Annotated in this window: 116 protein-coding genes, 1 tRNA gene and 1 pseudogene (1 of these 118 cut by a window edge); 45 read left to right on the forward strand and 73 right to left on the reverse strand. The window is 61.4% G+C overall.

Going from position 1 to position 110,659, the window contains the following annotated elements; translation table 11 throughout:
- Window positions 1-194 precede the first annotated feature (194 nt).
- Window positions 195-590, forward strand: a complete 396-nt coding sequence (locus ABK249_RS09985) for a winged helix-turn-helix transcriptional regulator (protein WP_037157434.1) — start codon at window positions 195-197, stop codon at window positions 588-590.
- Between the two features lie 2 nt (window positions 591-592).
- Here ABK249_RS09985 and ABK249_RS09990 read toward each other — a convergent pair whose 3' ends face one another.
- Entirely contained in the window at window positions 593-1,834 is a 1,242-nt protein-coding gene (locus ABK249_RS09990) for an MFS transporter (protein WP_348862778.1), read from the reverse strand.
- A gap of 255 nt (window positions 1,835-2,089) precedes the next feature.
- Between ABK249_RS09990 and ABK249_RS09995 the strand changes: the two genes are divergently transcribed.
- Window positions 2,090-3,028 (forward strand): diacylglycerol/lipid kinase family protein, encoded by a 939-nt coding sequence (locus ABK249_RS09995; protein ID WP_037157428.1) that lies wholly within the window; start codon window positions 2,090-2,092, stop codon window positions 3,026-3,028.
- 3 nt (window positions 3,029-3,031) lie between these two features.
- Here the strand turns inward: ABK249_RS09995 and ABK249_RS10000 are convergent, their stop codons facing one another.
- Window positions 3,032-5,251 carry a mechanosensitive ion channel family protein gene (locus tag ABK249_RS10000; protein ID WP_052183117.1) on the reverse strand — a complete coding sequence of 740 codons (2,220 nt, stop codon included), beginning with the start codon at window positions 5,249-5,251 and terminating at the stop codon, window positions 3,032-3,034.
- Window positions 5,252-5,484: 233 nt separating this feature from the next.
- On the opposite strand from ABK249_RS10000, the gene ABK249_RS10005 reads away from it, so the two are divergent.
- Complete coding sequence (locus ABK249_RS10005; RefSeq protein ID WP_152601276.1) at window positions 5,485-6,003, forward strand: hypothetical protein; 519 nt, start codon at window positions 5,485-5,487, stop codon at window positions 6,001-6,003.
- Window positions 6,004-6,007: 4 nt separating this feature from the next.
- On the opposite strand, the gene ABK249_RS10010 is transcribed toward ABK249_RS10005, so the two are convergent.
- Window positions 6,008-7,342, reverse strand: coding sequence for a glutamine synthetase family protein (locus ABK249_RS10010; RefSeq protein WP_348862779.1), 1,335 nt, complete (start codon window positions 7,340-7,342; stop codon window positions 6,008-6,010).
- An 83-nt stretch (window positions 7,343-7,425) separates the two neighbouring features.
- On the opposite strand from ABK249_RS10010, the gene ABK249_RS10015 reads away from it, so the two are divergent.
- Window positions 7,426-8,793: an aspartate aminotransferase family protein gene (locus ABK249_RS10015; RefSeq protein ID WP_037157422.1), complete on the forward strand. Its 1,368-nt coding sequence runs from the start codon at window positions 7,426-7,428 to the stop codon at window positions 8,791-8,793.
- A gap of 3 nt (window positions 8,794-8,796) precedes the next feature.
- Here the strand turns inward: ABK249_RS10015 and ABK249_RS10020 are convergent, their stop codons facing one another.
- Genes ABK249_RS10020 through ABK249_RS10030 form a run of 3 tightly spaced genes read right to left on the reverse strand, consistent with a single transcriptional unit; the run spans window position 8,797 to window position 12,859 of the window.
- Entirely contained in the window at window positions 8,797-10,320 is a 1,524-nt protein-coding gene (locus ABK249_RS10020; protein ID WP_348862780.1) for an ArnT family glycosyltransferase, read from the reverse strand.
- Entirely contained in the window at window positions 10,321-11,865 is a 1,545-nt protein-coding gene (locus tag ABK249_RS10025) for an ArnT family glycosyltransferase (protein WP_348862781.1), read from the reverse strand.
- The gene (locus ABK249_RS10030) at window positions 11,840-12,859 is read right to left on the reverse strand and encodes a glycosyltransferase family 2 protein (protein ID WP_037157419.1); all 1,020 of its coding nucleotides are present in this window, start codon (window positions 12,857-12,859) and stop codon (window positions 11,840-11,842) included. Before ABK249_RS10030 ends, ABK249_RS10025 begins: the two co-directional genes overlap by 26 nt.
- Before the next feature lie 87 nt (window positions 12,860-12,946).
- On the opposite strand from ABK249_RS10030, the gene ABK249_RS10035 reads away from it, so the two are divergent.
- Window positions 12,947-13,909 (forward strand): lysylphosphatidylglycerol synthase transmembrane domain-containing protein, encoded by a 963-nt coding sequence (locus ABK249_RS10035; protein ID WP_348862782.1) that lies wholly within the window; start codon window positions 12,947-12,949, stop codon window positions 13,907-13,909.
- Here ABK249_RS10035 and vapC read toward each other — a convergent pair whose 3' ends face one another.
- The 8 genes from vapC to ABK249_RS10075 form a co-directional block, all read right to left on the reverse strand.
- Window positions 13,910-14,299: a type II toxin-antitoxin system VapC family toxin gene (gene vapC, locus ABK249_RS10040; protein WP_037157414.1), complete on the reverse strand. Its 390-nt coding sequence runs from the start codon at window positions 14,297-14,299 to the stop codon at window positions 13,910-13,912.
- Entirely contained in the window at window positions 14,296-14,526 is a 231-nt protein-coding gene (locus ABK249_RS10045) for a type II toxin-antitoxin system VapB family antitoxin (protein ID WP_037159635.1), read from the reverse strand. Before ABK249_RS10045 ends, vapC begins: the two co-directional genes overlap by 4 nt.
- Window positions 14,527-14,585: 59 nt before the next feature.
- A complete protein-coding gene (gene amn, locus ABK249_RS10050) occupies window positions 14,586-16,088 on the reverse strand; it encodes an AMP nucleosidase (protein ID WP_037157410.1) in 1,503 nt (500 codons plus the stop codon).
- An 88-nt stretch (window positions 16,089-16,176) separates the two neighbouring features.
- Window positions 16,177-16,347 carry a hypothetical protein gene (locus tag ABK249_RS10055; RefSeq protein WP_161784803.1) on the reverse strand — a complete coding sequence of 57 codons (171 nt, stop codon included), beginning with the start codon at window positions 16,345-16,347 and terminating at the stop codon, window positions 16,177-16,179.
- A gap of 319 nt (window positions 16,348-16,666) precedes the next feature.
- A complete protein-coding gene (locus tag ABK249_RS10060; RefSeq protein WP_037157408.1) occupies window positions 16,667-16,957 on the reverse strand; it encodes a hypothetical protein in 291 nt (96 codons plus the stop codon).
- Between the two features lie 479 nt (window positions 16,958-17,436).
- A complete protein-coding gene (locus tag ABK249_RS10065) occupies window positions 17,437-17,718 on the reverse strand; it encodes a hypothetical protein (RefSeq protein ID WP_037157406.1) in 282 nt (93 codons plus the stop codon).
- Window positions 17,719-17,802: 84 nt separating this feature from the next.
- On the reverse strand, window positions 17,803-18,069 hold the full coding sequence (locus tag ABK249_RS10070) for a hypothetical protein (RefSeq protein ID WP_081953037.1): 267 nt from the start codon (window positions 18,067-18,069) through the stop codon (window positions 17,803-17,805).
- 549 nt (window positions 18,070-18,618) lie between these two features.
- Entirely contained in the window at window positions 18,619-18,954 is a 336-nt protein-coding gene (locus ABK249_RS10075) for a DUF2147 domain-containing protein (protein WP_152601275.1), read from the reverse strand.
- A gap of 502 nt (window positions 18,955-19,456) precedes the next feature.
- On the opposite strand from ABK249_RS10075, the gene ABK249_RS10080 reads away from it, so the two are divergent.
- Window positions 19,457-19,723 (forward strand): SEL1-like repeat protein, encoded by a 267-nt coding sequence (locus ABK249_RS10080; RefSeq protein ID WP_037157401.1) that lies wholly within the window; start codon window positions 19,457-19,459, stop codon window positions 19,721-19,723.
- Window positions 19,724-19,884: 161 nt separating this feature from the next.
- On the opposite strand, the gene ABK249_RS10085 is transcribed toward ABK249_RS10080, so the two are convergent.
- The 3 genes from ABK249_RS10085 to ABK249_RS10095 all read right to left on the reverse strand — a co-directional run bounded on the left by ABK249_RS10085 (window position 19,885) and on the right by ABK249_RS10095 (window position 22,618).
- Complete coding sequence (locus ABK249_RS10085; protein WP_348862783.1) at window positions 19,885-20,994, reverse strand: pyridoxal phosphate-dependent aminotransferase; 1,110 nt, start codon at window positions 20,992-20,994, stop codon at window positions 19,885-19,887.
- A gap of 48 nt (window positions 20,995-21,042) precedes the next feature.
- Entirely contained in the window at window positions 21,043-21,933 is an 891-nt protein-coding gene (locus tag ABK249_RS10090; protein WP_348862784.1) for a LysR family transcriptional regulator, read from the reverse strand.
- A gap of 331 nt (window positions 21,934-22,264) precedes the next feature.
- Entirely contained in the window at window positions 22,265-22,618 is a 354-nt protein-coding gene (locus ABK249_RS10095) for a PilZ domain-containing protein (protein WP_081953036.1), read from the reverse strand.
- Window positions 22,619-22,900: 282 nt separating this feature from the next.
- Between ABK249_RS10095 and ABK249_RS10100 the strand changes: the two genes are divergently transcribed.
- From ABK249_RS10100 to ABK249_RS10120, 5 genes are all read left to right on the forward strand, one after another.
- Window positions 22,901-24,118: an NAD(P)/FAD-dependent oxidoreductase gene (locus tag ABK249_RS10100; RefSeq protein WP_348862785.1), complete on the forward strand. Its 1,218-nt coding sequence runs from the start codon at window positions 22,901-22,903 to the stop codon at window positions 24,116-24,118.
- Window positions 24,119-24,134: 16 nt separating this feature from the next.
- Window positions 24,135-24,935 carry an HpcH/HpaI aldolase/citrate lyase family protein gene (locus tag ABK249_RS10105; RefSeq protein WP_348862786.1) on the forward strand — a complete coding sequence of 267 codons (801 nt, stop codon included), beginning with the start codon at window positions 24,135-24,137 and terminating at the stop codon, window positions 24,933-24,935.
- 170 nt (window positions 24,936-25,105) lie between these two features.
- Window positions 25,106-25,196, forward strand: a tRNA-Ser gene (locus ABK249_RS10110).
- Between the two features lie 419 nt (window positions 25,197-25,615).
- A complete protein-coding gene (locus ABK249_RS10115) occupies window positions 25,616-26,659 on the forward strand; it encodes a porin (RefSeq protein WP_227702305.1) in 1,044 nt (347 codons plus the stop codon).
- 253 nt (window positions 26,660-26,912) lie between these two features.
- On the forward strand, window positions 26,913-27,929 hold the full coding sequence (locus ABK249_RS10120) for a porin (RefSeq protein ID WP_348862788.1): 1,017 nt from the start codon (window positions 26,913-26,915) through the stop codon (window positions 27,927-27,929).
- Between the two features lie 118 nt (window positions 27,930-28,047).
- On the opposite strand, the gene ABK249_RS10125 is transcribed toward ABK249_RS10120, so the two are convergent.
- Window positions 28,048-30,135, reverse strand: coding sequence for a lytic transglycosylase domain-containing protein (locus ABK249_RS10125; RefSeq protein ID WP_348862789.1), 2,088 nt, complete (start codon window positions 30,133-30,135; stop codon window positions 28,048-28,050).
- Between the two features lie 216 nt (window positions 30,136-30,351).
- Here ABK249_RS10125 and dapA point away from each other — a divergent pair, with 216 nt between their 5' ends.
- The 5 genes from dapA to ABK249_RS10150 all read left to right on the forward strand — a co-directional run bounded on the left by dapA (window position 30,352) and on the right by ABK249_RS10150 (window position 33,614).
- Entirely contained in the window at window positions 30,352-31,236 is an 885-nt protein-coding gene (dapA, locus tag ABK249_RS10130; protein WP_037154573.1) for a 4-hydroxy-tetrahydrodipicolinate synthase, read from the forward strand.
- Between the two features lie 119 nt (window positions 31,237-31,355).
- Window positions 31,356-31,832 (forward strand): SsrA-binding protein SmpB, encoded by a 477-nt coding sequence (gene smpB, locus ABK249_RS10135; protein ID WP_037154571.1) that lies wholly within the window; start codon window positions 31,356-31,358, stop codon window positions 31,830-31,832.
- Window positions 31,833-31,837: 5 nt separating this feature from the next.
- Entirely contained in the window at window positions 31,838-32,251 is a 414-nt protein-coding gene (locus tag ABK249_RS10140) for a DUF3830 family protein (RefSeq protein WP_037154569.1), read from the forward strand.
- A gap of 49 nt (window positions 32,252-32,300) precedes the next feature.
- Window positions 32,301-32,585 carry a WYL domain-containing protein gene (locus ABK249_RS10145; protein WP_037154566.1) on the forward strand — a complete coding sequence of 95 codons (285 nt, stop codon included), beginning with the start codon at window positions 32,301-32,303 and terminating at the stop codon, window positions 32,583-32,585.
- Between the two features lie 66 nt (window positions 32,586-32,651).
- Window positions 32,652-33,614, forward strand: a complete 963-nt coding sequence (locus tag ABK249_RS10150) for a lysylphosphatidylglycerol synthase transmembrane domain-containing protein (RefSeq protein ID WP_348862790.1) — start codon at window positions 32,652-32,654, stop codon at window positions 33,612-33,614.
- Here the strand turns inward: ABK249_RS10150 and ABK249_RS10155 are convergent.
- Window positions 33,587-34,675 carry a bifunctional transcriptional activator/DNA repair enzyme AdaA gene (locus ABK249_RS10155; protein ID WP_348862792.1) on the reverse strand — a complete coding sequence of 363 codons (1,089 nt, stop codon included), beginning with the start codon at window positions 34,673-34,675 and terminating at the stop codon, window positions 33,587-33,589. The two genes, ABK249_RS10150 and ABK249_RS10155, sit on opposite strands and share 28 nt — an antisense overlap.
- Window positions 34,676-34,805: 130 nt before the next feature.
- The gene (locus ABK249_RS10160) at window positions 34,806-35,381 is read right to left on the reverse strand and encodes a LabA-like NYN domain-containing protein (protein WP_037154561.1); all 576 of its coding nucleotides are present in this window, start codon (window positions 35,379-35,381) and stop codon (window positions 34,806-34,808) included.
- 289 nt (window positions 35,382-35,670) lie between these two features.
- Here ABK249_RS10160 and rpoZ point away from each other — a divergent pair, with 289 nt between their 5' ends.
- The 3 genes from rpoZ to ABK249_RS10175 all read left to right on the forward strand — a co-directional run bounded on the left by rpoZ (window position 35,671) and on the right by ABK249_RS10175 (window position 40,018).
- Window positions 35,671-36,078, forward strand: coding sequence for a DNA-directed RNA polymerase subunit omega (rpoZ, locus tag ABK249_RS10165; RefSeq protein WP_037154557.1), 408 nt, complete (start codon window positions 35,671-35,673; stop codon window positions 36,076-36,078).
- A 219-nt stretch (window positions 36,079-36,297) separates the two neighbouring features.
- Complete coding sequence (locus ABK249_RS10170) at window positions 36,298-38,514, forward strand: RelA/SpoT family protein (RefSeq protein WP_037154554.1); 2,217 nt, start codon at window positions 36,298-36,300, stop codon at window positions 38,512-38,514.
- Between the two features lie 124 nt (window positions 38,515-38,638).
- Entirely contained in the window at window positions 38,639-40,018 is a 1,380-nt protein-coding gene (locus tag ABK249_RS10175; RefSeq protein ID WP_348862793.1) for an IS1182 family transposase, read from the forward strand.
- Between the two features lie 157 nt (window positions 40,019-40,175).
- Here the strand turns inward: ABK249_RS10175 and ABK249_RS10180 are convergent, their stop codons facing one another.
- Entirely contained in the window at window positions 40,176-40,658 is a 483-nt protein-coding gene (locus ABK249_RS10180) for a DUF695 domain-containing protein (RefSeq protein WP_348862794.1), read from the reverse strand.
- A gap of 1,052 nt (window positions 40,659-41,710) precedes the next feature.
- On the opposite strand from ABK249_RS10180, the gene ABK249_RS10185 reads away from it, so the two are divergent.
- The 8 genes from ABK249_RS10185 (at window position 41,711) to ABK249_RS10220 (ending at window position 47,613) form a co-directional block, all read left to right on the forward strand.
- Window positions 41,711-43,090 carry an IS1182 family transposase gene (locus ABK249_RS10185; RefSeq protein ID WP_348862796.1) on the forward strand — a complete coding sequence of 460 codons (1,380 nt, stop codon included), beginning with the start codon at window positions 41,711-41,713 and terminating at the stop codon, window positions 43,088-43,090.
- Between the two features lie 273 nt (window positions 43,091-43,363).
- A complete protein-coding gene (locus ABK249_RS10190) occupies window positions 43,364-43,519 on the forward strand; it encodes a DUF3563 family protein (RefSeq protein ID WP_081952813.1) in 156 nt (51 codons plus the stop codon).
- A 229-nt stretch (window positions 43,520-43,748) separates the two neighbouring features.
- Entirely contained in the window at window positions 43,749-44,309 is a 561-nt protein-coding gene (locus ABK249_RS10195; RefSeq protein WP_348862797.1) for a DUF2062 domain-containing protein, read from the forward strand.
- A gap of 27 nt (window positions 44,310-44,336) precedes the next feature.
- Complete coding sequence (gene acpS, locus ABK249_RS10200) at window positions 44,337-44,741, forward strand: holo-ACP synthase (RefSeq protein ID WP_348862798.1); 405 nt, start codon at window positions 44,337-44,339, stop codon at window positions 44,739-44,741.
- Between the two features lie 90 nt (window positions 44,742-44,831).
- Window positions 44,832-45,581 (forward strand): signal peptidase I, encoded by a 750-nt coding sequence (gene lepB, locus ABK249_RS10205; protein ID WP_348862799.1) that lies wholly within the window; start codon window positions 44,832-44,834, stop codon window positions 45,579-45,581.
- Window positions 45,581-46,297, forward strand: coding sequence for a ribonuclease III (rnc, locus tag ABK249_RS10210; protein ID WP_348862887.1), 717 nt, complete (start codon window positions 45,581-45,583; stop codon window positions 46,295-46,297). Before lepB ends, rnc begins: the two co-directional genes overlap by 1 nt.
- Window positions 46,298-46,307: 10 nt before the next feature.
- On the forward strand, window positions 46,308-47,246 hold the full coding sequence (gene era, locus ABK249_RS10215) for a GTPase Era (protein ID WP_037150873.1): 939 nt from the start codon (window positions 46,308-46,310) through the stop codon (window positions 47,244-47,246).
- 112 nt (window positions 47,247-47,358) lie between these two features.
- The gene (locus tag ABK249_RS10220; RefSeq protein WP_037150376.1) at window positions 47,359-47,613 is read left to right on the forward strand and encodes a DUF982 domain-containing protein; all 255 of its coding nucleotides are present in this window, start codon (window positions 47,359-47,361) and stop codon (window positions 47,611-47,613) included.
- Window positions 47,614-47,680: 67 nt separating this feature from the next.
- On the opposite strand, the gene ABK249_RS10225 is transcribed toward ABK249_RS10220, so the two are convergent.
- Complete coding sequence (locus ABK249_RS10225; protein ID WP_037150378.1) at window positions 47,681-48,073, reverse strand: hypothetical protein; 393 nt, start codon at window positions 48,071-48,073, stop codon at window positions 47,681-47,683.
- A gap of 190 nt (window positions 48,074-48,263) precedes the next feature.
- Between ABK249_RS10225 and recO the strand changes: the two genes are divergently transcribed.
- Both recO and ABK249_RS10235 read left to right on the forward strand, forming a co-directional pair.
- Window positions 48,264-49,034: a DNA repair protein RecO gene (gene recO / locus ABK249_RS10230; protein ID WP_348862800.1), complete on the forward strand. Its 771-nt coding sequence runs from the start codon at window positions 48,264-48,266 to the stop codon at window positions 49,032-49,034.
- Between the two features lie 15 nt (window positions 49,035-49,049).
- Window positions 49,050-49,430 carry a GFA family protein gene (locus ABK249_RS10235; protein WP_348862801.1) on the forward strand — a complete coding sequence of 127 codons (381 nt, stop codon included), beginning with the start codon at window positions 49,050-49,052 and terminating at the stop codon, window positions 49,428-49,430.
- Window positions 49,431-49,433: 3 nt separating this feature from the next.
- Here the strand turns inward: ABK249_RS10235 and ABK249_RS10240 are convergent, their stop codons facing one another.
- From ABK249_RS10240 to ABK249_RS10265, 6 genes are all read right to left on the reverse strand, one after another.
- Entirely contained in the window at window positions 49,434-50,663 is a 1,230-nt protein-coding gene (locus ABK249_RS10240; protein WP_348862802.1) for an MFS transporter, read from the reverse strand.
- 269 nt (window positions 50,664-50,932) lie between these two features.
- A complete protein-coding gene (locus ABK249_RS10245; RefSeq protein ID WP_348862803.1) occupies window positions 50,933-51,832 on the reverse strand; it encodes a DMT family transporter in 900 nt (299 codons plus the stop codon).
- A gap of 176 nt (window positions 51,833-52,008) precedes the next feature.
- Complete coding sequence (locus ABK249_RS10250) at window positions 52,009-52,443, reverse strand: hypothetical protein (protein ID WP_037150387.1); 435 nt, start codon at window positions 52,441-52,443, stop codon at window positions 52,009-52,011.
- 36 nt (window positions 52,444-52,479) lie between these two features.
- Entirely contained in the window at window positions 52,480-53,088 is a 609-nt protein-coding gene (locus ABK249_RS10255) for a DUF3011 domain-containing protein (protein ID WP_037150389.1), read from the reverse strand.
- Window positions 53,089-53,304: 216 nt separating this feature from the next.
- Window positions 53,305-54,396, reverse strand: a complete 1,092-nt coding sequence (locus tag ABK249_RS10260) for a transporter substrate-binding domain-containing protein (RefSeq protein ID WP_227702320.1) — start codon at window positions 54,394-54,396, stop codon at window positions 53,305-53,307.
- 105 nt (window positions 54,397-54,501) lie between these two features.
- Window positions 54,502-55,116 carry a TetR/AcrR family transcriptional regulator gene (locus ABK249_RS10265; RefSeq protein ID WP_227702321.1) on the reverse strand — a complete coding sequence of 205 codons (615 nt, stop codon included), beginning with the start codon at window positions 55,114-55,116 and terminating at the stop codon, window positions 54,502-54,504.
- 124 nt (window positions 55,117-55,240) lie between these two features.
- Here ABK249_RS10265 and ABK249_RS10270 point away from each other — a divergent pair, with 124 nt between their 5' ends.
- The gene (locus tag ABK249_RS10270) at window positions 55,241-56,464 is read left to right on the forward strand and encodes an MFS transporter (protein ID WP_348862804.1); all 1,224 of its coding nucleotides are present in this window, start codon (window positions 55,241-55,243) and stop codon (window positions 56,462-56,464) included.
- A gap of 147 nt (window positions 56,465-56,611) precedes the next feature.
- Window positions 56,612-57,058: a YybH family protein gene (locus ABK249_RS10275; RefSeq protein WP_037150400.1), complete on the forward strand. Its 447-nt coding sequence runs from the start codon at window positions 56,612-56,614 to the stop codon at window positions 57,056-57,058.
- 13 nt (window positions 57,059-57,071) lie between these two features.
- Here the strand turns inward: ABK249_RS10275 and ABK249_RS10280 are convergent, their stop codons facing one another.
- The 3 genes from ABK249_RS10280 to ABK249_RS10290 are packed head-to-tail and all read right to left on the reverse strand — an operon-like array spanning window position 57,072 to window position 61,372.
- Window positions 57,072-57,920, reverse strand: coding sequence for an MOSC domain-containing protein (locus ABK249_RS10280; protein ID WP_348862805.1), 849 nt, complete (start codon window positions 57,918-57,920; stop codon window positions 57,072-57,074).
- A gap of 12 nt (window positions 57,921-57,932) precedes the next feature.
- The gene (locus ABK249_RS10285) at window positions 57,933-58,583 is read right to left on the reverse strand and encodes an HD domain-containing protein (protein ID WP_348862806.1); all 651 of its coding nucleotides are present in this window, start codon (window positions 58,581-58,583) and stop codon (window positions 57,933-57,935) included.
- Entirely contained in the window at window positions 58,580-61,372 is a 2,793-nt protein-coding gene (locus ABK249_RS10290) for a DUF2339 domain-containing protein (protein ID WP_348862807.1), read from the reverse strand. Before ABK249_RS10290 ends, ABK249_RS10285 begins: the two co-directional genes overlap by 4 nt.
- A gap of 245 nt (window positions 61,373-61,617) precedes the next feature.
- On the opposite strand from ABK249_RS10290, the gene ABK249_RS10295 reads away from it, so the two are divergent.
- The 3 genes from ABK249_RS10295 (at window position 61,618) to ABK249_RS10305 (ending at window position 64,479) form a co-directional block, all read left to right on the forward strand.
- Window positions 61,618-62,658 (forward strand): ABC transporter substrate-binding protein, encoded by a 1,041-nt coding sequence (locus tag ABK249_RS10295; protein ID WP_348862808.1) that lies wholly within the window; start codon window positions 61,618-61,620, stop codon window positions 62,656-62,658.
- 217 nt (window positions 62,659-62,875) lie between these two features.
- Window positions 62,876-63,664 (forward strand): ABC transporter ATP-binding protein, encoded by a 789-nt coding sequence (locus ABK249_RS10300; protein ID WP_227702328.1) that lies wholly within the window; start codon window positions 62,876-62,878, stop codon window positions 63,662-63,664.
- Window positions 63,661-64,479 (forward strand): ABC transporter permease, encoded by an 819-nt coding sequence (locus ABK249_RS10305; RefSeq protein WP_037150416.1) that lies wholly within the window; start codon window positions 63,661-63,663, stop codon window positions 64,477-64,479. Before ABK249_RS10300 ends, ABK249_RS10305 begins: the two co-directional genes overlap by 4 nt.
- A 248-nt stretch (window positions 64,480-64,727) precedes the next feature.
- On the opposite strand, the gene ABK249_RS10310 is transcribed toward ABK249_RS10305, so the two are convergent.
- The 9 genes and pseudogenes from ABK249_RS10310 to ABK249_RS10350 form a co-directional block, all read right to left on the reverse strand.
- A complete protein-coding gene (locus tag ABK249_RS10310; protein WP_227702330.1) occupies window positions 64,728-65,264 on the reverse strand; it encodes a tyrosine phosphatase family protein in 537 nt (178 codons plus the stop codon).
- The gene (locus ABK249_RS10315) at window positions 65,261-65,854 is read right to left on the reverse strand and encodes a YfbR-like 5'-deoxynucleotidase (protein ID WP_244446885.1); all 594 of its coding nucleotides are present in this window, start codon (window positions 65,852-65,854) and stop codon (window positions 65,261-65,263) included. Before ABK249_RS10315 ends, ABK249_RS10310 begins: the two co-directional genes overlap by 4 nt.
- Window positions 65,855-65,910: 56 nt before the next feature.
- A complete protein-coding gene (gene ygfZ / locus ABK249_RS10320; RefSeq protein ID WP_037150423.1) occupies window positions 65,911-66,753 on the reverse strand; it encodes a CAF17-like 4Fe-4S cluster assembly/insertion protein YgfZ in 843 nt (280 codons plus the stop codon).
- Window positions 66,754-66,959: 206 nt separating this feature from the next.
- A complete protein-coding gene (locus tag ABK249_RS10325) occupies window positions 66,960-67,700 on the reverse strand; it encodes a hypothetical protein (RefSeq protein WP_348862810.1) in 741 nt (246 codons plus the stop codon).
- Window positions 67,701-67,740: 40 nt separating this feature from the next.
- On the reverse strand, window positions 67,741-67,998 hold the full coding sequence (locus tag ABK249_RS10330; RefSeq protein WP_037150430.1) for a hypothetical protein: 258 nt from the start codon (window positions 67,996-67,998) through the stop codon (window positions 67,741-67,743).
- A gap of 101 nt (window positions 67,999-68,099) precedes the next feature.
- Window positions 68,100-68,543 (reverse strand): TIGR02301 family protein, encoded by a 444-nt coding sequence (locus tag ABK249_RS10335; protein ID WP_348862811.1) that lies wholly within the window; start codon window positions 68,541-68,543, stop codon window positions 68,100-68,102.
- A gap of 27 nt (window positions 68,544-68,570) precedes the next feature.
- A complete protein-coding gene (locus ABK249_RS10340) occupies window positions 68,571-68,981 on the reverse strand; it encodes an NUDIX hydrolase (protein ID WP_348862812.1) in 411 nt (136 codons plus the stop codon).
- A 33-nt stretch (window positions 68,982-69,014) separates the two neighbouring features.
- Window positions 69,015-69,323, reverse strand: a complete 309-nt coding sequence (locus ABK249_RS10345) for a HigA family addiction module antitoxin (RefSeq protein ID WP_348862813.1) — start codon at window positions 69,321-69,323, stop codon at window positions 69,015-69,017.
- 24 nt (window positions 69,324-69,347) lie between these two features.
- Window positions 69,348-69,624, reverse strand: a pseudogene (locus ABK249_RS10350) (type II toxin-antitoxin system RelE/ParE family toxin).
- A gap of 150 nt (window positions 69,625-69,774) precedes the next feature.
- On the opposite strand from ABK249_RS10350, the gene ABK249_RS10355 reads away from it, so the two are divergent.
- The 5 genes from ABK249_RS10355 to ABK249_RS10375 are packed head-to-tail and all read left to right on the forward strand — an operon-like array spanning window position 69,775 to window position 72,131.
- Window positions 69,775-70,035 carry a type II toxin-antitoxin system ParD family antitoxin gene (locus tag ABK249_RS10355; protein WP_037150882.1) on the forward strand — a complete coding sequence of 87 codons (261 nt, stop codon included), beginning with the start codon at window positions 69,775-69,777 and terminating at the stop codon, window positions 70,033-70,035.
- Complete coding sequence (locus tag ABK249_RS10360; RefSeq protein WP_037150442.1) at window positions 70,016-70,333, forward strand: type II toxin-antitoxin system RelE/ParE family toxin; 318 nt, start codon at window positions 70,016-70,018, stop codon at window positions 70,331-70,333. The genes ABK249_RS10355 and ABK249_RS10360 overlap by 20 nt, the downstream gene beginning before the upstream one ends.
- A gap of 7 nt (window positions 70,334-70,340) precedes the next feature.
- Window positions 70,341-70,667 (forward strand): YnfA family protein, encoded by a 327-nt coding sequence (locus ABK249_RS10365; RefSeq protein WP_037150444.1) that lies wholly within the window; start codon window positions 70,341-70,343, stop codon window positions 70,665-70,667.
- 42 nt (window positions 70,668-70,709) lie between these two features.
- Window positions 70,710-71,477: an SOS response-associated peptidase gene (locus tag ABK249_RS10370; protein ID WP_227702335.1), complete on the forward strand. Its 768-nt coding sequence runs from the start codon at window positions 70,710-70,712 to the stop codon at window positions 71,475-71,477.
- Window positions 71,478-71,513: 36 nt separating this feature from the next.
- Complete coding sequence (locus tag ABK249_RS10375; protein WP_348862888.1) at window positions 71,514-72,131, forward strand: LysE/ArgO family amino acid transporter; 618 nt, start codon at window positions 71,514-71,516, stop codon at window positions 72,129-72,131.
- Window positions 72,132-72,146: 15 nt separating this feature from the next.
- Here the strand turns inward: ABK249_RS10375 and ABK249_RS10380 are convergent, their stop codons facing one another.
- From ABK249_RS10380 to ABK249_RS10420, 9 genes are all read right to left on the reverse strand, one after another.
- Window positions 72,147-72,284, reverse strand: coding sequence for a hypothetical protein (locus tag ABK249_RS10380; protein WP_200883950.1), 138 nt, complete (start codon window positions 72,282-72,284; stop codon window positions 72,147-72,149).
- 164 nt (window positions 72,285-72,448) lie between these two features.
- Window positions 72,449-73,276 carry a CDP-diacylglycerol--serine O-phosphatidyltransferase gene (gene pssA, locus ABK249_RS10385; RefSeq protein WP_348862814.1) on the reverse strand — a complete coding sequence of 276 codons (828 nt, stop codon included), beginning with the start codon at window positions 73,274-73,276 and terminating at the stop codon, window positions 72,449-72,451.
- 20 nt (window positions 73,277-73,296) lie between these two features.
- The gene (locus ABK249_RS10390; RefSeq protein ID WP_037150884.1) at window positions 73,297-73,995 is read right to left on the reverse strand and encodes a phosphatidylserine decarboxylase; all 699 of its coding nucleotides are present in this window, start codon (window positions 73,993-73,995) and stop codon (window positions 73,297-73,299) included.
- A gap of 131 nt (window positions 73,996-74,126) precedes the next feature.
- Complete coding sequence (locus ABK249_RS10395; protein ID WP_227702338.1) at window positions 74,127-74,891, reverse strand: amino acid ABC transporter ATP-binding protein; 765 nt, start codon at window positions 74,889-74,891, stop codon at window positions 74,127-74,129.
- Window positions 74,888-75,568 carry an amino acid ABC transporter permease gene (locus ABK249_RS10400; RefSeq protein WP_348862889.1) on the reverse strand — a complete coding sequence of 227 codons (681 nt, stop codon included), beginning with the start codon at window positions 75,566-75,568 and terminating at the stop codon, window positions 74,888-74,890. The genes ABK249_RS10395 and ABK249_RS10400 overlap by 4 nt, the downstream gene beginning before the upstream one ends.
- 95 nt (window positions 75,569-75,663) lie before the next feature.
- Window positions 75,664-76,437: an amino acid ABC transporter substrate-binding protein gene (locus ABK249_RS10405; protein WP_348862815.1), complete on the reverse strand. Its 774-nt coding sequence runs from the start codon at window positions 76,435-76,437 to the stop codon at window positions 75,664-75,666.
- A 205-nt stretch (window positions 76,438-76,642) separates the two neighbouring features.
- Window positions 76,643-76,768, reverse strand: a complete 126-nt coding sequence (locus tag ABK249_RS10410) for a hypothetical protein (protein WP_265105666.1) — start codon at window positions 76,766-76,768, stop codon at window positions 76,643-76,645.
- An 18-nt stretch (window positions 76,769-76,786) separates the two neighbouring features.
- Entirely contained in the window at window positions 76,787-78,676 is a 1,890-nt protein-coding gene (locus ABK249_RS10415; RefSeq protein ID WP_037150455.1) for an ABCB family ABC transporter ATP-binding protein/permease, read from the reverse strand.
- 760 nt (window positions 78,677-79,436) lie between these two features.
- Window positions 79,437-81,248 carry an Ig-like domain-containing protein gene (locus tag ABK249_RS10420; protein WP_348862816.1) on the reverse strand — a complete coding sequence of 604 codons (1,812 nt, stop codon included), beginning with the start codon at window positions 81,246-81,248 and terminating at the stop codon, window positions 79,437-79,439.
- A 204-nt stretch (window positions 81,249-81,452) separates the two neighbouring features.
- Between ABK249_RS10420 and ABK249_RS10425 the strand changes: the two genes are divergently transcribed.
- Complete coding sequence (locus ABK249_RS10425) at window positions 81,453-82,058, forward strand: LOG family protein (protein WP_227702342.1); 606 nt, start codon at window positions 81,453-81,455, stop codon at window positions 82,056-82,058.
- Between the two features lie 6 nt (window positions 82,059-82,064).
- Here ABK249_RS10425 and ABK249_RS10430 read toward each other — a convergent pair whose 3' ends face one another.
- Both ABK249_RS10430 and rarD read right to left on the reverse strand, forming a co-directional pair.
- Window positions 82,065-82,394: a DHCW motif cupin fold protein gene (locus tag ABK249_RS10430; RefSeq protein ID WP_348862817.1), complete on the reverse strand. Its 330-nt coding sequence runs from the start codon at window positions 82,392-82,394 to the stop codon at window positions 82,065-82,067.
- Window positions 82,395-82,411: 17 nt separating this feature from the next.
- On the reverse strand, window positions 82,412-83,329 hold the full coding sequence (gene rarD / locus ABK249_RS10435) for an EamA family transporter RarD (protein WP_037150898.1): 918 nt from the start codon (window positions 83,327-83,329) through the stop codon (window positions 82,412-82,414).
- A 150-nt stretch (window positions 83,330-83,479) separates the two neighbouring features.
- On the opposite strand from rarD, the gene ABK249_RS10440 reads away from it, so the two are divergent.
- The 3 genes from ABK249_RS10440 to ABK249_RS10450 all read left to right on the forward strand — a co-directional run bounded on the left by ABK249_RS10440 (window position 83,480) and on the right by ABK249_RS10450 (window position 85,678).
- The gene (locus ABK249_RS10440) at window positions 83,480-84,352 is read left to right on the forward strand and encodes a protein-L-isoaspartate O-methyltransferase family protein (protein WP_348862818.1); all 873 of its coding nucleotides are present in this window, start codon (window positions 83,480-83,482) and stop codon (window positions 84,350-84,352) included.
- Between the two features lie 98 nt (window positions 84,353-84,450).
- Window positions 84,451-84,687 carry a hypothetical protein gene (locus ABK249_RS10445; protein ID WP_348862819.1) on the forward strand — a complete coding sequence of 79 codons (237 nt, stop codon included), beginning with the start codon at window positions 84,451-84,453 and terminating at the stop codon, window positions 84,685-84,687.
- Window positions 84,688-84,973: 286 nt separating this feature from the next.
- The gene (locus tag ABK249_RS10450) at window positions 84,974-85,678 is read left to right on the forward strand and encodes a class I SAM-dependent methyltransferase (protein WP_348862821.1); all 705 of its coding nucleotides are present in this window, start codon (window positions 84,974-84,976) and stop codon (window positions 85,676-85,678) included.
- 24 nt (window positions 85,679-85,702) lie between these two features.
- Here the strand turns inward: ABK249_RS10450 and cimA are convergent, their stop codons facing one another.
- From cimA to rpsF, 21 genes are all read right to left on the reverse strand, one after another.
- Window positions 85,703-87,319, reverse strand: coding sequence for a citramalate synthase (cimA, locus tag ABK249_RS10455; RefSeq protein ID WP_348862823.1), 1,617 nt, complete (start codon window positions 87,317-87,319; stop codon window positions 85,703-85,705).
- Window positions 87,320-87,527: 208 nt separating this feature from the next.
- Window positions 87,528-88,496, reverse strand: coding sequence for a prolyl aminopeptidase (gene pip / locus ABK249_RS10460; protein ID WP_348862824.1), 969 nt, complete (start codon window positions 88,494-88,496; stop codon window positions 87,528-87,530).
- Between the two features lie 172 nt (window positions 88,497-88,668).
- On the reverse strand, window positions 88,669-89,145 hold the full coding sequence (locus ABK249_RS10465) for a GFA family protein (protein ID WP_037150473.1): 477 nt from the start codon (window positions 89,143-89,145) through the stop codon (window positions 88,669-88,671).
- Window positions 89,138-89,638 carry a GFA family protein gene (locus tag ABK249_RS10470; RefSeq protein ID WP_348862825.1) on the reverse strand — a complete coding sequence of 167 codons (501 nt, stop codon included), beginning with the start codon at window positions 89,636-89,638 and terminating at the stop codon, window positions 89,138-89,140. The genes ABK249_RS10465 and ABK249_RS10470 overlap by 8 nt, the downstream gene beginning before the upstream one ends.
- Entirely contained in the window at window positions 89,635-90,126 is a 492-nt protein-coding gene (locus ABK249_RS10475; protein ID WP_348862826.1) for a GFA family protein, read from the reverse strand. Before ABK249_RS10475 ends, ABK249_RS10470 begins: the two co-directional genes overlap by 4 nt.
- A gap of 61 nt (window positions 90,127-90,187) precedes the next feature.
- Window positions 90,188-91,573, reverse strand: a complete 1,386-nt coding sequence (gene cysS / locus ABK249_RS10480; RefSeq protein WP_348862827.1) for a cysteine--tRNA ligase — start codon at window positions 91,571-91,573, stop codon at window positions 90,188-90,190.
- A 308-nt stretch (window positions 91,574-91,881) separates the two neighbouring features.
- On the reverse strand, window positions 91,882-92,259 hold the full coding sequence (locus tag ABK249_RS10485; protein ID WP_348862828.1) for a hypothetical protein: 378 nt from the start codon (window positions 92,257-92,259) through the stop codon (window positions 91,882-91,884).
- A gap of 118 nt (window positions 92,260-92,377) precedes the next feature.
- Window positions 92,378-92,953 carry a DedA family protein gene (locus ABK249_RS10490; RefSeq protein WP_037150486.1) on the reverse strand — a complete coding sequence of 192 codons (576 nt, stop codon included), beginning with the start codon at window positions 92,951-92,953 and terminating at the stop codon, window positions 92,378-92,380.
- A gap of 101 nt (window positions 92,954-93,054) precedes the next feature.
- A complete protein-coding gene (locus ABK249_RS10495) occupies window positions 93,055-93,795 on the reverse strand; it encodes an SDR family NAD(P)-dependent oxidoreductase (RefSeq protein ID WP_037150488.1) in 741 nt (246 codons plus the stop codon).
- A 94-nt stretch (window positions 93,796-93,889) separates the two neighbouring features.
- A complete protein-coding gene (gene purF, locus ABK249_RS10500; protein ID WP_037150490.1) occupies window positions 93,890-95,392 on the reverse strand; it encodes an amidophosphoribosyltransferase in 1,503 nt (500 codons plus the stop codon).
- Window positions 95,393-95,543: 151 nt separating this feature from the next.
- Window positions 95,544-96,131, reverse strand: a complete 588-nt coding sequence (locus tag ABK249_RS10505) for a CvpA family protein (protein WP_227702356.1) — start codon at window positions 96,129-96,131, stop codon at window positions 95,544-95,546.
- Window positions 96,132-96,214: 83 nt separating this feature from the next.
- Entirely contained in the window at window positions 96,215-97,618 is a 1,404-nt protein-coding gene (gene radA / locus ABK249_RS10510; RefSeq protein ID WP_037150494.1) for a DNA repair protein RadA, read from the reverse strand.
- Between the two features lie 107 nt (window positions 97,619-97,725).
- Window positions 97,726-98,886, reverse strand: coding sequence for an alanine racemase (gene alr, locus ABK249_RS10515; RefSeq protein ID WP_348862830.1), 1,161 nt, complete (start codon window positions 98,884-98,886; stop codon window positions 97,726-97,728).
- A gap of 196 nt (window positions 98,887-99,082) precedes the next feature.
- Entirely contained in the window at window positions 99,083-100,489 is a 1,407-nt protein-coding gene (locus ABK249_RS10520; protein WP_348862831.1) for an adenylate/guanylate cyclase domain-containing protein, read from the reverse strand.
- 237 nt (window positions 100,490-100,726) lie between these two features.
- The gene (locus tag ABK249_RS10525; protein ID WP_037150500.1) at window positions 100,727-102,229 is read right to left on the reverse strand and encodes a replicative DNA helicase; all 1,503 of its coding nucleotides are present in this window, start codon (window positions 102,227-102,229) and stop codon (window positions 100,727-100,729) included.
- A 218-nt stretch (window positions 102,230-102,447) separates the two neighbouring features.
- On the reverse strand, window positions 102,448-104,499 hold the full coding sequence (locus ABK249_RS10530) for a TRAP transporter permease (protein WP_348862832.1): 2,052 nt from the start codon (window positions 104,497-104,499) through the stop codon (window positions 102,448-102,450).
- 98 nt (window positions 104,500-104,597) lie between these two features.
- Entirely contained in the window at window positions 104,598-105,581 is a 984-nt protein-coding gene (locus ABK249_RS10535) for a TAXI family TRAP transporter solute-binding subunit (RefSeq protein WP_415926434.1), read from the reverse strand.
- A 218-nt stretch (window positions 105,582-105,799) separates the two neighbouring features.
- On the reverse strand, window positions 105,800-106,378 hold the full coding sequence (gene rplI, locus ABK249_RS10540; protein ID WP_037150506.1) for a 50S ribosomal protein L9: 579 nt from the start codon (window positions 106,376-106,378) through the stop codon (window positions 105,800-105,802).
- Between the two features lie 21 nt (window positions 106,379-106,399).
- Window positions 106,400-107,374 carry a YybS family protein gene (locus tag ABK249_RS10545; RefSeq protein WP_037150508.1) on the reverse strand — a complete coding sequence of 325 codons (975 nt, stop codon included), beginning with the start codon at window positions 107,372-107,374 and terminating at the stop codon, window positions 106,400-106,402.
- A 161-nt stretch (window positions 107,375-107,535) separates the two neighbouring features.
- Complete coding sequence (rpsR, locus tag ABK249_RS10550; RefSeq protein WP_037150511.1) at window positions 107,536-107,784, reverse strand: 30S ribosomal protein S18; 249 nt, start codon at window positions 107,782-107,784, stop codon at window positions 107,536-107,538.
- Window positions 107,785-107,806: 22 nt separating this feature from the next.
- Window positions 107,807-108,274 carry a 30S ribosomal protein S6 gene (rpsF, locus tag ABK249_RS10555; RefSeq protein ID WP_037150513.1) on the reverse strand — a complete coding sequence of 156 codons (468 nt, stop codon included), beginning with the start codon at window positions 108,272-108,274 and terminating at the stop codon, window positions 107,807-107,809.
- A gap of 473 nt (window positions 108,275-108,747) precedes the next feature.
- On the opposite strand from rpsF, the gene ABK249_RS10560 reads away from it, so the two are divergent.
- Complete coding sequence (locus ABK249_RS10560; protein WP_037150516.1) at window positions 108,748-109,155, forward strand: thioredoxin family protein; 408 nt, start codon at window positions 108,748-108,750, stop codon at window positions 109,153-109,155.
- A gap of 3 nt (window positions 109,156-109,158) precedes the next feature.
- Window positions 109,159-109,878 carry a cytochrome c biogenesis CcdA family protein gene (locus tag ABK249_RS10565; protein WP_037150519.1) on the forward strand — a complete coding sequence of 240 codons (720 nt, stop codon included), beginning with the start codon at window positions 109,159-109,161 and terminating at the stop codon, window positions 109,876-109,878.
- A 45-nt stretch (window positions 109,879-109,923) separates the two neighbouring features.
- On the opposite strand, the gene ABK249_RS10570 is transcribed toward ABK249_RS10565, so the two are convergent.
- Window positions 109,924-110,659 carry the 3' portion of an aldo/keto reductase gene (locus ABK249_RS10570; RefSeq protein ID WP_227702362.1) on the reverse strand. The gene runs 308 nt beyond the window's last position, so only the last 736 of its 1,044 coding nucleotides appear in the window; the start codon falls outside the window, past its right edge; the stop codon is at window positions 109,924-109,926.

The following is a 110,659-nucleotide window of genomic DNA, read 5'->3' on the forward strand; positions in this document are numbered from 1 at the left end:
GATCCAAAAGCAACCAGGTGTCGCGCGCAGCATCCAACTGCTCGTCCCCCCGCAAGACCTGCCAATTCTGGGCATAGAACAACCCGTCATAATCTCTGAGACGTCACACTAGATGGCGCGTAAGGTTCAGGAGCGCAAGAATGCACATTTTTGGTGTATAGTGCCAAAAAGTATACCGTGAAAGGATCGTCGCCATGTCGAAACCACGTGCCAAGCTGACCGACAATTTCCCCGGCTGCCCGGTGGAATCGACGCTGAGTTTCCTCGATGGCAAATGGAAGGGTGTGATCCTCTACCACCTCTTGGAAGACGGAACGCTGCGCTTCAACGAACTGCGTCGCCGCATTCCTTCGGTCACGCAGCGCATGCTCACCAAGCAGTTGCGTGAACTGGAAGAGGCAGGGCTTGTGGAACGCACCGTGTTTCCGGTCGTGCCGCCGCGCGTGGACTACAAGCTGACGCCGCTGGGTCTCAGCCTGGAGCCGGTCATCGCCGCGTTGCGTCTATGGGGCAAGGAGCACGTCATCTGCGAGAACGGCCGGAAATACATGGTGATGCCGGAGGCGAAAACGCCGTCGAAGGCAGCCTGAGATCAGGCCGTCCCGCTCTTCTTCTCCAGTGTGACCGACGCGAAGAAGACGCCGAGGCCGAGCAGCGACAGGAATGCACCGACATAACCCGTGGCGGCGAAACCCCAGCCCCAGGCGATGACGAGGCCGCCGAGCCAGGCGCCGAGCGCATTGGCGATGTTGAAGGCCGAATGGTTGGAGGCGGCGGCGAGCGTCTGCGCATCCGCCGCGACGTCCATCAGTCGCGTCTGCAGGGCAGGGCCGGCCGCAAATCCGCAGCCGATCAGGAAAACGCAGAGGCAGAGCACGACAGGGTACTGAGCCCAGAGTCCGAAGGTGCTCATGACGATGACGTTGAACACCATCACGCCGCCGATCGTGCCTTTCAGCGACACGTCTGCAAGCCGCGAGCCCAGAATGTTGCCGACGTTCATGCCGATGCCGAAAAGCACCAGCACGATCGATACCATGGCAACCGGCATCCGGGCGGTCACGGTGGTCGTCGAGGCGATATAGCTGAAGACCGAGAACATGCCGCCGAAGCCGACGGCAGCAATGCCGAGCGTCAGCCAGACCTGCGGGCGGCCGAAGGCGCCGAGTTCCCGCTTGAGGCTCGCGCCTTCCTGCACCTGGTCGCGCGGCTGGAAATACCAGAGCAGGGCGACTGTTACCGCCCCGATGCCGCCGACGAGGAAGAATGCGGTGCGCCAGTTGAGCATCTGGCCCATGAAGGTGGCGATCGGTGTGCCGACCAGCGTTGCGACCGTGAGTCCCAGCATCACGCGGCCCACGGCGCGGGCACGTTTGTGAAAGGGCACCATGGAGGCGGCGACGAGCGCGGCGACGCCGAAATAGGCGCCGTGCGGCAGGCCCGTGATGAAGCGCAGGGCCGTGAAGCTCCAGAAATCCGGCGCGATCGCGCTCAGGATATTGCCCACTGCGAACAGGCCCATCAGGCAGAGAAGCAGGGTTCGGCGGGGCATGCGCGCCGAAAGGGCAGCGATGATCGGCGCACCGACCACCACGCCGAGCGCATAGGCGCTGATGACGTAACCCGCCATGGGGATGCTGACATCGTAGGTGGCGGCCACGTCCGGCAACAGGCCCATGATCGCGAATTCGCCGGTGCCGATGCCGAAACCGCCGACCGCAAGCGCGATTTCGATCAGCGCGATCGCGAGCGGTGAAAGGGCAGGAGCGGCCTCAGAGGCGCGTGTTTCCGAACGGTCGCGTGCGGAAGCGAAAGAAGCGGCGGAGTCGGTCATGCAAATGAATCTGCTTGAAAAAAAGACGCGGGTGAGGTGTGGGAAACACCTACCCGCTCTGGAGGCGAGCGGTCATCGAAACGACCTGTGTTGAAAGTTAGCATGCTATTGTGCGTTGCGGTAGATCCTCCGCTCATATCACGGGATTGTGTGTGTGCGTCGCAGAGAGGCGGCGTGGTGTTGATAAACCTCTTGTCCGCAACCATTTCTTCGGTGATCCGTTGTTCCGCCGCCGATCCCGGCCCAGGATATGAGATGAATCTGTTTGCCGTCTTCAACCGCGATGGCGGTACCTTCCGAACCACCGATATGGACGCATACTGCGCCCATGCGCTCCGGACTTTTGAAGGAGCGGGACACGACATTGAATGCCATGTGGTCTCCGGCGACAGAGTTGTGGAGACTATGGAGAAGGCAGCGGCCACGCCGGGTATCGAGGGCCTGATCGCCGGCGGCGGCGACGGCACGATCTCCGCGGCGGCGGGCATTGCCTGGAGAAGCGGGATTGCGCTCGGGGTGGTGCCGGCGGGCACAATGAATCTCTTCGCCCGCTCGCTGAAACTGCCACTCGATATCTGGCAGGCGCTCGATGCCCTGGCCGCCGCGACGCCTGAAAATATCGATATTGCCAGCGCCAACGGAAGAAGTTTCGTGCATCAGTTCTCCGCCGGCATGCACGCGCGCATGGTGCGCTACCGCAATTCCATGACCTTTGGCTCCAGGCTGGGCAAGATGCGGGCGAGCGTGCGGGCGGCAGTCGGCGTGATGTTCAATCCGCCGGAGTTCGAAGTTGAGTTCAAGGCCGAGGGCAAGACTGGCCATCGCAAGGTTTCGGCCATCTCGGTGTCCAATAACGAATTTGGTCCCGATCCGCTGATGTATGCAGACAACCTCACCCGCGGCCATCTCGGCTTTTATATCGCCGACCCGCTGAAGCCCGCCGGTGTGGCGCGCCTCACCTTCGATATCCTGCGCGGCCGGTTCAAGGAGAACGTCGCCATCACCGCCATGACCGCGACCGAGGTGGAGTTGCATTTCCCGCGCGAGCGCCATGATATCCGCTGCGTCATCGACGGCGAGCTTCTGCCGATGGACCGCGACGTGCGCCTGAAAATCCATGCGGGCGAGCTGAAGGTGCTGGTCAATGAACCTCTGCCCCGCGGGGAGGTGGAGCAGCAAGGAAGCGGTATCTGAGGCTTATGCCGCCACGACCGGAGCCGGGGCAGGTTGCTGCGCGAGCGCGGCGGCGGCGGCTTCTGCCGGATTGGCTGCATTGGACCGGACCGTCACGGCATTCGAGGCAAATTCCAGGCCGGCCTCCTTGAAGGCGGCGATCAGCCGTTTCATGCCTTCTCTCTTGATGAGGCTCGGATTTCCGGGACGGGAGGTGAACTTGAAGCGGACGATCATGGACGTTTCGGTGATGTCCTGGACACCTTGCATCTTGAGCGGAACGAGGAATTCCGGCCCGAATTCCGGATCTTCGAGCATCGCCAGGCCCACCTTCTTCGCCACTTTCCGGATGGTCTCGGTGTTGGCTTCGCGATCGAAGCGCAGCTCGAACTTGATCGTGCCCCAGTCCCGGCTGTAATTGGTGACGGAGCTGATCTGTCCGAACGGGATTGTGTGGATAGGCCCGTTATGGTGCCGCAATCGGATGGATCGCACCGTGATCTGCTCCACGGTGCCCTTCAGCTTGCCCGTGTCTATGTATTCTCCGATACGGAAGGCGTCGTCTGCGATGAAGAAGATGCCTGATACGATATCCTTGACCAGCGCCTGCGAACCGAAGGACAGCGCCAGGCCGAGGACGCCAAAACCGGCCAGAAGCGGTGCGACATCGATTCCGAGCGAGCTGAGGATCAGGAGGGCGCCAACGGCAAGCACGGCACCGAGCGCCAGGTTGCGGACGACGGGCAGGGCCGTCGACAACCGGCTCGTCATCTTCTTCTCGCCATGATCGTCCTCCTGGCCCGGAAGCGCGATCTGCGTGGATGGGGAGATCGAATCGAAATATTTCCAGATCAGCGTGCAGACGGCCCAGCTTGCCACCACGGCAAAGCTGAAGCGCTCGAGCCAGACGATCCAGTCGGTGGCAAGGACGGCCGCCTCTCCCGCCATCAGCGGGCGCCACAACGCCGTGATCAAGTGCAGTCCGCCGATCCAGATTGCGCCGGAAACGACGACCCGGAGGCTTGCCAACAACGACGACAATAGTCCGGCGCCGTCGGCCTGCTCATGCTGACGGGTAAACTCGTCCATGATCGTATAGGCGCCCATCGCCAGGATCGGCAGGATCAGCAGGAGGACTTGCGTGGCCCCGGCCGCGAAACTCCAGCGGGCGCTGTCCGGCGTGCCCGCGACCATAAGGCCGGTGATCCATATCAGCACCGCCGTCAATGCGTAGAAGTCCGGCAGAAGATTGCCGACCAGGCGCCGGATGAAGCCCGGATTGGCGCCGATGAACGCATCGCGAATACCTTTCCGTCCGCCGATGAACCAGACGAGCTTCAATATCGCAAGCGCCGTATTGCCGATCAGGAGCCACCCTTCCATGGTGCCCGTGTTCAGCCCGAGCGAAACCGACAGGCGAATGGTCTCTGCGAAGACGGCGCCGATCAGCCCATAGGCGACGAGCATTCGGAAATGCCAGTTCGGTCCCTCGATATTGACGAGGGGATCGCTCGCCGCGGTGGGTTTGAAGAGGAAGCGGCCAAGCGTGACGTAGATGGTCGAAATCAGCACGGCCGTGACCGCGCCCCTCGCGATGCGCAGGGAAATCGAGCCGTGGTCAAGCATCGCAAGCAGGACAAATCTGGCTAATGCAAGGAAAACGGCGATGGAAAGAAGATCGGCGAGCGCCCGCAACGCCGCTCGCCGGAATTTTCCGGCAACGCTTAGCGATTCATGCCTGCGAGGCAGGATACTCGCGGCCAGGAAGCGCAACAGCATTACCGCGGCACTGCCGGCGGCAATAGCCAGCAAGGCGACGAACAGGGGCCATCCGTAATTGCTTCCCTCGGCAGCAAGGTTGCTCCGGGTCATGCCCAGCACCGTGGAAAAGCCGGAAAACCCCGAAACGGCGATCGTGAAACCCCGCACCACAGCGCTCGAAAGCGTGTCCCAGGAGGCCATGCCCATGTTCGTCGCGACCATTTCCGGCGAGGGTTCCATGGCCGGTCCGGCGGAACCGGCCTTCTGATCGTCTTCCGCATTCTCGACCTGCACGCTCACCGGACGGCCGGTCTGCGCGGCGATATCCAGGACACGCTTGATATCGGCCTCGTTCTGGCTCTGCTGAAGGATCAGCGTCAGCGGTTTCTCCTGCGCGAGGGAGCCGGATGCTCCGCACAACAGCATCGACACCGTGATCGTCACGATCCGGCAAACTCTCAAAAATGCACCTGCCTGCACCATGCGACGTCCCCTGATGCCGTCCGGGCAAAGCGCACCGGAAGGCTGACAACCCTATTTCGCCGGTCGCCGCAGAAAGATTGTGTAACCGGTTTCCCGTCAACCCCTGGGGACTATGTGCGACATAGAAATAATGACCAATATATCAGCAAGTTTGGGCTTGGAGAATGTGGATAACGCTGCCGTCTCCCGGAAGAAAACCGGATCCTCTGGGGTGGCCGCCGGCAAAGCTGTGCATGGCCGGGAACGGTGGCAAACGCCGCTCCGATGTCGGCCTCAAATTTGCGCGAATCGGCATCGGTAGTCGAAGGGATCAATCAAGGAGTAACTGCTTGTTTTTTTCGTCGTGCCGTAAAGCTCCGGCCAGAGCCGCTATTGCCGCCCTGCTCCTGTTCGGATTGCCTCCCGCTTCGTTCGCGGAGACGATGATAGACCCGGATGGGCCGTTCAGGATGGGCGAAGGCTATGCAGACCGGCCTGCGACCTGCGAGACCATAAAACACTGGATCGATCACGCGCCGCCGACCGACGACCGCATCACGCTGACGATCAGCGGCAGGCTCGTTGCGGTGGATTGGGACGGAACTTTGGCATACCTGGTGATGTGTGACGAGAAGGACGTTCAGGTCATGTGCGTCACCTACAGCAAGGAAGGGCGCAACATTGGTGATCCCGTCCTTTTCGCGGGCGGCTATGCACGATTTGGCGCGCGGCGGATCATGCTCGATCCTTGCCTGGCATCACCCGAGGACTGAGGATTCAAATCCGCGGCAGATAGGTCCGGTAGTCGAAGTCGCTGACGGTGCGCAGGAAGGTGATCGCTTCCTTGCGCTTGGTATCGCCGTAGAGCTTCTGGTAGCGCTCGCCAAAGATGTCCTTGATGAAGGGCGACGCAGAAAAATCCTCCACTGCGGTCAAGAAATCGTGCGTCAGCCTTTTTGTGCCTGCCGGCGGCTCCTTGCCGGGTTCGGTCGAAGGGCCGGGATCGAGCGTTTCGTCGAGCCCGATGAGCATGCCCCCGAGGATGGCCGTCAGAAGCAGGTAGGGATTGGCGTCGGCGCCGGCGACGCGATGCTCGATGCGGGCGGCCGGGCCATCCCTGTCGGGAATGCGGATCGCGGTTCCCCGATGCCCGAAACCCCAGTCGATATCGACCGGCGCGAACGAGCCCGGCTGGAAACGGCGGTAGGAATTGGCAAACGGCGCGAAGATCAGTTGCGCGTCGCGCATGGTGTTCAGCATCCCGGCCGAGACCGATTTCAGCCGCGCCGGATCGCCGCCCCTGGCATCCAGAACATTGTTGCCATCGCGATCGACGATGCTCGCATGCACATGCAGGCCGGAGCCCGCCTGATCCGCATAGGGTTTCGCCATGCAGGTGGACTTGAGCCCGTGCTTCATCGCCGCCTGCTCGGCGATGCGCTTCAGATAGATGCAGTCGTCGGCCGCCGCCAGCGCGTCTGCGCGATGCAGAAGATTGATCTCGAACTGGCCCGGACCGAATTCGGCAGTGGTCGCGTCCGCCGGCAGATCCTGTGCCTTCGCCCAAATCCTGACCGTCTGCAGGTAGTCGTCCAGCGCATCGACGGCGCTCATGTCGTAGAGCTGGAAACCGTTCGGCTCGCCGCGATACATCAGCTTCTCCGGTGGCCGGGGTTTTCCCGTCTCGCGCCAGTCGTCCTGCACCACGTAGAATTCGAGCTCGGTCGCCACCACCGGCGTGAGGCCGCGCTCTTCGTAGCGTTTCAGGAGAGAGGCGAGAATGCCGCGCGGGTCCATGAAGCTCGGCTCGCCGGTGAGCTCGTGCATGGTCGAAAGCACCTGCCTGGAGCCCTCCGGCGCCCATGGCATAGGCACCAGGCTGCGCTGATCAGGAATGCAGTTGCCGTCCGGGTCGCCGATCGTCAGCGACAGGCCGGTGATATCGTCATTATCGTCGCCCCAGATGTCGAGTGACTGGGTGGAGGTCGGCAGACGCACGGCGCCGTCCCAGATCTTCTTTTCCATGGTCGCAGGGATGCGTTTGCCGCGCAGATCGCCGTTCATGCCGACGAGGAGGATTTCGATATGGGGCGGGGCGGTCTCTGCAGCCATGGGAATATCTTTTGAAGGGTGTTGCGGAGCTTCGTTCGTAGCCGATAAGAATCGGAGGCACAATCTGAGGCAGAGAGATACCCATGAACGACAGGCCTGCACTTTCCAATCTCGCCACGATCGACGCCGCTCACCATCTGCATCCGTTTTCGGACATGAAGGAACTGAACGCCAGGGGCACGCGCATCATCGAGCGGGCCGAGGGCGTCTATATCTACGACTCGAACGGCAAGAAATATCTCGATGCCTTCGCCGGGCTGTGGTGTGTCAATGTCGGCTACGGCCGCAGATCGATCGCCGATGCTGCCTATCGGCAGATGCAGGAACTGCCTTATTACAACACGTTTTTCGGCACGACGACGCCGCCCGCGACCCTGCTCGCCCAGAAGATCGCCTCGCATGCGGGCGAGAAGCTGAAGCGCGTCTTCTTCACCAATTCCGGCTCTGAAGCGACCGATACATGGTTCCGCATGGCGCGGGTCTATTGGAAAGTCTTGGGAAAGCCGGAGAAGACTGAGGTCATTGCGAGAAAGAACGGCTATCACGGCTCGACGGTGGCGGGCGCTTCGCTCGGCGGCATGAAGCTGATGCACGAGCAGGGCAACCTGCCGATCGAGGGCATCCATCATATCGGCCAGCCCTATTGGTATGCGGAAGGCGGCGATCTGTCGCCTGCCGAATTCGGCCTGAAAGTCGCCCGTGAGCTGGAAGAAAAGATCGACGAGCTCGGCGAGGACCGCGTTGCTGCCTTCGTCGCCGAGCCGATCCAGGGAGCGGGTGGCGTCATCATTCCGCCCGAGACCTATTGGCCGGAAATCGCCCGTATCTGCAAGGCGCGCAATGTCCTGTTGGTCGTCGACGAAGTGATCTGCGGCTTTGGTCGTCTCGGCGCCTGGTTCGGACACCAATACTACGGGGTCGAGCCGGATCTCGCGCCGATCGCCAAAGGTCTCTCCTCCGGTTACCTGCCGATCGGCGGCGTGCTGGTGAGCGACCGGGTCGCCGATGTCATGGTCAATGAACTCGGCGATTTCTACCATGGCTTCACCTATTCCGGTCATCCGGTTTCGGCGGCTGCCGCGCTTGAGAACATCCGCATCATCGAGGAGGAGGGGCTGGTGGAGCGCGTGCGCGACGACATTGGCCCGTATTTCGCCGAGGCCTGGAAGAGCCTCGAAGATCATGACGTGGTGGGGCAGGCCGAAAGCGTCGGGCTGATCGGCGGCTTGCAGCTTGCGGCCGACAAGGCGGTAAGACGGCGGTATGCGAAACCCGACGATATCGGTGCGACGGTCCGCAATCATTGCGTCGAGAACGGCCTCATCATGCGCGCCACCGGCGACCGCATGCTTGCCTCGCCGGCGTTGACCATCAGCCGCTTGGAGATCGACGAGGTGGTCGAAAAGCTCCGTGCCGCGCTCGATCACCTGCGCGATACGGTGAGGGAATAGATCTTATCCGGGAATATCGACCACCGCGTACGCGAACCGGTATCGGTCGTCCGGTCGCCCGTTATTGTAGGGAAGGGCGGTGATCCTGGCTTGCGGCACCGTGCCGGCGAGGCCACGTTCCTGCAGATATTGCGCGAAGCCCGCGGGAAAGCCGGATGGCATGCTGCCGTCGGAATTGCGCCAGACGAACAGGATGCGCCGGTGGGGCGGCATCGGCAGCGAGCGGATATCGGTCGGGGTGGAGAGCGTCGTGACCGGCGTGGAGGGGAAATTGAACCGCATGTTTCCGGCAAACTGCCCGTCGGACGCGACGATCAGGGTCGGAGCGGTGTCCGTAAGCGGCCGGATTTCCTCCGAAAACGCCTGAAAGGGATAATTGGAATATTGATAGGTGCCGGTGATCGGAGCCACGGCAGCCCGGCCGAAGAGGATTGATGGGATGAGGGCCATGATGACCAAAACCACTCCCCATATCCGCCTGAGGCCCGGTTGCAGGCCGATCGCTGAAGCGTCGATCTTCACCACGAAATAAAGCGGTAGCACGATCAGAATCGGTGTGAGCCAGCGGTCCTTTACTCTTTCGACACCGGCAAACAGGATGAGCAGGACGATCAACGCGAGCGAGAAAAGCAGGATTCGGCCGACAAGCCGTGTGCTGTCGTTTCGAGCCCGGATCACCTCCCGCAGCCGCTCGCGATAGGCTGCTGCAAAGATGACCGTCGTCAGTGCGCCGAAACCGAGCGAGGCAAGCGCAAGCGAACCGAAGCCCTCTAACATCGCGACGACGGGATTGGTGTCGTCGCCGACAAGCTTGCGCATCGTGTGGCCGCTGGTCGCCTCGAAATGATCGACGAGCCACAACGCATGCGGCAAGACGATCAGCAATGCCACGGCGCCGGCAAGCAGGACCCGCCAGTCGAGAAGACGCGAACGCCATTGCCGATCGCTGAGGATCGCCGCGAAGGCCGCAATCGGCAATACGATGAAATTGTATTTGGCGATCCCGCCGATGCCCGTGGCGGCACCGAGCAGGATAAAGGAGGCGATCGAGGGCCGGTTCAGCGCCCGGAAGAAGCAGTAGAGAAACAGCGAGGCGGCGAAGATGGTTGCGACCGTGTGGCTGAGGTCGCGTTGTGCCTCGAACGCCACCTGCGGAATGGTGAGCAGGCCGAGGGCTGCGACGGCGGCAAGCTGCCTGTCGCGCAGGACCTGCCGCGCCGCCAGCCAATAGAACCCGTAGGAGGCAAACAGCAGGAGGTTCTTGAGCAGCGACAGCGTGACCAGCGAAAGCCCGAAAACCTGCACGACCGCATATTGCAGCCAGTTGTAGAGGGGCGGTTGGGAACTGTATCCCGCCAGCAGCCATTGAGAAAAATAGGACTGTTCGGCCTCGTCCAGTTCCAGAGAATGCGGCAGCGCCATCCGCACGATAAAGTTCAACAGGAAATAGCCGGCGAGCACGATCAGCAGGGCGCGGCTACCGGGAACTGCATCGTCTCTTACCGTCTCCGCATGGTCTGGTCCCACTTAGTTTCTCCGGAATGAAGTTGAATCAAGCGATGCTCCGCCCACCCAGGCATAGCCGAAAAGCACGCTGTCCCGGCCGTTGGAAAACAGATAGGGGACTGCCAGCGTTGCAGGTGAGAGATTTTCCGGCACGCCTCCCTGTCCGGCGATATAGGCCTTGAGATAGGTGGGAATTTCACCACTGCCCTGGACTGCGCGCCAGATGACAAGCCCCGGCAGAATTTTCTCGGCCTCGTCCAGAGGCGGCGTCTGTTCGAAACTCGGCAGCAATACGCGCGCATCCGGCAGTTCCAGCCGCGCGCTGGCGGCGAGGGAGGAATCATCGGCGATCACATAGGCAGGCTTCGTGCCGGGCTGTTCCGCCAGAACCTCCCGGATGAACGGACCCGACGGAAAATTCTCCTTGGTATATTGGCCGAAGCGTGGCCCTATCATGTTGCCGAGCGAGATATAGGCGATGAATCCCAGCGCCAGGGCCGCAACGGGAAGAAACATCCGCGGAATCGCGTCGGTCGTGTCCGCGCCGGCTGCATCGAGTTTCAGGCAAAGATAAAGCGGCAAGAGAAGCAGGAAGGGCGAGAGCCACTTTTCGCTGATCGTCGTCGCGCCGAGGCCAAGGCCGATGAGCCCCACTGAGATCAGCGAAAGGAAGATCGTCCGGCCGATGACGCGGGTCCATGGGCTTGTCGCCCGCCATGTCGAGAGCAGCGGGCGGCGGAAGGCGATGAGGAAAAAGGCCAGGATCGGCAGCGTGCCGCCCAGGACCGAGATGACCAGCGTTCCGAGGCCGGTGAGGCGATCAGTGACGGCATTCCCGGTGGCGTCGTCCCGCATGACCTTGATCGTACCTGCCGTCGCCTCGGTGAAATTGCCGAGCACCCAGAGCCCGTGCGGCAGACATATGAGGGCTGCAACGATAAGCGCCGGAATAAGACGCCAGTCGAAGACGCGCTTGCGCAAATCGGGTTCGGGTAAGGTCGCCAGGATCGCCGCGACGGGCACGATGACGAAATTATACTTGGCAATGAGGCCGATGCCGACCGCCGCGCCGGTGAGCAGATAGTTGCCGAGGCTCGGGCGTGTCAGGGTGCGAAGAAAGGCGTAAAGGAACAGCGCGACGGCAAAGAGCGTTGCTACGGCGTGGGTCAGGTCCCGCTGGGCGAGGATGCTGACCGCCGGCAGGGCGATCACCCCGAGCATCGCAATCGCCGTGAGCCGCTGGTCCTTCAGCACCAGCCGGGCCGCGAACCCGTAGAGAACGCAGCAGAAGAAGAGGAGCAGGTTCTTGACCAGCGAGATCGCAAAGATGGACGGACCGATAAGCTGGATGACGCCGTATTGCAGCCAGTTGTAGAGGGGAGGCTGTCGCCCGTAACCCATCAGGAAGAATTGCGACTGGTAGAGCTGTTCCGCTTCGTCGCTTTCAAGCGCCTCGGAACGCAGCACCCGAAAGCCGATCGCGAGCACGTAATAGGCCGCGATCAGCCAGAGGATAAGGTCGGGACGGCGGGCAAGCGCGTCACTGATGCGCTTGATCGCCCTCATAGACTTCCCTGATGATGTAGCTGACCGCCGTGTCTTCGCGGTAGTAGGTACGGGCGATCATCTCGGCGAGGATGCCGGTGGTGATCATCTGTACCGCCGATAGGAACAGCATCACGCCGATCATGAACAGCGGTCGCGTGCCGATATCATTGCCCATGATGAACTTGTCGATGAACAGATAGGCGAGGATGATGCCCGACAGCGCGCCTAGGCCGAGGCCGACCGAGCCGAAGAAATGTCCCGGCCGCGCCTTGAAGCGCATGAAGAACATCACCGAGAGCAGGTCGAGGATCACCCGGAACGTGCGGGAAATGCCATATTTCGAGGCGCCGTGCTGGCGCGCATGGTGGGTCACCGGCATTTCGCCAATCCGCGAACTCGGCACGACGCCAGCCACCCAAGCGGGGATGAACCGGTGCATTTCGCCCATCAGCTTGACCTGCTTGATGACGGAGCCGCGATAGATCTTCAGGCTGCAGCCGTAGTCGTGCAGGCGCACGCCGGTGATGCGGCCGATCAGCCGGTTTGCAATCCAGGAGGGGATTTTTCGCAGGAGAAGCCCGTCCTGGCGGTTCTTGCGCCAGCCGACGAGCAGGTCGAGTTCGCGCCGCTCCAGTTCGGCCACCATCCCCGGAATATCCTTGGGATCGTTCTGCAGGTCGCCGTCGAGCGTGGCGATCAGCCGGCCCTGTGCCTGGTTGATGCCCGCCTGCATGGCTGCCGTCTGGCCGAAATTGCGCTGCAGGGCCACGATCTTCAGGTCGAGGCCGGGGCGGTTCAATGCGCTCTTCGCATTGGCGATCGTCGCATCCGTGCTGCCGTCGTCGACGAGAATGAGCTCCCAGCTTGCGGGATAACTGGTCATTGCCGCTGCGATCCGCTCGATCAGCGGTCCGACGCTTTCCTCTTCGTTGAAGAGCGGCACGACGAGGGACAGTTCGATCGGTTCGGCCGCCTCGATGCGGCTTGTGACCGACTCTGCTGTTGTACGCACCTTGTGTTTCTCCTAGAACCTCGGGCTTGACGCGGCATGCTGTCAGGCTGCCGGAACCCGGAACTTTTACATGGGGCACCCTACTATATGAAGAATTATCCGGTTGCCAGTCGCCGAGCATGGATAATTCGCCACGCCATGACGCTAGGAACCGTTGCGATCATCGTTGTCTATGCCGCGTTCATCCAGTGGGTCTGGGGCTGGCAGGGCGTCGTGTCGCTCTGGAACGGCGCCGGCTGGACTTCCGCCCTCATCGCTCTGGCCTTGCTTTTATGCACCTATGTGCTGCGCACCTGGCGCATCTACGACTATTTCCCGAAGGAGACCGGCGGGCATTTCGGCACGCTTCTGAGGCTCGTGCAGGTCCATAACCTTTTAAATGTCATGCTGCCGTTCCGCACCGGCGAGGCAAGCTTTCCGCTATTGATGAAGCGGGAGTTCGGCCTGCCGCTGGCGCGCGGCACCTCGGCGCTCTTCGTCATGCGCCTTTTTGACCTGCATGCGCTCTTGGCCGCTGCGGGCACCGGGTTCGCGCTTGAGACCGGCAAGGCAGGGACCTGGGGGCTCTGGCTCTTGTTTCTGATCCTGCCGGCTGCGGCCTTTGCGATCCGCAAGCCGGTTTTCCGATTGGCCGCGAAATTTCTACCGAGCAGGGCAGAGAAACTGGTTGAAGAAGTGGAAGCCGGCCTGCCGTTCGATACCTGGGCTTTTGCCCGTGCCTGGGGCGCGACGCTGATCAACTGGTTTACGAAGATCGCTGTGCTGGCCTGGGTGCTGGGCCTTCTGGGTGATTTGCCCATCGCCGCCGGCTTCGGCGGTGCGCTCGGCGGCGAGCTTTCCTCCGTGCTGCCGGTGCATGCGCCGGCAGGCGTCGGCACCTATCCGGCCGGCATCACGGCCGGCGCGCTCGCCTTCGGCGCCGATGCCGGCAGGGAGGCTCTGGAAGAGCTCGGCCGGGCCGCGGTCAATACCCACCTTCTGGTGATCGTCTCCTCGCTCGTCGGCACGGCGCTGTCGCTGTTTGCGGCGAGACCCAAGAAAACTGGGTGATCAGGCGATCTGCAGACCTAGATGCTCTGCCATCGGCAGGAAGTCCTTGTCCGCATGCAAAAGGCTATGGCCATGCTCAATGCAGTAAGTGCCGATGATGAGGTCGGCCGTCTTGCTCAAGGTTTTCCCACGGGCTCTGAGCAGTCGGTAGTTTCTTGCCGCCTTCACGGCAAGATCCGGTGAAAATATTGTAATGACGCCAAATTTCTCCAGGCGTTTTCGAACATTGGCGGCATGTTGATCGTTTTGTGTACCTTGCAGCACTTCCATCAGGATAATGTCGCCCAGAAGGATCACGTTCATATCCGACAATGCGTCGAATTTTTCCGTCTGTGCTGTTGCAATGTTGCGGAGCCTGGCTATCCAAACCGAGCTATCGACAACGATCATTCTGCAGCATCTTTATGACCATCCGTGTCGGGACTCCAGCCCCGACGCATAGCGTCGAGATCGCCTTCCCATCCCATCCCGCGTAGTTCCTCCCACGCTTTCTTGCGGCTATGGTGGCTGACAAAGTCCTGCAACGCCTTTTCGACAACAGCTTTCTTCGTCGGCAAGCCGCTCAATTCCATAGCCTCTGCGATCAAGGCGTCATCGATTTCGATATTGGTGCGCATAGCCATCTCATGTGTATGAATTTCAAAAATCATACACCAAGGCGTCCTCGCTTACAACATCACTGAAACGCCGTTTCGTAGAAGCTTCTCAGCTTGCGTGAATGCAGCCTCTCGATCGGCATGGCGGCGAGCTTTTGTACCGCGCGTATGCCGATCTGCAGATGCTGGCTGACCTGGGTTCGGTAGAAGGCCGTCGCCATGCCGGGCAGTTTCAGTTCACCATGCAGCGGCCGGTCGGAGACGCATAGTAGCGTCCCATAAGGCACGCGGAAGCGGAAACCGTTCGCGGCGATCGTTGCCGATTCCATGTCGAGCGCGATGGCACGCGATTGTGAAAGCCGCTTCACCGGGCCGCGCTGGTCGCGCAGTTCCCAGTTGCGGTTGTCGATCGTTGCGACCGTGCCGGTCCGCATGATGCGCTTCAGCTCGAAACCCTTGTAGCCGGTCACTTCCTCGACCGCGCTTTCCAGCGCCTGCTGCACCTCGGCCAGCGCCGGGATCGGCACCCAGACCGGCAGGTCGTCGTCGAGCACGTGGTCTTCGCGTACGTATGCGTGTGCGAGCACGTAGTCGCCGAGCCGCTGACTGTTGCGCAAGCCGGCGCAATGGCCGACCATCAGCCAGGCATGCGGTCGAAGGACAGCGATATGGTCGGTGATCGTCTTGGCATTCGAGGGGCCGACACCGATATTGACGAGCGTGATCCCGGCATGCCCTTTCTTCTTCAGGTGATAGGCTGGCATCTGCGGCAGGCGTACGACTACGTCCGTTTCCGGCTTGTGGCTGCCGGCGGGCGTGATGATGTTGCCCGGTTCGACGAAGGCCGTGTAGCCCTCACCCCCGTCCGCCATCAGCTTGCGCGCCCAGGCGGCGAACTCGTCGATGTAGAACTGATAGTTCGTGAAGAGAACGAAGTTCTGGAAATGGTCGGCATTGGTTGCCGTGTAGTGGCTCAGCCGTGCGAGTGAATAGTCGATGCGTTGCGCTGTAAAGGGCGCAAGCGGCGCCGGTTCTCCCGGCAGAGCCTCGTATTCGCCATTGGCGATCAGGTCGTCGGTGTTGGTGAGGTCCGGCGTGTCGAAGATGTCGCGCAGCGAGATGTCGGCGAGCGAACTGGTTGCCGATGCCTCCACATGGGCGTTTTCGCCGAAGGCGAAATGCAGCGGGATAGGTGTCGCCGATTCCGAAACGATGACCGGAACGCTATGGTTGCGCATCAGGAGGTCCAGCTGTTCCTTGAGATAATGCCGGAAGAGCTTCGGACGCGTGATGGTGGTCGTGTAGATCCCGGGCGCGGCCACATGCCCATAAGAGAGGCGGGAGTCCGCGTGCCCGAAGGAGGTCGTCTCGATTCTGACCTGGGGATAGAAGGCGCGGTAGCGTCCGGTCACCGGCGCGCCCCTGGCGAGCGCATCGAATGCATCGATCAGGAAGCGCGTATTGCGCTCATAGAGCTCGGTGAGCGCATCGACCGCCGCGACGGCATTGTCGAAAACGCGCGGTTCGGCCGGGCTCGGGCTGATGAAGGAAAGGGGGGAGATGGAAAAGATTCGTGTGTTCATGCGCCATTATAGTGGGAACTCGTTGACAATCAAACGACGTCACGCGCTCGCCGATGGTTGATCGCATGATCTTCTTCGCGGTTTACCGTCAGAGCGCCTTGACGCAGTTCTGCGTTGCGGAGTGATAGCACGGGGCCGTCGTGCCCAGATGCACGCGCAGGTCCCTGCGCCCCGGCTCCGCGACAAGCGCGGCAAAGGACAATGCGAAAATCGTCATGATCAGCGTCACGATGGTCAAGCGGCGTGCAAGAACGAACATGGCCTACTCCCGATCCAATGCAGGCAGGATAATGGCGGGAGACTGAACGCGTCCTGAGAGACCGGTTCATCAGGAATTCAGCATCGTTAACGGACCGAAGGCGTGGCGCATGAAGGATTGCCACGCATGTCGTGCCAATCGGCGAGGAAGCGCACGACCCTTGTTGCGGACAGGAGGCCTGGAGGACGCATTGCTGTCGGCGGGAGCGGCAGGACCGCGACCCATAATGATAAAGCCGGTCTCAAACCGGCTTTATCATTATGGGAACTCCGCGCAAAGGCTGCGACCTGCGCGGAGCTCGGTATCTTGAATCAAATGCTTAGTCCTGCGGACGGATAACGCCGTTGTAAAAATCGCCGCTATCCTGGGAATTATCTATGTCCGTATCCGCACCTTCGTTGCTTACCCAGGGGCGGACGGGCTGAATGCTGCCGGTAGGCATTCTGTCAACGGAGGTATCGTCAAGGTTCGGGGCGTCGCCCTGGGGCGGAGCCGTCATCATATAATCCTGGCTATAGTCTTGGCCATAGTCCTGGGCACCGGCAGGACCGACGAAAGCTGCTGAAGCGACGAGGGCAGCTACAATACCGGAGGTCAGATAGGTCTTCATTTCCTGTCCTTTCCATGGTCCCATCATATTGCGAAGCGATATCGGCATCGCCTCGTACGAAGGTACAAATCGATGGAGAGGGAGATCGTTCCAACAAACCGACACGGAAAGGCTGCAGATTTCCGGTGCGATGACCCGGAAAACGTGAGTATTTTCCACGGAAAACCGCCCGGAAATCACGGTTTGCGGATTTATTCGTGATTGATTCGCTGGAGGGCTTCACCTAATCTTGAAGTCGACAACCGGTTTCAGAGTCCGGCTGTCACTTTACCGGAAGACGATTGCGACCCGTTTTCCGATCGGTGTCTTGAATGAACTGCAAATGCCAGCCGCTCTGTGGCTGGCATTTGCGTATGTATGACAGGCCAAACCGCCATCCGGGGCAGGGGCAGGGGGAACGTCCCCGGATGGCGGCGGCACAGGGGCCTTCGCAGAAGTCAGGTTTCACTCACGTTTCAAACCCTGACTGTCGGAAGGCCTTATTCCGGGCGAACGATGCCCGGATAGTAGTCGCCCCTCTCAGGAGGGGCCTGGAGGTCGCCGGTGCTCTGGCGGGAATCGATGCCGGTCGAATAGGTTCGGCTATTCGTAATGCTGCCGGTGCTGAAGCGGTCGACCCGGGAAGGAGCGGTTGAAGGAGCGGCCCTGGTGCCATTACGGTCAAGGCCCTCATAATAGTCCCCCTCGCCGGCGAGAGCGACGCTTGCAAAGGAAGCCGATGCGATGAGAACGGCTGCGAACGCAGAAGCGATCTTCGTCATTGTCTTATCCTTTCAGAGTTGTCCGCCGGCGTTGAGTTTGCGACCTTGCCGGCGGCATTGTTCGATGTCTTGAATGAACTGCAGTCAGTTCGGGCGGTTGATGCCCTCGTAATAGTCGCCCCGATCCGGGCTTGCCTCTGCCAACACCCAGCCGCCCTGCTGGTCGACGCCATAGGCGCGGGAGATCGAACCGGGATAACCGTAACCGTCGGACTGTATCTGGTGGGCCGACTGGACCGTTTGATCGGGCCAAACGCCTTCATGGTAGTCGCCATTGCCAGCAAAAGCAGCACCGGCAAACGAAGCCGAAGCGATCAGAGTAGCTGCAATGGTGGAAGCAATGATCTTCATTGTCATGTCCTTTCAGCGTCATAAAATTCAAATGAGAGTTTTGTTGTTTGCACCCATGATATCGGACCGATCGGTTCGATCTGAAAGCCCCCCATTTTGGCGACTGCTGTCAATGAAACATTGACGATAAAAATCCGATTCTTCTTATACGCGTTAAAAGTGCTAAGTGCGCTAATTTTTGCACAGACGCCCTGCATAAACCGATTAGGTTACATTCTGGAAAGGTAATATTGTCTGGAAAAACAAAATGATAAAAAGGATGGTAAGGAATTGCGCCTTAGGCGTGTAGACCTTAGCGAAATATGGCTTTTTTATGTCTTTTGTACGGCGGTATCATTGCGCCGGTGCTATTCAAGGTTTTCACAAAACTGTGATGTTCCGGATTGGTGGAGTTCGTGGACTTTCAACCGATGCCGTTTTTGCGGCCACGGTGCCCTTTACCGATGCACCGGCAAAAAAATCGGGCAAAGTCTGGAGTTCTGGAACGGGGAATGGCCGCGCCGGCAGTGGTGCGGCCATTCCAATTCCTCTCAGGGAGTGGCGGAGGTGTTAGAGACGTGTCCAGGTCTGCGACTTGCAGAGGATCTTCAGAACGCAGCCCTTCATCTTCAGAGAATTGCCGCTGACCGACCCCGACCCGCTATAAGTCTTGTCCTCGGCCGGATCCGTGATCTCGCCGGAATATTCGCCATCTTTTCCGGCAAGCCGGCCGATCTGCTTGCCGGCATGCTTGCCGGTCTTCAGCATTACGCAATAGACGCTTCCGCATTTGCCGATCGCAGCGGTTTCGCCGCTGGCGGTTTTCCAGTTGCCCTCAATCGGCTCCGCAGCCTGGCCGGCGGTGGCGGCAAGTGCGAATGCGGCAGCAAGCATCAGTTTCTGCATGATAATGGCTTCTCCTCCTTGATCCCGGCAGGCCCATCGAGTCCTGCGGTGCAATTTCCCTTCGAAGCTCTCGCTCCTCCGCGCAGGCTTCTTCGAAAATTTATCTTACGCACACGTAAAGGTAAAGTCCGTCTCGCTGAAGCATTTCAACGTGCCTGAGGTGCGGATTTTTCGAAGTGTGAAGACATGAAGACCGAAATCGTGGTTACGCATCCGTTTAAATCGATTTCTAAAATTTTCGTAAAATTCGTCGCGAAATCGCGAAAATGCAAGGCATCTGATGTTTAACAAAAACCCAAGTTTACCAAGTGTTTGGACTTTGTTTTCCTCAAATTAATCATGCTTTTTAGGCGTCTTTTGGAAGGTTGGGCGCATAGTGGGCTCATCAAGACGAGCGGGTCAACCGCCGGCCTGACGGATCAAAAAACAGCCGCTTCAAGACGGTGGATCCGGACGGAAAACAGGGCAGATGAACGACAGGCTTTAGACAGGGATCAAACCGATGGCACGCTTTGAAATCAACAATTCCGAAATGGCCACCATGGGTGGCGAAACCCGCGCCGATACGTTCTGCGAAATGGGTCTGATGTATGCGACTGGCCGTGGTTGCGAGATAGACCTCGTTTCCGCTCACAAATGGCTCAACATCGCCGCGATCAAGGGGTCCGACCGCGCCGCCGAGCTGCGGGCCGACCTCGCCCAGACCATGACCAAGATGCAACTCGCCGCAGCTCTTCGCGCCGCCCGCGAATGGATGACGATGCACTGAGCTGCTCCCGGCGTGTCAGTGAATCCGCCGGCCCCGCAAGAGGTCGGACACAGAATAAATCCAGGAGGGGACGGGACTCGGGGACCGTATGGGACCTTGGCCCGACAATTTAAGACCGCGATCGGCAGGAACAAGGCCGACGCGGTCGCTTTCTTGAGGGCTCAAAATCCTTTCAGGACCTTCGGCAGCGCCTCTTCCAGGAGAGCCATATCCGATTCCGGTCCGACGCTCACGCGGATGCAGCGGTTGAGTGGCGCGACACCCGGCATGCGGATGAACACGCCGTGCTCCATCAGCCCATCGACGATCGAGCGCGCATAGGCGCCGTCACGGCCGCAATCGATCGCAACGAAATTCGTCGCCGAAGGGAGCGGTTTCAGTCCGTTGGCCGCGGCGATCCCGGCGATCCGGTCCCGCGAGGCCTTGATCCGGCCGATCACGTCGGAAAGATAGGCCTGGTCCTTGAGGGCGGCGAGCGCTGCTGCGACGCCAATGCGATTCATGCCAAAATGATTGCGGATCTTGTCGAACGCCTGCGCGGTGCCGGGCGTCGTGATCGCATAGCCCACCCGGGAGCCGGCCATGCCGTAGGCCTTCGAGAAGGTGCGCGTGCGGATGACATTCGGACGGCCGATGAGGGCGGAGATCGCCGGCATCGCGTTGGCCGGACCTGTCTCGCAATAGGCCTCGTCGAGGATCATCAGACAGGTTTCCGGCAGCGCTTCGGCAAAGGCGACGATGCTGTCGGCATCCCACCAGCTTCCCATCGGATTGTCGGGATTGGCGAAATAGATGAGCGGCGCGTTCTCGCGGTGCACGGCTTCCAGCAGTCCGTCGAGGTTCTCGCGATCGTCGACATAAGGGACCGTCACCAGCCGCCCGCCGTGACCGGCGACATGGAAGTTGAACGTCGGATAGGCGCCGAAGGAGGTGACGACCGGCAGGCCGGGATCGATCACCAGGCGGACGATCAGGCCCAGCAGGCTGTCGATGCCTTCACCGACAGCGATGTTCTCGGCCTTGCAGCCGAGATGGGCCGCGAGCGCCTGCTTGAGGTCGAAATTCTCCGGATCGGCATATTTCCAGGTCTCGCCGGCGGCCCCGCACATCGCTTCGATGGCCGACGGTGCGGGACCGAAACCGTTTTCGTTGGCGCCGATACGCGCCTTGACGATCAGTCCCCGGTTGCGTTCGATGGCCTCGGGCCCGACGAAGGGGACGGTCGCGGGAAGGGCACTGATCAGCGGTGTGAAGCGCGAGAATGCAGGCATGGATTGTGTTCCGGCTTTCTAAAATCGGCACACAATAAGAGTGATTCATCAATGCGCAAGCCCGCTTGAGCCTGTTTGGGCTCTCTCACCCGCAAATCTTTTCCGCTCTCGCCCGAACAGGTGGCCGAGCTTTTCGATCACGTGTCGCACCTCCGGCCGGTGCCGGTCGTCGTCATTGGCGACGATCCATATCGTATAGGTGAGTTCCGGAATGATCCCGCCTTCGCGCACGAGGCCGGAAAGCGCATCGCCCACGAAACAGGGCAGCACGCCTCGGCCGTTGCCGCTTGCTATCAGGTGCGCAAGAAGTTCCGGCGAGTTGGTCCAGGTGCGGATCCTGGCTTCCTGATGCTGAAAGACCCATTTGTCGGCCGGTGCATGGGAGCTTTCTGTGCCGAGCGAGACCCATGGCAGATCGTCCTCTTCGGCGAGAGCACTTGCTTTGTAGACCGCATGGGTAACGCTGACGGAGCGGCGGATTGCGATATTGCCGGATTCGGGTCTTCGCCCGACCAGCCCGACATCCGCCTCGCGATAGGTGAAGTCCATGCCCTTGTGCAGCGATTTGCAGCAGAGCCGGAAGCGATCGTCCTGCCCTCGGATGTCTGCGGTGTGTTCGGCGATGAAGCCGGATAGCCAGGCATCGGCGCCGATCGAGACGATCGGCATGGCAAAGGCCTGTCCCTTCCAGTCGGCGATGCCGTCGGCCGCCCTCTGCATGGCGCGCGCATGCTCCAGCAGGATCTCGCCGTCCGGCGCCAGCCGGTATCCCTGCGGGCTGCGCACGAAGAGCGTCCGGCCGGTCGTGCGTTCGAGCGCCAGCATGCGCCGCCCGATCGTCGGCGCACTCAGGCCTGTCCGGCTCGCCGCGCCGCTCAACCCTCCTTCCGTCGCCACGTGGAGGAAGAGTTTCAGATCGTCCCAGCCTGCATCGGTCATTGAGTTATCCTATGGATTCGCCAGTGTTCTTCCCATCGTTCATGGATGAAAAGCGGCTTTCGCCGACGCGTCTACAAGACCGGCGTGTAGGCCATTAGCTCGGTGGCATCACATATAGATGGAGATACCGCCATGCTTCTCAACTGGGTCAAGCTCTGGGGTCGGCTGAAGAAGGAAAATGACAGGCGCGGACGGCATCCGCTTGCCGACCCCCTGGAAGGCGCCGAATGGCGCGGACTGTTATGGATCGTGCCGTTGCTTGGGCGTCTGGCAGGCAGTCAACCGAAACGACGGGCTGCAAAGACCCGCCGGATGCTGCGCTGTGAACCGCTCAGTGGCTGGTCTCGAAACTCAGCCGGATGACGTGATGGAGGAATTCCTGGTCGATCAACATGTTGAAGCCGACCGAAACCTTTTCCTCCTCCCGTCGGATGACCGTGCAGCCGATATCGTCATGAATGCCGAGGATTTCGAGGAAGAAATTGTTCGGCACCGGCAGATGCGGGCTGATCTCCAGTTCGGCGCCATAGAGCGAAATGGTGCGGATCAGGCAACGAAAGCTGGTCTTGGTGCTCAGATGACGGCCGACGAAGATGATCTTGCCGGGCCTGTCGATCGGGAACTTCTCGAAAGCCTTCTCGCGTGAGCCTTTCAGCCTCGTATCCTGGTCCATGACATAGGGCATGAAACCCTCCTTCTTCACTCCTGCTGTGACTATATTCCTCTTCCGCTGATATATTCTGAAACGGATCGGTAAAATTGTATGGATACCGGCAGATGGCGCCCAAAAGTCGGGCATTTGAACACAAGGAAGGCGTTTTTTCCTTCCGTATGGAGCAGTCCATAATTCAAAGCACATAATCACGGATGTCGCGTTGTTGACGGGCACGCGTCGCGGCGATACCCCTTGCGATCGGATTTTCGATGTTATCTCAACAGGAACCATGATCGACGTGGGGAGTGAGACGTGACGGGCAGGTTGGTGATTGTCGGCGCCGGGCAGGCGGGGTTTGCGCTCGCTGCGAAGCTCCGGGCCTTGAAGGACGAGCGGCCGATGACGATGATCGGTTCGGAAGAAGTGATCCCCTACCAGCGCCCGCCGCTCTCCAAGAAGTATCTGCTCGGTGAGATGGAATTCGACCGGCTGACCTTCCGGCCCGAGAACTGGTATCCGGATAACGGGGTTGAGCTTCTGCTGTCGACCTATGTCGAGGAGATCGATCGCAAGGCAAAGCGCGTGCGCACGCAGGACGGCGCCGTGCTCGAATACGAGACGCTGGCGCTTGCCACCGGCTCGACGCCCCGCACGCTGCCGGCAAGCGTCGGCGGCGATCTTGCCGGCGTCTTCACCATGCGTGACAAGCGGGATGCCGATCTGTTGATGGGCGAGATGCGGCCCGGCCGGCGACTCCTTATAATAGGCGGCGGTTATATCGGTCTGGAGGCGGCCTCGGTCGCCCGCCATCTCGGCCTCGAAGTGACGCTGATCGAAATGGCCGACCGCATCCTGGCTCGTGTCGCGGCTAAGGAAACCGCCGATGCGATGCGCGCCATCCATCAGGCTCACGGCGTCGTCATCCGCGAAAAGACTGGCCTGCATCGCCTGACAGGCGAAAATGGCAGGGTTTGCGCCGCTGAACTTTCCGACGGCAGCACGATCGACGTCGATTTCGTCATCGTCGGTATTGGCGTCACCCCGAACGACCTGCTGGCGCAGGACTGCGGCCTGGAGGTCGGCAACGGCATCGTCGTCGACGAGTTCGCCCGTACGTCCGATCCCTCGATCTTCGCGATCGGCGATTGCGCCATGCTGCCTTGGAAGGGCAAGCGGATCCGTCTCGAATCGGTGCAGAATGCCGTTGATCAGGCGGAAGCCGCCGCGGCGATCATGGCCGGCGGCAATGCGCCCTACGATGCGAAACCCTGGTTCTGGTCGGACCAGTATGACGTGAAGCTGCAGATCGCCGGTTTCAACATGGGCTATGACGAGACGTTTGCGCGGCCCGGTGCCCGCGAGGGAAGCCTGTCCGTCTGGTATTTCCGCGAGGGAAAGTTCATAGCTGTCGACGCGATCAACGATGCGAAGGCCTATGTGACGGGCAAGAAGATGCTCGAGGCCGGCATCGAACCGAACCGGGCTGTCCTGGCCGATCCGGCCGCAGACCTGAAGCAGCTTCTCGTTTGAAGGGAATGTGAACGCCATGCCGGCTCCCAAGAATCATTTCAAGGCAGCGCTGAGGGCCGGTCGGCAGCAGATCGGCCTCTGGCTCAACATGGGGGAGGCGCTGTCGGCCGAGATCGCCGGCACGGCCGGCTTCGACTGGCTGGTGATCGATGGCGAGCACGGACCGAACGACCTGCGCAGCATCATGGCGCAGCTCCAGGCGCTTTCCGCCTCGCCGTCGGAAGTGGTCGTGCGCCCGCCGATGAGCGAGACCTGGTTCATCAAGCAGCTGCTCGATATCGGCGCCCGAACGCTTCTGGTGCCGATGGTCGATTCGGCAAGAGAGGCGGAAGAGCTGGTCCGCGCCGTGCGCTATCCGCCGAGGGGCGTCCGCGGCGTGGGCGCTGCCGTGGCGCGTGCCTCCAGCTTCAACGCCATTCCCGACTATGCCGAGACGGCGGCCGATGAGATCTGCCTGATCGTCCAGGCGGAAACCATGGCTGCGATTCGCGATCTGGAAAACATTGCGGCCGTCGATGGCGTCGACGGCGTTTTCATCGGCCCCGCTGACCTGTCCGCCGACATGGGCTATCTCGGCCGCATGGAAGCGCCGGAAGTGCAGGAAGTGATCGACAAGGCGATTGTGACGATCGTGAAGGCCGGCAAGGCGGCCGGTATCCTCACCTTCAGCGAATCACTGAACCGTCACTATCTCGATCTCGGCGCGTCTTTCGTGGCGGTCGGCGCCGATGTAACGGAATTTTCCGGCGCACTGAAGGCGCTTGCGGCACGTTACGGCCGCGCCACGGGAAAACCGGCGCCGCGCTCCGGCTATTGAGAATCCCGTCCGGCAGCGACGGGCCCGGGAACCCCGGCAGCCCGGGTGGAGGCCAACGAGAGTGCTGCCCGACGAGGCGCGAATTCCCATTTTGATTCGCCTAAAAACTTTGCTGCCGCTGTCACAAAAGCCTTGCATTCACGGGGGCTCTAACATAGGTAGACCGCGACGGAGAGGTGGCCGAGTGGTCGAAGGCGCTCCCCTGCTAAGGGAGTATACGTCAAAAGCGTATCGTGGGTTCGAATCCCATCTTCTCCGCCATTTTCCGGCTAAATGGCCTTCTTTATCCTGTATACAACCTCCCGCCTTGATTGAAGTGTTACCATGTGGACACGGCCGGATACGTACGACCGATCGCGCCTCCGAGCGATTCTTCCGATGCCTGAGCCATCGCCGCTAAGTGACTGTCAGATAAGCTCTTTCTTAACAAAGTGTAAAATAATGCCCGGCGCCACCGGCAGCTTTGTGTCCTTTCGGCAACAGACTGTCGGGAAGCGGGTTTCGAAAAGGTCTCAGGTTCAAGTTCCGGATTGCATGCCCTCTGCCGTCTTGTATTTTCACATCCGGAAGCGAGGCGGTGGATCGTCCTTCTTCTGGCAATCGACGGGGATGGGGCAGGGAACGCTGTCCTTCAGCAAAAAGAACCCAAACCCACACGAAACTTTGACTGGAGGTCAAATATGAACATCAAGAGCCTTCTTCTCGGCTCCGCTGCTGCCCTCGCAGCAGTCTCCGGCGCTCAGGCTGCTGACGCCATCGTAGCTGCAGAACCGGAGCCGATGGAATACGTTCGCGTTTGCGACGCATTCGGCACGGGCTACTTCTACATCCCGGGCACCGAAACCTGCCTCAAGATCAGCGGTTACGTCCGTTTCACGGTCGACTTCGGTGATGAGGTCAACAGCTACAACGCTGGTGACTGGGATGCCTGGACCCGTGGTCGCGTTGAATTCCAGACGAAGAGCGACACCGAACTCGGTACGCTGACCGGCTTGATCGCGATCCATGGTGAAGCTTCGCGTGACGATTCCGGCAGCTCGGACTTCGATAACTTCTACTTTGACGAAGTCTACTTCTCGCTCGGTGGCCTGAAGGTTGGTAGCTACTACAACTGGTGGGATAAGGGCATCAACGGCGAAACCGACTCGCTCGGCTTCAATACCCGCAAGACGGCAGTTTCCTACAGCTACACGGGTGAAGCTTTCAGTGCCGGTATCCAGCTCGATGAAATCTCCCGCGCTATCGGTGTAGAGGGTGATGGTCAGGGTCTCGGTGTCGAAGGTATCGTTTCCGCGAAGTTCGGCGCGGCATCGATCGATCTCCTCGGTTCCTATGATATCGAAGCCGAAGAAGGCGCTGTTCGCCTCCTCGCTTCCGCTGCTGTCGGTCCGGGCACGCTTCAGGGTGCTGCGATCTGGTCGTCGGGCGAAGGTAAGGGCGACTCTGTACAGGATTACTGGAACGCTTCCGAATGGGCTCTCGCCGCTTCCTACGCGTTCAAGGCCACTGACAAGCTGACCATCACCCCCGGCTTCCAATACTGGATCAACAGCTCTGCTGGCGCTGGCAACTTCGAAGGTGACGACTACTGGCGTGCTGGTGTAGCGGTTGGCTACAACATCACGACCGGTCTGAGCACCCTGGTCTCCGTCCAGTACACGGATGAGCATGACCTCGTAGATGACGCTTGGAGCGGCTTCGTCCGCCTGCAGCGTACTTTCTAATCTGATTGGATTATCCTGATCGGTGAACTCCCCCGGCCTCGGCCGGGGGAGTTTTTTGTTGTGCTGATGTTGAGTTCCACTTTCGGTGGTGGTGGTGATTTTGTGACAAAAAGGAGACGATGGCCTTTCAAATGCCTCGCGGGAGGATGGGGAGCCGGGGAACTTTGTTGCCGCTGATTAGCCTTCAGTAATAAGCTTTCTGCAGCATCTGGTGAATCAGATGCACATTTTGAAATGACTGGAGGTCATGAAAATGAACATCAAGAGCCTTCTCCTCGGCTCCGCTGCTGCGCTTGCAGCAGTCTCTGGCGCTCAGGCTGCTGACGCCATCGTTGCTGCAGAACCGGAGCCGATGGAATACGTTCGCGTTTGCGACGCATTCGGCACTGGCTATTTCTACATTCCGGGCACGGAAACCTGCCTCAAGATCGGCGGCTACGTCCGCTTCCAGGTCGATATCGGCGATAGCACGAACGGCTTCAACGGCGGCGATTGGGATGCCTGGACCCGTGGTCGCGTCGAGGTTACGTCCAAGAGCGACACCGAACTTGGCACGCTGACCGGCTTCATTGCCATCCATGGCGAATCGTCTCGCGACAACTCTGGCAGTTCGGACGATGATCACTTCTACTTCGATGAAGTCTATATCGAGCTCGGCGGCTTCAAGGTCGGTGACTACCTGAGCTGGTGGGATAACGATCTGCCGGGCGAACTCGATCTCCTGAGCAACCAGACCCGCTTCACCTCGGTATCCTACACCTATACCGGCGAAGCATTCACCGCCATGATCCAGGCCGACGAGATTTCGAACCCGATCTCTCGCGCAGGCGATGCTCAGGATTTCGGTTTCCAGGGTGGTCTGCGGGCAGCTCTCGGTCCGGCAAACCTCGAACTCCTCGGCGCCTATGACAACCGCTCCGAAGACGGCGCGGTCCGCGCGATCGGTTCGATTGATGCCGGTCCGGGCACCTTCTACCTGTCCGTTCTCTGGTCGTCTGACCCGAGCGTCTACTATGAAGACGCCGAGTGGACGGTTGCTGCGAACTACGTCTGGAAGGCTACCGACAAGCTCGAAGTCATTCCGGAATTCCAGTATTTCTGGAATACGAATATCGTTGCGGGTAGCTACGATGACGGTGGCGATGACTGGGCTGCCGGTCTCACCGTCAACTACCAGATCACGGAAGGCCTGCGCAGCAAGTTTGCTGTCGGTTATGGCCATGAAGCCGACGAATGGGCCGGTCTCGTCCGCCTGCAGCGCGACTTCTGATCTGATCGTCTGATCTGAGCTTGAAGGCCCGGCCATTGCGCCGGGCCTTTTCGTTTATGACGTGATGATAAGCGCTTTCGGAAGGGTGGGGCAGTGATGCTGGACGCCGTGAGCCCCGCTATTGCCGTCCGAACCGCAAGTCTGCCTCGATATCGGCCTTCTGGCCGAGGCGGATCTTGTAGACCTGGTAATTCTCCATCACCCGCTGCACGTAATTGCGCGTTTCGGGGAAGGGAATGCGCTCGATCCAGTCGACGATGTCATCGAGGGATTTCCCGCGCGGGTCGCCATAACGGGCGATCCACTCCGGCACACGGCGCGGACCGGCATTATAGGCGATGAAGGTCAGGATATAGGAGCCGCCGAACGTGTCGATCTGTTCGCCGAGATAGTGAGCGCCGAGCGTAGCGTTATAGCCGGCATCCGTGGTGAGCTTCGCGGCGGCGTAGGTGAGGCCGTGGCGCTTGGCCACGCCTTGGGCCGTGCCGGGCAGGAGCTGCAGGAGTCCGCGGGCATTGGCGGCTGAAACGGCGGCAGGGTTAAAGGCGCTTTCCTGGCGTGCAATGGCATAGGCGAGCGCCTTGCCGGAGCCGGCGATATTGGCGCCGGCCGGAATGACGCCGATCGGGAAAGCCAGCGCCGCGACCTCGATGCCACGGCCGAACGCGATCTTGCCGATTTGCAGCGAGAGGGCATGATTGTCCTGCGTTTCGGCGCGCGCGGCGAGAATCGCGAGCTCACCCGGGCTTGTCATTTCCTCGGCGAGAGCGCGGTAAAGCGTGCCGGCGCGTTTTCCGTGGCCTGCATCTTCCAGCCGGGCGATCGCTCTCACCGCCTCGCGGTTGTCAAAACTGCGCCGGTCGGCAGCGGTAGGCGAGGGGTAGGTCACGTCGAGCGTCTTGATGTCGAGGCGGGCGGCTGCAAGCTGACCGTAGAATGTTCCGGAATGATGCGCCGCCTTGGCGAAGAATTCGCGGGCGTTGCCGGGTGCGCCGGCTTCGGCGGCCCGGCCGAGCCAGTACCAGGCGCGGGAAGCGGAGAGCGGCTTGTTCGACACATCGAGGATCTTGCGGAAATGCTTTTCCGCGATCATTGGCTCGCGAAGCGCTCTCAGCGCGTACCAGCCGGCATGGAATTCCGCGTCGACCACATCGGTCGAGGAGGTCGCGAGATGATGGGCAACGACCGTGTAGGCGCGCTTGAAATCGCCTTGGTCGGCAAGGCCGCGGGCCACGATGCGCCGCTCGTTCCACCATTCGCTCGTGTTGACGAGCCTGGAAGCCTCACGCGGCGCCTTTTCAATGAGTTCGGCCGCCTCGCGATATTTGTCCTGCCGGCGCAGATGCTCTATCCGCGCGAAGAGATAGGCCGGATCGTCCTTCCAGGACCGGTCGACCGCATTGAGAAGGGTCTCGGCATTCCGGGCGTTGCTGATGACGCCCGCCCATGCCTTGTAGAGTGATTGCGCCTTGCCGAGATCGCCGAAGCGCTTGGCCTGCGTGGTGCGCCCCTTGTACATCAGCGCGTCCATGCGGGCCTTGTGATCGGCTGGCGAGAGGAGCGCCGGAAATTCGGCGAGGATCCTGTCTTCGGTCGGCTTGTCGAGCGTTTCGGAAAGCCAGATCTGGCGCAGCGGGCGCGCCGCTTCGCTGGTCTTTCCGGCGGCGACCAGCGCACGCGCCAGGATGATCGCGCCTTCTGTCGTTTCCGGCCGTGTCGAGCCGAAGGCGGCAAGCACGGTGGAGGCCGACGGATTTTCCCGATAGAGGGCGCGCTCGGAATTGGCACGCAGGTTTTTGAGGCCGGGCCAGCCTTTCAGTTCCCGCTGCGCGGCGGCGATTTCGCCGGACGGAACGCCCGGCGCGCCGGACGTGGCGATCGCCCAGGTCAGGATATGCCGGTCGAGTGAACCTTCGGAGAGCCCGTTGCGGGTGGCAAGTGCTGTTGCGATATCGTTGCGGGAAAGGGCGTCGAGCCCTTCTCTCAACACGCCGGCCGGCTGCAGCCTTCCCGTGCGCGGGATTGCGCCTGTGATATCCGGCGCAGGCGTGGTTGGCACCGGCATGGCGGTAGGCATTGCGCGCGCGACGGGATCTTCCGGCTTGACGAAGGGCAGCGGTACGGCGCTTTCAGGAGATGCGGCAAAACCGGGCACGCTCGCAGCACCAAGCCCCAGAGCAGCGAGGATCAGAACGGGCCTATTCATCCGGTAACTCGTCGTGAAGATGTCTAACCCCTATTAGCCGCCGAGCGGATTAATGAAACCTTACCATATTTATGAAAATGCGCGATTTCTTATATGAGATTCCGCATGAAATCCCTTGTCGTCACGCTTGTCGCCGCTTTCCCGCCGCTTTATTGTGCGCGACCTTAGTCACGGATTGCGGCCGAAGCATGGATTGCGGCCGATTGGGAGCTTTGCATGTTCAAGGGATCGATCCCCGCCCTCGTCACCCCCTTCACCACCGATGGTTCGGTGGATGAAGACGCCTTTGCCGCACATGTGGAATGGCAGATCGGTGAAGGCAGCAGCGGCCTGGTGCCGGTCGGCACCACCGGTGAATCGCCGACACTATCCCATGACGAGCACAAGCGCGTCGTGGAACTCTGCGTCAAGGTGGCCAAAAAGCGGGTTCCGGTCATCGCCGGAGCGGGCTCCAATAACACGCGGGAAGCGATCGAACTGGCCGTGCACGCGGAAAACGCGGGCGCCGATGCTATCCTGGTCGTGACGCCTTATTACAACAAGCCGACGCAGAAGGGGTTGATCGCGCATTTCTCGGCGATCGCCGAAGCCGTAAGGCTGCCGATCATCATCTACAACATCCCGCCGCGCTCGGTCATCGACATGTCGCCGGAGACGATGGGTGCGCTGGCGAAGTCTCATAGGAACATCGTCGGCGTGAAGGATGCGACCGGCAAGCTGGAACGCGTCTCCGAGCAGCGCATCACCTGCGGCAAGGAGTTCGTTCAGTTGTCGGGTGAGGATGCGACCGCGCTCGGTTTCAATGCCCACGGCGGTGTCGGGTGCATCTCGGTCACGGCCAATGTCGCACCGCGTCTGTGCGCCGACTTTCAGGCCACGATGCTGGACGGCAATTACGCGAAGGCGCTCGAATACCAGGATCGGCTGATGCCGCTCCACAAGGCGATCTTCATGGAGCCCGGCCTTTGCGGCGCTAAATATGCCCTGCACAGATTGCGCGGCATGAACCGCATGGTGCGTTCCCCGTTGATCTCGACGCTGGAGCCGGCGACGGAAGCGGCGATCGACGCGGCCATGCGTCACGCGGGGCTCTTGAACTGAAGCGAACGCTGCAGAAGCTTCACATTTCACGTCTCGCGCATTAGATAAGGATCGAACCCCGCTCATCGCCCATGGGCGGGGATTTATGTTCAGAAAAAGGGCGGAACGGAATCTATCCCATGGCACCCAAAGGCAGCCAGCGCACGGTCAACAAGATTGTCGCGGAAAACCGCAAGGCCCGCTTCAACTATGAAATCATCGACACTTACGAGGCCGGCCTGGTGTTGACAGGGACCGAGGTCAAGTCGCTGCGCGACGGCAAGGCGAATATCGCCGAATCCTACGCTTCGGACGAGGGCGATGAGATCTGGCTCATCAATTCGCACCTGCCGGAATATCTGCAGGCGAACCGTTTCAATCACGAGCCGCGCCGCCGCCGCAAGCTGCTGCTCTCGAAGCGTGAGATCAACCGTCTGCGTGCCGCCATCAATCGTGAAGGCATGACGCTGGTGCCGCTGAAGATCTATTTCAACGAGAAGGGCCGTGCCAAACTGGAACTCGCGCTCGCCAAGGGCAAGAAGCTGCACGACAAGCGCGAGACGGAGAAGGAGCGCGACTGGAACCGCCAGAAATCGCGGCTGTTGAAGGCGAACTGACCGGCATGGAAGGCTTGCGCATCACGGTCGGCCCGTTTGCCTTCATCGCCCGTTTCGAGCGCGAAAAGGCGCCTGAGACCTGCCGCATCTTCGAGACCTTCCTGCCGTTCCGCAACCAGGTCATCCATTCCCGCTGGAGCGGCGAGGCGGTCTGGGTGCCGCTCGGTGATTTCCAGTTCGGCGCGGGTTTCGAAAACCACACTTGCCATCCCTCGCGTGGCGATATCCTGCTTTATCCCGGTGGCCACAGCGAGACGGAGCTGCTGTTTGCCTACGGCAGCTCCTCGTTTGCGAGCAAGATGGGCGCTCTTGCTGGCAATCACTTCCTGACGGTTATCGAAGGTCGCGAGCAGCTCGAGGAAATGGGCAGGCTGGTGCTCTGGAAAGGCGCCCAGGACATAAACTTCGACGTCTGCTGACACCCCTGAACTTTGCTCTTTCCCGCTCGTTGTGGGTGAGAGGTGAGGCATGGGCTATCCGGATATCATCATCGACGCGATCGACCGGCGGAAGGTTCTTGAACTCCGCTACAAGGATGTGGCGCGCAGGGTGCGGCCGCATATCCTGGGATATGTGGGGACGGGCGAACTGGCTCTGAGCGGCTGGCAGATTTCCGGCACCGGGGCCGGCTGGCGGCTCTTTCATGTTGATGACATCAGCGAGCTTGCCGAAACGGATCAGAGGTTTCATGGCACGGCGCGCGGCTATAATCGCAACGATCCCGCATTTTCGCGCATCATCGGCCGTATCTGAAATTCCCGTCCAGGAACAATCTCCGCATCCGCCCGTTGCGGTTCATTCCGTGGACACGAGCAGGCGATGGCGAAGAAAATTCTCACTTACGTTACGGTGGTCATCGGCTTCGGTTTGGCCGGCTACCTTCTCTACCATACATTCCGTGAATACTCGGCTTCGGAGATTGTCGACTCTGTCAAGGCCATTCCGATCGTCAATCTCCTGGCCGCGTTCGGCTTCGCCTTCGGTTCCTATCTCTGCCTGACCGGTTTCGACTGGGCAGGCGTGCGTTATGTGAAGAACGACCTTGCTTATCCGAAGGTCGCGCTCGCCTCCTTCGTGGCGCTGTCGATCGGTCAGAGCGTCGGCCTCGCCGGGCTCAGCAGCGGCGGGTTGCGTTACCGTTATTACGCCCATTGGGGCATGAGCACGGAAGATGTTGCCAAGATCGTGCTGCTCTCAGGCGTCACGGTCGGTCTCGGCATGACCGTACTCTCGGGCATCGTTCTCATCGTCAATCCGAAGGATGCCGCATCGGTGCTGCGCATGGGCGAGGGTGTCACCCGGGCGATCGGCTTTGCCTGCTTTGCCGCAACGGCCGGTTATCTGGCGCTCGCGGCCTTCCTCCGCACACCCTTGAAGGTACGGGCGTGGACGTTTCAGATGCCGACCTTGAGGATCGCCGTCGCCCAGGTGGTGATCGGCACGATCAACTTTGCCCTCGTATCCGCCTGCCTGCGTGAGGTCATGGCTGCGACGGCGGATGTGAGCTATCTGAAAGCGGCGACTGCTTTCGTCCTCGCCAATCTGGCGATTCTCATCACTCATGCGCCCGGCGGTCTGGGCGTACTGGAAGCGACCGTCAGGCACGTAATGGGCGATGCGGCCTCGATCGGCTCGCTGGTCGCCTTTCGGGTGATCTATTTCTTCATTCCCTTTTTCATAGGCCTGCCGCTGTCGCTGGTCGTCGAAGCGATCTTTCGAACCAACAAGGCGGCGAAAGGCGAGCCGTCCCTCGATCAGGAAACCGCTGCCGCGGTCGAATGACTGACCGGGCGCATGGCCATGCGCCGCTCATGCTCGATAAGCCAGCGCTTGCGCCACAGCCCGCCGCCATAACCGGTCAGGCTGCCGTCGGCGCCAAGCACACGGTGGCAGGGAATGACGATTGCGATCTGATTGGCGCCGTTGGCGCCCGCGACGGCGCGGGTGGAGGAGGGGAGGCCGAGTTCTGCGGCAATCGAACCATAGGTGCGCGACACGCCGACCGGGATCGCCCTGAGCGCCTCCCAGACCTGCCGTTGGAACGGTGAGCCGTGGCCGGCAAGCCGTGTCCTGAAGCCGCGATCCTCGCCGGCGAAATAGGCCTTCAGTTCCTCTTCGATCTCGTCGATCGGCGGATGCCGGCCCATGATGATGCCGCTGCCGGTAAATTTCTGAAGCTTCCTGATTTCGGCCGGCAGGGCCTTGCGTTCAGCGAATTCGAGGAGATGCAGGGCATGCTGGTCGGCGATCGCCATCATCGGTCCGATTGGCGTCTCGATCCAGTCGGCACGAAGCAGCGTCTTGTCGCGCAGGTTGGCAGGAGCCGCGCCGAAGAGCTTCGTCATGGCGCTGCGAAAACCGCTGCCGGATTCATAGCCGGCGTCAAGCTGCGCATCGATGACGCTCGCGCCGGACGTCAGTATCTCGGCCGCCTTGCCCATTCGCCTCAGCCTGGCGATCTCCAGGAAGCTCATGCCGAACTGCCGCTTGAACGCGCGCCTTGCCGTGGAAGGGTCGACGCCAAGCGAGACCACGTCGTCCTCGCTCCAGCGGCGGTGCGGATCGGCATCGAGCGCATTGAGGAGCCGCGTCACCATCGGGTCTGTCTCGCCGAGTTTCAGCATCGGCCGGCAGCGGCTGCAGGGGCGAAAGCCCGCCTCCAGGCATTCCGCGATCGTGCCGTAAAATGTGGTGTTCCCGCGCTTCGGCTTGCGGGCCGGGCAGGTGAGGCGGCAGAAAATGCCGGTCGTCTTCACGGCCGCCCATGCAAAACCTTCATAGGCTGCATCGCGGGCGACCAGGGCTTCGTAGAGGATATCGTCGGAAGGGCGTTTGAAAAGCATGGAGCTTTCTACCCCGAAATCGAAAAAGGCGCCGCCGAAAAACGGGCGCCTATTCTTTATCGCATCTCGCGCAAAAGTGTACGGCGGTCTTGCCGAAACGACATGCGCAGAACATTGCCGTCGCTTGAGATCAGAGATCGACCGCTTCGGCAGATTCCGTCGGGCGGACCGGACGCTCGGAAGGATCGCGGCCGACTTCTGCCTTGAGCGTCATCAGGTCGATGAAGTGGTCAGCCTGGCGGCGCAGGTCGTCGGCGATCATCGGCGGCTGGGTGGACATCGTGGAGACGACCGAAACCTTGCGGCCCTTGCGCTGCAAGGCCTCCACCAGCGTCGTGAAATCGCCGTCGCCGGAGAAGAGCACGAGATGGTCGACCGTTTCCGATTGTTCCATGGCATCGATCGCGAGTTCGATATCCATGTTGCCCTTGATCTTCCGGCGGCCCATGCTGTCGGTAAATTCCTTGGCGGGCTTGGTGATCACCTTGTAGCCGTTATAATCGAGCCAGTCGATCAGCGGGCGGATGGAGGAATATTCCTGATCCTCGATCAGAGCCGTATAATAGTAGGCCCGCAAGAGATAACCGCGCTTCTGGAAAGCCTTCAACAGTTTCCGGTAGTCAATATCAAAACCGAGGCTTTTCGATGCAGCGTAAAGATTGGCGCCGTCAATGAAGAGAGCAATCTTCTCTCTTGGGTCAAACATATGGTCTCCATCCCCTTGTTCTTATAAACCTGCTTGGCAGGCAGGGCCTTGGTCAATATAAGCTGAACCAAACCCGTGAATAATCCACTACATTACGAACTATTCATATAAATGTCATTTATGGCACGATTCGTAATAATCCAAGCAGCCTGCGGTTGAATCTCTTTGGTGCTCCATGGGGCCCTGGTCGAAGGTATTCAGACCGCGTTCGTCAGAAAAACTTGAATTTGCCGCGCAATGGCTGTATCGGGCGTATCAATCCCGAAATTCATGACCCAAAGGACAGGCAATGGCCCGTGTCACAGTAGAAGATTGCATCGACAAAGTCGATAACCGTTTTGAGCTCGTTCTTCTTGCGAGCCATCGGGCCCGGCAGATTTCGCAGGGCGCGTCCATCACGATCGACCGCGACAATGACAAGAATCCAGTCGTCGCCCTTCGCGAAATCGCCGACGAGACACTTTCGCCCGACGACCTCAAGGAAGACCTCATCCATTCGCTTCAGAAGCATGTGGAAGTGGACGAGCCCGAGCCCGATCCGGCTTCGCTGATCGCCGCCGGCGGCGTTGCCGTGGCCTCCGACCGCGACGAGGAAGAGGAACTTCCCGAAACCGTCACTTTCGATCAGATGTCGGAAGAGGAACTGCTGGCGGGTATCGAAGGCCTCGTGCCGCCGGAAAAGAGCGACGATTACTAAGAGCGACGAATACTGAACGAAATCTTTGTTTGGCAAGTTTTCGTTCATCCTCTCGCCCTAATCTGGCTGGATGTTTTATGATGGCTGCGCCAATCTGACGGTTGGCGCGCCATTTTCTTTTCGCCCGGTGCCGTTGCCCGCCATGGGGAAACGGTTGGCAACCGGTTCCAGGCATCCCTAAACGTGTCAAGACGAGCGGTATCGAGGACTTTTTTCAGGATGATGCGGCAATACGAGCTCGTCGAGCGGGTTCAGAAATACAAGCCCGATGCCAACGAAGCTCTCCTCAACAAGGCCTATGTCTACGCCATGCAAAAGCATGGCCAGCAGAAGCGCGCCAGCGGTGACCCTTATATCTCTCATCCGCTCGAAGTGGCCGCGATCCTGACCGACATGCACCTGGACGAATCCACGATCGCGGTCGCCCTGCTGCATGACACGATCGAGGACACGACCGCCACCCGCGCCGAGATCGATGAGCTCTTCGGCGAGGATATCGGCCGGCTGGTCGAGGGGCTGACGAAGCTGAAACGTCTCGACCTCGTCTCCAAGAAGGCCAAGCAGGCGGAGAACCTGCGCAAGCTGCTGCTTGCCATTTCCGATGACGTGCGCGTCCTGCTCGTCAAACTCGCCGACCGGCTCCACAACATGCGCACGCTGGAGCACATGAAGCCGGAGCAGAAGGCGCGCATTTCCGAAGAGACCATGGATATCTATGCGCCGCTCGCCGGTCGCATGGGCATGCAGGACATGCGCGACGAGCTGGAGGAGCTCGCCTTCCGCAACCTTAATCCGGAGGCCCACGAGACGGTCACCAAGAGGCTGGCCGAGCTGGAGGCCCGCAACGAAGGCCTCATCAAGAAGATCGAAGACGAGTTGCGCGAACTGCTGATCGCCAACGGCCTGACCGATGCCTTCGTGAAGGGGCGGCAGAAGAAACCCTATTCGGTCTTCCGCAAGATGCAGTCGAAGTCGCTCTCCTTCGAGCAGCTTTCGGACGTCTACGGTTTCCGCATCATCGTCGGCGACATCCCGTCCTGTTACCGCGCGCTCGGCATCGTCCACACCCGCTGGCGTGTCGTGCCGGGCCGCTTCAAGGACTACATTTCCAATCCGAAGCAGAACGACTATCGCTCGATCCATACGACGATCGTCGGTCCGTCGCGCCAGCGCATCGAGCTGCAGATCCGCACCCAGCTCATGCAGGAGATCGCCGAATATGGTATCGCAGCTCATGCGCTTTACAAGGATGGCAGGGCAGGGGAACTCCTGCCGAGGGAATCCAACGCCTATTCCTGGCTGCGTCATACGATCGAGTCGCTGGCAGAAGGCGACAATCCGGAAGAATTCCTGGAGCATACAAAACTTGAACTCTTCCAGGACCAGGTCTTCTGCTTCACGCCGAAGGGCAAGCTGATCGCGCTTCCGCGCGGCGCGACGCCGATCGATTTCGCCTACGCGGTCCACACGAACATCGGCGACACGACCGTCGGCGCCAAGATCAACGGCCGTATCATGCCGCTCGTGACACGGCTCAACAACGGCGACGAGGTGGAGATCATCCGCTCGGGCGTGCAGGTGCCGCCGGCTGCCTGGGAGGAGATCGTCGTGACCGGCAAGGCCCGCTCGGCGATCCGCCGCGCCACCCGCATGGCGATCCGCAAGCAATATTCCGGCCTCGGCCACCGCATTCTGGAGCGCACCTTCGAGCGGGCCGGCAAGATCTTTTCTCGTGATGCGCTGAAGCCCGCGCTGCCCCGGCTGGCGTATAAGGACGTCGAGGATGCGATTGCCGCTGTCGGCCGCGGCGAGCTCTCCTCGCTGGACGTGCTGCGCGCCGTCTTCCCCGACTATCAGGACGAGCGGGTGACGGTGAAGCCCGCCGCCGACGACGGCTGGTTCAATATGCGCAGCGCATCGGGCATGATCTTCAAGCTGCCGAACCAGCGGCGCGTCGGACCGGAAGAGATCGAGGCAGGCCCCGACCCGCTGCCGATCCGCGGCCTTTCCGGCAATATGCAGGTGCGGTTCGCTCCAAGCGGCGCGGTGCCCGGCGACCGCATTGTCGGCATCATGGAGAGGGACAAGGGCATCACCATCTACCCGATCCAGGCGTCTGCCCTGCAGCGTTTCGATGACCAGCCGGAGCGCTGGATTGACGTGCGCTGGGACCTCGACGAGGCGAACAAGTCACGCTTTCTCGCCAGGATCGAGGTCAACACGCTGAACGAACCCGGCACGCTTGCAACCGTCGCCCAGACGATCGCCGGGCTCGACATCAATATCCGCACGCTGACGATGGGCAGCAACCGCGCCGACGACTTCTCCGAGATCACCATGGAAGTCGAGGTCTGGGACCTGAGGCAGCTCAACCAACTCCTGCTGCAGATGAAGGAACTCGACGTCGTCGCGAACGTGAAGCGGGTGTATGATTAGTGCAGGCCGGTCCAGACGCTCGGATTGAATGACTGCCTTGCGCCGATAGTGTTGAAAAACTCGGCGTTGCTGGCCTGGTGTCGGCGTGATTCAATCCTCCTATTGATTTGCGGAGGATTGAGCGATGATGGGATGTCAGGCAGCTCCGGCGCAGCTCTTCTATGAATTCAGCCTCGATGATCATGTTCCTGCTGACCATCTGCTTCGCGGCATTGATCGACATCTCGATCTTGAGGGAGTGCGGGCGCAGTTGAAGCCGTTCTACAGCATCACTGGTCGGCCGTCCGTCGATCCAGAACTCATGATGCGGATGCTAATCATCGGCTACTGTATGGGCATCCGGTCGGAGCGACGACTATGCGAGGAGGTTCATCTCAATCTGGCCTATCGTTGGTTCTGCCGCCTCGGGCTCGATGGCAAAGTGCCGGATCATTCCAGCTTCTCGAAGAACCGTCATGGCCGCTTCAGGCAAAGCGATATCCTGCGTCACATGTTCGAAACGGTGGTGGAGCGTTGCCTTGCTCAGGGATTGGTTGGTGCCGAAGGGTTCGCCGTCGATGCCAGCCTGATCGCCGCCGACGCCAACAAGCAACGTTCTGTCCCCGGCGCAGAGTGGGAGGCCAAGGACGAAGCCAGCCGCTCGGTTCGGGAATATCTGTCGGTACTCGATGATGCCGCGTTTGGCGCGGCATCGCCCGTGACGCCGAAGTTCATCTCGCCATCCGATCCGGCGGCTCAGTGGACTGGCGCACACAAAGGCCATGCCTTCTTCGCCTATGCCACAAACTACCTGATCGACACCGAACACGGTGTCATTCTCGATGTCGAGGCCACCCGTGCCATTCGTCAGGCCGAGGTCGGTGCGTCCCGAACGATGATCCAGAGAACGGAAGATCGGTTCGGCCTCAAGCCGGAATATGTCGTCGCCGACAGCGCCTATGGCTCTGCTGACAACCTTGCCTGGCTCGTCAAGGAAAAGAAGATCGCGCCACACATCCCCGTCTTCGACAAGTCGCAACGGACCGACGGCACTTTCTCGCGCTCGGACTTCACCTGGGAGGCGGAGAACGATCGCTACATCTGCCCGGCCGGCAAGGAATTGAAGCAATTCCACCGGACTTACGAAACGCCGAGATCGGGCATTACCGCCGAAGGCACGCGGCTTTACAGGGCAAGGAAAGGCGACTGCGATGCATGTGAGCTCAAGCAGCGCTGCTGCCCGAAAATGCCGATGCGCAAGGTGCCACGCGATCTCAACGAGGATGCCCGGGACGTCGCACGAGCGATTGCCACCACGCCCGAATACGAGCAGTCGCGCCATCGCCGGAAGAAGGTCGAGATGCTCTTTGCCCATCTCAAACGCATTCTCCGGATGGCGGGACGGAGGCGGAGAGGTCCGTGGGGTGCCCGTGATGAATTCCTGCTCGCAGCGACCGCCCAAAACCTGAGGAGGCTCGCCAAGCTGAGGCCAATACGGCCGCCGCAAGGCGATGTTGCCGCCTGACGGCGGCATAGATGATATCCTGCGCCGAGGCGCGGGGATCGACAACGCGTAGCCTGCCGTCCAAAAGACCAAAACGGCAGGACGAGCGGCTAATCAATCGAGTTTTTCAACGATATCGGCCGCAAGCGGTCATAAGTGATCCAACTCAGTGACCCGGTCAGAGGCCTTTCACGCCCGCTATGAAGTCCTCGCATAGAGACCAGTCCGGATCATAGGCACTGGTAATTGTAATCGGGTAGGTATGATCCGCGATCCTCTGACCCAATTCAGATCTACAAGCGCTTAGGTCTCGTACGTACCAATACCATTCCTTCCGGCCATTTCCCGTCACGACAAGCATTTGACGACCAAGGTCATTCACGTTCAAGGGCTGTATAGCGTCTTCGAATTCAATCTGCTTCTCGTTCACTTCGGCACCTGGCATCCCATTGTTCGACGGATCGAAATGCCAGATTATGTTCACACGGTTTGGAAATTGGGCCTTCTCGATGCCATGTGGAACGGCAGTGATGCTTCGAAAAATGAGAAGCTTACCATCTTCGTTCCCGGTGGCTGTAAAGTAGGTTTCATCCGCGTTAGCAACCATAGAAGCAACCAATCCGAGAGAAATCACCGCGATATACGTCGTGAGGCGTCCCATGCAAAGTCCATCGCAAACTCAACTAGAGCGAGTGAGCATAGCTACTTTCCGAACGTCTGCAATGGGCCGTAAAGATACCATTGCGCGCATCACTTGGGGGTACACACAACATACATTGGGCGTCCCTTTACCGTTTTCTCGGTGATAGGCATCCGTCTCGGAAACACGCTGAATCCTGCCTCTGTGCTGCGATCCCCAATGAAAGTCACGTTGATCGGGCACGCCTCGTGTGCCCTTTTTACGCAGGCGACGACATCGGTCGAGCACTCAAATGTTTGCGTAGCTTGAGCCTCAGCCGATAATGCCACCAGCAATACTACGACTGCCACAATGCCCTTCAATGCTTCCTCCGGTCTAGTCGGCCGATCGTAGAGATTCGCCATCCGGCGCAACAATCGCCTATTTCTACTCAAGCAATCTTACCACCGCAAAAGGCCGATTCCTCGCGCTGGCCGGATCGCGCCAAGAGCGGTCACTACTGGACTTTATGCACGATGATCTCTCGGCCAGCGTAGCGGGACGGACCTGTTGTTGGTCATATCCACGGCCAAGGCAGCATTCTTCTCGACAAATAGCTGAGCTTCCTTCAGGGTCGAAGGGTACTTCATACCGAGCCGATAGTACGGGAAGCCTTTCAAGATAAGGAATGCCGCGACAGCCCAACCCTTTCTGTCAGTCGCAGACGGCGGACGGAAATCCGATCCGGTCCTATAGGTGATGCCCGAGCAACGTGGGCAAGTCTTTTGCGTAGCATCGGCAGGGCGTTTGAAAACCCGTTGGCAGTCGAGACACGCGAATTTCGTGAGCGAGCGGGTCATGTGGCCACGTGATGAATATAGAGGCAGTACCGGAAACTGCTGCAATCAACGCCTTATTGCAAGTGTGAGATGGCGCTTTTGGGCCGAGAGGCGTCATTACCTAACAGTTCCGCTACCACTTTATGCGGATGCAAGCTGAAGTCCGCAATGCGCCGATAGTGTTGAAAAACTCGGCGTTGCTGGCCTGGTGTCGGCGTGATTCAATCCTCCTATTGATTTGCGGAGGATTGAGCGATGATGGGATGTCAGGCAGCTCCGGCGCAGCTCTTCTATGAATTCAGCCTCGATGATCATGTTCCTGCTGACCATCTGCTTCGCGGCATTGATCGACATCTCGATCTTGAGGGAGTGCGGGCGCAGTTGAAGCCGTTCTACAGCATCACTGGTCGGCCGTCCGTCGATCCAGAACTCATGATGCGGATGCTAACCATCGGCTACTGTATGGGCATCCGGTCGGAGCGACGACTATGCGAGGAGGTTCATCTCAATCTGGCCTATCGTTGGTTCTGCCGCCTCGGGCTCGATGGCAAAGTGCCGGATCATTCCAGCTTCTCGAAGAACCGTCATGGCCGCTTCAGGCAAAGCGATATCCTGCGTCACATGTTCGAAACGGTGGTGGAGCGTTGCCTTGCTCAGGGATTGGTTGGTGCCGAAGGGTTCGCCGTCGATGCCAGCCTGATCGCCGCCGACGCCAACAAGCAACGTTCTGTCCCCGGCGCAGAGTGGGAGGCCAAGGACGAAGCCAGCCGCTCGGTTCGGGAATATCTGTCGGTACTCGATGATGCCGCGTTTGGCGCGGCATCGCCCGTGACGCCGAAGTTCATCTCGCCATCCGATCCGGCGGCTCAGTGGACTGGCGCACACAAAGGCCATGCCTTCTTCGCCTATGCCACAAACTACCTGATCGACACCGAACACGGTGTCATTCTCGATGTCGAGGCCACCCGTGCCATTCGTCAGGCCGAGGTCGGTGCGTCCCGAACGATGATCCAGAGAACGGAAGATCGGTTCGGCCTCAAGCCGGAATATGTCGTCGCCGACAGCGCCTATGGCTCTGCTGACAACCTTGCCTGGCTCGTCAAGGAAAAGAAGATCGCGCCACACATCCCCGTCTTCGACAAGTCGCAACGGACCGACGGCACTTTCTCGCGCTCGGACTTCACCTGGGAGGCGGAGAACGATCGCTACATCTGCCCGGCCGGCAAGGAATTGAAGCAATTCCACCGGACTTACGAAACGCCGAGATCGGGCATTACCGCCGAAGGCACGCGGCTTTACAGGGCAAGGAAAGGCGACTGCGATGCATGTGAGCTCAAGCAGCGCTGCTGCCCGAAAATGCCGATGCGCAAGGTGCCACGCGATCTCAACGAGGATGCCCGGGACGTCGCACGAGCGATTGCCACCACGCCCGAATACGAGCAGTCGCGCCATCGCCGGAAGAAGGTCGAGATGCTCTTTGCCCATCTCAACCGCATTCTCCGGATCGGCCGACTGAGGCTGAGAGGCCCGTGTGGTGCCCGTGATGAATTCCTGCTCGCAGCGACCGCCCAAAACCTGAGGAGGCTCGCCAAGCTGAGGCCAATACGGCCGCCGCAAGGCGATGTTGCCGCCTGACGGCGGCATAGATGATATCCTGCGCCGAGGCGCGGGGATCGACAACGCGTAGCCTGCCGTCCAAAAGACCAAAACGGCAGGACGAGCGGCTAATCAATCGAGTTTTTCAACGATATCCGCCAATATCGGCTAATCATCCCGCCTACTTTCTGCCCACCACCATCCTCTCGCCATGCTCCCCACGCAACGCTGACCAGCGGTTGCGGCGTTGGTAAAGCGTGGGGTCTCGTCTTATATTGCTGCAGTGCAATATAAGAGAGAAAGAAAACGACAATGTTTGACTCAGTCCGCAAATTCGCCCGCGCCTTCCGGGTCCCGACCACTCAGGATCGTGAAATCGCCTATCTGAACGAAGCCAAGGATCGGATCGACCTCGAATACCGGATGCGCCAGATCGACCGCGGCATGTTCCGCAAGTCCGGCTTCTGATATCCTGACCCGTTTCCGCCGCGCGGAAAGATGTCGCGCGGTTGTGCAAGGCTCCACGGGCCGCAATGTGCGGCCAAGGAGCGGACCTCTTCTGCGGAAATTGCTCTCCGGAGTGAGCCGGGCCAATTTTCGCCATCATCGTCGGCTTGGGCTAGGGCCGTATATCCGATGAAGAAGAGAGCCCTGTGGCCGGTTGAAAAAGTCCGCGCCGCTGAACCAGATAAGCCCCATGCCGTTTCGCCGCCGCACCCCGCTTGGATTTCGTGAGAGACTGCGCCGCGCCATCCTGCCGTCCAGGGGTTTTCGCCGCAGCCTCGATTATTATCGCCTGAAGGTGATGCGGGTCGGCGGATCTCCGCATGCGGTGGCGGCTGGCATCGCGGTCGGCGTCGTCAGCGCCTGGACCCCGTTCCTCGGCCTCCACATTCTCTTCGCAATCCCGATCGCCTATCTTCTTGGCGGCAGCGTGGTGGCGGCAGCCCTCGGCACCGCCTTCGCCAACCCGCTGACCTGTCCGCTCATCTGGCCGATCACCTGGAAGATCGGCGAGGTGATGCTGGGGCACAGCGCCGCCGGCCACGACCGTATCGATCTTGGCGCGCTCTTCCACCATCTCGACATTTCCCAGCTCTGGCGGCCGATCCTGGAACCGATGCTGATCGGCTCCATTCCGCCCGGGCTTCTTTGCGGCCTTCTATTCTATGCCGTCACTTACCTGGGAGTGCGCAGTTTCCGCAATCGCCGCCGCGAACGCTTGACGGCGCGGGCCGGAGCGCTCAAGTCAGTGTGACGCTGACGAGCACAGGAAAGGAACCGCATGATCATCGGCATAGGCAGCGACCTGATCGATATTCGCCGGGTGGAAAAATCCATCGAACGCTTCGGTGAGCGTTTCACGCACCGCTGTTTCACCGAGGTCGAGCGGGCGAAGTCCGATCGCCGAAAGAACCGTGCCGCATCCTATGCCAAGCGGTTCGCCGCCAAGGAGGCCTGTTCCAAGGCGCTCGGCACCGGCCTGGCGAACGGCGTGTTCTGGAAGGATATGGGCGTCGTCAACCTGCCCGGCGGCAAGCCGACCATGGTCCTGACCGGAGGCGCCGCCGAAAGGCTGTCCGAACTGATGCCGGCGGGTCACGAACCGGTGATCCACATCACCATTACCGACGAATATCCTTACGCGCAGGCCTTTGTGGTGATCGAGGCAAGGCCGGTCCCGGCCTGATCATTTGCCCCGTGGCCCGATGAGCCATTGCCGCGGCTCTGCGAAGGGTTTAGAAAGCGGCACTTCGCTGGAAAGAGAAAGAATTCAGACGTGTCCGAAAACGCCGAGACCAAATCGCAGAACAGCCTTTGGGAAAACATCAAGGTCATCATTCAGGCATTGCTGTTGGCGATGGTGATCCGCACGGTTCTCTTCCAGCCCTTCACCATTCCCTCCGGCTCGATGATGCCGACGCTGCTTGTGGGCGATTATATCTTCGTCAACAAGTTCGCCTACGGTTATTCGAAATATTCGCTGCCGTTCTCTCCGAACCTGTTTTCCGGCCGCATTCTCGAGTTCAACGAGCCGAAGCGCGGCGATATCATCGTCTTCCGCCTGCCGAGCCATCCGGATGTCGATTACATCAAGCGCCTGATCGGCCTGCCGGGCGACCGCATCCAGGTGACGAACGGGGTGCTCCTCGTCAATGGCCAGCCGGTACCGAAGCAGGCAGACGGGACGTTTGCGTCCGACTACAGCCTGGATCCGGGTGACCATATCCCCGTCTTCCGCGAGACGCTCGATACCGGCGTTTCCTATGACACGCTCGACCAGTCGAACGTTTCGCGCGGCGACAACACCCAGGAATTCGTCGTTCCCGAGGACCATTATTTCTTCATGGGCGATAACCGCGACAACTCGCTCGACAGCCGTTTCGACGTTGGTTACGTGCCCGCCGAAAATCTCGTCGGCCGTGCCAGCATCATCTTCTTCTCGCTCGGCAACGATACCTCCTTCCGCGAGGTCTGGAAGTGGCCGACCAACATGCGCTGGGATAGGATTTTCAAGGTCGTCGAGTGATGAGGGCAAAAGCGCTTTCGGCGGAGGAACACGGCCAGCTTGAAAAGGCCGTCGGCCATGAATTCGCCGACAAGCAATGGCTTGACCGGGCGCTGACGCATGCCAGCACCGGTTCGTCCAAGGGGGCCAATTACGAGCGGCTGGAGTTTCTGGGCGACCGTGTGCTCGGGCTCTGCGTCGCGGAACTCCTGTTCACGACTTTCCGCACCGCTGCCGAGGGGGAGCTTTCCGTTCGCCTGAACCAGCTTGTCAGCGCCGAGAGCTGCGCGATCGTTGCCGACGAACTGGAATTGCACCGTTTCATCCGCACCGGCGCCGACGTGAAGAAGCTGACGGGCAAGCGCATGATGAATGTGCGCGCCGACGTGGTGGAAAGTCTGATTGCCGCGCTCTATCTCGATGGGGGGCTGGAAGCCGCCCGCGCTTTCATCCTGAAGCATTGGGAAAATCGCGCCACCCGCGCCGATGGCGCACGGCGCGATGCGAAGACCGAGCTGCAGGAATGGGCGCATGCGAAATTCGGACTGACGCCCTCCTACAGGGTCGATGACCGCAGCGGGCCGGATCATGATCCGCGTTTCACGGTGACGGTGGAGATTCCGGGCGTTGCGCCGGAAACCGGCGTCGACCGTTCCAAACGCGCCGCCGAACAGGTGGCGGCAACCAGGATACTCGAACGCGAAGGCGTGTGGCAGAGACCTTCTGCCGAACAATGAATTGGACAAGATGACAGAAAACGAACACATCGGTGGTGACGAGAAGGAAACCGGCGCGACCCGCTCCGGTTTCGTGGCTCTGATCGGCCCGACCAATGCCGGCAAGTCGACGCTGATGAACCGCCTCGTCGGCGCCAAGGTCTCGATCGTCAGCCACAAGGTGCAGACGACGCGCGCCATCGTGCGGGGCATCGCGATCCACGACAACGCGCAGATCGTCTTCATGGATACGCCCGGCATCTTCAAGCCGCGCCGCAGGCTCGATCGCGCCATGGTGACATCCGCCTGGGGCGGGGCGAAGGACGCCGACCTCATCATGTTGCTGATCGACAGCGAGCGCGGCCTGCGCGGCGATGCGGAAGCGATCCTGGAGGGCCTGAAAGAGGTCCGCCAGCCGAAGATCCTTGCTTTGAACAAGATCGACCAGGTGAAGCGCGAGGACCTTCTGAAGCTCGCGGCGGCCGCCAACGAGCTTGTGCCCTTCGAGCGCACCTTCATGATCTCGGCCACCACCGGCTCCGGCTGCGACGACCTGATGGACTATCTGGCACAAACCCTGCCCGAAGGCCCGTGGTACTATCCCGAGGACCAGATCTCCGACCTGCCGATGCGCCAGCTCGCCGCCGAGATCACCAGGGAGAAGCTGTTCCTCCGCCTGCATCAGGAGCTTCCCTATTCCTCGCATGTCGAGACGGAGAAGTGGGAAGAACGCAAGGACGGCTCCGTGCGCATCGAGCAGGTGATCTACGTGGAGCGCGAGAGCCAGAAGAAGATCACGCTCGGCAAGGGCGGCGAGGCGATAAAGGCGATCTCCACCGCCTCCCGCAAGGAGCTCTCCGAAATCCTGGAACAGCCCGTGCACCTCTTCCTCTTCGTCAAGGTGCGCGAGAACTGGGGTGATGACCCGGAGCGTTTCCGCGAAATGGGCCTGGAATTCCCGAGACATTAAGGCGCCGCCGCGTAGCGGCAGGCTTCCATTTCCTGCTTTCCTGTTCGCACCGGCCTCGCGGCATGGTTATTGCAACGTTGCTAATGTGGCAGCGAGGCAAGGGCAGAACGTCATGAAACGGGACAAGTTGCACCAGTTTCAGCCGGTTGGATTGGCTATGCATGAGACGGGCCGATACAGCGTGGTACATTCGGTCGAGGAAGCTGCAGATGTGCTCTTGCGCGGATGGCCGACGGATGACGGCGAGGAATTTTGCGAGGCGGTGAAGGTGTGCTTCGAGGGCATGCATGATCGGGCGAGCCCCGAAGACGTGCGCGCTGCGCTGATCAGGGCAGCGCGCGAGGCGCACGTGATGGTGATCGAGTAGGGGCTGCTCCGCAGCAATCGCATGGTGCCCGCGCAGCGGTGTCCTTGATCCAGTGTCGGTCAGGCGCCTATTTCTTCTGCCGATCCATCAGCGCTTTGACCTCCTGATAGCGCCTGCGGTTTTCCTGGTCCTGCTCGTTCGGTCCGTAGCAGGTTTCCGAAATGCAGAAGCGCAACAGGTTGAAGGGAGCCGTGGCCTTGTCGAACTCGCATTCGATCTCGTTGTTGAAATCGGTCGGCTTTGCATCCTCGCGGGTGGAGTAGGTGAGCCGTGCCCCTGGCGGATCGAGTTCCGGAAAGGATTGCACGATGCCGGTCTTGATCGACGGCACCAGCAGGAAATTTTTCGCGACCGTGATGCAGGCCTGTTCAAGCGGCTGCGACTGGGCGGCTGCGGGCGAAGCGAGGAAAATGGCCGCAGGCATGGCGGCAAGTGCTGCGACGAGAAGGGCGTGTTTCATAAGGGCTCCCAAGCGGGTTGTCTGGCGTCGTGAATTCTCCGCACAGGAATCCAAATGGAGCCATATTTGTTCCAGGCAAGCCGGTAGATGCTCGCATCCGGCTGAAAGATAGGCGATGCCAAAAAGCGATTCAGTCTGAACTCCTTATGGGGTAGTGTTGAATCGGCATGCAGGAGGCTTGAACCGACATATGCAGTGGCAGGACGAAGGCATCATCATCGGCGTCAAGCGCCACGGCGAGACGAGCGTCATCGCCGAGCTGATGACCCGTGAGCGCGGCCGGCATTTGGGTCTCGTCCGCTCCGGTCGCTCGCGCACCATGCAGCCTGTCCTGCAGCCGGGAAACCGCGTGGAGGCCGTCTGGCGCGCCCGTCTCGACGAGCATCTCGGCGAATTCCGTCTTGAACCGCTCCAACTGCGCGCGGCAAGGCTGATGGAGACGGCGACCGCCGTCTACGGCGTGCAGGCCATGGGCGCACTGCTCCGGCTGCTTCCCGAGCGCGATCCGCACCCGCATCTCTTCGAAGCGCTCGACATCATCCTCGATGCACTGGACAACCCGGCCGATGCCGGCGAACTGTTCGTGCGTTTCGAGCTTGCGGTGCTGAACGACCTGGGCTTCGGGCTCGACCTCTCCGAATGCGCTGCGACCGGCTTGCGGGAGGAACTCATCTACGTCTCGCCGAAGAGCGGCCGCGCCGTCTCCCGCGAGGCAGGCGCCCCCTACGCCGACCGCATGCTGGCTCTTCCGGCTTTCCTGGGGGAGGGGGCGGTCGCTGCTGCCGATTGCGACAGCCTTGCCACCGCCTTCCGGCTCACTGCCTTTTTCCTGCACCGGCATGTCTATGAACCGCGGGGGCTGACGGAACAGGCCGCCCGCGAGGGTTTCGTGCAGGCGGTGTTGAAGGCGTTGTCCCAACGGCCTCAGGGGAACGGCGAGGCGGAGCGTCAGGCGAGCTGAAGGAAGAGGAGAGGGATGGAGCGGATAGCCACCTGCGCCTGCGGCAAGCTCCGGGCGATCTGCGAAGGCGAGCCTGCCAAGGTTTCGCTGTGTCACTGCCTGGAATGCCAGAGGCGCACCGGCAGCACCTATGGCATCGCCGCCTTCTTCGATCGCCGCCGGGTTCGCATCGAGGGCGCGAGCAAGACCTATGCCCGGCCGTCGGACAGCGGCTTTCCCGTCAATCTTCACTTCTGCCCGGATTGCGGCTCGACGGTGTTCTGGGAGCCGCAGCGCAAGCCGGACGCCATCGCAATCGGCGTCGGTTCCTTTGCGGACCCGCACTTCCCGGCACCGTCGCAGGCGGTCTACGATCAGCACAGGCACCCCTGGGTGCCGCCGCTTCAGGCCGATTGACCGTCATTCCGCCGGCTGGGCAGCGAGCGCCGGCCGGTCGACCGGCTTCTCCTGGATCGGCCAATGCACGATCGCCGCGAAGATGCCGAGCGCCACGCCGAGCCACCAGACGGGATCATAGGAGCCGAAGCGGTCGTAGAGGAAGCCGCCCATCCAAACGCCCAGGAACGAACCCACCTGATGCGACAGGAAGACGATGCCGCCCAGAAGTCCAAGATGCCGCGTGCCGAACATGATGGCGACGAGCCCGTTGGTCGGCGGCACGGTGGAAAGCCAAAGGAGGCCCATGACGATCGCGAACACGATCACCGAGAGCGGCGTCTGCGGCAGGATGAGGAAGGCCGCTACCGCGACCGAGCGGGCGAGATAGATATAGGCGAGGAAATAGGGCTTCGAGTAGCGCTGCCCGATCATGCCGGCGCCGAACGAGCCGATGATGTTGAAGAAGCCGATCAGCGCCATGGCGATCACGGCATAACGGGCGTCGATGCCGATATCGCCGAGATAGGCGGGAAAATGCGCGGTGATGAAGGCCACCTGGAAACCGCAGACGAAGAACCCCGAGGTGAGCAGCAGGTAGCTCTGGTGCCCGAAGGCTTCGCGTAGCGCCTGACCGACAGTCTGGTCGATTTCGTCCCTGGATTGCGTGCCGGACTTGGCATTGCCGCGCAGCGGATAGGCAAGCACGGGCACGAGCAGCATCATCAGTCCCATGACGACGAGGCTGTCCGACCAGCCATAGGTGCTGATCAGCGCCTGGCTGAGCGGAGCGAAGAGGAACATGCCGGCGGAGCCGGCCGCCGTGCCGATGCCGAAGGCGAGCGAACGCTGTTCCGGCGTCACGTTGCGGGCAAAGGCGGAGAGGATGGTCCCGAAGGAGCCGGCGCCGACCGCAAGCCCGACCATGACGCCGCCGGAGAGATGGAGGATCGCGATCGAATGGGCGGTGGACATCAGGATGAGGCCGGCGGCGTAAAGGAGGCCGGAGAGCGTCAGCACGCGGCCGGTACCGTATTTGTCGGCAAGCGCGCCGAAGAAGGGCTGGCCGAGACCCCAGGCGAGGTTCTGGATCGCCATGGCCAGCCCGAAGGTGGAACGGTCCCAGCCCGTATCGGCGAGCATGGGGAGCTGGAAGAAACCCATGGCGGAACGCGGGCCGAAGGTCAGCATGGCGATCAATGCGCCGGCGGTGATGATCAGCCAGGGCATGGACGCTCGGGCAGACTGGATCATGGATTTCCTCCTCGCTGCGGATGGAAAATCATACCGCGTGCGGCCTCCTTCTTAAAACAACTTTTGCTCAATCAATCCATCACCGTATTTGATGCGGCTCTTGGGATTTTGCCCCTCACCCTAACCCTCTCCCCGCTTGCGGGGAGAGGGGACGTGCCATACGCAGCACCGAGCGTTAAGAAGCCGATGCGGCATATGTCCTTCTCCCCGTATGCGGGGAGAAGGTGCCCGGCAGGGCGGATGAGGGGCATCCCTACAGGCACATTTCTTCAAGGCGTGCCGGGCGGGTCGATCGCCGCCGGCGCCAAGCGTCCCAGCCGGGCTTCCCGCCAGATGGTGAAGATGCCGGCGGCAATCACGATCGCGCCGCCGGCGATCATGTTAAAGGTCATGACCTCGCCGAAGACGAAGACGCCGATGAGGCAGACCAGCACGGTCTGGATGTAGGACATGGGCTGCACGACGACCGCATCGAGCAGGCCGAAGGCGCGGATCAGGAGATAGTGACCGCTCATGCCGGTGATGCAGAGCACCAGCATCCAGAACCAGTCGGTGAAGGTGATATGCGTCCAGTAGAAAGGTCCGACGAGGGTGATCGCCGCCGCCCCCGCCACGCCGGTGTAGAAGAAGGCGGTGTCGGCCGCGTCGGTGCGGCTCGCAAGCCGGGTCATCACGGAGTAGAGGGCGAACATCAGCGTGGCGATGATCGGAATGATGATCTTCGTATCGAACGTGGCGTGCAGCGGATTAACGATCAGGAGAATGCCGATGAAGCCGATACCGATCGCCGTCCAGCGCCGCCAGCCGACCTTTTCTGAAAGCAGCGGCACCGAAAGGCAGGCGACGACGAGCGGCGTTGCGGCGAAGATCGTGTGGCTTGCCGCAAGTCCGACCCGCGAAAAGGAGAAGATCGATATGACGATCTGGACCGCCAGGAGAACGCCGCGGGCGATCTGCAGCCACATCCGGTTGGCGGAGACCGCGCCTTTCAAGCCGACCGGCGAGCGGCTGGCGAGCAGCAGGGCGAAGCCTGCAAAGGCCCAGTAGCGGATCATGGTGATGAAGATCGGCGGATAGGCCGTGCCGAGATGTTTGGAGATGCCGTCCTGCACCGAAAAGATGGTCACGGCCGAAAGCGCGCAAAGGAGGCCGGTGGACCGAGGTGTCATGGGGGCAGTCTCTTTCGGGGCGCCGCCGGCTGCAGGCGCGCCGACGCAGAGGGATGAGCAGGGCAGGGCAGATTATGCTTCCGTTTTGACTTTTCACAAGCCGAACGGACAACCTGCCTTTTGCGAATGGCTGCCATGCATTCAGCGGGTGAGTCGCGGAGGCGAAGCGTGTCGTATCAATCATTGATGGCGGTGATCTTGACCGCCATGTGCTTTTCGTCTTTCCCCGTTTCGGCGAACCAGACTTCGCCCTCGCCGATCATCACGCCCTGCCAGTTGGCGAACAGCGTCGGATAGGTCTGTTTGGCGACGGCGCCCTTCACCTTTGTGGTAACGATCTTGTCGTAATCGGCGACGAAATGCTTGGCATCGTTGATCTTGACGGCCTTGCCGCCAATGCGTGCCTGGAAAGGATAATCGACCATTCCGGCCACGGCTTGCTTGTCACCGGAACCCACGGCAGTCTGCAGCTTGGAGAAGAAGTCCGCATAGGGCTGGTGGTGGCCGAACAGGTCGTCGAGCGATTTGTTCGTATCGGCGGAGGTCTGGGCCAGGGCCGTCCCGGACATGGCCAGAAGGCCGGAGACCAGCAAAATCATTGCCTTTTTCATGACTTTCTCCTCTCTCAGAAAAATCGGGTCGCGACCTCAATTGGCGCTGTCCGGATCATCGACCAGGCACCCGGTGCCATGGCATCCCTGATAGTTGCCATGCACATCGAAGTTGGGATTGCCCTGTCTGTCGAACTGAGGCCTGGTATCGATGGCCTGGTCGGGATTGTCGACCTTGCATCCGATGCCATGGCATCCGTTGTATCCGCCGCCGTCGTGATGGTTGCTGGTATGATGGCGGTGTTTTTTCTCGCCTTCATCGGCTAGTCCCTCAAGGATGGCGCCGAGCACCGCGCCGGCCACCGCTCCTCCGATGTCATGGCCGCGATGATCGTACATTCTCGCATTCTGGTCGAAACCGTCGCCGCGTCCATGATGATAGCCGCCGACATCGGCAAAGACCCCGGAGCAGCCTTGAGCGACCCAGATATACCGGCTTCTCGGGTTGTATCCCCATGACCGGTTCAGAATGCATGAACTGCCGGAGATTTGGTGGATGAGCTGTGGCTGTCTCAGCGGCCCGGCGAAGCACTCGTCATACTGATAGTCTCTGGAATGGCATTCGACCGTTGCCTGGGCGTTGGCCTGCGGCGCGAGCCATAGGATGGCGAGAACGGCAAAAACGGACAAAGCGAAGCGATTCATGGTGATATCCCCTGTTGAGTTTCGCCAGACTTCCGTGATCTTTAAAGGGCCTGCGACTTGTAGCACCGAGGGAAAACGTTCCCGCCCCGACCGACAAGGGTAGGTTCATGACGCTTATTCTCAAGTGCAGGTGATCCGGTATGGTTACCCTGAATTGATCCGGTCGCCGTGATAGCGTCTCAAATCAGCACAGCAATGAAGGAGGGCCCTGATCGGTCAGCGGCTGTTGCCGAAATATTTCTGTCTCAGGTTTTCGAGCGCCCCCGCCTCCTGCAGCGCCAGGAGCCGCAATGTGATTTCATGGCTGAGCGTATCGCCGTGCCTGAAGCCAAAGCCGTATTTGTCCGGATGGAAGATCGGCCCGACGACGGAGAAAGGTGGCTTCGTATGCGTATGCGCGTAATATTCCAGCACGGGCGCGTCGCCGATGAGAGCGGCGGAACTGCCGGAGACGAGGCCTTCCACCGCGCTGTCGATATCGGGATATGACGTCGTCGAAAGCCGCAATTCGTTTGAGTAAGCCTCCGCCACGCTACCGCGGAACACACCGACCGTTCGCCCGGGCAGATCAGCAAGCGAATTGATCTGGTGCGTCAGCGTCAGCGCCGTCATGACGCTGGTGACGGATGAGGTGACGTAGGCAATCACCGCCACTCCGCAAACCATCCAGATGCCGCCGGAAATCCTTCCCACCCAGCCGAGCGCGTTGGGACGGGTGACCTTGCCGGACGTCGCGACCGACATGACTTCGTAGAAGCTCTCGGCCACGCCCTCGTGCCAGCTTCGCGGAAAGCTCTTGTCGAAGCGGCGATAAAACAGCACGAGAATGAGTGTGGCAATGAGGACGATGAAAACGAGCCATGCCATGGCGCGGAGGTGCCCGGCGCGCTCCAGTCCGCCGATGACCTGCCAGAAGCCTGCATCCTCGCTATCGGCCACCATGATGCGCAAGCCGGCATCGTACCAGGGCTGCGAAAAGGTGATGCGCTCAACCCGGTCCTTGGTGATCGTCAGGTTGGTGACCGCCACATCGATCTCGCCGCGTTCCGTCGCCGCGACGAGGGCGTCGGGACTCGGATAGTCACGGTAGCTGTAAATGAGGTTCAGCGGCCTGGCTGTCGCCTCCCACAGCTCGATCGCCATTCCGGAATAGAGTGCGCCATCCTTCATCACGAAAGGCTGGCTCACATAGACCCCCACTGTCAGCGGCCGGGAAGAGCCGCTCTCGTTCTGAGCCTGTGATGGCTGGATCCAGACAAAGACTGCAATCAGCGCAAAAATCAAAATCGGCAAGCGGAAATATCCCATTAGCCTCTCCTTGATTCCGGGGCTTCTGGTTTTCGATCTCAAACTATCGGCATTGCTTGCGGCAGTGCAAATCGTTTTGGCATCCCGGCAAAACCGGATGCCGTCTCACGCCCCCGCCTTCTCCTTCAACAATCCCGAGACCATCACCAAAAACGCACCGACCGCCTTCTTCGACACGGCCTGAGGGTCTTCTGCGCTGGCGATCCAGAGTGCGGCGCTCAAGGTCGCACCATTGACGAGCCGTGCGGTCGCCTCCGCATCCACGTCGCGGATCGTACCCTCGTCCATCAGCTTCTGGATGCTGGCGGTCATGGTGCGGATGCAGGCGTTCTGGTTCGGCCAGCTGGAAGGATCGCCGAGTACCGCCGGCCCGTCGAGCAGCATGATGCGCTGTATCTCGGGTTCCAGGGCCATCTCGATATAGGCGATGTTTTCGTCGACGAAGCCCTGCCAGGCGGTTTGCGCCTTGCTGGAAATGGCGCAGAGCCGGTCGGACATTTCCGCGTCTATCTCGGCGATGACCGCCTGGAACAGGCCCTTCTTGTCGCCGAAATGATGGTAGAGCGCGCCGCGCGTCAGCCCTGCCTCGGCAGTGAAGTCGTCCATCGAGGCTTCGGCGTAACCTCGCGTCGCAAATGCGCGACGGGCGGCGGCGATCAGCTTGCCCTTCGTTTCGGCGATCATTTCCTTGCGAGGCTTATGCCCTATTTTCTGCGCCATACGGACTCCGAAAATTATTCGCATACGCAGCGTATGTGAATTGACATGCGCAACGTATGTGATTATCTAGCTCACATACGCGGCGTATGTAAGTGGTCATTCAAGATAACCCAAGGATTCCGATATGCCCAATCCCTATCGCGAAATATTCCGAAGGCCGGGGACGAAAGGTTTTGCAGCGGCCGCTTTCGTGGCCCGCCTGCCGCTGCCGATGACGACGATCGGCCTCGTCGCCATGCTTTCCCAGACCCATGGCGAATACTGGATCGCCGGCGCGGTCTCGGCCACCTTCGCGCTGGCCAATGCCTTCATCGCGCCTCAGGTCTCTCGCTGGGTGGACAACAAGGGCCAGTCGGCTGTGTTGGTGCCGACGACGATCGTCGCCGTCGCCGCACTCGTGGCACTTGCCGCCGCCGCTTGGGCGCGCTGGCCGAACTGGACGCTCTTCGTCTTCGCCGTGATCGCCGGGGTCATGCCGAGCATGATGGCGCTGGTGCGCGCCCGCTGGACGGAGATCTACCGCGACCGGCCGGAGCTCCATACCGCGTTCGCCTTCGAGTCGGTGATGGACGAGGTCGTCTATATCTGTGGCCCGATCTTCGGTATCGGCTTGAGCGTCTCTCTCTTCCCGGAAGCGGGCGTGCTGGCCTCCGCCGCCTTCCTGGCCGCCGGCACGGCATTGTTCGTCGCCCAGAAATCCACCGAACCGAAGGTCGATCCGCATCGGATCAGGAATGGCGGCTCGGTCATGCGGCTTCTTCCCATGTGGTTCGTCGTGACGGTCTTTGCCGGCATGGGCGCGATCTTCGGGACGGCGGAAGTGTCGGTGGTCGCCTTCGCGGAAGCCATGGGTCACAAGGGTGCGGCAAGCTATATCCTGGCCGCCTATGCCGCAGGTTCCTTCATCGTCGGCCTCGTGATCGGCGCGATCGAGTTCAAGACGCCGCTTGCCCGCCGGCTGGTCCTTGCGAGCTTCATTGCCGCCGTCACGACGCTGCCCATGCCCTTCGTCGGCAATCTCTGGGCGCTGACGTTGGTCGTGTTTCTCGCCGGTGCGGCGATCTCGCCGACCTTCATCACCGGCATGAGCCTGATCGAACGGATCGTGCCCGCGTCGCAGCTCACCGAAGGTATTACCTATGCCATGACCGGCGTCGGCATCGGCTTTGCCGCCGGCTCTTCGCTCGCCGGCTGGACGATCGATGCCTATGGCGCGTCGAACGGCTTCTGGGTGGCAGTCGCCGGCGGCGCGGTGGCGTTTGCGACCATGCTCGTCGGTTATGGCCGGTTGAGCAATCCGGCGGGGCAGGTGGCGGCGAGCTCTGCCGCTCTCAATCCGGCGGAATAGGCGATCGCACACAGCCCCGGACGATACATCCACCGGCAGATCTGATCAGACCCTTTGGTACTTGGACCGCCCGTAGTAGATTACTGCGGGCGGACTTTCGTTAAAGCCATGGAGCCTCACGGCTCCTCGCACATATAGGAGAGTGTCATGCCTAAAACCGCGACTGCAACGAGGGAAGGAGCCCAAATCCGCGAGCGTCTCGACGCATTGGCACAAGCGCTGCGCGCCAAGGACATCGATGCCTTGATGGCGCATTATGCGCCAGACACCGTCGTATTCGACATCAGGCCACCGCTGCAGGTCCAAGGCGTAGAGGCCTATCGAAAGAATTTCGAGGCGTGGTTCGCCTCGGTGGACGGTACGATCGACTATGAGATGCGCGAGTTGCGCATCGCGGTCGGAGATGACGTCGCAGTCTGCCACAGCCTGAGCCACGTCAAGAGTAAAAGGACGAATGGCGAAAAGGCTGACTACTGGGTGCGCGTGAGTTCGGGTCTACGGAAGATCGACGGTCGGTGGCTGATCGCCCATGAGCATATCTCGATGCCGATCGATCTCCAGACCATGCAGGCACAACCGAACATTCAGCCATAACGGATCGACGGTGTCACCCCCGCCGCTTGATCGCCCAGGCCTCGCGCTCCGCGATGACCGTCGCCACATCGCCGAGCCTGATCCGCCCGGTGTCGCGCGGCACGGCGTTCCAGCCGAAGAGGGGCCCCGGCACGCGCCGGTCGGCCGACATGCGGATGCGGCCCATGGCTGGTATCGGGCTCGGCACCTCGCGCGATCCGCTCGTCTGATCCTGCGTGGTCATGATGCAGCGGGCGCAGGGTTTGACGAAATCGAAGCGAATGCCGGAAATCTCGATGCCTTCCCAATTGTCCTCGGCCCAGGCCTCCTCGTGATCGAGCACGATGTTCGGCCGGAAACGTTCCATGCCGACCGAGCCTTCGCCATTTCTCTGCATATCGGCATTGAGCGCCGCGAGCGATCCGGTCGTCGTCACGAGCACCTGGTATCCGTCTGCGAAGGTCACCGGCGTGTCCGGACCGGCCCATTCGGCGCTTGCTGTGCGTTTCGCCTGATCGTCGAAGAAGACGAGCCGCACGTCGCGTCCCAGCCAGCCGGACAGCGCCTCGTTGACCGCGTCATCCGCCACCGCCGCATTGACGATCGATTTCCAGACGGCGACATCCATGCGCCGGTCTTTCGGCGGCTGGCCCGCGAAAATCTCGCCCTTGCCGTCGATCGCGAAGCGGAAGCCGCCGTCCCCGGGCGTGACTTGAAGCTGCGCCAGCGCCTGCAGTTCCCGCTGGGTGATGAAATGGCCGGAGGGGTCGGTCACCATCATCCGCCGGTCGCCGGGAATGCCTTCCGCCGCGATCTCGGCTTCATCGAGCGAAATGCCGCGGCCGCTTTTCAGGGGATAGAAATTGAGTTGGCTGACGCGCATGGAAAATAGTCCTCAGATTTCGTCGATGAAGAGGTCGAGCACCTGCTTGAGGCGCACATGCCGTTCGGCGGCGAGCGCCCGGCCGGCTGCGGTCCGGAATCCCTCGGCGAGCCTGAAGAGCTTCACTTCGAAATGATCGATCGCGAATGCCTTGTCGTCGAGCGGCCGTTCCCTGCCGAGCGGGTCGGCGGGGTCGTAGAGGCCGGAGCCCATCCGTCCGGCGATGTAGAAGCAGCGCGCCGCGCCCACCATGCCGATCGCATCCAGCCTGTCGGCATCCTGCAATATCTTCGCCTCCAGCGTCTCGGGCGGAATATTAGCCGAAAAACTGTGGGCTGCGACCGCATGCGCGACAGAGGCGATATCCTCTCCGCTCCAGCCCATCCCGGCCAGAATGCCCGCCGCCTTTTCCGCCGCCAGCCGCGAGGCCTGTGAACGTAGCGGCGAATTCTTTTCCACCGCCACGCAATCATGCAGCAGCACGGCTGCCGCCAGCACGCGCCCGTCGCCGCCTTCCTTGGCGTGGATGCGCATGGCGTTCTTGAAAACACGCAGGATGTGGGCGAGGTCATGACTGCCGTCATCGCCCTCCGTCGCGTGCGGGATGAGCGTTTCGGCCAGCGCCTCGAAGGGCTGGAAGGCGGCGGCAAGCGATGCGGTCACGATGTGGTTCCCTGGGAATCGGCCGGAGAATCAGCAGGAGCGGGGTTCGCACTCCTGTTGACCAGAATGCGCTGGTAGAAAAGCCCGATGCCGATCAGCACCGCGCCGAGGCCGATGAAGGAAAGCGCCCTGAGGATCCCTTCGAGGTTCGACATGTCGATGAGGAACACTTTCACGACTGCGATCAAGACGAGGCCGGCCGAGGCAAGCCGAAGGCTCTTGGCGTCGAGCTTCGAGCCGAGCGCCAGCAGCGCGACCCCGATCAAGAGCCACACGACCGAATAGGTATAGGTTTCGCCCTGCAGGAAACCCTTCCAGTCGGCGATATTGTCGCCCTGCCAGAAGCGGCGTACCGAAAGCGTCGCCCAGAGGAAGCCGAGCACCGCGCCGGCCACTGCAAGCATCGCCACATAGGGCATTGGCCGGCGGCCGCGCGCATAGAAGGCGACGAGGCCGTAGGCCAGCGCCGGCAGCAGATAACCGATCAAAAGCAGGTTGAAGAAGGGCCAGCGGCCGGTATTTTCGCCGCTGAAATAGGGGTTGAGCGCGAAGAGATGCAGCGATAGCACGTTGATCGTCGCAATCACTCCGGCGATCATCGAGCCGAAGCGGAAGACGGGGCTTGGGCGTTGGAGGTCGAGCGTCATCAGGATGCCCGAGAAACCGACGGTGACCAGCGTGTAGATCGACTGCTCGCCGAGGGTGGGCACCCGGCTGTCCAGCACGCCCCCGTTCATCGCGTGGCGCACCAGAACGGCGATCGTCATCAGTGCTGCGAGCGACGCGAGCGCCTGCATGAGGTTGCGGACCCGGAAGTCAGGCGAATCCCTGAGAAGCCAGGCGGAGACGATCGCAAGCAGCGTCGGGATGCCGTAGCCGGGCAGCAGTGCATTGAAGAACGGCGTGGTGCCGAGGCTGTTCGGGCCGATCAGCGTCGGCTCCCAGGCGATCCGGCCGAAGACGATCAGGGTTGCCGCGGCCATCATCCAGGGCAGCGCCGGCCAGGGTTTTGCGCGCATCGCCAGCAGATAGGCAAAGCCGAGCACCGAGACGAGGATGGTCGTCACGATGCCGTTGGTCAGCGCATGCAGGCAGAGCGTGAAGCCCGCGAAGGAGCCGGCGACCAGAAGATTGGCCGGCCAGTCGATGGACGGGCCGGTCCCGTCCTCCGCCGTGTCTCCGCCTTGCCGGAACAGCCATTCGGCGCCCGCCAGAAGCGCCAGCCCGAGGCCAAGCCCGTAAAGCCCGTGCGTCCAGTCGCGCCCGAGGTTGCCGAAATTCAGGAAGCTGATGAAGGCAAGCGCCACCGGCACGGCCGGCATGAGGAAGGCCCAGACGATCGAAAATTCCGGCTGTTGTCTGCGGAAGCGCTTGAGGAAGGCGAAGCCCAGAAGCGTGAAGATCGCGCCGAGCAGGAGATAGACGGTGATTTCGTTGGTGAAGGTCAGTGCTTGCGCCGGCTGGCCGTCAGCCGGAGCGGGAAGCACCGATTGCGGCACGTAATCGAACCAGGTCAGGGCGGTGATGGTAATGCCCAGGATGGAGCCCGCGGCGGCGATTATCGCCGGCCAGACTGCATGGATGCGGCTTGCGCCGAGCGCTGCAAGCGTGGCCATGATGGCAGCAAAGCCGAAGAGCACCATTCCTGCGCCTTCCGCATGGCGCAACACCATCACGAGCGCCGGCAGCATGGTCATGATCGCGATCGAAAGCATGATCTTCAGCGGTGGCCGGAGAAGAAGTGCGCGCCACCCCGTTCTGGCCGACGCGCCGGCTTCGTAGCGCGAACCGGGCCAGAAGAAACCGGTGCCGGCAATCATCACGATCAGCGCCAGCACGGGCGGCAGGGGATCGAAGGCGTCGGAGCCGGCCACATAGGCGACGGCCCACAGCCCGACGCCGATATTGGCGAGCATCGGCACGACCGTCCACCGGCGGAAGCGCGAGGCGGCATTCACCGCAAGCCAGGTGAGGCCAAGGAAGATGAACAGCGCATTGGCGTTCGGCTCTTCGGTCGCGACGAGGCCCGGTGTCAGGAGCGAGGCGAGCAGGCCGAGGCCGGCGAGTGCCTGCCCATGCAGGAGCGACAGCGCGATCGTCGCGAACGAGACGAGCGCCAGCAGGACGAAGGCCGGGGCCGGGCCGATGAACTCGTAGATGCCGTAAGCCGCATAGATCGCGCCGAGCAGCGTCACCGCGCCGGCCGCCGTCAGCGCGCCTGGAATCATGGCATTGCTGAAGCGTTCGGACATCTGCGGCATGGCGCGGCGGCGGACGATTTCGCCGGCGGCAAGCAGCAGGAGCCCGAAAATGCCGGCAAGCGTAAGCCGCGCGGCCGGTCCGAGCAGTCCCGCTTCGATTGAATAGCGCACCAGGAAGATGCCGCCGAAGGCGAGTGCGACACCGCCTACCCATACGGGCCAGCGGGCGCCGAGATAGCTTTCCAGGTTTTCGCTGGTCTTCGCCTGCGCCGCCGGCTTGAGGACCGGGCCGGGCACCACGGTTTCGTGGCCGGTGCCGACATCCTCCGAAACGGCGGCGACCGGCGCCTCCGCCTCCGCGGCCTCGCGGGCCGCAAGCTCGACCGGCGAGGCAGGTCGGTCCTGGAGCGCGTCCGCCGCTGTCCCGGTCGAAACCGCCTCCGCCGGAGAGGGCAGGGTGATCGCCTGCTGCCTGAGCGCCGCCTTGATCGCCTCCAGCTCGCTTTCGAGCGCGGCCACCCGTTTTCCGGTTCTGCTGTTGAGGCCCACCATGACGATGACCAGGATAAGGAGCAGGAGTTCGATCATCGGCATTCTCGCAAGCGGGTGGAATGATCTGGAGGTTATACAATTGCCGGACGAAGGAAGGGAAGAGCCAGCCTCCTGCTGAAAATCGCGCCACGATATTGCGCAGGAGATCGGCGAATGCATATAAATTGATCTATACTAAAATATGATGACTTTATGTGCAATTTCGGCTTGCGCGAAGGCTGAAGAAGCGCTTGGATGTGGGCTCATCCGAACAAAAGAAACCTTTGAGGGGACCCATTTTCATGATCTCGCGCAGACTGTTTTCCAAACTTTCGGCCGCTGCAGCGCTGGCGTTTGCCGCCGGCTTTTCCGCGCCTGCCGCGCCGGCGCTGGCCGAGACGCCGGTCAAGTTCACGCTCGACTGGAAATTCGAAGGCCCGGCTGCCGGTTTCCTGCTCGCTCAGGACAAGGGTTACTTCAAGGCCGAAGGGCTGGATGTCACGATCGATACCGGCAACGGCTCGGTCGAGGCGATCCCGCGCGTGGCGACCGGCGCCTACCAGATGGGCTTCGGCGACATCAACTCGCTGATCAAGTTCCTTGACGAGGATCCGTCGCAGAAGATCAAGGCAGTGATGATGATCTATGAGCGCCCGACCTTTGCCGTCGTCGGTCGCAAGTCGCTCGGGGTCACGGACGATCCGAAGTCGCTGGAGGGCAAGAAGCTCGGCGCGCCGCCGCCGGACGGCGCCTTTGCCCAGTGGAAGGCCTTCAAGCAGGTCGCCAAGATCGATGACAGCAAGATCACCATCGAATCGATCGGCTTCCCGGTCCGCGAGCCGATGCTCGCCAAGGGCGATGTCGATGCCGTTTTCGGCTTCGCCTTCTCGGTGATCCTGAACCTGAAGGCGCAGGGCATCAAGGACGAGGATATCGCCACCATCCTGATGGCCGAGCACGGCCTCAACCTTTATGGCAATGCCGTTCTGGTCAATGCCGATTTTGCCGAGAAAAATCCGGATGCCGTGAAGGGCTTCCTGAAGGCGCTCGCCAGGGGCTTTGCCGATGCCGTTGCCAATCCGGAAGAGGGCGCCGCCGCCGTCCTGAAGCGCAATGAGACGCTCAACAAGGATATCGAGGTCGAGCGCCTGACCATGGCGAATTCCATGAATATCAAGACGCCCTATGTCGTGGAAAACGGTTTCGGCGGCGTCGATCCGGCGCGTCTTTCCGCCTCGATCGACACGCTCAAGGTCTCCATGGGCCTGAAGGGCAATGTGAAGGCGGAGCAGGTGTTCGACGCCAGCTATCTGCCGCCCAAGGCGGAACGGATGCTGCCGTAGTATCCCCTCACTTGCGATTTCTAACACTTAGCTTTCAGCTAAGGTGTTGAAATCGCTTTCTCTCCCACAAGGGGAGAGATGGAGGTGCCGCGGCGCCGCAGCCCTACCTCCCCCTCGGTGGGGGAGGAAGAAAAATCAGCATCTTAGCTGAAAGCTAAGTGCTAGATTTTTCAGGTGAGGGGGTGCCCATCCCGATTGCCCAAACAGAGAAAACCAAATGGCCCACCTCGTTTCCATTGACAATGTCGACATGCGCTATGGCGGCGCAAACGGCACGCTTGCGGTTGCCGGCCTCACGATGAAGGTCGACAAGGGAGAGTTCGCCGCCGTCGTCGGCCCGTCCGGCTGCGGCAAGTCGACCCTGATGAAGCTCGTCACCGGCCTGCATATCCCGCAGAGCGGCGTGGTGATCGTCGCGGGCAGCCAGGTGACCGAGCCTGTCTCGATCGTCGGCATGGCCTTCCAGAACCCGACCATGCTGCCCTGGCGCACCACGCTCGACAACATCCTGCTGCCGCTGGAAATCGTCGAAAAGCACCGCCACCGGCTTCGTGCCCATAAAAAGGAATATGTCGAGAAGGCAGAACATCTTCTGGAAACCGTCGGTCTCAAGGGCTTCGGTTCGAAATTTCCCTGGCAGCTTTCCGGCGGCATGCAGCAGCGTGCCAATCTCTGCCGTGCGCTGATCCACGAGCCGGAACTTCTGATGCTCGACGAGCCCTTCGGCGCGCTCGACGCCTTCACTCGCGAGGAGCTCTGGTGCGTCATCCGCGACCTGCATGCCGCGCAGGGCGTCACCATCATCCTTGTCACCCACGACCTGCGCGAGGCGACCTTCCTCGCCGACCGCATCTTCGTGATGAGCGCGCGTCCCGGCCGGGTGTTGAAGGAGCATGTCGTGCCCTTCGCCAGGCCTCGCGATCTCGACGTCATGTACGAAAAAGGCTTCAACGACATGGTGCATGAACTGCACGGCGAGATTGCCAGCGCGAGGGTGGTCGCATGAGCGCAGTATCGGACAACGCTTCCGCGCCGGCGTCTGCCAGGCCGCTCCTGGCCCGCGTCAACTGGAGGAGTCTCGCGCCCTGGCTTTACACGCTCGGCCTTTTCGTCCTCTGGGAACTGCTGGTGATGGTGCTCGACATGCCGCCCACCATCCTGCCGGCGCCGACCCGCGTCTTTGAGGCGATCCTGCAATACTGGTCGCCGATCTGGAAGAACTCGCTGCAGACTCTCTATACGACCACCGTGGGCTTTGCGATCGCTGTGGTGGCGGGGCTCGGGCTCGGCCTCTTCGTCGGCTGGTCCAAGACCATCTATGCCGGGCTCTATCCGCTGATGATCGGCTTCAACGCGATCCCGAAAGTGGCGCTCGTGCCGATCCTGGTCATCTGGTTCGGCATCGGCGCCGTTCCGGCGGTGCTGACCGCCTTCCTGATTTCCTTCTTCCCGATCGTCGTCAACGTCGCGACGGGGCTGGCGACGATCGAGCCGGAAACCGAAGATGTCTTGCGCGCGCTCGGCGCGAAGAAGATGGACATCATGCTGAAGGTCGGCATTCCGCGCTCCATGCCTTACTTTTTCGGTTCGCTGAAGATCGCCATCACGCTCGCCTTCGTCGGTTCCGTTGTGTCCGAAACGGTCGCCTCGAATTACGGGCTCGGCTACATGATGAGCTCGGCGCAGAGCCAGTTCAACGTGCCTCTCGTCTTCGCAGGCCTCCTGGCGCTCGCGGTCGAAGGCATCGCCATGTACGCGCTGATGGCCTGGATCGAGATGCGCATGACCGGCTGGGCGCACCGTTCGTCCATGTCGCATTGAGGTGCGCATCGGGTCCGGCTCCTCGTAAAGCCGGACCCGATGCATCCTTTCCTTCAGGCCCGCGCCATCGCCGGCTCGTCCGCTCCTTGAGGAGCCGGAGGTCCGCTCTTACCGGAAATGCTGCGGGAAGCTACCTGAGGGTCTGGAATCTCTTCCCGGTATCTGGCTCGGCGGTATTTGGCGCAGAAAGCAGCGAGGTCAAGATAAAAAACGAGCTTTTCGGCCTCAGGCTAACCAATTATGAAAATTCAACTTTTGGCTTCATTGCGGGGGCTTAGTGCAAGCACGAAGGATGCCCTGCCATCCGTCTCCGCGCCGCGCCCGATGCCCTTGATGGCGGCGATCAGCCGGCCGCCGCGGTTCAGCATCCGGTCGCCGATCTCGATCAGCCGGGGATTCGGTGTCGCATGCGGCGCCGCTTCACGCAGCCGTCTGGCGAGCGTGAAATCGTCCTCTTCGGGGTGGAGCGAAAGGGCGGCGATTACCGCCGCGGCCGGCGAGCGGGAAACGCCCATCCAGCAATGGATGATGATCGGTGCCGACTGGTCCCAGTTCCGCACGAAGCCGATCAGGCTTTCCACATGCGTTTCGCTCGGCGCCACCAGGTCGCCCGTTCCGGCAAAGCCGATATCGTTCATCGCAAGCTTCAGGTGGCGGTTCGGGGAAATGACGCCCGGCCGATGGAAGTCCTGCTTCTCGGCGATCAGGCTCACCATTTCCCGGGCGCGGTGCCGGACCGCCATTTGGGCGATGCTTGCAAGCGGGCAAACGACGATCCCCGTCATGAGGCTTTACTCGCTCTCTTGTCTGCCGCCCGCTCCGCCTCGATCTCGTGGAAGCGATCGAGAAAGCGCTGCTGCGCTTCGGTTGCCGGCATGGGCTCGATCGGCAGCATGTCGCAGGTAATGCCGCGCGGCTGGCCGAAGAATTTCCGCGCTTCGGCAACGGAAAAGCCGGCAAGCTCGGTCGCCTCGAAAAAGGCGGCGATCGTATCGGCCTTCTTGATCAGTGCCTTGAGTTCGCGGGAGGGATGCGGCGGCAGGCCGAAGCGCAGGTGGACGGCCGCTTCGAGCCTCTGCTCGACGGCCTTGTAGTCGCCGCCGACAACCGACTTGAACGGCGAAATCATGTCGCCGATGACATATTCCGGCGCATCGTGCAGCAGCGTCATCTGCAACGCCTCCGCCGTGCAGGGTTCATTGCAGCGGCGAAAAATCTCCTCCACCACGAGGCAGTGCTGGGCGACGGAAAAGGCATGATCGCCGCGTGTCTGGCCGTTCCAGCGGGCGACGCGGGCAAGCCCATGGGCGATGTCGGAGATTTCGACGTCGAGCGGAGAGGGGTCGAGCAGGTCGAGCCGTCGTCCCGACAGCATGCGCTGCCAGGCGCGGGCCGCACGGGCGGAAATCGAGCCAGGAGTCTTGGCTGCTGTCACGGTTCGGCCTCTTCCGCCTCGACGGGGAAGGAAAGTCCCGTCCATTCCGGCAGCGTCAGCGTCACCTGCACATCGCCGGCGATCAGCGGCAGGCCACGCGCCAGGGCATCGCCAACGCGGTCGATGCGGACGATCGCAAGCCCCTTGTTACCGGCAACCGAGCCGAGGGTGCCGACGGTCTTGCCGCCGGCGATGATCTCCGTGCCGGAGCGAGGCAACTGCTCATCGCCTGAAACCAGCGCTACGCGTCGCCGCGCCGAGCCGCGATGCTGCATGCGGGAGACGACTTCCTGGCCGACATAGCAGCCCTTGCGGAAGGAAAGCCCGCCCGCAAGGTCAAGCAGGACGTCATGCGGAAAGGCGTCCTGCAATGCGTAATCATGGCCGGAGAGCGTGAGACCTGCGTCGACGCGGAGCGCATGATAGGCCTCTTCCTGTCCCCCGGCCTGTTTGCCCGGCACGCGGACAAGCGCGATTCCGGCTTTCTCGAAGGCGGCGTCCTTTACGCCTCCCTTGTCCGCGTCGTCGCCCCAGAAGACCGTGACGCCTTCCGCGGCATCGGGCGCGATGTCGACCGCCGCGCGCAGCTTGTACATGGTGAGCCGCCGGACGAGTGCTTCCCGCTGGTCGGCATCGGTTTCGATCACGAAACCGTCGCCATCCCGCCAGACGATGAAGTCGAAGAGGATCTTGCCTTGCGGGGTTAAAAGCGCGCCCGGCCGCGCCTCGTTTTCGGGCAGTCCATCGATATCGGTGGTGATCAGCCCCTGCAGGAAATCCTGTGCATCCTTGCCGGAAAGGCGGATCAGGCTTCGCGTTGGAAGATAGGCGGCGGACATGGCATGGGAATCCGGTTGTTCTGAAACTGAGAGTTAAGTCTTTCGCGGGGCGGGGACAAGTCGTGCCGCTGGCTGAATCAACGGAGCGAAGACGCAGATTCCGTGAGCGATCGTGGCAATCCCGATCTTGAGCCGCAGCTCAGTCGTAGATGTTGTTGGTGAGGGGGTGGCTGAAAAGAGCAACCGCTCTGCGAGCCCACAATCGCTCAATCGCCGCCGGAGAAGAACTTCCATTTGCCGTCCGGCGTGATGCCGACGCGGAAGAAGTTGTAGTTGCCGTTTTCTTCCATGCCCGCGAGATCACCGGCCGTGACGATACGGAGCAGGTCGACACGCTCCGGCGGGGTCAGCGTGGCAAGCGACTTGCCGGTGAAATAGGGCCAGACATAGGTCTCGTCCGGCGTGCCGGTATCAAAATGGGCAGCACTCGTCGAAAGGATGTCGAGCAGGATCGCCAGGATTTCCTGACCGTCCGGATCACCGGAGAAGCCTTTCAGCGTCTCGATCGGATCATCGCTTTCGCCGTTCATCACCTGGGTCTGGTCGGCTCCGGTTCCGATCAGCGAGCGCAACCGCTCGATATCGCCGGAGGCGGCAGCTTCGACGATCTGCTCGCGCATCTGTTTGACCGGCGCCGGCAGGGTCGACATGTCGTGAATGATTTCGAGCGGCGTGTTGTCGTCGGGTACGGTCTTGCCGGCATCGGTATCGGGCGCGTCGGTCGATTTCTCGTCGACCTGTGCCGATCGATCGATTGCCGGGCCTGGCTGGGGCAGCGTCGTACCCTCGAAGGCTTCGAGGTTTTCCACCTTTTGGGAGCGCTGAGGCTCCCGAGGAGATTCGACACCCGGTGAGAGTTCGGAAAAGGCAAAGGCGTGACTGCCGGCCGCCGTGACGCCAACGGCAAACAGCACCGCCATGGAAAGGCGAATGAAGGTTTGGGGCATGGTCGTTTCCGCTGCGCCGCGCATGGGAAACCTCGATTGTTTACTGGACCGTGCGCTCGGGGGAGAACTCGCCTGCAAGCATGCGGGTCCGAAGCGATTCAAGCATGGCTTCGGCACCGGTCTCGCCATGGATTCGGATGGTTTCCCGCATGGCAAGCACCAGGGCTGCGTCGGCGATGATCTCCGTTTCGATACCGTCAGCCCGACCGTCGGCCCAGGCTTCACTCTGATATTCCAAGGCAGCCTGCATCTTCTCATGCACAATCATGTCGTCGATGTCATTGCGGCCTGCTTGCATTCTCTCGTCCTCGGTGCCCGTTTGATTACTAGCCCGTTAAAAACTTTATCAGCCTTTTATCAAAACGACACGGCCTCCTGTGAAAAGAGGTAAATAATCCTCTAATTTCCGAAGCGCGCGGCAATTTCTGTGGCAAGTGTTGCGCCTTCGTTACGGTATCGCTCCTCCGCGATCCTTGCCGCGTCCGTGCAGGACGTGTGGACGGCAGCAAAGGAACGATAGCCACGGTTAAAGGCGGCGGTCAGTTTCTCACGACGCTTGGGTTCGTTCGCCGTATCGGTATCCAGCAGTTGCTGCATGGCGGCGCGCCAGTCGGAGCCCGGTGCGCCGCAGAGCGCCCTGAGGTATTGGATCGATCCCAGAACCTCTGCAAGGCGGGTGAGTTGCGCTTCATAAGGCGCCGGTTTTTCCTCCGCCGGTGGTTGTGGGGGAGGAAGGGTTGACTGCGGTTTCGCCGCTGGCTGCTTGGTTGTCTGGGCGGCGAGAGGCGCCGCTACCAGAACCGGCAACAGGAGAGTGAGGGCGAATCGCAAACTGTGCTTCATGAACGAGTCCCGGCGTATCGGCATCTCTTACCGGGCATTCAGTTCCGCCGCCAGCCTTTCGGCGCATTCGAGCACGCTTGGCGGCACCGGAAGCAGGCGGATTTCTTCGACCGTATACCAGCCGGGATCGGCGGCATCGTCGGCGGCTATCGCCTCGGTGTCGGCATCCGCCTCGACGCGAAAGACCGAGAGGAAGAAATGTCTGCCGTCGTCTTTGCCGCCCCTGATGTCGTAGGTCGCGAACAGAATGGGATTGCGGGCCGCAATGCCGGTCTCCTCGAAGAATTCCCTGAGTGCCGTCTGGTCCGGCATTTCGCCGGGCTCGGCGCGCCCGCCCGGAAAGGCGAACAGATCGGCGGATGGCGGATTGATCCGCCGGATCAACAGGAACCGGCCTTCCCGTTCGAGAATGGCGGAGGATGCAGGTTGCGGGGGCATACTATCGTCTCTCATCGGTCGCGAAGCTTTGCTTCATGCCGCATTCAGTGTCGGAATGTTGCTGACATCCACCTCGCGCTCCGCATGCCAGGCATCATAAGCAGCCTGCATGCGCAGCCAGATGGCCGCGCCGTCGCCGAACATCTTGCCGAGCCGGGCGGCGACGTTCGGCGAAACAGGTTTACGCTCCCGCAGAATATCGTAGAGTTGCTGGCGCGAGATGCCCAGCAGTTCGGCAATCTCCACCTTCGTCTTTCCCGTTGCCGGGATAATCTCCTCGAGCAGCGCGCCGGGATGGGACGGGCAGCGCTGAATGGGCCTTTTCGCTTCATACTCAGCCATGGTTATTGATCCCGGATCCCGCCCTCAGTGATACTGCTCGAAATCGACGGGCGGCATTCTTGCCGTCGAACTCGAATGTTATGCACCATGGTCCGTTGACATGGATAGTATAGCGTGTCGGGTTGAAGCCCTGCAGGGCATGAAAATCAAATCCCGGCAAATTCATATCCTCCGGGCGTTCCGCCGCTTCGAGGCGGTCCAAACGCACAAGGATACGTTTGTGCATCTTTGCGTCGATCTTACCCGTTTTGCCCGTCTCGAACAGGGCAGCGAGTGCCTTGTTCCTGAATGACTTGATCATGAGATATGTAAGTATCTAGCTTACATTCCGTCAATGGGTGTAAGCAAGAAATTTACATCGAATCGAATGAACCTGTTGCGCTGGGATTTTATATACCGATATTGTAAAAGTATTGTAATTTACCGTATGCTTCAAGCGAAGGAGCAGACGATGGCACGTGCGAAAACATTCTCTCTTGGAGATACCTATGACGGAATCCTGTCCGATCTGGTGAGGAGCGGCCGTTTCGGGACGGAGACGGAAGCCGTCCGGGCCGGCATTCGGATGCTTGCGGATTACGAGATGCGGATGCAATCGCTAAGGCAAGCAATTCATGCCGCGGACGCGGAAATCGAAGCAGGCCTCGGCAAGGAATATGCATCGAGCGCCGATCTGCTCGCCGACGTCATGAATGAAGGCGACAATCATTAGCGGCCCGAAACGCCTTATCGTTGCCCCCCTGGCGCGTCAGGACCTGCGCGATATCCGCCGCTATATTGCGGAAAGCAGCTTTTATTATGCGCGGGAATTTATGGCCGACATAACGGCCAAGATCGCTTGGATTGCAGAAGTGGATTTCACCGGTTCTCCGCGTGATTACATCTCGCCCGGGCTTCGCAGCTTTCCCTATCGGCAGCGCTGCATCTACTATCGATCCTATCCCGACCGAATCGTGATCCTTCGTGTCATGCACATGGCACAGGACGTGAAGCCCCGCGACTTCGAATAGGAACATCATGAAAACCTACGCCCTCTACGCCTTAGCTGCCCTTGCCGAGATCGCCGGCTGCTTTGCCTTCTGGGCCTGGCTCCGGCTTGGAAAGCCCGTCTGGTGGCTGGCGCCGGGCATGGTGTCGCTTGTCCTCTTCGCCTGGGTGCTGGCACTGGTGCCGAGCGAGGCGGCGGGACGCACCTACGCGGCCTATGGCGGCATCTATATCCTCGCCTCCATCCTCTGGCTCTGGGCGGTGGAGGCACAGGTGCCGGATCGCTGGGATGTGCTTGGCGTTGCGGTCTGCCTGGCAGGCGGCGCGATTATCCTCTTCGGTCCGAGAAGCGCCTAGACCCGCTTGACCCTTCGCAAGCCCGATGCCATCTAGGTTCTCATGTGCGGACGCTACGCCCTGACGGCCACTCCCAAAGAGATTTCGGAATTCTTCGATCTGGCGGATCTCGACGATTTCCCGGCCCGCTACAACATTGCGCCGACGCAACCGATCCTCGTCGTGATGTCGTCGGAACGGCGTGAGCCCGGCAGCAACCTGCCGGAGCGCCGCGCATTCCTCGCCCGCTGGGGCTTCATTCCCGGCTGGGTTAAGGACCCGAAGGAGTTTCCGCTGCTGATCAACGCGCGCTCCGAAACGGCGATCGGCAAGGCCTCCTTCCGCGCCGCCATGCGCCACCGCCGCATCCTGATCCCCGCGACCGGCTTTTACGAATGGCGCCGCCCGCCGAAGGAGACGGGCGTCAAGCCGCAGGCCTATTGGGTGCGCCCGAAAAAGGGAGGCGTCATCGCCTTTGCCGGGCTGATGGAGACCTGGTCGTCGGCCGACGGTTCGGAAGTCGATACCGCGGCGATCATGACGACCGGGGCAAATGCCACGATCCGTCATATCCACGAGCGCATGCCGGTCGTCATCGCGCCGGAGGATTTCGAGCGCTGGCTCGATTGCAAGACGCGCGAACCACGCGAGGTGGCCGACCTGATGCGGCCGGTTCAGGAGGATTTCTTCGAGGCGTTGCCGGTTTCCGACCTCGTCAACAAGGTTTCCAACATGGGGCCGGACCTGCAGAAGCCGGTGGCGGTCAGCCCGCCGGAAGAGGAGCCGCCGAAGAAGGCGAAACCGGACTCCTCGCAGATGTCGCTCTTCTGATCCTTCGGCTTTCTTCAAACGGATGCTTCCATGAACCTGTTTTCCGCCGGTTTTTCCGGTCTTGCGCTCGGTGGGTCGCTCATTGTCGCGATCGGCGCCCAGAACGCCTTTATCCTGCGGCAAGGCCTGATCCGCAGCCATGTCTTCATTCTTTGCCTGATCTGCGCGCTTTCGGATGCATTGTTGATCGCCGCAGGCGTCGGCGGCCTCGGCACGATTGTCTCGCAATCGCCAGTGCTGATCCAGGTGGTGACGCTTTGCGGCGCCGTCTTCCTCGGCACCTATTCCGTCATGGCCTTCCGCCGCGCGGCAAAGCCCGGCGCCATGGTGGCCGGCGCGCCGGAACCGATGGGGCTGAAGGCGGCGGTCCTGACCTGCCTCGCCTTCACCTTTCTCAATCCGCATGTCTATCTGGATACGGTCGTGCTGCTCGGCAGCTTGTCGGCGGCCTTCGAGGGGACGGAACGCGTGGCCTACGGCGCCGGTGCGGCGATCGCCTCGTTCCTGTGGTTCTTCGGGCTCGGTTACGGCGCGCGATTTCTGGCGCCGCTCTTTGCCAGACCCGCCGCCTGGCGGGTCCTGGATGTCGTCATCGGCGTTGTGATGGGCCTGCTCGCGCTCGGGCTGCTTTTGAGCTTCGTCGGCGGCAAATAGGAATGAAGGCGGGCTTTAGCCGGTCGGGTTGAGCTTCGGCTTGCGCTTCAGCATCAGTGCGGCGGCAACGACGGCCTTGAGCGCCAGGGGGCGGTGAGGTGGGGTGATGTCCTGCTTGGTCTCGGTTTTCTTGGCTGGCTTTTCGGTGCTCATGGCTCTCTCTTCATACGCGCGATTCGGTTGCGTCCATCGCGGCTTTTCCCATGAAACCGGGCGGAATCGTGACCAACAAGCCGGTGTCGTCGCCAGCCCTTCACGGAACTGTCGTCTTGCCGGAAACTGTTGCGCGGAAGTTGCAGCCTGTCAGGTGCGAGTCTTCAGACGCTCGTGCCGTCATCCTCGATTGTAATCGTGCCGTAGCGACGCTGCCAGGCCCGCGCGCTGAAGGGCAGCACGCAGAGATAGGCGATGACGGTGACGGACAGCACCTGCCAGGTGTAACTCATCAGCAGCGCCACATAGAGCACGACGCCGAGCAGGATCGGCAGCATGAGATCGCGGCGGATGCGGCTCGACTTGCCGGACCAGACCGGCAGGCGGGAGACGAGCAGGTAGCCGATCAGCACCGTATAGGCGACGCTTCCATAGACGAAGAGGGGGGTAGGCTCGACGCCGAGGAAGCCCAGATAGACCGGCAGCAGCACCAGCATGGCCCCCATCGGAGCCGGGACGCCGACAAAAAATTCCGATTGCCACGGCGCCTTCACTTCCCGTTCCGCCATGACGTTGAAGCGGGCGAGACGAAGCCCGGCGGCGATCGCATAGAGGAGCGCTGCAATCCACCCGAACGAACGGGCGTTGTCGAGCAGGAAGGCGTAGGAGACCAGCGCTGGCGCCACGCCGAAATTGATGATGTCGGCAAGTGAATCCATCTGCACGCCGAATTTCGACGTTGCCTTGAGCAGCCGCGCCACGCGCCCGTCGATACCGTCCAGGAAGGCGGCTGCGAGCACCATGACGACGGCGAGTTCGTAACGTCCTTCAAAGGCGAGCCGGATGCCCGTCAGTCCTGCGCAGATGGCGAGCGCGGTGATGAGGTTCGGCACCATCAGCCGGATCGGGATTTCGCGCAGGCGCGGACCGCGGGCCTCGTCGTTCGGACGGTTCGGTTCGTTCTGCTGCGGGGGCGAAGCGGGCGTCTCCATGCGGTTTTCTCGTCCCTCTTTCATGTGCGGCGGCTGATGGTCGGGCCCTTGGACGAGCCGAATTCCGCAAGCACGGTCTCGCCGCCGATGGCGATCTGGCCGATGGAAACGCGCGGCTCAGCGCCGGATGGCACGAAGACATCGAGCCTGGAGCCGAAGCGGATCAGCCCGAAGCGCTCCCCGGCATTCACCGGCTCGCCGGACTTCACCCAGCAAACGATGCGCCGCGCCACGAGGCCGGCGATCTGCACGACACCGATCTTGCCGTGGCGGGTTTCGATGACAAGCCCGTTGCGCTCGTTGTCCTCGCTCGCCTTGTCGAGTTCGGCGTTGATGAACTGGCCGGGGCGGTATTCGATGCGGGAGACCTGGCCGCGTACGGGCGAGCGGTTGATGTGGCAGTCGAAGACGTTCATGAACACGGAGATGCGCAGCATCGGCTCGGAGCCGAGTTCGAGTTCAGCCGGTGGCACGACCATGGCGACATGCGAAATCTTCCCGTCGGCGGGGCTCAGGACGAGATCGTCGTCCTGGGGCACGGCGCGCTCTGGATCGCGGAAGAAATAGGCGCACCAGAGCGTCAGGATAAGCCCGATCCAGAACAGCGGTTCAGCGATATAGCCGAGAATCAGCGAGGCGATGAAAAAGGCCGCCACGAAGATATAGCCTTCCTTATGGATCGGCACGAGCGTGTTGCGGATGGTGTCGAAGAGATTGATCAACCTGGTTCTCCTGCTGGTCAGCCGGACCTGACTACAGAAAAACCGCTTTACCGGCAATGCGGTTCCGCTGCCGCAACTTCAGGCTTTGTTGATGACGCGCGGTGGCGTTGAGCCACCCATCTGTCCGATCAACCCGGCGAAAGCCCCTGCGCCGCATTGATCGATGAAACGAACCGTCGCGTGCGCTCGTGTTTCGGGGAGTTGAAGATCGCCTGGGCACTGCCCGATTCGACCACGCTGCCGTTTTCCAGGAAGACGACATGATTGGCGATCTGCGAGGCAAGGCGCAGGTCGTGCGTTGCCATGACCATGGTTGTTCCTTCCTTCGCAAGCCGTCCCAGCACATCCACTACCTCTGCGGAAAGTTCGGGATCGAGTGCTGATGTCGGTTCGTCGCAAAGGAGAACGCGCGGAGAAGGTGCAAGCGCCCGGGCGATCGCCACGCGCTGCTGCTGTCCACCGGAGAGTGTGGAGGGCCAGGCATCCGCCTTGTGCGCCATGCCCACCTTGGTCAGCAGTTCCATGGCGCGGGCCTGTGCCTTCTCGCGCGGCCACTTCAAGACGGTGATCAGCCCCTCCATGACGTTCTCGATTGCTGTTTGGTGTGGAAAGAGCTGGAAATTCTGAAACACCATGCCGGTCTGGCGGCGGATTTTCTGTATCGCCTGCCAGCTGACCTTCCTGCCGGGGTTGAAATCGAGCTTTTCGTCGCCGATGCGCACGGAACCGGCGGTCGGGATTTCCAGAAGGTTGATGCAGCGCAGAAGCGTGCTTTTCCCGCCGCCGGACGGGCCGACGAGCGCGGTGACGCTGCCCTCCGGAATGCGGATGCTGATGTCCTTCAGGACGGCGGTATCGCCGAAGCTTTTTTCGATATGGGAAAGCTCGATCATCTATTTGCCTCCAGCATGCCGCCATAGCGGGCGAAGCGCTTTTCCAGCCTGTCCTGCAGCGATGAGAGGACGGAACTCAGCACGAGATAGATGAGGGCAGCTTCGATATAGAGGATAAGCGGTTCGTAAGTGGTGGCGACGATGCGCTGGGCCGCCTGGAAAAGCTCCGGCACGGTAATCGCGGCCGCAAGCGAGGTATCCTTGACGAGTGAAATGAAGGTGTTGGAGAGCGGCGGCACCGCGACCCGTGCGGCCTGCGGCAGGACCGTCCGGCCCATCGCCTGCCGCCATGTCATGCCGATCGAATAGGCCGCTTCCCATTGCCCCTTCGGGACGGAGGAGATGACCGCCCGGATGATCTCGGAACTGTAGGCGCCGATATTGAGCGTGAAGCCGATCAGCGCCGCCGGGAAGGCATCGAGCAGGATGCCGATGCTCGGAAGGCCGTAGAAGATCACGAAAAGTTGCACCAATAGCGGCGTGCCGCGGATCACCCACACATAAAATCGCGCGATCAGCGCAAGGGGATTGGGCCCGAACAGGCGGGTGACCGCCGTCACGAGGCCGAGGATCAGGCCGAAGGTGAAGGAAAGCAAGGTCAGCGGGACGGTGAACTTGATGCCCGCCCATAAAAGCATCGGAAGTGAATCCGACATCAGTTGAAGCCAGTGCGGCAAGGTGTGGCCCTCAAAAACAGCGCGTCCGGCGCAGCCGCCGGACGCTTTGAATGTCTTCAATTAGTGCAGTTTGCGGAAACCGGAAACCGCTCCCTTTATTTGGACACATCCTGTCCGAAATACTTCTCGGAAATCTCCTGGTAGGTGCCATCGGCCTTGATGTCGGTAAGGGCCTTGTTGATGGCTTCCAGCAGTTCCGGTTCACCCTTGCGGATGATGATGCCGGAATAGTCGGCGTTTTGCTGCTCGGCAGCGATCTTCACCGGAGCATCGGGCTTCTGCTTCTTGAAATCGAGGAAGGAGAGGCTGTCGTTGACCGTGGCGTCGGCGCGACGCGTCAGCACAAGCTGGATCGACTGGTCGAAACCGTCCGTGCCGACGAGTTCGGCACCGGACTGCTCGGCGAGCTTGCCGAAATTGCTGGTCAGCGACTGGGCCGACTTCTTGCCCTTGAGATCGGCAAAGCCCTTGATGTCGTCATTGTCCGCACGGACGATCAGCACCGCCTTGGAGGCGATGTAGGGGTCGGAGAAGTCGTACTTCTGCTTGCGCGCTTCGGTGATGCCCACCTGGTTGATGACCGTGTCGTAGCGCTTTGCATCGAGGCCCGCGATCAGGCCGTCCCACTTGCCCTCGATGAATTCCGGTTTGACGCCGAGCTTCGCGGCAACGGCCTCGCCGATCTCGACGTCGAAGCCGACGAGCTTGCCGCTTTGATCGTGATAGGTGAAGGGCGCATAGGTTCCCTCGGTGCCGATCTTCAGGACGCCGGCCGACTTGATGGCGCCAAGGTTTTCGCCGGCGAGGGAGGGAACGATCGCCGCCGCCTGAATGAGGGCTGCAGCGACAATGGTTTTCAACCGGATCATTTTCGTCATCCTTTCAGCAGTGCTTTGCTGGCATTTGGTTTCCGACCCTAGATGCCAGAAATTAGGACGCTTTGATTGGAAGAAAACTGCGAAGAAAAACGGCGAATGCAAATATTTTGCTCATTTCCTCCGGCATGAGATCATGCCGCGGCTTCGATGCGATATCTCCTGCCTTCCTTCGTGATGTGGATCGCTTCGTTTCAGATTACGGCTTCACCAGTCCCAGCCACGTCGTGAGTGCCAGCAGCGGCGAGCCGTAGAATGCCAGCACGAGCAGATAGGCAAGCGCCACGCTGCCGAACACCGCCATTCTCTTCCAAGAATATCGCATTTGTTTTCCTCGTGATCGCTATTCCGCCGCCGGCTGGCCGCGCAGCACGATGCCGAGATCGTCGCTTTCGCGTACTTTCCGGAGCTGTTCTTCGGCCTGCACCGCCTCGCGCTGGCGGTTCCACATCGAGGCATAAAGCCCGTCCGCTTCGAGAAGTGCTGCATGCGTGCCGCGCTCGGCGATCTGGCCGTCGCGCAGCACGATGATCTCGTCCGCATGGATGACGGTCGACAGCCGGTGGGCGATGACGAGCGTCGTGCGGTTCTTCGAAACAGTGTCCAGCGCCGACTGGATCTCGTGCTCGGTCGTCGTGTCGAGCGCCGAGGTCGCCTCGTCGAGGATGAGGATCGGCGGAGCTTTGAGGATCGTGCGGGCGATCGCGACGCGCTGTTTCTCGCCGCCGGAGAGCTTCAGGCCCCGTTCGCCCACCTTGGTGGCGAAACCTTCCGGCAGGGTGTGGATGAAATGGCCGATCTGCGCCACTTCGGCTGCCGTTTGAACGTCCTCGTCCGTGGCGGAGGGCCGGCCATAACGGATGTTGTAGGCGATCGTGTCGTTGAAGAGCACCGTATCCTGCGGCACCATGCCGATCGCGGCGCGCAGCGACTGCTGCGTGATGTCCCGTACGTCCTGCCCGTCGATGGTGATCGCGCCGTCCTGGATATCGTAGAAGCGGTAGAGCAGGCGGGAGATCGTCGATTTGCCCGCTCCCGAGGGGCCGACGATCGCCACCGTCTTGCCCGCCGGCACGTCGAAGGAGACACCCTTCAGGATCGGCCGTTCCGGATCATAGGAGAAATGGACGTCCTTGAAGGCGATGGCGCCCTTGCGGATATCCAGTGCCCTGGCATCCGGCTTGTCCACCACTTCCGGCTCCACTTCCAGAAGCTCGAACATCTGTTCGATATCGGTGAGCCCCTGGCGGATTTCGCGATAGACGAAGCCGATGAAATTGAGCGGCACGGCGAGCTGCATGAGCAGCGCATTGACGAAGACGAAATCGCCGATCGTCTGGTCGCCGCGCTGGACCGCAAGCGCCGACATGACCATCATCACCGTCTGTCCGATGCCGAAGATGACACCCTGGCCGAAGTTCAGCCAGCCGAGCGAGGTCCAGACGTCCGTCGCGGCCTTTTCGTAGCGCGCCATGGAGACGTCGAAGCGCCGCGCCTCCATCTCCTCGTTGCCGAAATATTTGACCGTCTCGAAATTCAAAAGCGAGTCGATCGCCTTGGTGTTTGCGTCGGTGTCGCTGTCGTTCATCGAACGCCGAATGGAAATCCGCCAGTCGCTCGCCTTGATCGTGAACCAGATATAGAGCCAGACGGTAACGGCGGTGACCGCCACGTACCAGAAGCCGTAGGCCGCCCAGAAGATGATCGCGGTCAGCAGGAATTCGAGCAGCGTCGGCACGGAATTGAGGATCGTGAAGCGGACGATCGTCTCGATACCCTTGGTGCCGCGCTCGATGATGCGTGACAGCCCGCCTGTCTTGCGCTCCAGATGGAAGCGCAAGGAAAGCTGATGCATGTGCACGAATGTCCTGTAGGCTAGCTGGCGCACCGCATATTGCCCGACCGAAGCAAACAGCGAATCGCGAAGCTGGTTCAGTCCGAGCTGCAGGATGCGGGTGAAGTTATAGGCGATGACGAGGACCACGGCGCCGAGCAGGAAGGCGGGCAGGAGGCCCTGCATGTCGAGCCTGCCGTTCAGCGCATCCGTCGCCCATTTGAAAAAATAGGGAACGGCGAGCAGCACCAGCTTGGCGATGAAGAGGAAGAGGGTCGCCCAGAGAACCCGTGCCTTCAGATCCGCGCGGCCCTCGGGCCACATATAGGGCCACAGGTTGACGAGGGTGCCGAGCGGATTGCTCGCATCCGCCGATACGGTCTTTTTCTGTCCTGCCATCGATATCTCCGCGCGGGGCGTGTCAAACGCCATCCGGCACATAAGGTCCGATGCGGAATGTTGCAATGACGGTTTGATGAAAGTTCCGGCTTGCGGGAGATGCGATGTCGTCGGCCGTGAAGTGGCAGGCCGTATGGACCGGGAGGAAATGCCAGCGGCTTCTTACGCCTTATAGCCACGGTGAAGCTGCCGGAAAATGGCCGTACTATGCCTTATGACATCGCGCTTTCGAAACTTCCTGCTGATGGTTGCGGTCTCACTGGCGATGTGGGCGGCGATGATCTACGGCGTGATCCTGCTTATGGGATGAAGCCGCAGACATCCGATGATGCCTTGCATCCGGACGGGAACTATTACCCTGACATGGACGATGTATTGGCTGCGGGAATCCCTTCGCCCGCGCGGACGTCTCGTCCGCGCGGTTTGCCTGGGAATGGGGCAGGCGGGGCATTTCAATGATATTGGGTGTCAGGTTTTCCGCCTGCCCCGGCCGGTGCAAGGCGGTTCGGGAGGTATAGTCAGGCCCCCCTTGCCGCCTTCGTCGACCATCACCGGAAACCAAGCCTTTCGAACCCAGGAAGGCGACCGGTTCCAGAACCCGGTTTCCATCCGATGACGCGACGATTATCGCCTGGCTCCGGGATATGGGGACGAGGCGGGGGCGATGGCGGGATTAAGCCATTGGGAAATGGTCGAAGAATTATTGAGACCCATGGAATTCATCCCCTCCCAACCGCAGGCAGGGAGGGGGAACGCGGGATCAAGACCGCTTATGCAGCATCCGCTGGCGATGAAGCTCTTCCGAATCCGGCCGGTATTCCTGCGGCACGCCGAAGATCTGGCCCGGCTGGATGATGTCGGGATTGCGGATCTGGTCCTCGTTGGCGAGATAGATCGTCGTGTAGCGCACGCCCTGGCCGTAAACGCGGCGGGAGATCTGCCACAGCGTATCGCCCCGGCGGATGATGACCGAGTTGCGGGTGCTTTGGGTCAGCGGCGCCTGCTGGATCGTCTTCGCGCCGCTCGCATCCGTCGCTGCAACGGGGACCACCGCGGCCATTTCGACGCCTGCCAATTGCTGGGCGATAACCGGGCCGACGGCCTTGGCGATCATTGCCGCGATTTCCTTGAGACCGGCGCCGACGGCGGCGACTTCCTTCGGAAGCGCGTCGAGTGCGGCCAAGGCGGCTGCCGCATCTTTTGCCGTGGTCTCCGCGACGGAGCGGGAGGCGGCCGCGGCATCGGCCGGCAGACGGTATTCGCTGAGCGATCTCAGCGCGATCGAAGTGGCGGACCGGGCGGCGATCATCTGTTCCATGGATGGGATGTTGCCGCCATCATAAAGGCCGCGCAGCAGGTTGAAGGCGCGTACCGTCTCGTTGCGCAGCTTGTCGAAGGCCGCGTCGTCGAGCGTGACCATGGCATTGCCCCCCTGTTGCGGGGCGGCAACGGCAGCGACCTGTTCGCCGGCCGGGCGATTGAAGGGCACCTCGACGCGGACCACAACCTGGCCGGTCGCGCTGAGCGCCTCGACGGAAATCCGGTGATCACCGACCGCAAGTTCCATGTTGCCTTCGATGATGAAGCTGCCGTCCTGACCGGCCTTTGCGGAGCCGATCAGCTTGCCGTCGGCCTGGCCGCGCAGCGACGTGCCGGCCTTCGAAACGCCGGCGACGAAAATCTTGCTGCCCTCGATCTCGACGGCGGTGATATGCAGCTCGGACGAGACGAGAGCGCCAGCCGGTGCCGGAGAGTTCGGTGTGAGCGCCGCAACGTCCGGTGCAGAGGAGGCAAGGCCGGATGAGCCTGCCGGAGGAGCTGGCAGCGCAGTCGTCGCGTCCGCAACCGATGCGGCAGGCGCGGTTGCCGGCGAGGTCGCGGTTTCGGAGGCCGAAGCAGCGGGAACCGTAGGCGACGGCTGCTCCGGAACGGAAGCTGCGGGCTTGTTCTGGGCCGGCATGGCGATCACGCGGCTGGCCTTGCCCGGCTTGGTCACCATGGCGAGCAGCTTGCCGCTCTTGTCGGCAGGGACGGAAACGGTCGCGGTCTCCTCGGATATCGTCGCCTTGCCGTCCTTGCCGGTCGCTCTCAGCACGAGTTCGTGGTCGCCGGGCGGCAGTGGTTCGTCGAGGACGGCGGCGAAGTCACCGCTCGGGCCGACATTCACCTTGGCGACGACCGATGTGCCGTTCGTTACCTCGATCGTGGAATGGGGTTCGGCGCGCCCTGCAATGACAGTCGAGCCGTCGGGTTCGACGCGCAGCACGTCGAAGGAGGGAGACGTCATGGCGTTAGCCTTGGTCGCATCAGACTGAGGCGTGGCAGGCTGGGCGGCCGGGGCTCCGGCCTGCGGAGCGGCAGCCTGCAGTTCGGCAGGCTTTGAAGTATCCGGCGTCCTGGTGGCCTGCTGCGTTTCCGTCACCGCCTCCTTGACGGCATTGCCCGCGGCATTGATCGCATCCCCGACCGGCTTCGCGTCGTGGTTGATTCGCGGCAATACGAAGAACACCATCAGCAATGATGCTATGGCGAGTGCGGTGATGGCCAGCCAGCCGGCGCGGTTTCTCATCATCAAAGTCTCTCCCGACGGGTCCTGAATCCCTGCCAGTGGAGGGATTCGGATCAAATTACCGTCGCATAATCGGATTAATCCTTTCCTCCTGCCTTCACAAGCTTTTCACGTTATAAACCCTTGCTCTTCCGGGCATTTCCCGCCAATTTCGCGGACCGGGGCATGTTCTTGCCCGCATTTTGGGATGCCTGACGGAGAAAACTCTTGCCGATTCGATCCATCTGCGTTTACTGCGGTTCGCAGCCGGGACGCGATCCCGCCTATATAGAGGCGGGCCGTGCGCTCGGAAAATCCATTGCTGCCCACGGGCTTCGGCTTGTCTACGGTGGAGGCACCAAGGGCATCATGGGTGCGGTCGCATCCGGCGTTCTGTCGAACGGCGGTCAGGTCACCGGCATCATTCCCGAGTTTCTTGTCGATATGGAGGCGACGCGCCACTCGCTCGGCCAGCTCAACGAGCTGATTGTGACCGAGGACATGCATGCACGCAAGCATAAGATGTTCGAGCGCGCTGACGCTTTCGTGACCCTGCCGGGCGGCATCGGTACGCTGGAGGAGATCGTCGAGATCATGACCTGGGCACAGCTCGGCCGGCATCAGAAACCGATGGTCTTCGCCAATATCGGCGGCTTCTGGGACCCGATGCTCGAGCTCATCCGGCACATGCGCGAGCAGGGCTTCGTCCATCACGCACATCTCGTCCAGCCCATGGTCATCCCGGAAGTGGACCAGATCGTCCCGGCGATCTTGGAGCAGGGCGAAGACCGTCCCCCGTCCGATGGCGAGGAGGATGTGATTTCAAAACTCTGATGGTCCTCAGTCGACGATGAAGAGTTTCGCGCCGCCGGATGTCGAGGAGCGGTGCGGCTCTGCGTCGTCGGCCACCTGATAGCTCATGCCCGGCTTCAGCACGAAGACACGGCCATCCGCGAGTTCGGTCGCAAGCTCCCCTTCGAGGCAGAGCAGAATGTGTCCCTTGACGCACCAATGGTCGGCCAGGTACCCGGGCGAATATTCGACCATGCGCACCCGTACCTCCCCGAAATGGCGAGTCTGCCAGATCGCGAAGCCGCGCTCGCCCTCGTGACGGGCCTTCGGCACGCCGCTCCAGTCAGTAGTGCCGAAGAGAATCCCGTTCATTTTCATGAATATGCCTCAGTACCTTAAAGCGAGCGCCCGCGCACCTGCCTGAGCATCGACCATGTATAGATTGCCAGCGCCGCCCAGATCAGCACGAAGGCACCGAGCTTGACGAGGCTGAGTGGCTCGTGGAAGGCGAAGACTGCGATAAGGAAGATCATTGTCGGCGCGATATACTGCATGATCGCGATGGTAGAGAGCGTCAGGAGCTTGGCACCGTTGGCATAGACCATCAGAGGAACGGCGGTGACGACGCCGGCTATCGCCAGGATGAACGTGTCCCAGCCGGTCGAATGGAGGAGATGGCCTTGTCCGGTGGCCTCGAGCCAGACCACATAGGGCAGGCAGGGAATGCTGATCAGCAACACTTCCAGGAAAAAGCCCTGGTTCGGCCCGATCGGCAGTGTCTTGCGGAAAAGCGCATAGAAGCCCCAGGTTACGGTAAGTCCGATCGACACCCACGGCAGGCCGCCGGCATCGATCGTCAGAATCGTGACGGCTACCACGACCAGGCCGATCGCCACGAGCTGCGCGGGCGCCAGCTTCTCCTTGAGAATGACGGCTGCGAGAAAGACGCTGAAGAGCGGGTTGATGAAATAACCGAGCGCGGCATCCAGCGCGCGACCGGCGGCGACTGCCCAGACATAGATGCCCCAGTTGACCATGATGATCGTCGCGGTCAGGCAGGCCATGCCCAGCATGCGCGGTGTCTTCAGCGCGACCTTCAGGTCGGCCGTGCGGCGCAGCGCGACGAGGACGATACCGGCGACCGGAACGGACCAGAGCGCGCGATGCGCCAGAACTTCGAGCGAGGGAATATGGGCGACCGCCTTGAGATAGAACGGGAGGAAACCCCAGAGGAAATAGGCCGTCAGCCCGAACGCGAAACCGCGCGGCGTATCCTCGTTCTTGATGATAGCAGGGGTGGTATCGGAGGCCATTGCGGGTGTTTCCATCATTTATTCTATTTTTCCCCGGTCTAAACGAATAGATTGAGCCGAACCAATTCATTTCCTTGAAGGAACCATGACCTGTCGCGATCCTGTAAGCTTCGGATGGAATGGTGGTTGCCTTTGAGAGCGGAGGGTTGAATGGCTTTCGAGGATGAGCCGGTGCACCGGCAGATCTATGCGAAACAGATACTGGCGAAAGCCGGAGTTGCCAGGAGTGACAGACTTTTAGCGGCTTTTGCGAAGGTGCCGCGCGAGGAATTCATCGGGCCGCCGCCCTGGGTCTACAAGGACTTTCACAACTATCGGGAGATGGCATCCGCCGATCCCGTCGTTCTCTATCAGGATATGCTGATCGGGATTGATACGGCACGCGGCGTCAACAACGGCATGCCCTCGCTGCATGCTGCGGCGCTGCATGCGCTCGGCATTCGGGAAGGGGAGACGGTCGCCCATCTGGGGGCCGGAACAGGCTATTACAGTGCAATCATCGCGGAACTGGTGGGACCGTCGGGCCGGGTAATCGCAGTCGAATATGACGAAGCGCTGGCGGAAAAGGCGCGGGAAAACCTTGGCCGCTATGCGAACGTCCAGCTCATTCAGGGTGATGGGACCGAATGGCCGGAGGAGGATGCGGATGTCGTTTATGCCAATTTCGCGCTCGACCATCCGCCGGAAGCCTGGATCGATAATCTCGCGATCTACGGCAGGGCGCTCTTCCCCCTTGGCGTCCCGGCGATCGAGAACGGTAGGCCTACCGGTTTCACCCGCTGGGCCGGGTTCCTGATGATCGACCGCCGGCCGTCAGGCTTCGGCGCAAAATTCCTGCAGCCGGTCTCCTTCGTCTGGGTCGAGGGGCAGGAGCCCCCACCGGAAGGCCGCCATCAGCGACTGGCCGATGCCTTCCGCTCGCGCCGAGGCTTTCAGGTGCGCAGCTTTCGCTGGCAAACGCCGCCGGGGCGGGAGGAATGGTACGGCGAGGAGGATTGGGGACTGTCGTTCGAGGAGGTGTGAACCGGTGGACCTCGGCGCATACAGAAAAACGATACCTACTCCCAAATCGGGCGTCTTTCCGTTATAATAGCTAGGTAACGCCTAAGGAGATAGGCGCGATGCTGGCAATCGTTCTTGGATCGATCCTGATCGTGATCGGACTGTTATATATGCTCCGCGAGGCCCTTGGCCGCCGTCGGCTAAGTGATCCACACCGCCCTGATCAGGCCGGATCAAAGCCCACCTTGGAACCCGGACGCCAAGGCGTCGCCTTCCTGGGCCTCGGCAAGAACTGGCCAGGTTTGGCCATGATGATTGCGGGCGCCGTCCTGCTGATTGTCGGATCATACGTCTAGCCGATCCGAGGTTGCTGCCGAAATGTCGGAGGTGCACGACCTGCTCGGATCCCATCGGAACTTTCTTTCGGGAGGGGGCGAGGATGTTTGCCCCGGCCATCTCTCGAGATCATGTCCGGAAGGATGAGCAAAGGCCGATCGAGACAGGTTCACGAGCCGCATACCTCTATTGGACAGATGGGGAGACGGTTGCTCCGGTGGTAGCCTTCGATAAAGGCGGCTTTCCCACCCTCCACCGGAGACCTATGGCGGCACGGGACGGCGCTGCATTCGGAGTGGCGTTGACATGCAAGAGATCGGCCTCCAAACGCGCTTTTGGAACGACTGGAATGCTTCGGCTCGTGAGCATGCCGTCCATGACGTTTCACTCCGGCAGGCGGAGGTGGTGACCGGCTGGCTGGACAGGCTGGAAATTCGCGATGCCGCGATTCTGGAAGCGGGCTGCGGATCGGGTTGGTTCTGCAATCAACTGTCACGCTACGGAAGCGTCACCGCGACCGATCTGTCAGATGAGGTTCTGGCGCGCGCCAGCCGACGTATGCCGCATATCCGCTTTGTACCCGGTGATTTCATGCACCTGGATTTCGGCGTGGAGAAATTCGACGTGGTCGTGACGCTCGAAGTTCTTTCCCATGTCGAGGACCAGGCCGCCTTTGTGAGAAAGCTCGCAGACCATCTAAGGCCGGGCGGTTATCTGATGATGGCAACACAGAACCGTTATGTCCTTGAGAATTTCAACAATGTCCCTCCACCGGCGACGGGCCAGATCCGCCGCTGGGTGGACAAAGGCGAACTCCGCAATCTTCTCGAAAACAACTTCGTGGTTACCGAGCTGTTTACAGTTTCACCGAAGGCGAACAAGGGGCTCATGCGCGTCGTGAATTCTTCAAGGCTGAACGAGCCAATTCGCTTCCTGTTCGGCAATCGCGTCGAACGGCTCAAGGAAAGATTGGGGTTTGGCTGGACGATCATGGCGCTTGCCAGGAAGTGAAGCGGGCAAGCGCCGGGGCCCTGATTACTCCGCGGCGATCTTGCCGGCGAGTTCCCGATTCTTCATCAGCTTGTAGATGACGGAATCCATCAGCGCCTGGAACGAGGCGTCGATGATGTTTTCCGAAACCCCGACCGTCCACCAGCGCACGCCGCTCGAATCGGTGGATTCGATCAGGACGCGGGTGATCGCCTCCGTCCCGCCGTTGAGGATACGCACCTTGAAATCGGCAAGCACGAGGTCGTCGATCTCGTGCTGGTATTTGCCGAAATCCTTGCGCAGCGCCCGGTCGAGCGCGTTGACCGGGCCGTCGCCTTCCGCCACCGACATATGCGTTTCGCCATCGACCGCGATCTTCACCACCGCCTCCGAGACGATCTTGATGCGGCCGTGGGAATCGAAGCGGCGCTCGACCATCACGCGGAACCCTTCGACGGTGAAGAATTCCGGGATGGTGCCGAGCGTGCGGCGGGCAAGCAGTTCGAAGCTCGCGTCGGCGCCCTCGTAGGCATAGCCGGAAGCTTCGCGCTCCTTCACGATCGAGATCAGCTGGTCGAGTTTGGGATCGTCCTTGGCGACCTCGATGCCGCGCCGTTTCAAGGCATTGATAAAGTTCGACTTGCCGCCCTGGTCCGAGACCATGACCTTGCGGAAATTGCCGACGCTCTCCGGTGTCACATGTTCGTAGGTGCGCGGGTCCTTGAGCAGGGCGGAAGCATGGATGCCGGCCTTGGTGGCGAAGGCGGATGCCCCGACGTAAGGGCTCTGATGGTTCGGCGAACGGTTGAGCAGCTCGTCGAAGGCATGGCTGAGAGCGGTGAGGCCGGTGAGCCGTTCCGCGTCGATCGCCGTTTCGAAGCGCGAGGAATAGGTTTCCTTCAGCGAAAGCGTCGCGATCAGGGTGACGAGATTGGCATTGCCACAGCGCTCGCCGATGCCGTTCAGCGTGCCCTGGATCTGCCGACAGCCCGCCTCAACGGCCGCAAGCGAATTGGCGACCGCCTGGCCCGTATCGTCATGGGCATGGATACCGAGCGACGAGCCCGGGATGCCGGCGGCGATCACCGCTGAAACGATCTCGCGGATTTCATGCGGCTGCGTGCCGCCATTGGTGTCGCAGAGCACGACCCAGCCGGCGCCGGCCTCGTATGCGGTCTTCGCGCAGGCGAGCGCGTATTTTGGATTGGCCTTGTAGCCGTCGAAGAAATGCTCGCAATCGACCATCGCTTCCTTGGCCGCGCTGCGGGCGGCTTCGACGCTCTCGCGGATCGCTTCGAGATTCTCCTCGTTGGAACAGCCGAGCGCGACGCGCACGTGATAGTCCCAGCTCTTCGCCACGAAACAGATCGCATCGCTCTTCGCCTGAAGGAGAATGGCAAGCCCCGGATCGTTGGAAGCGGAAATGCCGGCGCGCTTCGTCATCCCGAAGGCGACGAATGTGGATTTCTGCGTGCGTTTTTCGGAAAAGAAGGCCGTGTCGGTCGGGTTGGCGCCCGGATAGCCACCTTCGATATAGTCGATGCCGAAGGCATCCAGCAGGTTGGAGATGGCGATCTTGTCCTCGACGGAAAAGTCGACGCCGGGCGTCTGCTGCCCGTCGCGGAGCGTGGTGTCGAAGAGATAGATGCGTTCGCGTGTCATGGGCGCTCCTCCCAGAACGATACTCCGTGGTTTTCCGCTTTACCCCCCTCTGGCCTGCCGGCCATCTCCCCCTCAAGGGGGGAGATTGGTAAGACGCTCTGGCTTCCCTCCATCGTCAGCGCTTGTCGGGAGCGCGACGTCGCCGCGAGTCGATCTCCCCCCTTGAGGGGGAGATGGCCGGCAGGCCAGAGGGGGGTGCTCTTCGTATTCATCGGATATTAGACCTTCCCGCAAACCGGTCCGTCGCGCGGATGAGTTGATCGGTAATTCCCGGCTCCGAGACCGCGTGTCCTGCGCCCTCCACGATATGGAAATCAGCATCCGTCCAGACTTTCGAGAGCTGCCAGGCATATTTCAGCGGGCAGGGCATGTCATAGCGGCCGTGCACGATGACGCCCGGAATGCCCCTGAGTTTCGTCGCATCGCGCAGAAGCTGTCCGTCCTCCAGCCAGCCGGCGTTCATGAAGAAATGGTTCTCGATGCGCGAGAACGCCAGCGCGAAATGGTCGTCGTCGTGGCTGGTCGCCAGTTGCGGGTCCGGCAGAAGCGTGATGGTCGAGCCTTCCCAGACGCTCCAGGCCTTGGCGCAGCGGATCTGCTCCGCCTTATCCTCGCCGGTCAGCCGGCGGTGATAGGCGGCCATCATTTCGTGGCGCTCTTCCGGCGGAATGGGCGCGATGAAGGCCTCCCACTTGTCCGGGAACATTTCCGAGACGCCGAACTGGTAGTACCAGTCGAGTTCTGGCCTGGTCAGCGTGTAGACGCCGCGGACCAGAAGTTCGCTCACGCGCTCCGGATGGGTTTCGGCATAGGCGAGCGCCAGCGTCGAACCCCAGGAGCCCCCGAAGACCTGCCATTTCTCCACCCCGACCATTTCCCGCAGCCGCTCGATATCGGCGACCAGATGCCAGGTCGTGTTGGCCTCCAGGCTGGCATGCGGCGTGGACCGGCCGCAGCCGCGCTGATCGAACAGCAAGACGTCATAGAGGTCCGGATTGAAGAGCCGCCGCTGGTTCGGGTTGCAGCCGCCGCCCGGCCCGCCATGCAGGAAGACCGCGGGCTTGGCGCCGCGCGTGCCGACGCGTTCCCAATAGATCACATGGCCGTCGCCGACATCGAGATGGCCCGTCTCGTAGGGTTCGATCTCGGGATAGAGAGTGCGTAGCGCTTCAGTCATCGAAAAGTCCTTCATCAATCGCTTTTGCCTGCCGGCGGTCTGGAACGCAATTCAGTGCGTCATCTGAGGAATGCATAGGCGAGCACCGCCGCGGTGATGAGCACGACGATCGCACCCTTGGCGATCAGCCCATAGAACAGCCATTTCGGCATCTTCAGGTTCGGGTTGCCGGTCACAGGTGCAGGCCTTTTTCCGGCCAGATTTCGGTATCGTGGTCGGGATGCTGGAAGGAGATGATCTGTTCCTGCTGCCGGTCGAAATCCGGATCTTCGAAGACCGGCTGGTCGAAGATCGTCTCAACCCAGGGCAGCCGGTAGGCATAGTTGACCTGAATCTGCGGCGCCAGATCGGAACGGTCGTCGAAGGCGCCGATGGCGAGTTCGATTCCGTTCGGATGGCGGTAGGTCAGCGGCGTTCCGCAATGAGGGCAGAAGCCCCGGTCGATATTGACCGACGACTGGAAATAGCTCGGCTCGCCGCGCGTCCATTCCAGGCTCTCCGGCGGCACGGTGACCAGCGCGGAGAAGAAGGAGCCGAACTGTTTCTGGCACATGCGGCAATGGCAGATGGAAGGCCGCCCCAGCTTTCCGTGGATGCGGAAGCGCACCGCGCCGCACTGGCAGCCGCCTGTTCTCTCTTGCTCAGTCATGCTTCTTCTCCTTCTGCCGGTTCTCCGGCGGCCAGGTTTCGGTGTCGTGGTCCGGATGCTGGTACGAGACGACGTCGGCGAAGAAGGGGGCCGCCTCGATATCCTCCATCGTGTGTCGTCCGGGCAATTGATGCAGCCGGTCCACGAAGGGAAGCTTGGCCTCGATGCCATATTGCACGACGGGCGGCAGGGAGGCCGGATCGTCGAAGCTGCCGGCGGAAATCGCGATGCCGTCGTCCGCCTCGTAGGTCATCGGCGTGCCGCAATCCGCGCAGAAGCCGCGCCGCACATGGTTCGACGACTGGAAATATTTGAGCTCACCGCGCGTCCAGGCAAGCTCCGCCTCACCGACGGCAACCAGCGGCGCATAATAGGCGCCGAAAGCCTTCTGGCACATGCGGCAGTGGCAGATCGATGAATCCTTCGGCTCGCCTTCCAGCCGGAAGCGGATCGCGCCGCATTGGCAACCGCCGGTTCGGACAATATCGCTCATGACTTCTCCTCCCATCGCTCCGGCGGCCAGACCCCGGTATCGTGATCCGGGTGCTGCCGGCTGCTCGCAGCGACCTTCCTTGCCTCGTCCGGCGTCATATCCATGGCCGTCTCGTGCGTCAGGTGATCCAGTTCGCCGAAAAAGGACATCTTGTGCATGAGATTGGTCTGCAGCCGGGGCTTGACGCTTTCCGGATCGTCCAGCGAACCGAGCGTGATGCTGATATGGTCGCTGCCGCCATCATAGAAGAGCGGCGTGCCGCATTTTCCGCAGAAGCCGCGCTTCACGGTTTCGGAGGAGTGAAACCAGGCCGGCTCGCCGCGGGTGAAGGAGAAGTTCTCCCACTTCACGCCACCGAGCGGCATGAAATAATTGCCTGCCGCTTTCTGGCACATGCGGCAGTGGCACAGATGCGGAAAACCGATCTCTCCTTCCGCACGGAAGCGCACCGCGCCGCACTGACACCCGCCGGTGTGGATATGGGTCATGGACGAGTCTCCTCTTCTCGTTCGTCAGGGCAGAGGGGGATATACCGCAAGGGCGCCCATCCTACCGCTTCACCTCCCATTTGGTCATCCGTTCGCCGGTCGCGGGGTCCTTGCCGTCCTTGAGCTGGATACCCTCGGCGGAAAGCGTGTCACGGATCTTGTCGGCTTCGGCAAAATTCTTCGCCTTGAGGAGTTCGAGACGCGCCTTGACGCGCCGGTCGATCTCGGCGGCGACGGCCTCGTCGATTTCCATCTTCTGCGGCAACACGCCGAGAAGGGCGGCGCTCGCCGCGAAGACGGGCAGCAGCGCCTTGTCGGCGTTGGCGTCCTGCGCCAGTCCATGCAGCGCCTGCACGGCAGCGACCGTGTTGAGGTCGTCCGCCAGCGCCTCCAGCACGACGTCGGCAGGGGCTGCATCCGAAGGGTCGGCCGCCGGCCATTTGGCGATGAGGCGCTCGGCTTCCTCCAGCCGCTTCACCGAAAAGTCGATCGGTTCGCGGTAGTGCGTCATCAGCATGGCGAGCCGGAGCACATCGCCCGGCCATTGCCGACCGCCGAAGGTTTCGGTGTGCAGGAGATCGTAGATGGTGATGAAATTGCCTTCCGACTTCGACATCTTGCGGCCTTCGACCTGCACGAAGCCGTTATGCATCCAGACATTCGCCATCACATCCGTACCGTGGGCGCAGCGCGACTGGGCGATCTCGTTCTCGTGGTGCGGGAAGATGAGGTCGAGCCCGCCGCCATGGATGTCGAACACCTTGCCGAGATAACGCTGGCTCATCGCCGAGCACTCGATATGCCAACCCGGCCGGCCGCGGCCCCAGAGGCTCTCCCAGCCGGGTTCGTTGTGGGAAGAGAGCTTCCAGAGGACGAAATCGCCGGGATTCTTCTTGTGCGCATCGACGGCGACACGGGCGCCGGCCTGCTGCTCGTCGAGCGGGCGCTTGGAAAGCTGGCCGTAGTCGCGCATCGATTTCGTGTCGAACAGCACTTCGCCGGCCGCCACATAGGCATGGCCGCGGGCGATCAGTTGCTCGATGATCTCGATCATCTGGGAAATATTGTCCGTGGCGCGCGGCTCGACGGTGGGCATGAGGCAGCCGAGTGCAGCCACATCCTCGTGATACTGCGTCTCGGTCCGTTCGGTGACGGCGCGGATCGCCTCGTTGAGCGGCAGGCCGGGATGGTCGCGCAGCGCCCGGGCATTGATCTTGTCGTCCACGTCGGTGATGTTGCGAGCATAGGTGACGTGGTTTTCGCCGTAGACGTGGCGCAACAGCCGGAAGAGCACGTCGAAGACGATTGCAGGGCGCGCATTGCCGATATGGGCGTAGTCGTAGACCGTCGGGCCGCAGACATACACGCGTACGTTCTGCGGATCGATCGGCGAAAACTCCGCCTTCTCGCGGGTCAGCGTATTGTAGAGCTTGAGCGTGACGCTCATCAAAAAATCTCCCAAAGCAAGCGGCCGGCAGAGCGGGATGCCGAAAAGTGTATGCGGTTTTCGGCCGACATCCCGCTCCGATCATTCGATAGGGAGCCGGATGATTTCGGGTTGAGACAACAAGAAATCATCCGGCTCCGGCCGGGTCGTTTGTCTTCAAGGCTTTTCGAGAGACGAAAACGGCCGGGCCAGCGGATGCGCTAGCGAATAATGATCCCGCAAATGGAAATCGCCGTTTTCATGTACGAGGTTATGGCGCGGGCGGGAACTTTGGTCAAGAGGCCTTGCCCGCGCCACGGGCGAATGCGTCAGGCTTTGTGGCCGATACCGTTCTTGAAGACGATAACCAGGAAGATCAGCATCGAGATGACGGTGAGGATCGAGCCGGTCGCGGCCAGCGCCTCGCCGCCGGTGGAGACCGCGATCGCAATGCCGGGCACCAGACAGAGAACGCCGAGCACGGCGAAACCGAGATGGGCCTTCGACAGCATCGTGCCGGCGGCATTCGGCGTTACAGTGTAATAGAGGCCGAAGAGGCCGAGCGTCGTCCAGCCGACGAGATTCAGGTGTGCATGTGCCGGCGCCATCGTGTGATTGTGCGAGATCGACATCTGGATGCCCCAGAACATGCCGACGGTGACGCACAGCACCGCCGCGCCGAAGAAATAGAATGCGATATTTTTCATGCGATATCCCCCAAAGGCGTGATTCCTGCGTCCCACCGCAGGCGCCGCAGCATAGCGGAAATCAAGCAAGCGGAATACGGGGGGCGTGTGGTGGCATAAACCCGTGGGCAATATGGCTTCACGCGCGCCTGGAAGGGCGCGTGAGGTATTTCTTCGTCAGGATGGCAGTCGCGGCGATCAATACGGCAACGGCCGCGAGCGCGATCAACAGATGGATGTGGAGGTGCAGCCGGCCGAAAACGGCTTCGACGACGTTGCCGAGAAGAAAGCCGATTGCGGTGATGACCGTGCCCCAGATACTTGCGGCGACCAGGTTGAGCGCCAGAAACCGCAGTGCCGATACGGAGGAAAGGCCGATCGCGACCGGACTGATGATCCGGATCCCGTAGATGAAGCGGAAGGACAGGATGAAGCCGGTCGGATAGGTTTCCAGAAGGCGGGTGACGCGCCGCATCATGTCGGAGGCGGTGAATGTCTGGACGAAGCGAAGCCTGCTCGCGTATCGTCCGGCGAGGAAGAAGAACTGGTCGGCGACGAAAGAACCGAGCGATGCGGCCACCGCCGCCTGCCAGTACGGCATCAGGTGGCGATGCGCGAAGATTCCGCCGAGGAATGCGACCGTCTCACCCTCGGCTCCCGCTCCGACGAAGACCGCGAGCGCTCCGTATTGCGTGATGAATTCTTCAAGCGACAATGGAGGAAGCGTCCCAGTACCCAATCGATGTCGCGCAAATTAGGTCCCCCGCTTCGAAGCTGCAAGCAGGAATGGTCCCTGCTCGCGATGGTTAGACCGTCTCACTCCGGCGACTTGAAATCCACGAACCGGTTCTCGCGCACCACGAACAGCCGGCCGCTCTCCTTCATGTCGGGGGAGGCGAGGAAGAGGATTTTCTCGGCAACTTCGGAAGGATGCGGCAGCGTTTCGGGATCCTCCCCCGGTACCGCCTGGGCGCGCATCGCCGTGCGGGTGGCGCCGGGATTGACGAGATTGACCTTGAGCGGTGTATGCGCGGTCTCCTCAGCCCAGATGCGGCCCATGTTTTCGACCGCTGCCTTGGACATCGCATAGGCGCCCCAGAAGGCGCGGGGATTGCTGGCGACACCCGACGACAGGAGAATGGCGCGGCCCGCATCGGATTTGACGAGCAGCGGCTCGACCGAGCGGATCAGCCGCCAGGTGGCCGTCACGTTGGTGGTCATCACCTTTTCGAACACCTTGGCCTCGATATGGCCGAGCGGCGAGATGACGCCGAGGATGCCGGCATTCGCGACGAGGATGTCGAGCTTACCCCAGCGCTCGAAGATCGAAGCACCGAGCCGGTCGATCGCCGCCATATCGGTAAGGTCGAACGGGACGAGGGTGGCTGTGCCGCCGACCGCCTTGATCGCATCGTCGAGTTCCTCCAGCCCACCGACGGTGCGCGCGGTGGCGATCACATGCGCGCCGGCCTTTGCGAGCGCGAGCGCCGTGAAATAGCCGATGCCCCGCGACGCGCCGGTGACCAGCGCGATCCTGTTCTTCAAATCGATGTTCATCTGTTCACCTCACGGTCTCGCGGCATAAGAAGAAGGCTGCGTTGCCGCAGCCTTCTAAAGCGTTTGCCACTGAATGCAAACCGGTCCGTTTGCCTCAGCCGTTGCTGGCGAGAACCGAAACCTTGCGACCCATCGTCTCGCCATCCTTGTCGAGCAGGCGGGTGGGATAGGCGCCGGTGAAGTAATGATCGGTGAATTGCGGGCGTGCATCGTTGCGGTCCTCGCCGCCGACGGCGCGGTAGAGGCCGTTGATCGACAGGAACTCGAGCGAATCCGCGCCGATATATCGGCACATGGCGTCCAGGTTGTCGTATTGGTTGGCGAGAAGCTTTTCCCGGTCCGGCGTGTCGATGCCGTAGAAATCCGGGTAGTAGATCATCGGGCTCGCGACGCGGAAGTGTACTTCCCTGGCGCCCGCATCGCGGATCATCTGGACGATCTTCAACGAGGTCGTGCCGCGCACGATCGAATCGTCGACCAGCACGACGCGCTTGCCCTCGATCATCGCACGGTTCGCGGAATGCTTGAGCTTGACGCCGAAGGCGCGGATCTGCTGTGTCGGCTCGATGAAGGTGCGGCCGACATAGTGGTTGCGGATGATGCCGTATTCGAACGGAATGCCGCTTTCCTGCGCATAGCCGAGCGCCGCCGGCGTGCCGCCGTCCGGTACCGGCACCACGACGTCCGCTTCGACCGGCGCCTCCTTGGCGAGGTTGATGCCCATGTTCTTGCGCGCGACGTAGACGCTGCGGCCGCCAACGACCGAGTCGGGACGGGCGAAATAGACGTATTCGAAAAGGCAGAGGCGTTCCGGCTGTCCGTTGCCGGCCTTGCGGGCGTCGATGGTGATCGAGCCGTCCGGCTGGACTTCGCAGATGATGACCTCGCCGTTTTCCACGTCGCGGACGAATTTGGCGCCGATGATGTCGAGTGCGCAGGTTTCGGAAGCGAAGATCGGCTTGCCGTCGAGCTCGCCCATGACGAGCGGGCGGATGCCGATCGGATCGCGCGCCGCGATCAGCTTGGTCCGGGTCATCGCGACCATTGCGTAACCGCCTTCCATCTGGCGGATCGCATCGATGAAGCGGTCTGCCGTCGAGGTGTAGCGTGAGCGGGCGATGAGGTGGAGCACCACTTCAGTGTCGGAGGTCGACTGACAGATGGCGCCGCCGGCGATCAATTGCCGGCGCAGGGTCAGCCCGTTGGTGAAATTGCCGTTATGGGCGATCGCGATGCCGCCGACTTCGAGCTCGGCGAAAAGCGGCTGAACGTTGCGGAGCGCCACCTCGCCGGTCGTCGAATAGCGGTTGTGGCCGATGGCGATATTGCCGGGCAGGCGGGCAAGCGTGACTGGATCGGTGTAGTGGTCCCCGACAAGCCCCATGCGGCGTTCCGAATGAAAGCGCAGGCCGTCGAAGGAGACGATGCCGGCCGCCTCCTGGCCGCGATGCTGAAGCGCGTGCAGGCCGAGCGCCGTCAGCGTCGCCGCTTCGGGATGGCCCAGGATGCCGAAAACGCCGCATTCTTCGCGAAGCGTATCGCCATCCCATTCATGGACGCTTTTTTCGTCAAACGTCTCGGAAACCGGCTCGCTCATCTTGGCCCCTTATCCTTCGGACAACCGTCCCTGTCGGAAAAATGGAAAGGCCGGCCGGGGAAAACCTCCCCGGAACCCAGCCCGCTCTCACCTGAATTCGAATGTTACCACAAATGGTGATGTTTTGCGCTGCATCAAGCGCAACAAAGCGTCAATTATTTGTCGCAGGCGCATCCTCTGCCGGCGGCTGGTCCTGTCCGGCGGCGCCCTCGGCGGGCGCTGCCTCGCGGCCCAGGATGCGTGCGCGGATCTGCGGCTCGATATCGTCGGGCAGCACGGCTTCGAGGCGCGCGACGAGCGTGTCGAGGAAAGGCTTAGATTTCGCCTGCGTGACCCAGGCCGGCTGCGCATTCGCGGCCACGAGCCAGTTCCAGAAAGCGACGGCGACGACGAGCAGCAGGATGCCGCGGGCGGCCCCGAAGAGGAAGCCCAGCGTCCGATCCAGCGCGCCGACGCGGCTGTCGATGATGAAATCGGCGATGCGGGTCGTGATGAACGAGATGACGATCAGCGCGATCAGGAAGATGATGCCGGCGGACGCGGCAATCGCGATGCGGTCATCCGCGGTATAGTTCTTCGCGTAGGGGAGAAGCAGCGGATAGAGGTAATAGGCCGCCGCGACGGATCCCACCCAGCTTGCGATCGACAGCACCTCCCGCGAAAAGCCGCGAACCATGGCGAGCACGGCGGAAAACAGCGTCACGCCGATGACGATACCGTCGAAAATCGTAATGGGCATATATTACTCCAAGACTTGCCGGATTATGCCGGCGCCCCGCCTCAAGGCAGCCGTCATACAACAGCGGACCTGTTAACGGAAGATCAATCATCTTCCGGTGCTTGCCGTAACCTTGCCGATGAGCCTGCGATGCGTGCCACCAGGTCCGGCAGGTCGTCGATCTCGGTCCAGCGACCGCCCGTACCTTTCGGCACTTCGGCGGATGCTGCCGGCAGCATGGCCCCGGCAAAACCAAGTTTCTCAGCCTCCTTAAGGCGTTGCGCCGTTTGTGAAACCGGTCGCACCGCCCCTGAGAGGCTGATTTCGCCGAAATAGACGCAATCGGCGGGCAGGGCAAGACCGGCAAGCGAGGAGACCAGTGCAGAGGCGACGGCAAGGTCGGCCGCCGGCTCGGAGATGCGGTAGCCGCCTGCCACGTTCAGATACACATCATGCTGGCCGAGCTTCACGCCGCAATGGGCCTCCAGCACGGCGAGAATCATCGAAAGCCTGGACGAATCCCAGCCGACCACCGCACGGCGCGGTGTTCCGAGCGAGGTCGGCGCCACCAGCGCCTGCACCTCGACAAGCACGGGTCGCGTCCCTTCCATGCCGGCGAAGACAGCCGCGCCCGGCGCCTTTGCATTGCGTTCGCCGAGGAAGAGTTCGGACGGATTGGAGACTTCGCGCAAGCCCTTGTCGGACATTTCGAAGACGCCGATCTCGTCGGTTGGGCCGAATCGGTTCTTGACGGTCCGCAGGATGCGGTAGTGATGGCCGCGGTCGCCCTCGAAATAGAGGACGGCATCGACCATGTGCTCGACGACGCGCGGGCCGGCGATCTGGCCTTCCTTGGTGACGTGCCCGACGAGAACCATGGCCGCACCCGTCTGCTTGGCGAAGCGGATCATCGCCTGCACGCCGGTGCGCACCTGGGTGACGGTGCCCGGTGCCGAATCAGCGGTGTCGCTCCAGAGCGTCTGGATCGAATCGATGATGACGAGATCGGGCCGCTTGCCCTCGGAAATGGTGGCGAGGATGTCCTCGACATTGGTTTCGGCGGCGAGCAGCACTTCGGTATTGGCGGCATCCAGCCTCTGAGCGCGAAGCCGCACCTGCGCCACGGCCTCCTCGCCCGAAACATAGATGATGCGATGCCCGCGGCGGGAGAGGGCCGCCGCCGCCTGCATCAGCAGCGTCGACTTGCCGATGCCGGGATCACCGCCGATAAGCACGGCCGAACCGCGCACGAAACCGCCGCCGGTCGCCCGGTCGAGTTCGGAAATGCCGGTATGGATGCGCGGCGCCTGTTCGGTCTCCCCGGAAAGCGTGGTGAGTGCCACCGCACGGCCCTTCTTCGGTGCGCGGCCGGGACCGCCGCCGATGCCGCCCATCGGGTCTTCCTCGACGATCGTGTTCCATTCGCCGCAGCCATCGCACTTGCCGGCCCAGCGGCTGTGCACCGTGCCGCAGTTCTGGCACACGAATTGGGTCTTGGGTTTTGCCATGAAATTGAGTTGCCGTCTTCAAACACTCACAAAATCCGCCAAGAACAAAAGCGGAACATTTGTTCTTGTACTCCGGAAATATCACTGCTGGCAAGGAGGAGTGGAAACTATTCGGGATAGATATACCGCCGCTCGTAGCGCAACCCGAGGCCGGTCAGGAGTTCGTAGCCGATCGTGCCGGCGGCCCGCGCCACGTCGTCGAGAGGCATGTTGGGACCGAAAAGCTCGATATAGTCGCCGGTGCGGATATCGGATGCCGGAACATCCGTCACGTCGAAGATCGTCAGGTCCATGGTGACGCGGCCGATCACCGGCACCCTGTGACCGGCGATGAAGCCGAAGGCGCCGGAAGAGCCGCCGGTGCGGATCGGCACGCCCGAGCCGGAGAGAGAGCGGAGATAGCCGTCGGCGTAACCGGCCGAGACGATGGCAAGCCTGCTCTCGCGCGAAAGCTGATGGGTGGCGCCGTAGCTGACCGTGCCGCCCGCGGCGGCGTCGCGGACCTGGATGACCCGCGCCTCCGCCTTCACCACCGGCTTGAGCGGCATCATGCCGCCGACGGATTCGCCGCCATAAAGCGCAATGCCGGGGCGGGTGAGGTCGAAATGATATTCGGGGCCCAAGAAGATTCCGGCGGAAGCCGAAAGACTTGATTCGATGCCTTCGAAGGCGGCGCTAACCTGCTGGAACAGTTCGAGCTGCTGCCGGTTGAGGGGCGAGGCCGGGTTGTCGCCGCTGTGAAGATGCGACAGCACCAGAACCGGCGAGAAGCCTGCGGGCCGCGAGACGTCGCCTGCAAGGGCAAGCGCATCCTCGAATGAAAGGCCGAGCCGATTGAAGCCGGTATCCACCTGCAGGGCGCAGGGGTGGTCTCCATGTTCCGATACGACCGACATCCAGAAGGCAAGCTGTTCTTCGGAGGCCAGCACCGGCACGAGGTCGTTCTCGAAGAACATCTGCTCCTGGCCGGGCCAGATGCCGGAAAGCACGTAGATGCGGGCGTCCGGCGCGTAGGTGCGCAGCGTCACGCCTTCCTGGGCGACCGCGACGAAGAAGTCCCGCGCGCCGGCTTCATAAAACGCCGTGCCGCAATCCTCGATGCCGAGACCGTAGGCGTCCGCCTTGACGACAGCCGCGGTGCGCGCCCTTCCCGAGCGTCGTTGCATCTCCCGCCAGTTGTCGGAAAGCGCTGCGAGATCGACCGTCAGCCGGACGGGCGCGACGTCGAAATCGCCGGAGGGAGAAGGATCGCTGTCGAAATCGGTCATTTTACACGTCGGCCATGCTGAGGAATGTTCCTGCGATCCTATCCGTTTCGAAGGCGGGAAAAAGGCCGCCATGCGAAAAACCTTCGCACTGCACAATCTTTTAGGGCGAGAGCATCCGTATTGGCCTTGGGCAGCCACCAGGCATGAACGGACGCGGGATTCCCGTCATGCTGCTCCGATCGAGCAGATCCGGAGATCAAGACAGGGCGAAGATCTTCACTTCCTTTTCGACGCCCTGAAGTTCCTCCATTCGAAACACTGACGCAATGCCGTTGTTTCTCAAGATCTCTGAAACCTGGGCGTTTTCGACGACGGCCTCCGTGGTGAGGATCACATAGGGATCGGCAAGGCCCTGTACGCGGGAGGCGATATTGACGGTCTGGCCGAAATAGTCCTGCCGGTCGTTCAGGTTGACCGCGAGGCATGGCCCCTCATGGATACCAATTTTCAGGAGAAGGTCCTCGCGACCGTGCTCGGCATTCAGCCGAAGCATCGCTTCCCGCATCCGCAGCGCGGACGCCACCGCACGATCCGGGCTCGAGAATGTCGCCATCACGGCGTCGCCTATGGTCTTGACCACCGCTCCGGATTCCGTGGCGATGATCTCGTGAAGAACCTTGAAATGTGCTCTCACCAGATCGAAGGCGGCCAGATCTCCGACGCGCTCGTAGAGAGCGGTTGACCCCCTTAAATCGGTGAAGAGGAATGTCAGGCTGGTGATCCTGAGGCGCTGGTCGATATCAAGCGTGTCGGTCCGATAGATGTCCCGGAAGCTCTGGTTTGTCAGAAGTCGCTTGGCTGTCAGGAACGGTCGCCTGCGGCCCAGCAGGTCGTGCAGCTGCTCTCCGGCGATGCAGACATTGGGGAGCACTCTGCGGTCGGTGTGATTCTCGATCGTGAGCCGCAGTAAGCCGGGACGGAGGGTAAGCGTTTCGTTCGGTGCATAATCCCGACTGATGAACATTGAGAGGTTCTGACGTTCGTCGGTTGGCTCACCCTTCACGTCGATGAACTGCGCCGAATGTGTGACGGCATCGAAGATGATGACGAATTGCGCCGGCAGTTGGAGCGAGACGAAAGCCTTCTCGCCCGGATCCAACTCGATCATCTCCAGTAGAATGCGTGCGAAGCTCGCTTCCAGGTTCTCGGGCAGGTCGACTCCCGAGCTGAAGAATATCTGACGGTAGTATTCAAGCGGAGGCAAGCGGTCGGGCTCGTGGGCAGCAATGCGGCGCACTCTCGGGCTGACCGTGAACGTCACCTCGACCATCTCGTCGAGAGTTGGCTCATATCCGGCCGCGCAGAGCGCGCAATGGTACGTTCCCCGATCGACCGCTTTCAAGTTGGCGCCGGTTTCAAGGACGCCGCCGCATCCAGGGCAGAGGACATTCCAGGTCATCTCGAATGTGCCTATGCGCGCCGCATGGAGAAACGCCGCGATCGTTTTTTCTTCATCGAGATGATGGGTGTCGGCGAAGGCAAACACATTGATGCGGTTGAGATCGCGATCCGAGCCATGCATGACCACTTGCTCGATACACTCAACCGCCTGCGGGTCAGCCGCCTGTCGCAGGGCTGCAAAAAGCACGTCCACTTCGCTCATCGGACAAGTCTCTGGCGCGGAGGCCATGGCGGATGATGTCCGCAATGACGCATTATACCACGGGAATTCCCGTGATAGAACCTTGATGCCTGGACGCCTGCTCCCCGGGACGATCTGCTTGGGCTTCCTGCAGTTTCCCTATCCCGGCAATCCTTGCGGATGTGTCTTGGGTTGAGCTTCGGTCTGCTGGCTTTTGCTACACAATGCAGCCCAGGCGGGGTAGAGCGCCGAACCCGATCAATGCTCTTCGTACTGGGTGAAGCTCGGGTCGGCCAGATCGGCGAAGCGGGTGTATTCCGACTGGAAGGCGAGCTTGACGGTGCCGGTGGGTCCGTGGCGCTGCTTGGCGATGATGACGTCCGCCGTGCCCTTCACCTTGTCCATATGGGCTTCCCATTCCGGATATTTCGGATCGGCCGGATCGCGTGGTTCCATGTTCTTGACGTAGTATTCCTCGCGGAACACGAAGAGCACCACGTCGGCGTCCTGCTCGATCGAGCCGGATTCGCGAAGGTCGGAGAGCTGCGGGCGCTTGTCGTCACGGCTTTCGACCTGACGCGAGAGCTGCGACAGCGCGATGATCGGCACGTTCAGTTCCTTGCCGAGCGCCTTGAGGCCGGTGGTGATCTGGGTGATTTCCTGCACGCGGTTGTCGCCGGATTTTCCGGCGCCGGTCATGAGCTGGATATAGTCCACCACAAGGCAATCGAGGCCGCGCTGGCGCTTCAGGCGGCGGGCGCGGGCAGACAGCTGGGCGATCGAGATACCACCGGTCTGGTCGATGAAGAGCGGCACCTTCTGCATCATCTGGCTGCAGGCGACGAGCTTTTCGAAATCGGCCTCGGTAATGTCACCACGGCGGATTTTCGACGACGAGACTTCCGTCTGCTCGGAGATGATACGGGTTGCGAGCTGTTCGGCCGACATTTCGAGCGAATAAAAGCCGACGACGCCGCCATTCTTCGCCTTGAACGTTCCGTCCGGCATGACCTCGGGCTCGTACGCGGCGGCGATATTGTAGGCGATGTTGGTGGCGAGCGAGGTCTTGCCCATGCCGGGACGCCCAGCGAGAACGATCAAGTCTGAGCGCTGCAGCCCGCCCATCTTGGCATCGAGCGACATGATGCCGGTCGAAATGCCGGAGAGATGCCCGTCGCGCTCGAAGGCGGCACCCGCCATGTCGATCGCCAGCGCCACCGCGTCGTTGAAGGACTGGAAGCCGCCGTCGTAGCGGCCGTTCTCGGCAAGCTCGAAGAGGCGGCGCTCGGTATCCTCGATCTGCGTCTGCGGCGGCATGTCGAGCGGCGCGTCATAGGCGATGTTCACCATGTCCTCGCCGATGGTGATCAGCGCGCGCCTGAGCGCCAGATCGTAGATCGCTCGGCCGTAGTCCTCGGCATTGATGATCGACACGGCTTCGGCCGCGAGACGGGCGAGGTATTGCGCCACGGTCAAGTCGCCGACCTTCTCCTCTGCCGGCAGGAAGGTCTTGATCGTCACCGGATTGGCGGTCTTGCCCATGCGGATGATGTCGCCTGCCACCTCGAAGATCTTACGGTGCAGGGGCTCGTGGAGGTGGACGGGCTTCAGAAAATCCGAGACGCGATAATAGGCGTCGTTATTGACCAGGATCGCGCCCAAAAGCGCCTGTTCGGCTTCGATATTGTTCGGAGCTTCGCGGTAATGGGGTTCCGCATCCTTGTTGCTGAGCGCTGTCAGCTTGCGTGCGACGTCCTGCATGTCTTCCAATCATGTATTTTTTGAATCGGGCGCGATCCTACAGCACTTTGCAGACGATGGACGGGCGATCCCGGCAGAATCTTCAGAATCCATCGATCTCCACAGTCATCGCTTGAGCTTGTGGATAAAACGCACCGAACCGAACAAGATGATTTGACCGTGGCAAAACTGTTCAACCCTTTGCCACGGCCATGAAGAATAAGTCTTCTGCAGATTCGCTACAAGGCGGGTTGCATGCGATGGCCGGCGAACTGGTGAAGAAGCACGGGAACGATCAACGCCAATCCGATCAGCGACGACATTAGTTCCGGCACCACGAGAAGGACTGCCGCGATGACGAGAAGCAGCCGCTCCCAGGCTGCCGTCCTGACGAGCAGCCATCCCGAAAGCGCCGAAGCGAGGCAGGTGATGCCGAGCACACAGCCGATGAAGGCGATGAGGAAGTTGCTCCAGGTGAAATTCGCGGTGACCAGCAGCAGCGACGGAGAGAAGACGAAGACGAACGGCACCAGAACCTTGCCGAGCCCCAGCCGGAAGGCCGTGTTGCCGGTCTTGAACGGATCGGCGCCCGCCATGCCCGCCGCCGCGTAGGCCGCGAGCGCCACGGGCGGCGTGATGTCGGCAAGCACGCCGTAATAGAAGACGAAGAAATGCGCGACGATCGGCTCGACCCCGAGAAGTCCGAGCGTCGGGGCGGCGATCGTCGCCATGATGATGTAGTTCGCCGTCGTCGGGATGCCGCAGCCCATGAGGATGCAGACGACACCGGTCATGATGAGCGTGAAGAGCAGCGTCAGCGTCTGCGGCCCGAACCAGGCGGCCGGCACGAGTGTACCGACGAAGGTAGCCATCTGCGCGGCGGTCGAGGTGACGATGTAGGAGATCTTGAAGCCGACGCCGGTCAGCGTCACGACGCCGACGATGATGCCGACAGTCGCTGCGGCGGCACCGACCGCGAGCGCATATTTGGCGCCGTCGCGCAAGCCTTCGAACACTTCCGTGAAGGACATGCGCCGGCGCGGGTTGAGGAGGCCGACGGCGACGCAGAGCGTGATGCCCCAGAAGGCCGCGAGATAGGGCGTATAGCCGGAAAGCAGCACGCCGATCAGCACGACGAGCGGAATGACGGTCGGCCAGTCGCGCTTGAATGCCTCCTTGAGATCAGGCAGTTCCTCGCGCGTCATGCCGCGCAGTCCGTTGCGCTTGGCCTCGAAATGCACCTGGATCAGCACGCCGAAGAAATGCATGAAGGCCGGCACGATCGCGGCAAGAATAATGGTCGTGTAGGGCAGGTTCAGGAATTCGATCATCAGGAAGGCGGCCGCGCCCATGATCGGCGGCGTGATCTGCCCGCCCGTCGAGGATGCCGATTCCACCGCCGCCGCAAAGGTCCGCTTGTAGCCGAGCCGGATCATCGCCGGGATCGTCAGCGATCCGACCGTGACGGTATTGGCGACGGACGAGCCGGAGATCATGCCGAACAGCGCCGAGCCGAAGATCGACACCTTGGCAGGCCCGCCGGCATAACGCCCGGCGACCCAGGCGGCGCAATCGAGAAAGAGCTGGCCAAGCCCGATGCGGGTCGCGAAGACGCCGAACAGCACGAAATGGAAGACATAAGTCGCGACGACCCCGAGCGCGATGCCGTAGATGCCCTGCGTCGTGAGATAGAGATGGTTGATGAGCTGCGAGAACGTGGCGCCCGGATGCACCAGGATGCCGGGCATCGACGGTCCCCAGATGGAATAGGCCATGAAGAGAAGGGCGATGATCGGCAGCGGCCAGCCGACGGAACGGCGGGTCGCCTCCAGCAGCACCAGAACCAGGATGCCGCCGAGCACCACGTCGGTCGTCGTCGGGTTGCCGACGCGGAAGGCGAGGTCATCCAGCGGAATGAAGGGGACATGCAGCACGGCGACCACCGCGCCGACCGCCAGCGCCCAATCGATCAGCGAAATCCCCAGCGGGCGGACGAGGCTCGATTGCGCCGGCTGGTCGTATCCGCGCCGCGTGAACGGGAACACGAGGAAGATCAGCCCGAGCACAAAGGAGAGGTGGATGCCGCGATGCACGACTTCCGAAAGCAGGCCGAAACCGGCGGTATAATAGTGAAAAATGGAGAGCGTCACCAGCAGCACGCCCACCAGGCGAGCGGCCATCGGCGAGAGCGGCCGGAAGCGGATCTCCGAGTCGAACTTCTCCTCCAGTTCGCGCGCCTTCGCCTCGTCCAGTTCCAGGGGAGCAATCTTGCCCTCGTCGTCCGCCGCCATGTCGTTTTTCCCTTGATATATTTATCTTGTTCCAGACGGAAAACGGCGGTCCGCCTGCTGCCGACCGCCGCCATTCCAGTCAAGGAGAGATATCGTCCTTACTTGAGGACGCCGGCTTCCTTGTAGAAGCGCTCGGCGCCCGGATGCAGCGGAATGCCGAGGCTGGTAACGGCATTCTGCAGCGTGATCATCTTGCCCTTCGCGTGGCCGGCGTCGAGTGCAGCGCGCGTCGCATCGTTCCACATCACCTTGGTGATGTTGTAGACGAGATCGTCAGGCTGCTTGGCGCTGGTGACCCACTGGGCCGCGACCGAGATCGTCGGGGTTTCGCCGACCCCCTGATAGGTGTCTGCGGGGACGGTATCCTTCGAGAAGAACTTGTATTCCGAAAGCATCTTGTCCGCTTCCGGACCGGTGATCGGCACGAGCGAAATGCCGGCCGAGGTGGCGAGTTCGGAAATCGCTCCGGTCGGATAGCCGCCGACGAAGAAATAGGCGTCGAGGCCGCCGTCGCGCAGGCGCTCGCCGGCTGGACCGGGCTTCATGTGCTCGGCCTTGATATCGCTTTCGCTGAGGCCATAGGCTGCGAGCACGATGCGGGCATCGACGATCGTGCCCGAGCCGGGTTCGTCGATCGAGACACGCTTGCCCTTGAGATCGGCGACGGACTTGATGCCGGCGTCCTTGCGGGCGACGAGATGGATGGTTTCCGGGTAGAGCGTCGCGATCAGGCGCAGGTCCTCCACCTTGCCCTTGCCCTCGTAGAGGCCGGTGCCGCTATGGGCCCAGTAGGCGACGTCCGACTGGGAGAAGCCCGATTCCATCGAACCGCCCTGAATGGCGTTGATGTTTGCGACGGAGCCGTTGGAGGCGACGGCTGTCGCCACGAGGCCCTGGACGCCCTTGTCGCCGGCGCCCGAAATCGCGTTGGCGATGAGGCCGCCGATCGGATAGTAGGTGCCGGCCGTGCCGCCCGTGCCGATCCGGAAAAAGGCCGGTGATTGAGCTGCCGCGAAGCCGATGCCTGCAGCCGCGAGGCCGATCATGGCGCCGATCGCGAGGAGGTTCTTTCTGATGGTCATTGTTTCTCCCTTTCTCTTGTTTCGGTCACCATGAAGAAAGTCAGGCTTGCATGTCAACCACTTCCGGCTGTCGTTCACGTCTTCCTGCTTTGCGCAGGGGGCCATGACGGCCGGCATGGCTACTCATGCTGCCTGGCTTGCCGAAGTCTCGTAGAGCTTCGATAAAAAAGCCCCCGGCGTGAGCCGAGGGCCTGAGAAACCTGCGATCCGAAATGCGATCAGGCTTCTTCGCCTTCTTCGCGGTCGGCATCCGGATCGAAGAAATCTTCCGGACGCAGTGCATCCTCATCGACGCCGTAGATGGCGTCGACGGAGGTAAGGCTCTCACCCTTGGCCTGGCGCCCTGCTTCTTCCGGCGAACGGGCGACGTTCACTTCGACGGCGATCTCGACTTCCGAATGCAGGTGCAGCGTGACCTTGTGCAGGCCGATCGCCTTGATCGGGTGGTTGAGATCGAGCTGGTTGCGGCCGATGTTGAAGCCTTCGGCGGCAAGTGCATCGATGATGTCGCGGGCAGCGACAGAACCATAGAGCTGGCCGGTTTCGCCGGCGGCGCGGACGATGATGAAAGACTTGCCGTCGAGCACTTCGGCAACCTTCTGGGCTTCACCCTTGCGCTCCAGGTTGCGGGCTTCGAGCGTGGCGCGCTCGGATTCGAAACGCTTCTTGTTGGCGTCATTGGCGCGCAGCGCCTTGCCCTGCGGCAGCAGGAAGTTACGGGCGTAACCGTCGCGAACCTTCACGACTTCGCCCATCTGGCCGAGCTTCGGTACACGTTCAAGCAGGATGACTTGCATGTTTGGTTTCCTTTCTAGGTCTCAATTCTTGTTTTCGTCGGGATTGATCGGGCCTCTTGCCGGCGTGAGCGCGATCGTCCGCCGCGTGTCGGACAGGCCGAGCACGAGGACGATGATTGCCGGCAGGAGAAGCATGGAAGATAGGTAGCAGAGGACGAGGACCGGCAGCCGCCAGTCCTTGCCCTGGCTGCGGAAATGGATCGAGGCGAAGCCTGCCATCAGGAAGCCGGCGCCGAACGTGCCGCAGATCACGGCGCCGATCATCGCCGGAACACCGCCCACGAAGGTGAGCACGATGCCGGCGAGGAAGATGAAGATCGCATGGCGGTTCATGCGAAGCGCGGAGGGCATGTCCTCGCGGGGGCGCAGAGCCCGGCCGGAACGGGAGACGATGCGCACGGCGATATAGAAGGCCGCAAACAGAAGCATGACCCAGATGCCACCCTGTACCAGCGGCAGCATCAGCACGATCATCGCCTTGGTCTGCGCCAGGCTGGCCGCGTCGGGCGTGAAGGCGGGTTCCTGGGTCTGCAGGGACGACATCATCGCATCGACCATCTGGCCGGTAAGTTCCGGGCCGTAGCCGATCACCACGCCGAGCGCGATGACGGCGATCGTCACCAGGCCGCAAAGATGCAGCAGGATGTCCGAAATCGGATACCAGGCCATCAGGTTGTCCGGACCGCCAAGTTCGGTGGCCGGGCGCGCCAGGTTGGCGAGGTGGCTGAGCCAGCCTGCCGGGATCAGGGTGAAGATCGCCATGGCGAGCGCAAAGAGCGGCGAAACCAGGACGGCGCCGAGCGCGGCTGCCGTCACGATGCCGACGATGGCGGCGCGATTGCCCCAGCCGAGGCCGGCGATCAGGATGGGAAGTGCGGAGGCGGCATAAAGAAGCGACGCAAAGGACGACTGTGCATTCGCGCCCAGTACCAGCAGGGCGGCGGCAATGCCGGCAAGGATGCCAATCGGCAATATGCTTTGTTTCTTGGTCGTCACGGTCTCGCTGTCCTGCCATTCAAGCAGTTAGGGGAGGCGACCTGAATCTCTGTCTCAGGTCCTTCATCCCCAACATGGGATTTGTCGGAGTTCCGATCCGCGCCCATCGCGGAAGGGAGATCCGACCCTCCGGTTTGGGACCGGAGGGTCGGAAATTCATATTACGCTACGACGTAAGGCAGCAGGCCGAGGAAGCGGGCGCGCTTGATCGCCTGGGCGAGTTCGCGCTGCTTCTTCTGGGAAACGGCCGTGATGCGGGACGGAACGATCTTGCCGCGCTCGGAAATGTAGCGCTGCAGCAGGCGCACGTCCTTGTAGTCGATCCGCGGCGCATTGGCGCCCGAGAACGGGCAGGTCTTGCGGCGGCGGTGGAACGGACGGCGTGCCGGGGAGGAGGATACGTCAGCCATGGTGTTTTCTCCTTATAGCCGATTACGCTTCACGCGGCGGGCGCGGGGCGCGCTCGAAGCCGCCTTCACGCGGCGGGCGGTCGCCGAATTCACGACGCGGCGGGCGGTCGCCGAATTCGCGGCGCGGGCCACGGTCGTCACCATCGCGGCGCGGACGGTCGTCGCGGTCACGCTTCTGCATCATCGCAGACGGGCCTTCCTCATGCTTGTCGACGGCGATCGTCATGTAGCGGAGGACGTCTTCGTTGATGCGCATCTGGCGCTCCATCTCATGCACGGCGGCAGCCGGAGCATCGATGTCCATCAGTGCGTAATGAGCCTTGCGGTTCTTCTTGATGCGGTAGGTGAGGGACTTGAGGCCCCAGTTTTCTACGCGCCCGACCTTGCCGCCGTTAGCTTCGAGGACGCCCTTGTACTGTTCGACGAGGGCATCAACCTGCTGCTGCGACATATCCTGCCGGGCAAGGAATACGTGTTCGTAAAGAGCCATGTAAGCTTTGCCTTTTCTTGCGGTTGTGTATCACCCGGACTCGGCGGCTAAGCCTCAACGACTGCTCCTGAAAGACTGAAAAGCCAAGCAAGAAAAGTTGTTTGATCGAGACGGTCGAGAGCGGAGACACGGGAGGCTTGGACCTTGTGGTCCCTGCGGTTTCCCTCGGGAAACCTGCCCTCCGTTCAGCCACCAGCCAGAAGACCGGGTGTTTCGAACAGCGCGCTTATACGGATTTTTGGGCGGATGGCAAGGGGCGTGGTGAATTGCCTCCCGACGGGCGGCGGATTTGCGTGACGTCATGTGATCACGGCCTTGTGTTCGGCGAAATGTAACCTGAGCCCCGCGCGATGCGTAACCGGATTGACGCCAGGCAGAAGCCACATCCTGACCGGTTTCCGCTGACGTCCGGATGGCTGCCGTTTTGACCTGAAGTGTCAACGGAGCCGGGGCTGAACCATTGGAGGGTGAACATGAGAAATATTGTGCGCTCGATGCGGATTTTAAGCGCGTCGGCATTCGTTCTGCTGGTTTCGACGGCGGCCGGCGCCGTTGAGCTGAAAGGCTACGACCAGAAATCGTTCGAGGCCGCTCAAAAGGCAGGAACGCCGATCATTGTCGATATCTGGGCAAGCTGGTGCCCGACATGCGCGGCGCAGCAGCCGATCATCGAGAAGCTGACCTCTTCATCCGATTTCTCGGACCTGACGATTTTCCGGGTCGATTTCGACAAGCAGAAGGACGTCGTCAGATCCTTCAAAGCTCAAAGTCAGTCGACGCTCATCGCCTTCAAGGGCGATAGCGAGACCGCCCGCTCGGTTGGAGATACAGATGCCAAGTCGATCGAGAAGCTGTTCAGATCCACATTGAAGAAGAATTAGGCCATGGGCACATCACTGGTTTTCGCCGCCCTCGCGGGTGTGCTGTCGATCCTCTCGCCCTGCGTTCTGCCCCTGGTTCCGATCGTTCTCGCCAGTGCGACGGGCAAGCACCGTTACGCCCAGGTGGCGCTCGCTTCGGGACTGGCCGGTTCATTCGTTGTGATCGGCATGTTCGTGGCGCTTGTCGGCTTTGGCCTCGGGCTCGATCTTGTGTTCTTTCGCCAGATCGGCGCGTTGGTGATGATCCTGTTCGGCGTGGTCCTCCTGGCCCCGGCTATGCAGGTTCGCCTCGCCGCCGCAGCGGGGCCGGTGGGCAACTGGACGGAGCGCCGCTTCGGCGGCTTTGACGACCGGGGTTTGACAGGCCAGTTTCTCGTCGGGGTCCTTCTGGGCGCGGTCTGGAGCCCGTGTGTCGGCCCGACGCTCGGCGCGGCGTCGCTGATGGCGGCGCGCGGTGAGAACCTCGGTGAGGTTTTCCTGACCATGGCGGCATTCGGACTTGGCGCGGCAGCCCCGCTTCTTCTGCTCGGACGGCTGTCGAGGGATATCGTGCAGCGTTGGCGCGACCGGATGCTGAATTTCGGCAAGATTGCCAAGGGCTTTCTCGGCATGGTCCTGCTGGTGGTCGGCTTCGCCGTCCTGACGGGCGTGGACAAGACCATCGAGGCGGCGCTCGTCGCGGCATCTCCGGACTGGCTGACGCGGCTCACGACGAGCTTTTGAGAGCCGGACCCGTCCCACGTCGCAAGGCGGGTCTGCCTGTTCCGCTTACAGCGTCATGGGATATTGCCGATAAACCCCGGCAATATCCTTCGTCACGTCTTCGGAGAGCCTCACTTCCGCCGCGCCGATATCCGTCTTCAGTTGCGCCATCGAGGTTGCGCCGATGATGACCGAGGCCATGAAGGGGCGCGAGAGGCAGAAGGCGAGCGCCATCTGCGCCATGTCGAGCCCGTGTTTTTCCGCGACCTTCGCATAGGCTTCCACGGCCGGCTCCTGCATCGGCTGCAGGCGGCCGCCGAGGTCCGTATTGATCGTGGCGCGGGAGCCCGCAGGGCGTGCGCCGTTCCGGTATTTGCCGGTGAGGATGCCGGCGGCGAGCGGCGAATACGCCATCAGCCCGACATTCTCGTGATGTGCGACTTCCGCAAGGTCGGTATCGAACTGGCGGTAGAGCAGGCTATATTCGTTCTGGATCGAGGCGACGCGCGGCAGGCTCTTTTCGTCCGAAAGCCTGAGGTATTTCAGCGTACCCCAGGCGCTTTCGTTGGAAAGGCCGATCGCGCGGATCTTGCCCGCCTTCACCAGATCGCCGAGTGTCTCGAGGATTTCGGCGATCTCGACCGCCGCCTTCTCCCGATCCTGAGCGAAGGCGTCGAAGGACCATAGATTGCGAAAATGATAGGTGCCGCGGTTCGGCCAGTGGATCTGGTAGAGGTCGAGATAGTCGGTCTGCAGGCGTCTCAGGCTGGCATCGAGCGCCTCGCGGATCGTCGCGGCCGAG

Origin of the sequence: Neorhizobium phenanthreniclasticum, from assembly GCF_040066075.1 — a bacterium.
Lineage (GTDB): Bacteria > Pseudomonadota > Alphaproteobacteria > Rhizobiales > Rhizobiaceae > Neorhizobium > Neorhizobium petrolearium.

Bases quoted from the DNA above. Each gene is read 5' to 3' on its own strand.
- ABK249_RS10325 (WP_348862810.1), bottom strand. From the start codon at position 67,700: ATGCCCCAAACCTTCATTCGCCTTTCCATGGCGGTGCTGTTTGCCGTT.
- ABK249_RS10155 (WP_348862792.1), bottom strand. From the start codon at position 34,675: ATGCTTTTCAAACGCCCTTCCGACGATATCCTCTACGAAGCCCTGGTC.
- ABK249_RS10475 (WP_348862826.1), bottom strand. From the start codon at position 90,126: ATGACCCATATCCACACCGGCGGGTGTCAGTGCGGCGCGGTGCGCTTC.
- ABK249_RS10495 (WP_037150488.1), bottom strand. From the start codon at position 93,795: ATGAACATCGATTTGAAGAACAGGATCGCGCTGGTCACCGGCGCGTCG.
- ABK249_RS10360 (WP_037150442.1), top strand. From the start codon at position 70,016: ATGAAGGCGACAATCATTAGCGGCCCGAAACGCCTTATCGTTGCCCCC.
- pip (WP_348862824.1), bottom strand. From the start codon at position 88,496: ATGACTGAAGCGCTACGCACTCTCTATCCCGAGATCGAACCCTACGAG.
- ABK249_RS10355 (WP_037150882.1), top strand. From the start codon at position 69,775: ATGGCACGTGCGAAAACATTCTCTCTTGGAGATACCTATGACGGAATC.
- ABK249_RS10280 (WP_348862805.1), bottom strand. From the start codon at position 57,920: ATGCGCGTCAGCCAACTCAATTTCTATCCCCTGAAAAGCGGCCGCGGC.
- smpB (WP_037154571.1), top strand. From the start codon at position 31,356: ATGGCACCCAAAGGCAGCCAGCGCACGGTCAACAAGATTGTCGCGGAA.
- ABK249_RS10025 (WP_348862781.1), bottom strand. From the start codon at position 11,865: ATGAGGGCGATCAAGCGCATCAGTGACGCGCTTGCCCGCCGTCCCGAC.
- ABK249_RS10255 (WP_037150389.1), bottom strand. From the start codon at position 53,088: ATGAATCGCTTCGCTTTGTCCGTTTTTGCCGTTCTCGCCATCCTATGG.
- ABK249_RS10345 (WP_348862813.1), bottom strand. From the start codon at position 69,323: ATGGCTGAGTATGAAGCGAAAAGGCCCATTCAGCGCTGCCCGTCCCAT.
- vapC (WP_037157414.1), bottom strand. From the start codon at position 14,299: ATGATCGTTGTCGATAGCTCGGTTTGGATAGCCAGGCTCCGCAACATT.
- ABK249_RS10010 (WP_348862779.1), bottom strand. From the start codon at position 7,342: ATGGCTGCAGAGACCGCCCCGCCCCATATCGAAATCCTCCTCGTCGGC.
- ABK249_RS10395 (WP_227702338.1), bottom strand. From the start codon at position 74,891: ATGATCGAGCTTTCCCATATCGAAAAAAGCTTCGGCGATACCGCCGTC.
- ABK249_RS10115 (WP_227702305.1), top strand. From the start codon at position 25,616: ATGAACATCAAGAGCCTTCTTCTCGGCTCCGCTGCTGCCCTCGCAGCA.
- ABK249_RS10520 (WP_348862831.1), bottom strand. From the start codon at position 100,489: ATGAGCGAAGTGGACGTGCTTTTTGCAGCCCTGCGACAGGCGGCTGAC.
- ABK249_RS10170 (WP_037154554.1), top strand. From the start codon at position 36,298: ATGATGCGGCAATACGAGCTCGTCGAGCGGGTTCAGAAATACAAGCCC.
- ABK249_RS10265 (WP_227702321.1), bottom strand. From the start codon at position 55,116: ATGGCGCAGAAAATAGGGCATAAGCCTCGCAAGGAAATGATCGCCGAA.
- ABK249_RS10420 (WP_348862816.1), bottom strand. From the start codon at position 81,248: ATGATGAGAAACCGCGCCGGCTGGCTGGCCATCACCGCACTCGCCATA.
- ABK249_RS10465 (WP_037150473.1), bottom strand. From the start codon at position 89,145: ATGACTGAGCAAGAGAGAACAGGCGGCTGCCAGTGCGGCGCGGTGCGC.
- pssA (WP_348862814.1), bottom strand. From the start codon at position 73,276: ATGGAGACGCCCGCTTCGCCCCCGCAGCAGAACGAACCGAACCGTCCG.
- ABK249_RS10190 (WP_081952813.1), top strand. From the start codon at position 43,364: ATGTTTGACTCAGTCCGCAAATTCGCCCGCGCCTTCCGGGTCCCGACC.
- ABK249_RS10330 (WP_037150430.1), bottom strand. From the start codon at position 67,998: ATGCAAGCAGGCCGCAATGACATCGACGACATGATTGTGCATGAGAAG.
- ABK249_RS10235 (WP_348862801.1), top strand. From the start codon at position 49,050: ATGGAGCGGATAGCCACCTGCGCCTGCGGCAAGCTCCGGGCGATCTGC.
- ABK249_RS10015 (WP_037157422.1), top strand. From the start codon at position 7,426: ATGAACGACAGGCCTGCACTTTCCAATCTCGCCACGATCGACGCCGCT.
- ABK249_RS10105 (WP_348862786.1), top strand. From the start codon at position 24,135: ATGCCGGCTCCCAAGAATCATTTCAAGGCAGCGCTGAGGGCCGGTCGG.
- ABK249_RS10120 (WP_348862788.1), top strand. From the start codon at position 26,913: ATGAACATCAAGAGCCTTCTCCTCGGCTCCGCTGCTGCGCTTGCAGCA.
- ABK249_RS10275 (WP_037150400.1), top strand. From the start codon at position 56,612: ATGCCTAAAACCGCGACTGCAACGAGGGAAGGAGCCCAAATCCGCGAG.
- ABK249_RS10185 (WP_348862796.1), top strand. From the start codon at position 41,711: ATGATGGGATGTCAGGCAGCTCCGGCGCAGCTCTTCTATGAATTCAGC.
- ABK249_RS10175 (WP_348862793.1), top strand. From the start codon at position 38,639: ATGATGGGATGTCAGGCAGCTCCGGCGCAGCTCTTCTATGAATTCAGC.
- ABK249_RS10530 (WP_348862832.1), bottom strand. From the start codon at position 104,499: ATGGCGGCGGACGACGAGGGCAAGATTGCTCCCCTGGAACTGGACGAG.
- ABK249_RS10085 (WP_348862783.1), bottom strand. From the start codon at position 20,994: ATGCCTGCATTCTCGCGCTTCACACCGCTGATCAGTGCCCTTCCCGCG.
- rpsF (WP_037150513.1), bottom strand. From the start codon at position 108,274: ATGGCTCTTTACGAACACGTATTCCTTGCCCGGCAGGATATGTCGCAG.
- ABK249_RS10380 (WP_200883950.1), bottom strand. From the start codon at position 72,284: ATGAGCACCGAAAAGCCAGCCAAGAAAACCGAGACCAAGCAGGACATC.
- ABK249_RS10160 (WP_037154561.1), bottom strand. From the start codon at position 35,381: ATGTTTGACCCAAGAGAGAAGATTGCTCTCTTCATTGACGGCGCCAAT.
- ABK249_RS10525 (WP_037150500.1), bottom strand. From the start codon at position 102,229: ATGCAGGACGTCGCACGCAAGCTGACAGCGCTCAGCAACAAGGATGCG.
- ABK249_RS10090 (WP_348862784.1), bottom strand. From the start codon at position 21,933: ATGACCGATGCAGGCTGGGACGATCTGAAACTCTTCCTCCACGTGGCG.
- ABK249_RS10250 (WP_037150387.1), bottom strand. From the start codon at position 52,443: ATGAAAAAGGCAATGATTTTGCTGGTCTCCGGCCTTCTGGCCATGTCC.
- ABK249_RS10140 (WP_037154569.1), top strand. From the start codon at position 31,838: ATGGAAGGCTTGCGCATCACGGTCGGCCCGTTTGCCTTCATCGCCCGT.
- ABK249_RS10315 (WP_244446885.1), bottom strand. From the start codon at position 65,854: ATGCTGTCGGGACGACGGCTCGACCTGCTCGACCCCTCTCCGCTCGAC.
- recO (WP_348862800.1), top strand. From the start codon at position 48,264: ATGCAGTGGCAGGACGAAGGCATCATCATCGGCGTCAAGCGCCACGGC.
- ABK249_RS09985 (WP_037157434.1), top strand. From the start codon at position 195: ATGTCGAAACCACGTGCCAAGCTGACCGACAATTTCCCCGGCTGCCCG.
- ABK249_RS09995 (WP_037157428.1), top strand. From the start codon at position 2,090: ATGAATCTGTTTGCCGTCTTCAACCGCGATGGCGGTACCTTCCGAACC.
- ABK249_RS09990 (WP_348862778.1), bottom strand. From the start codon at position 1,834: ATGACCGACTCCGCCGCTTCTTTCGCTTCCGCACGCGACCGTTCGGAA.
- ABK249_RS10240 (WP_348862802.1), bottom strand. From the start codon at position 50,663: ATGATCCAGTCTGCCCGAGCGTCCATGCCCTGGCTGATCATCACCGCC.
- ABK249_RS10560 (WP_037150516.1), top strand. From the start codon at position 108,748: ATGAGAAATATTGTGCGCTCGATGCGGATTTTAAGCGCGTCGGCATTC.
- ABK249_RS10180 (WP_348862794.1), bottom strand. From the start codon at position 40,658: ATGGGACGCCTCACGACGTATATCGCGGTGATTTCTCTCGGATTGGTT.
- ABK249_RS10260 (WP_227702320.1), bottom strand. From the start codon at position 54,396: ATGGGATATTTCCGCTTGCCGATTTTGATTTTTGCGCTGATTGCAGTC.
- ABK249_RS10045 (WP_037159635.1), bottom strand. From the start codon at position 14,526: ATGCGCACCAATATCGAAATCGATGACGCCTTGATCGCAGAGGCTATG.
- alr (WP_348862830.1), bottom strand. From the start codon at position 98,886: ATGACCGATTTCGACAGCGATCCTTCTCCCTCCGGCGATTTCGACGTC.
- era (WP_037150873.1), top strand. From the start codon at position 46,308: ATGACAGAAAACGAACACATCGGTGGTGACGAGAAGGAAACCGGCGCG.
- rpsR (WP_037150511.1), bottom strand. From the start codon at position 107,784: ATGGCTGACGTATCCTCCTCCCCGGCACGCCGTCCGTTCCACCGCCGC.
- ABK249_RS10450 (WP_348862821.1), top strand. From the start codon at position 84,974: ATGCAAGAGATCGGCCTCCAAACGCGCTTTTGGAACGACTGGAATGCT.
- ABK249_RS10310 (WP_227702330.1), bottom strand. From the start codon at position 65,264: ATGACGGGGATCGTCGTTTGCCCGCTTGCAAGCATCGCCCAAATGGCG.
- ABK249_RS10125 (WP_348862789.1), bottom strand. From the start codon at position 30,135: ATGAATAGGCCCGTTCTGATCCTCGCTGCTCTGGGGCTTGGTGCTGCG.
- ABK249_RS10035 (WP_348862782.1), top strand. From the start codon at position 12,947: ATGAAGAATTATCCGGTTGCCAGTCGCCGAGCATGGATAATTCGCCAC.
- ABK249_RS10080 (WP_037157401.1), top strand. From the start codon at position 19,457: ATGGCACGCTTTGAAATCAACAATTCCGAAATGGCCACCATGGGTGGC.
- ABK249_RS10225 (WP_037150378.1), bottom strand. From the start codon at position 48,073: ATGAAACACGCCCTTCTCGTCGCAGCACTTGCCGCCATGCCTGCGGCC.
- ABK249_RS10340 (WP_348862812.1), bottom strand. From the start codon at position 68,981: ATGCCCCCGCAACCTGCATCCTCCGCCATTCTCGAACGGGAAGGCCGG.
- ABK249_RS10295 (WP_348862808.1), top strand. From the start codon at position 61,618: ATGATCTCGCGCAGACTGTTTTCCAAACTTTCGGCCGCTGCAGCGCTG.
- rpoZ (WP_037154557.1), top strand. From the start codon at position 35,671: ATGGCCCGTGTCACAGTAGAAGATTGCATCGACAAAGTCGATAACCGT.
- acpS (WP_348862798.1), top strand. From the start codon at position 44,337: ATGATCATCGGCATAGGCAGCGACCTGATCGATATTCGCCGGGTGGAA.
- cysS (WP_348862827.1), bottom strand. From the start codon at position 91,573: ATGAGCGTCACGCTCAAGCTCTACAATACGCTGACCCGCGAGAAGGCG.
- ABK249_RS10195 (WP_348862797.1), top strand. From the start codon at position 43,749: ATGCCGTTTCGCCGCCGCACCCCGCTTGGATTTCGTGAGAGACTGCGC.
- ABK249_RS10005 (WP_152601276.1), top strand. From the start codon at position 5,485: ATGGCCGGGAACGGTGGCAAACGCCGCTCCGATGTCGGCCTCAAATTT.
- ABK249_RS10365 (WP_037150444.1), top strand. From the start codon at position 70,341: ATGAAAACCTACGCCCTCTACGCCTTAGCTGCCCTTGCCGAGATCGCC.
- ABK249_RS10370 (WP_227702335.1), top strand. From the start codon at position 70,710: ATGTGCGGACGCTACGCCCTGACGGCCACTCCCAAAGAGATTTCGGAA.
- ABK249_RS10430 (WP_348862817.1), bottom strand. From the start codon at position 82,394: ATGAAAATGAACGGGATTCTCTTCGGCACTACTGACTGGAGCGGCGTG.
- ABK249_RS10470 (WP_348862825.1), bottom strand. From the start codon at position 89,638: ATGAGCGATATTGTCCGAACCGGCGGTTGCCAATGCGGCGCGATCCGC.
- ABK249_RS10270 (WP_348862804.1), top strand. From the start codon at position 55,241: ATGCCCAATCCCTATCGCGAAATATTCCGAAGGCCGGGGACGAAAGGT.
- amn (WP_037157410.1), bottom strand. From the start codon at position 16,088: ATGAACACACGAATCTTTTCCATCTCCCCCCTTTCCTTCATCAGCCCG.
- ABK249_RS10300 (WP_227702328.1), top strand. From the start codon at position 62,876: ATGGCCCACCTCGTTTCCATTGACAATGTCGACATGCGCTATGGCGGC.
- ABK249_RS10145 (WP_037154566.1), top strand. From the start codon at position 32,301: ATGGGCTATCCGGATATCATCATCGACGCGATCGACCGGCGGAAGGTT.
- ABK249_RS10405 (WP_348862815.1), bottom strand. From the start codon at position 76,437: ATGATCCGGTTGAAAACCATTGTCGCTGCAGCCCTCATTCAGGCGGCG.
- ABK249_RS10505 (WP_227702356.1), bottom strand. From the start codon at position 96,131: ATGCCCATTACGATTTTCGACGGTATCGTCATCGGCGTGACGCTGTTT.
- ygfZ (WP_037150423.1), bottom strand. From the start codon at position 66,753: ATGTCCGCCGCCTATCTTCCAACGCGAAGCCTGATCCGCCTTTCCGGC.
- ABK249_RS10565 (WP_037150519.1), top strand. From the start codon at position 109,159: ATGGGCACATCACTGGTTTTCGCCGCCCTCGCGGGTGTGCTGTCGATC.
- ABK249_RS10150 (WP_348862790.1), top strand. From the start codon at position 32,652: ATGGCGAAGAAAATTCTCACTTACGTTACGGTGGTCATCGGCTTCGGT.
- ABK249_RS10070 (WP_081953037.1), bottom strand. From the start codon at position 18,069: ATGAAGATCATTGCTTCCACCATTGCAGCTACTCTGATCGCTTCGGCT.
- ABK249_RS10075 (WP_152601275.1), bottom strand. From the start codon at position 18,954: ATGCAGAAACTGATGCTTGCTGCCGCATTCGCACTTGCCGCCACCGCC.
- purF (WP_037150490.1), bottom strand. From the start codon at position 95,392: ATGAGCGAGCCGGTTTCCGAGACGTTTGACGAAAAAAGCGTCCATGAA.
- ABK249_RS10000 (WP_052183117.1), bottom strand. From the start codon at position 5,251: ATGGTGCAGGCAGGTGCATTTTTGAGAGTTTGCCGGATCGTGACGATC.
- rnc (WP_348862887.1), top strand. From the start codon at position 45,581: ATGAGGGCAAAAGCGCTTTCGGCGGAGGAACACGGCCAGCTTGAAAAG.
- ABK249_RS10290 (WP_348862807.1), bottom strand. From the start codon at position 61,372: ATGATCGAACTCCTGCTCCTTATCCTGGTCATCGTCATGGTGGGCCTC.
- ABK249_RS10410 (WP_265105666.1), bottom strand. From the start codon at position 76,768: ATGCGATATTCTTGGAAGAGAATGGCGGTGTTCGGCAGCGTGGCGCTT.
- cimA (WP_348862823.1), bottom strand. From the start codon at position 87,319: ATGACACGCGAACGCATCTATCTCTTCGACACCACGCTCCGCGACGGG.
- rplI (WP_037150506.1), bottom strand. From the start codon at position 106,378: ATGCAAGTCATCCTGCTTGAACGTGTACCGAAGCTCGGCCAGATGGGC.
- ABK249_RS10440 (WP_348862818.1), top strand. From the start codon at position 83,480: ATGGCTTTCGAGGATGAGCCGGTGCACCGGCAGATCTATGCGAAACAG.
- ABK249_RS10445 (WP_348862819.1), top strand. From the start codon at position 84,451: ATGCTGGCAATCGTTCTTGGATCGATCCTGATCGTGATCGGACTGTTA.
- ABK249_RS10055 (WP_161784803.1), bottom strand. From the start codon at position 16,347: ATGTTCGTTCTTGCACGCCGCTTGACCATCGTGACGCTGATCATGACG.
- ABK249_RS10305 (WP_037150416.1), top strand. From the start codon at position 63,661: ATGAGCGCAGTATCGGACAACGCTTCCGCGCCGGCGTCTGCCAGGCCG.
- radA (WP_037150494.1), bottom strand. From the start codon at position 97,618: ATGGCAAAACCCAAGACCCAATTCGTGTGCCAGAACTGCGGCACGGTG.
- rarD (WP_037150898.1), bottom strand. From the start codon at position 83,329: ATGGCCTCCGATACCACCCCTGCTATCATCAAGAACGAGGATACGCCG.
- ABK249_RS10095 (WP_081953036.1), bottom strand. From the start codon at position 22,618: ATGCCCTATGTCATGGACCAGGATACGAGGCTGAAAGGCTCACGCGAG.
- dapA (WP_037154573.1), top strand. From the start codon at position 30,352: ATGTTCAAGGGATCGATCCCCGCCCTCGTCACCCCCTTCACCACCGAT.
- ABK249_RS10335 (WP_348862811.1), bottom strand. From the start codon at position 68,543: ATGAAGCACAGTTTGCGATTCGCCCTCACTCTCCTGTTGCCGGTTCTG.
- ABK249_RS10245 (WP_348862803.1), bottom strand. From the start codon at position 51,832: ATGACACCTCGGTCCACCGGCCTCCTTTGCGCGCTTTCGGCCGTGACC.
- ABK249_RS10060 (WP_037157408.1), bottom strand. From the start codon at position 16,957: ATGAAGACCTATCTGACCTCCGGTATTGTAGCTGCCCTCGTCGCTTCA.
- ABK249_RS10220 (WP_037150376.1), top strand. From the start codon at position 47,359: ATGAAACGGGACAAGTTGCACCAGTTTCAGCCGGTTGGATTGGCTATG.
- ABK249_RS10485 (WP_348862828.1), bottom strand. From the start codon at position 92,259: ATGAAAAATATCGCATTCTATTTCTTCGGCGCGGCGGTGCTGTGCGTC.
- ABK249_RS10065 (WP_037157406.1), bottom strand. From the start codon at position 17,718: ATGACGAAGATCGCTTCTGCGTTCGCAGCCGTTCTCATCGCATCGGCT.
- ABK249_RS10535 (WP_415926434.1), bottom strand. From the start codon at position 105,581: ATGACCATCAGAAAGAACCTCCTCGCGATCGGCGCCATGATCGGCCTC.
- ABK249_RS10415 (WP_037150455.1), bottom strand. From the start codon at position 78,676: ATGGCAGGACAGAAAAAGACCGTATCGGCGGATGCGAGCAATCCGCTC.